This window comes from Actimicrobium antarcticum (assembly GCF_039536745.1).
In the GTDB taxonomy this organism is placed as follows: domain Bacteria; phylum Pseudomonadota; class Gammaproteobacteria; order Burkholderiales; family Burkholderiaceae_D; genus Actimicrobium; species Actimicrobium antarcticum.
Genome location: NZ_BAAAZE010000003.1, coordinates 1 through 115,343 on the forward strand (window position 1 = coordinate 1; position 115,343 = coordinate 115,343).

A 115,343-nucleotide genomic window follows, 5' to 3' on the forward strand; every position below is an offset into this window, starting at 1 on the left:
CCTGGTAACCGAACGTCGAAACGCGCTGGGCGGCTCCGGTACTTTCAGCGACGCTGATGCCGGTCAGTAGCGTCGGATGCCGGGTATCTTCGTAATGGTACTGCCGCTCGGTGTGATTTGGCAGGCGCACCCGGACCAGATTGGCCAGCAGGGCGGATTGCACGCTGACCGAGCCAGTCGGCGCAGTACTGCCATAGTGATAATCAAAGCGCCCGACCGGGCTGTCGATGGATTGCACGCCATTGAAGCCGGTACGGCTGCGCGCTGTCTTGCGGTCCGGATAGTTCAGCTGCAGCTGCCGGCCCTGCGGATCAGTGACCTGGATCAGCAGGCCCGCGTTGTCGTACAGCAGGCTGACGAATTCGCCGGTGGGCGCCGTGATTTGTTCGAGCTTGCGCTGGTGATTGAAGCGCCAGACCTGGCCATCATGCCGTTGCCAGACAAATTCATCGCCGCGACTAGTGCGCAGGATTTCGATGCTGCCGTTGGCCGGATCGCTGGTGCTGCAGAGTGACCGGTTGAGCGGGTCACGGTTGAAGATGATGCGGTGACCGTCGGCTTCGATCAGCTGGAGCGTGTTGCCGACGGCAATCAGTTCGACTTCATACGATAAGCGCCAGCCGCGTCCGACCAGGCCATTCGGGACGTTCGGTGTACCGAATGCGCTGTTGTAGTGTCGTACGATTTCCAGGCCGAGCACACCTGGCAGGGCTGGCAAGTCGGTGTCGCGCTGGTACTTGTTGCCGGTGATGAGGTTGATCGGATTGCCGGCACAGGCGACGCCCGGATTGCCGGCGGTGGGTGCCGTGCATTGCCGGGTTTGCTTGTTCTGCGCGTGCACTGGGAACGCCGCCAGTAGCGCCATGAGCAGCAAAATACACAGCGCGCGAACGTGGGAAAAAGTCGATGTCATGGCGGCGAGTAGTCGGTCGGATGTCGTGTCGAATGGAGGGCAACGAGGCCGCCCGCTTAGGGATTGAGAGTCACATCGACCCGTCGGTTTGGTGCCAGGCAGCGTTGCAGCGCGACGCCGGTCTGGCCCGCGCATTGCGCCAGTTCCACCTTCAGATTGGCCGCGCCATGTCCGGTCGCACGGATCGGCAAGCCCGACAGGCCGTGGCCGAGCAAGTAGGTCCTGATAGTCTGGGCACGTGCCGCTGACAGCGCCAGATTGGTCTTGTCGTTACCGATCTGGTCGGTGTAACCATCGACGCTGACCGAGGTATAGCCACCCGCATTGGCTGAGGCAATCAGCGTGTCGAGTTGCGTCATGCCGGCTGCGGTGAGCGTTGCCTGTCCGAAGGCGAACGTGATATCGCCCGGGACGACGACGGTGACCGGTATCGGGTCAGGACAGATCGGACACACGCCACCAGTGCAATTGCCACCGGGTTCGGTCGGGCTCGGATTACCTGGAGGCGATGTGTTGCATGGCGGTGAAGTACAGCCCGCCGGCGGTTGCGTCACTGGTGGCGGATTGCCCGTGTTGCCAGGGTCGGCGCCATTCCCGGCACCCGGGCCGGAGAGGTTGTTTCCCTCGATCGCGTCCGACTGCATCTGCACCATCACATCGGTGACGACCGGAATGCGCCCTGCACGCAGCAGCGTGGTGCGGATGCCGCTGGTGCCGTCATCCTGCAATTGCAGCAAGCCCAGATAGAGCTGCCCGACCAAGGGCACTTGCGGTTTGTAGCCGGTCGTGATGCGCAGCTTGAGCAGGTTGGCATCCTGGATGCTCTGGCCCGATTGCGTGCCGATCACGGCTGTTCGGGTTTGCTGGCCGCTGTTCGGAATCACGCGTTTGCCGTTACCGACGCGGGCCTGTAATGCCGCGACATTGAAGTCCTGAAAGCTCTCGGTGGTGGGATTGCGTATCTCGACTTGGGCGTGGGTCTGGATATCGGCGAGCGCCCGGGCGGCCGATGCCGCAAGCGCTGCCGGATTGGTGCCGCCGCCGTAGAGTGGCGCCAGCGCGGTGGCGTAGGCATGTTCGATTGTGGTCAGGTTGGCGTGGCCGGTGCTGCCGGCACGGGCCGCCATGAAGCTGGCGTGGTTGTAGTGGTTCCTGGCGAAAAACACCAGGCCGTACTGGAGGACTGCCAATCCGATCAGCGTGATGACAGGACCAATCACGATGAATTCGATCATTGCGGAACCGCGACGGGAGGTCAGGGAAGTCATGTTTCAGAATGGAAGTCGCGCCAGCAGACGCAGGATGTTCCGGTAGTTGATGACGCCAACTATCGGTTGTTGAATGCTACCGGCGACTCCGGGAGTTCTTCATCACGGCGTGCAAATTGAGGTGCTGGCGTGGTCGGGCGCACAACGTTTTTATGCGAAGGGCCAAGCCGGGTGATCTGCGGTGATCAATGCCGGCACTGACGATGGACCTGCTGCGGTGGGTCGCCTGGAAGAAATGCCAAGGGAGGCACCCGATGCCGCACGAAAAGTTTCTGCCGCGCCACGCAGGCGTCATCGAACCAAACACCTGAACGGCCAGCGTCATTGCGTCGTGCGCGTTCGCCAGACACCGAACCCGTTAGCGCAGGTTGACGGCATTCCCGTATTGATCCACCCTGCCTGCTTCCTACGACTTCTGCCGCTCCGCGCGGCACGCCTCATCCATGAATGAACAACTCAAACACCTGCTCGACGTCCTGCCCGGTTACCTGCTGAACTACAGCCTGAATGTCGTCGGTGCCCTGATCACGCTGATCGTCGGCTACCTGGTGGCCGGCTGGCTGGCGCGGCTGATCGACCGGACCATGGCCCGGTCACACAAGATCGATCCGGTGTTCCGCTACATCCCCGGAAAAATCATCCGCATCGCCATCCTGATCTTCACGCTGGTAGCTGTGCTGAACCGTTTTGGTGTCGAGACCACCAGCCTGATCGCAGTGCTCGGTGCCGCCGGCCTGGCGATTGGCCTGGCCTTGCAGGGCACGCTGAGCAATGTGGCGGCCGGCGTGATGATCCTGTTTTTTCGGCCGTTCAAGATTGCCGACGTGGTGCAACTGGATGGCCAGACCTACATCATCGACGCGGTCGGTTTCTTCATTTGCAGGGGTCACCTGCCGGACGGCCCTGCGGTCTTTATTCCGAATTCAAAAATCTGGGGCCAGACCATCGTCAACCTCTCGGTGACCGATAACGACATCCGCCGCATCGATGAAAATTACGGCATTGCCTACAGCGACGACATCGGCGCCGCACTGGCGATCCTCAGGCAGATCGCCGCCGACGAGCCGCGCATCCTCGACACGCCGGAGCCGCTAATCAAGGTCGACAAGCTTGGCGAAAGTTCGGTCAATATCCTGTTCCGGGTATGGACCAAGCGGGTCGACTGGTGGGATACCAAGATTGATCTGGTGCAGCGGTGTAAGGAAGCGCTTGAGGCGGGTGGGTGTTCGTTGCCGTTTCCGCAGCGGGATGTGCATCATTTTCATGAGGCGGCGGTGGTGCGGAAGACGGGGGCGATTGAAGGGTGACGGCGGGTGCGGGTTGCGGGGTTTGCGCTCTGAATACCGCAAGCAGGGTCAGAGTAATTTTCGCGGTGAAGCATTGCGAAAAAAAACTCTGACCCTGGTTGCTGATGATGTGGTTTGCGGCGGCTGGCAAGAGCGGATTCCGTGGAAGTGAGTTACTGCGGCTGGCAAGCGCGGGTGGTGATGAACCCGCAAGCTGCAAACGCCAGTTTCCGGGGTCAGAGTTTTTTTTCGCAGGGTTATCGCGAAAATTACTCTGACCCCGCAAACGGATTGCGGAGTGCCGCCGTCGCATACCGATAACTGCAGGCACGATCAGTCAGCCGGCTTGCGAAGTTCACACTGCCAATACCAGGAGCAGGATCAGCTGGCAGATTGCCGTTTCCTCAGCGCGATGCGCATCATGCTCATGAGACGGGAACGGCGCGAAAAACGGCAACGATCGATCGAAAGGCATCAGGATAACCGCCGCGCCTTGCGCTTTTTGCGCGAGGCCAGCAACGGCGACTCACCGATGCGTTCGCTAGCAACCGGTTCGGCTGCCTGCGGTAGGGCGATGCCGGCACGCCTTGCGTTATCGACCAGGTCCGGCACGACCACCGTGACCCGTTCACTAAAACGCTGCAAGCCCTCATTCCATTCCCGGATCATGGCCGACCCCACCGGGGCAAATCCGGGCCGTTCGCGGATGTGGTGCAACAGATCGGGAAACACGCTGGCCACGGCCTCGCACACGATGCCGACCAGCTCGCGCTGGCGCGCCGGGTCAATGTCCAGGTGCTGCTGCAGGAAGCGCCACAATGCCTTGCCCGGGTTCCAGCTCTTGCGACCATCGATGTACATGCCGGGCGGATTGCGGGCATAACGGTCATACGCCCGAATGGTCAGCATGTCGTAAATCGGTGCGACCCGAACATCCTCCAGATCGGAGTACAGCAGCGCCAGATTCTTGGTATGGCAGTCGGCGTTACCCAAGGCGAAGGTCAGCAGCAACGTCACCGCAAGCTGTTCCTGCGATTGCTGGCGCAGCCGGTCCGGAACCCACTGTCGCACCAGCCGTGCCACACGCTCCCAGGTCGACTGATACTTGTCGTCGGGGTTGAGGCCGAGCAGGCTGCAACAATCTTCAAAGCCGAGTCTGCGTCCGGTCTGTGGATCGATGTCAAAACGCTCCACGACCAGCACCTGACCATCCTCGGAGACCTGCGTTGCCGGAGCTGCAAAACCCGTACGCCGCGCCACTTCCATGCAGAGATGTTCATTAAGCGCGAGGAAAGGCATGTGCTCCGAACTTCCCTTGACGAGATAGCGCTCGGTCGGCAAGGTGCCTTTGCGAAACAGCTTTTTTGCTTCCGGCGACAGGAATTTCGGTACGACGCCAGAGACACCGGAACTGGCGTAATCCCGCATCAAGGTCAGGAATACCTGGGCCGACGTGTCGCCATGCAGCAGCGGCTGCAACTCCAGTGCAAGGTCCTTGCGCAACAGCACTTCTCCGGCCGCAACCTGCACCCGACCGATCGTGTTTTGTCCGGTGACCGCCAGCAGGTCGAGCGGACTGGCGCCCAGATGCGGGCCAAGCTGCTCCTTGAGCAACAACAGCAAAAACCCCTCTGGCAGGCTGACCCGAAAAAACGGATGCAACTCCGGCCACGGCAGGCTGGCCGGCTGAACCGGCATCAGCAACGATACAAAATCGTCGGGCGCGGCATCGTGCCGATACGTCAGATGATGGACAAAGCCATCGGTATGACTGAGCGTGGCCACTACCTTGCCATGGACAAAGACGTTCAGGATCATCGCGAATCAGGGCCGATATTGCGTGACTGTTTGCGTTCTTCCAGGACATCGGCCAGCGTCGGCCGCTGGCCAGCCTTGACGAATGCCAGCTCGTATCCCATCGCATGCGCCAGTCGCAGCAGCTTGCCAACCGAAAAATCATTACCCCGACCGCGCTCGAAACGCGACAGCGCGGTTTGCTGCATGCCGACACTGGCGGCAACATCGCTTTGCGTGCGGGCAGTGTTTTCGCGCAGGTGCTGGAATTCTGCGCCGAGGTCTGGAAGAGTTTTCATCGTCAGCAATTTATGCGTTAAATGATATAAAAATAGGTTATTTTTTTAAATATATCACTTAACGCATACTCGAACTACTGGTTGGGTGGGGAGAGGATCAATTTTCTAGCAACAACGTCGATGTCAGTACAGTGGAAACGACAGGATGGCGATTCGCTTGCTGCGGTCGCTGGCAGACAGCCGGATTGTCGCGATCACGCTCCGAATACCGCAAACGGATTGCGGAGCTTAGTCGTCGCGTACGGATAACTACAGGCGCGATCCGTCAGCCGGCTTGCGGAGTTCGCGCTCCGGATACCGCAAGCAGGGTCAGAGACATTTTCGCGGTGAAGCGTCGCGAAAAAAAACTCTGACCCTGGTTGCTGCGGATGTGGTTTGCTGCGGCTCGAAAAGCGGATTCCGTGAGAGCGATTTGCGGCGGCTGGCAAAAGCGGATTCCGTGGAAGTGAGTTACTGCGGCTGGCAAGAGCGGGTGGTGATGAAGCCGCAAAATGCAAACGCCAGTTTCCGGGGTCAGCGTTTTTTTTCGCAGGGGTATCGCGAAAATGTCTCTGACCCCGCAAACGGATTGCGGAGCTTAGTCGTCGCGTACGGATAACTACAGGCGCGATCCGTCAGCCGGCTTGCGGAGTTCGCGCTCCGGATACCGCAAGCAGGGTCAGAGACATTTTCGCGGTGAAGCGTCGCGAAAAAAAACTCTGACCCTGGTTGCTGCGGATGTGGTTTGCGGCGGCTGGAATAGCGGATTCCATAAGAGCGATTTGCGGCGGCTGGCAAAAGCGGATTCCGTGGAAGTGAGTTACTGCGGCTGGCAAGAGCGGGGGGTGATGAAGCCGCAAGCTGCAAACGCCAGTTTCCGGGGTCAGCGTTTTTTTTCGCAGGGGTATCGCGAAAATGTCTCTGACCCCGCAAACGGATTGCGGAGCTTAGTCGTCGCGTACCGATAACTACAGGCGCGATCCGTCAGCCGGCTTGCGGAGTTCGCGCTCCGGATACCGCAAGCAGGGTCAGAGTAATTTTCGCGGTGAAGCGTCGCAAAAAAAACTCTGACCCTGGTTGCTGCCGACGTGGCTTGCGGCAGTGGGCAAGTGCGAGTTGATTCGATGTGATTTGCTGCGGTTCGCAAGCGCAGGTTGTGTCACCAAAAAAATCCATGCAACCCGCCAGCCAAACCGCGTGTTCAACAAAAAATCAAACCGCCTCGCTCCCCCGAAAATACCGCTTGGCCCGCCGCCCCCAGGCATCCAGATACGTATAAGCCACCGGCACGACCAGCAACGTCAGCAGCGTCGACGTAATCACGCCGCCGATCACCGCCCGCCCCATAGGCGCCTGCGATTCCCCGCCATCCCCAATCCCCAGCGCCATCGGCAGCATCCCGAATATCATCGCCATCGTCGTCATCAGAATCGGTCGCAAACGCACCTGCCCCGCCGTCAGAATCGCGTCATGCTGGCTCTGCCCCGCCTGTTGCGAATGGTTGGTGAAGTCCACCAGCAAAATCGCGTTCTTCGTCACCAGTCCCATCAGCATGATGAATCCGATAATCGAGAACATGTTTAATGTGCTGCCCGTGATCAGCAGTGCCAGCAGCACGCCGATCAGTGACAGCGGCAGCGAGACCATGATGGCGATCGGTTGCAGGAAGCTGCCGAATTGCGAGGCCAGCACGAGGTAAATGAAAATCACCGCAATCCCCAGCGCTGTGACCGCAGCGCCCAGCATGTCTTTCATTTGCTCGGCCTGACCGCCGACGTCGAAGCGCACACCGGACGGCAGGTCAATGGTTTTGATGATGGCTTGCACTTCCTTGTTGACGTCGCCAGCCGGTCGGCCTTCGACGTTGCCGTAGATGCCGACGCGCCGTTGCAGGGCTTGTCGCTTGATGACTTGCGGGCTGGTGGAGGGAACAAATTCGACCACCTGGCGCAATGGCACCATGATCGGTTTGCCGTCCGGCGTGATGTTCTTGCTCATCACCGACAGGTTGCCGAGGTCGGCGATGCGCTCGCGCCCGGCCTTGGGCAATTGCACATTGACTTCGTAGTTCTGGCCGTCCTGCGCCAGCCAGTAGCTGGTGGTGTCGCCGGCCACGAACGGACGCAGTGCGGCGCCGATCTGTTGCAGCGTGAGGCCGAGGTCGCTGGCGCGCTCGTTATCGATCTTGACGATCACCGACGGGGTCGATGCTGCCAGGCTGTTTTCGAGGTCGGTGACACCCTTGATGGTGGCCAGTTTTTGCATGACCTGTCTGGCGACCGTGTCGAGCTTGCCGATGTCCTGACCGAGGATGGCGATGTAGATGGCCTTCTCGTTACCGACCGACAGCGCGATACCGGCGATCGGTGTCAGACGTTTGCGAATCAGCGCTTCGAGGTCTTTCTGGCGGCGCCGGCTGGTCAGTTTGCGGTCGGTCAGTTTCAGGCTGACCTCGGCCGTGTTGGCACCTTCCTGGCCGCCGACGGTGGTGATGACGCTGGCGATCTCGGGGAAGTCCTTCAGGGCACCTTCAACCTGCTCAATTTTTTCATTGGTGTAGGCCAGGCTGGAGCCGACTGCGGTCTTGAACTTGAGTGTGATGAAGCCTTCGTCGGTTTCCGGGAACATCTCGCCACCGATCAGCGGCACCAGCGCCAGGCTGCCGATGAACAGCAGCAGTGCCGACAGCAGCGTCAGCTTGCGCCAGCGCAGCGACCATTCCAGCGTACGGCCGTAGCGCAGGTGCAAGCGGTCGATGCCGTATTCGATCCTTTCCATCATCCGGCCTAGCCACGGCACATAGCGGAAGCGGTTCTCGACCGGATCACGCCAGACCGACGACAGCATCGGATCAAGCGTGAAGCTGACGAACAGCGACACCAGCACCGCCACCGTGACGGTGATGCCGAACTGCAAAAAGAAGCGCCCGATGATGCCGTCCATGAACGCCACCGGCACGAACACGGCGACGATCGCAAAAGTCGTGGCCATCACCGCCAGGCCGATTTCACTGGTGCCGTCGTTGGCGGCATCCTTGTGGCTTTTGCCCATGCCGAGATGACGCACGATATTTTCGCGTACCACGATGGCGTCGTCGATCAGCAGGCCGATGCATAGCGACAGCGCCATCAGCGTCAGCGCATTGATGGTGAAGCCGAACGCCTTCATCGCGATGAAGGTCGCCATCACCGAGATCGGCAAGGTCAGGCCGGTGATGATGGTGCTGCGCCAGGAATGCAGGAACAGGAACACGATCAGCATCGTCAGTGCCGCGCCTTCGAGGATGGTGGCCTTGACGCCGTCGAGCTGGCGTTCGACCGAATCCGAGTTGGAATTGACGATGGTCAGCGTGCTGCCGGCCGGTAAAGTTTTGGCCATGTCGGCGACGGCTTTTTTCAGGCCGAGACCGACCTCGATGATGTTGGCGTCCTGCACCTTGGTGATGTTGATGTTGATGGCGCGCTGGCCATTAACGCGCGAGATCGAGGTTTCTTCGCGTTCGCCATCGACCACGCTGGCGACCTGATCGAGAAACACCGGCCCGCTGGCGCGCCGGGCCACGACGATCTTGCCAAACGCACGCGGGTCGCGGATCTTGCCTTCAACCCGGACCAGTTGTTCGGACGGCCCGCGGCTGATGATCCCGGCCGGCATGTCCTGATTGGTGATCTGGATGGCGCGCAGCACGTCATCGATGCCGATGTTCTGTGCGGTCATGCGCACCGGATCGACATTGATGAGGATCTGGCGGCTGGTGTTGCCGCCGGTGGTGACCTGGCCGACACCGGCGACGTTTTGCAGGCGCTTGACGACCACCTGTTCGGACAGCGTCGACAAGGCGCGCATGTCGCCGCTGGCCGAGGTCAGCGTCAGCGTCGCGACCGGCTGGGCGTTTTCTTCCTGGCGGGCGACGAAAGGTTCTTTGGCGTCTTTCGGAAAGGCCGCGCGAATCTGGGCGATCTTGTCGCGCACTTCCTGGATGCCGTGATCCATGTTGGTCGAGAGGTCGAATTCGATGAAGGTCAGCGAGCGCCCTTCGAACGAACTGGAGACGATTTTCTTGACGCCCCGCACCGTGTTGGCGACGTTTTCGATCGGCTTGGTAATGTCATTTTCGACCGCTTCCGGCGACGCGCCGGGATACAGTACCTGTATGAAAATGAACGGAAACTGCACGTCCGGCATTTTCTCGACGCCCAGGCTCTTGTACGAAAACAGCCCGAGCACCATCAGCGCCACCATCACCATGGTGGCAAACACCGGATTGCGGATGCTGGTTTTGGTGATCCACATGATCAGCCTTTCGAGGCAGGCAATTTGACCAGCGATCCGGCCTTGATGCCGTCGAGCTTGACAGCCAGCACGGGCGTGCCGATTGCCAGGCCGTCGGTGACTTCGACCAGGCCGTCGTCGTCATTGCGCAAGCCCAGCTTGACCACTTGTTCCACCACCTTGTTACCGTCAATTTTAAACACCGTCGTGACGCCATCCGTCTGACGCAGCGCGCTGATCGGCACCGCCGGCACCAGCGTCGACTTGTTCAATGTGATGCCGCCCTTTGCGTACATGCCCGAGCGCAGCGCGTTGTCGGGATTGGCCACCGCGACATACACCGTGATCGCGCGCGACCCGGCTTCGGCGGCGGGATTGATGCGCACCACTTCGCCGGTAAAGACGCGCTGGCCAAAACCATCCACGGCGAAGGTCACGCCCTGCCCGGCCTGCACACGCGGGATTTCGCTGGCCGGCACCTGCGCTTCGAGGATCAGCCGGGCCAGGTCGACCACGACAAACAGCGGCATGTCGGGCGCGGCTTTTTCACCGGCCTGTACGTAGCGTTTGCTGATGATGCCGTCGATCGGCGAGCGCACCACGGCGTCATCGAGGGCACGGCGGGCGATGTCGCGTTGCGCGCTGGCCGACTTGACCGCGGCCTGCGCCAGTTCGACGCTGTTCTGGGCAGTGTCGAGCGCGTTCTGGGAAATGAATTTCTGTTTCAGCAATTCGTTGTTGTTCTCGCGGTTTTTGGTCGCCAGTGCAAAGCGGGCGCGCGCGTCATCGAGGGCGGCGTCCTGCGCACCGAGGCGGGCAGTCAGGTCGGCCGTATCGAGCCGCACCACAACGTCGCCACGTTTGACCCTGATGCCTTCGGCAATCGGTGCTTCGCGGACTTCGCCAGCCACCTTGGATTTCACGGTGGCCTGGTTCTGCGCATTCAGCGCGCCGGAGACCGGCAACTGCACGCGCAGGTCGCGCGCCGCGACGCGAATCACATCGCCCGCTGCGAGCTCCATCACGGCGGGGGTGTCTTTGGTCTCTGCCGGTTTGGGCGCGGGGCGCATCGACATCACGCCGCCGGCGACGGCAATCACGACCACGATCGCGACGGGGATCATCCAGCGTTTGGACGGCGGCAACGGCTGATTATTTTGCATGCTGGTTTTTGAAATGGGTGTGGAAAAGCGGGATCGCTGCAGGACTTTAACGGATTGATTTATTTGCGGCAATCAGGATATGACAGGCTGCATCAGCGTGCAGCTGCGCTGCCGATACCGGCGACAGGCTGCACGACAGGACTGCACAACAGGACTGCACAACAGGACTGCACAACAGGACTACAGCACGAACGTGAAATCCTTCACCAGCGCACCCGGCAGGCGTGCGCTACCGGTGGCCCGTTCGCCATATGAATCGCTATCGAGCAGCAGTTCACGCTCGCTGGTCAGCGCCAACAATTTGTCGCCGAGCAAGCGGAACAGCGACTCGTCGAAGCGCATCACATTCAGAGGTGCCTTGATCTCGCCGCCTTCGACCCAGAAAGTCGCAAAGCGCGTCATGCCGGTGATCCGGCAATTCGCCCGATCCGAAAAATTCAGATACCAGAGATTGCTGACATAGATACCGGTGTCGAGTTCGGCCAGCGCCTGCGCCATCGGCAACGTGCCGCCCGCCAGATCGATGGCGCTCATCGCTTCGCCGCTGCCGGCGCCATTGTTGGCCAGGCCGTATTCCATCGCGGTGCGTGGCGAGATCATGCTGCCGGTCAGAACGCCCTGTTCGATCAGCGCAATCCGGTCCGGCTTCAGAAAACCGTCGCTCTGAAAACCCGGCCCCATGCCGCCGTATGTGTCTTCACTCAGCGTGATCGCAGGATGCAGGCGCACGTTCTCGTCACGCATGCGGCGCAATGCGCTCTGGCGCGTGCGCAGGGATTTTTCGGACAAGCCATCCCAGTTGAACATGCTGACCAGTTCCTGCATCGCAGTCGGGGTCAGGAAGGCGCGGTAGGCGCCGGGTTTGACGGTCACCGGGGCGCGCTGCAGCATGACCAGCTGCGCCATCGCACCGTGCATTTTTGCGCTGAAAACCGTGCTGTCCCAGTCGGCACCGGCGTAGGAGGTTTTGACGGCCTTGTCACGGCTCTGGTACAGGCTCCAGTCGAGATTGAAGGTGGCGCTCTGGTGCCAGTTGCGCTGGCCGGCGGCATTCGCAAATCCGCGCATCACCGGTCCCATCGCGAGGATGCCGACCAGGTCGACACCGGCGGCGGCGTGCAGCACCTGATCGACGATCTCTGCCGCCGCTGGCAGGCGCGACGGTGCGTTGTGTTCGGTCGAGCGCACCTCGGTGGCCACCAGCAGATGCGGGTCGTCGGGCAAGTCGGGCAACTGCGTGCGCAGGGTCGCCATTAGCTGCGCCAGCGTGGCGCGATCGGCTGCGAGATGACCTGCCAGCGTGGCACTGGCCGAGCAATGACGCCGGCCATCGATCAGGTGCAGCGACAGCGACGACTGGCGCACATGGCCGCACTGGCGGATCGCGCTGCGATTGAAGCGCACGAAATCCGACGCCTCCGCCGAATACCAGCACTGGTACTGCTCGCTGCCCTGCAACTGCGTGCCGATCAGATCGGCCAGCTGATAAAAATAGGTTTGCATCAGGCTTCTCCTCCGAACACATCGACATTGGCGAACAGGCAGGCCGGCGATGCGTGCCCGACCCGGATCACTTGCGAGGGCTCGCCCTTGCCGCAAAATGGCGTGCCCATCACATCGGCGGTAGCGGCATTGCCAACCGCCTTGAGCGAGCGCCAGAATGAGTCGGAGATACCGCGGTAGTTCGGATTCTTGACCACGCCTTTCAATTCGCCATCGACAATCAGCCGACCGCTCTCGCAACCGAACTGGAACTTGTTGCGCGAGTCATCGATCGACCACGACACGTTGGTATCCATCAGCACGCCACGTTCGACCGAGCCGATCATGTCATCGAGCGAACTGGTGCCGGGTTCGATGTTCAGGTTCGCCATGCGATCGATCGGCGCGCGGTTCCAGCTGCAGGCACGCGAATTGGCGACACCGTCGATACCGGCGCGGGCCTGCGAAATTGCACCGCCTAGCGGGCGCTCCAGCACACCGGCACGGATCACGTAGGTCTTCTCGGCGGGATGGCCTTCGTCGTCCCAGCGGTAGCTGGCGAATTGCTCGGGCCGGGTCGGATCGTAGGTCACGTTGAGCAGTGGCGAGCCGTATTGAAAGTGGCCGAACATGTCGAGCGTGACAAAGCTGGTGCCGGCAAAATTGCGCTCGTCGCCGAGGATGCGGTCGAGCTCGATCGGATGGCCGATCGACTCATGAATCTGCAACATCATCTGTTCCGGCATCAGCAGCAAATCCATCGTGCCGCTCGGGCAGTTCGGTGCTCCCAGCAATTCAATCGCCTGCGCCGCGATGCGCGCACCGCTGCCATGAAAACCGGCATCGGCCAATACTTCCAGACCACCCTGCCGGCAATAACCGTTGTACTGACCGCCGAGGCTGCGGGTCTGCGTGTCGGCGCCTTGGTTGGCGGTCACCGACAGGTTGGGAATGACGAACCGGAAATGCTGTTCGAGATCGCCGCCCGCGCTGGTCAGATACAACTGGCGGGTGGTGATGGTACCGACTGATGCGCTCCAGTCGACGATGCGCGGGTCGATCTGGCAGGCGGCAGATTCCTGCGTCAGCAAGGCGATCAGGTCCTTGCGGTTGGTTGCGGGTGACGTGGCGGGACTGGTGTAGATACCGACCGGATGCGGCATCGTGATCGCGGAATAATCGACCACCGAGCGACCGGCGCTGGCTGCGGCCCAGGCCTGCGCGCGGGAGATTGCATCCTTCAGCCCGGCGGCTGTCAGGTCGCTGGTCGCGGCATAACCGTAGCCGCCGTCATGGATGATGGTGACCATTGCCCCGCGGTCGATGCTGGTGGTGAGCGGTTGCAGGATATTCTGGCGGACGCTGATCTGCTCGCTGGTTTCTTCGACGATGCGCAGGGAGCAGAAGCTGGCGGCGGGGGCGAGGGATTTGAACAGGGGGCGCAGGGTGTCGAACATGGAGTGGAGGCCTTCAAAATGTATCGCTTGTTGCAAACCGGTTCGGTGGCGATCAGGGGTCGAGTCACAGAATCAAGGGATTAATTCGGGTCAGATTAATTAGGGTCAGAGTCAATTAATTACGAAGAGCCGAGTGCGCGATCATCGGCACTCCGCAAGATTAATTAGGGTCAGAGTCAATTAATTACGAAGAGCCGAGTGCGCGATCATCGGCACTCCGCAATCCGTTTGCGGGGTCAGAGTAATTTTCGCGATACCCCTGCGAAAAAAAACTCTGACCCCGGAAACTCGCACCGGCAGCGCGCCACTTCCGCGAAGACCGCACCACCTGCGCTTGCCGGCGGTCGCGAACCACACCAGACGCTTTTGTCGACGATCGCGAACCGCACCACCCGCTTTTACCAACCGTCGCAAACCACATCAGCAGCAACCAGGGTCAGAGTTTTTTTTCGCGACGCTTTACCGCGAAAATTACTCTGACCCTGCTTGCGGATTCCGAAGCGCGCTGATCGCGGCCACAGCTGCCGGTGCGCGACGACCGACGTAATTAGGGTCAGCGTCAATCAACCACGGAGCACCGAGCGCGATCATCGGCACTCCGCAATCCGTTTCCGGGGTCAGAGTAATTTTCGCGATACCCCTGCGAAAAAAACCTCTGACCCCGGAAACTCCTTGCCAACCTTCGCAAACCACATCAGTAGCGATGTTTTGGCTGCGAAGTTGTACATGCGTGTTTGGATTAATTAGGGTCAGAGTCAATTAATCACGGAGTGCAAAGCGCGGCAAGCCCCCCACCCTCAGTGCGTCAACCCCTTCGGAATCGCACTCAGCAAGGTCTTCGTATAAGCATGCTGCGGATTGCGATACAGCTCATCCGAATTCGCCAGTTCCACCACGCGCCCCTGGTTCATCACCATCACCTGATCCGCGATGTACTTCACCACCGCCAGATCATGCGAAATGAAGATGTAGCTCATGTTGAATTCTTCCTGCAAATCCTGCAGCAAGTTCAGCACCTGCGCCTGCACCGAGACGTCCAGCGCCGATACCGATTCATCACATACGAGCACCTCGGGTTTGAGCGTCAGGCAACGCGCAATCGCAATCCGCTGACGCTGTCCTCCCGAAAATTCATGCGGATAGCGATGAAACGCCGCTTCCGGTAATCCGACCTTTTTCAGCAGCGCATACGCCATCGCCGTCCGTTCCTTGTCATCCCGCCCGATCGCATGGATCTGCATCGGTTCGAGCAATATCTGCCCGACCGTGAAGCGCGGATTCAGCGAGGCATACGGGTTCTGGAAAATGATCTGGATGCGCCGCTTGTAAGCCATGAATTCCTTGTTCGACATGGCCAGAATATCCTTGCCATCGAACAACGCCTGACCCGAGGTAGCCTGATGCAGCCGCATCAAGGTCAGCCCGACCGTGGTCTTGCCGGAACCCGATTCACCCACCACACCCAGCGTCTTGCCGCGCGCCAGCTTGAACGAAACATCGCTGACCGCCTTGAATTCCTTGCGACCAAAAAACCCCTCGCGGGTATAAAAACTTTTGCCCAGATTGCGCACGTCCAGCACGATGTCTTCGGAGCCGGTCAGGCCACGGCTGCGCTGTTCGGTCAGGCCGGCTGGCTCGCCATCGCCCTCCAGATAATCGGCGATCACCGGCAAGCGCATAGGACGCGAGTCCAGCGATGGCCGGCAGCGCAGCAGCGCCTTGGTGTACGGGTCTTTGGGTGCTTCGAAGATCTGGTGAATCTCGCCCATCTCGCGCACTTCGCCGTTGCGCATGACGATGACGGAGTCGGCAATCTCGCCCACCAGCGCCAGATCATGGGTGATGAACAGCACCGACATCTGGCGCTTTTTGCGCAGCGCATCGATGAGGTCGATGATCTGTTTCTGGATCGTGACGTCGAGTGCGGTGGTCGGTTCGTCGGCGATCAAGAGCTTGGGTTCGCAGGCAATCGCCATGGCGATCATGACGCGCTGTTGTTGGCCGCCCGAGAGCTGGTTCGGATAGTCGTCGATCTTGGTGCCGGGGCTGGGAATACCGACTTCTTCCAGCAACGCCAGCGTGCGGGCACGCGCTTGCTGGCTGTCCATGTTCATGTGCAGCTTGAGTACTTCGGCGATCTGAAAACCGACCGTGAAGACCGGATTGAGCGAGGTCATCGGCTCCTGGAAGATCATCGAAATTTCTTTGCCGCAGAGATTGCGGCGTTCGGCAATCGACAGCGCCAGCAGGTTGCGACCTTCGAATTCGATGCTGCTGGTCGGGTCGACCAGCGCGCTGTCGGCCGACAGCAAGCCCATCACGGCGAGCGAACTGACCGATTTGCCGCTGCCGGATTCGCCCACCAGGGCGACGGTGGCATTGCGCGGAATATCAAACGAGATGCCCTTGACGGCTTCGACGCTGTGGGTCTTGTCGGTCATGAAGCTGACGCGCAAATTTTTGACAGATAACAGGGGAGTGGTCATCGCAATTCCTATTTGAGCTTTGGATCGAGGGCATCGCGCAGGGCATCGGTAAACAGCGAGAACGCCGTCACCAGTATCGCCATCGCCACACTCGCCGCAGCCAGTTGCCACCACTTGCCGAGGATCAGTTCGTTCTGCGCTTCATTGAGCATGCTGCCCCACGAAACGGTGCCGACCGGTACGCCAAACCCCAGAAAGCTCAGGATCACTTCCGACTTGATGAAACCCACCACCAGAATCGAGACCTGCACCAGCGCGACGTGGCTGACGTTCGGAAAAATGTGGGTGAACATCTTGCGCATGTGCGAGGCACCGATCGCGTCGGCAGCCCAGACATATTCGCGGTTCTTGTGCTTCAGGTATTCGGCGCGGATCAGCCGGTAGGTGCCGGTCCAGCCGGTCAGGCCAAGAATCAGCACGATGGTGACGACGCCTTTTTGCTGCAGCACGGCGGCCACTGCCAGGATCAGCAGCAGGTACGGCACCGACGTGAAGATGCTGTAGAACCAGTTGAACAGATCATCGACCTTGCCACCGAAATAACCCGAGAACGCGCCGAAGACCGTGCCGAGGAAAGTCGCCAGCAAGGCCGACACCAGCCCGACCACGATCGAGGTTTCGGCACCCTTGATAGTTTTCAGGAGGATGTCGTGGCCCCATTTGTCGGCACCGAACGGCAGCGTTTCCTTGCGCGCGACAGCCGCCTTGGCAGCGCCGCCCTTGGCCAGTTCGGCACGTACTTCGGCCAGCTCCGGCCCGATCGGGTCAGGGATACCGTAGTCATTGACGATCACCGGCTGGGCGGTGCCAGCGCTGGCGCGCAATTCGCGCAGCACGTCCTTCAACGGATCGAGCGGATTCTCGGGCGGCGGGGCTTCCACGGCACCGGGTTCGATCGGCGAGGCACCGCGTTCGGCGGCCGATTGCGCCCCGACGAAGGTGGGCGGCGCGTAGTTCACGCCGACTTCATCGGCCCAGTTGGCGGCGATCAGGCCGGAGGCCGACAAGACCAGTGCCACCAGAAAAGCGACCACGATGGCCAGTGCCAGCATGGCCACATGGTCGGTGCGCAACCGGCGCCATGCCAGCGCCCAGAGACCCGGCGAGACCTGTGTTTCAGTATGTGCCATGTGCTCTTTCTACTTCAGTTGAACGCGTGGATCGACCGCCTGGTACATCAGGTCGGTCAGCAAATTGAAGAGCATGGTGGCAGCCGCAACGTAGACAGTGATCGCCTTGATCACCGGAAAATCGCTGCGTTCCACCGCCAGGATGACTTCGCGGCCGATGCCCGGAATCGAGAAAAACCGTTCAATCAGGAAGGCGCCGATCAGCAGTGCCGGCAGGTTCGACATGACATGCGTGATGATCGGAATCGCCGCGTTGCGCAGCACATGCACCCACAGGATGCGTCGCTCCGACAGACCCTTGGCGCGCGCGGTACGGACATAGTCCTGGTTGACTTCATCGAGCACGAAGGTACGGAACAGGCGCAGGCTGGGCGCCACGCTGACAGCCAGGCCGATCAGGATCGGCAGCAGCGAATACTTGAACAGGTTTTCGAGGAAGCTGTCGCCCCAGCCCTGCACCGGAAACAGGCCCAGCTTGTAGGCAAAGAAGTACTGGAACACGATGATGTAGACCAGGATGCTGACCGACATGCCGATGGTGCAAGCGACCATCACGGCGCGGTCCGTCAGCGAACCACGCACGAAGGCAATCGCCAGCGCCAGGCCAACGGCGATCACGGTCTCCAGTATCGTCAGTGGAATCAGCACCGTCAGCGACGGCCCGAGGCGCGACGTGATCACGCTGGAGACCGATTCGCCGGTGCTCCAGCTGTTGCCGAAATTGAAGGTGGCGATCTGTTTGACGAAGATCCACAGCTGCACATAAAACGGCTGGTCGATGCCAAGCTGGGTGCGGATATTGGCGATCTGTTCCGGGTTCGACATCTTGCCGGCCAGGATGTAGGCCGGGTCGCCGCCGACCCAGTTGAACAGCATGAAGACCAGCAGGATCACGCCGAGCATCGTTGGCAGCATTTGCCACAGCCGCCGGACTATGTAGGAAGTCATGGTGCCCTCTTATCGTGTTGGTGATGCATGATCGAGAGCGCTGTCATTGCAGCCGCTGCCCGGAAATTTCATTGAAAAACGCCTTGCTGTCCGGTGTCCGTCCGAGGAAGTCGCGCACCATGTCGGCGCCAGTCTTCTCGCCGCCACGCGCCAGGATCGCCTGCCGGTAGCGCTGTCCCACCACCGGATCCATCAGCTTGCCCTGGTAGGCCGACAGCATGTCCAGCGCCAGCACTTCCGACCACATGTAGCCGTAATAGCCAGCCGAATAGCCGCCCATGATGTGACCGAACTGGCCCGGAAATTCCGTGCCCTCGACATGACCGAGTGGCGTGGCAGCTTCCATCGTGTTCCAGATCACGAGCGGGTCGCTGGACGCGGCTGCGGTTTTGAGTGAATACACATTCATGTCATAGCGCGCATACAGCAACTGCCGGCCGTAACGCAGGCCGCGACCAAAATTGTGCGCGGCAGTCAGGCGTGCCAGCAGCGCGTCATCGACCACCGGACACGGCGTGCTGCAAAAGCTGGCCAGCGTCGCCAGCGGGTCCTTGCGACGGGCCCATTCTTCGTACATCTGCGACGGCGCTTCCACGAAATCACGCTCGACGCTGGTGCCGGCCTGTTCGACATAGCGGGTCTGCGACAGCACGCCATGCAGCACGTGGCCGAATTCATGCACCATGGTTTCGAGTTCATCGCTGGACAAGCCGTTGCGGTCGAAATTGGTCACCAGCACCGACACCGGCGTGCGCTGCGCCAGCGTGCTTGCGCCACGGATGCCGAAGGCGGCCGCATGGCCGTATTTGCCTTCACGCGGAAACGGGTCGAGATAGATACCGCCTATGCGTTTCGAAGAGCGGGTGTCGAACACGTCGTAGTACTGCACCTCGGGATGCCAGACCGGCACCTCGCCTTTCGTGAAGCTGATGCCGTACAACTTGCTGGAAACATCCATGATCCAGGCCAGCGCGGCCGGTGTCGGGAAGTACGCGCGCAAGGCATTCTGGTCGACGCTGTAGCGCGCTTTTTTTAGTTTCTGTTGCCAGTAACCGGCATCCCAGCGTTCGATGCGCGTGCTGGCCAGATCGGTCTTCAGGGTCTGCGACTTGAACGCGCGCAGCTCCTCGATTTCCTTTTTTTCCAGCGCAGTAACCGCGACCTGGACTTCATCGAGGAAGGTAAATACTGCCGCTGGCGTTTTCGCCATGCGCCGGCGAATCACGTAATCGGCCCAGGTCGGCAAGCCGAACAGGCCGGCCAGTTCCTGGCGCAGCGCCATGGCTTCTTTCAGCATCGGCGGATTGGCCGCCGTGCCGCGATTGGTGTAAGCCGTTTGATAGCGGCGGCGCGCCTCGGCGTCATCCGCGTAGTCCATGAAGGGCAGGTACTCCGGGCTCTCAAAGCCGAGCAGGTAGTTGCCCTGCTCGTCGCGTTTTGCACGGGCCAAATAGTCAGCGGGCAGACCAGTCGCTTCCTGCGCGGTGAAGACCAGCCGGGTGCTGTTGTCGCGCACGTTGCGGGCGTAGGCCTGGCCGAGTTCTTCGAGCTGTTTCAGGATCGCCTTGAGACGTTGCTGGCGTTCCGGCGGCAGCGCCACGCCGGTGTCTTCGAAGCGGTCCATCAGGTCTTTGCGCAGCTTGGTGTCGATCGCGTCGCGGGGTTTGATGGTCTTGAATTTGGCATATACGACAGCGTTCTGGTTCAGCCCGGTATCGAACTGGCTGAGCTCGACCAGACAGGCTTCCATCGCGGTGCGGGTGGCCTTGTCGGGCGAGACATTACTGAGGATATCCATCGGTCCCTGCACATCCTGCAAGGCGATTTGGAGGCGGTTCCATTCGGCAAAGACCTTGGCAGCATTGCGCGTAGCCGGCAGCGCTTCCATGACGATGACGCGCTGGCGCAGGCTGGCCAGTCCGGCCTGGCAGAGCGGTGCCACCTGGTCGGCGCTGATGGCCGGGATCAGCGGACGCAGTTCGGCATGGGCGACTGCGGTCGTCGCGCTCAATACTGCCAATGTCAACATCAATGCGGGGCGCACAGGAAAACTGGAACGGGTCATTTTCTTTTCTCGATATCGAAATACATCCACTCGGCGTGCAGGATGGGGTGCTTCTTGTAACCGATCACGCGCGGCTGCGAAACCATGTTGCGGTAGCGCGCATAGCCCATGCGCTGGGCCGAATAGATTTCCATGATGCGGGTCATCTTGTGATAAATCAGGTCACGCTCGGGACCATCAGGCAGCTTTTGCGAGGCGCGATACAGCTCGTCGTAGGCCGGAATTTTTGCGCAGCCATTATTGTTCTGGCCGGTGTTGGGGCCGTAGTACAACTGCATGAAATTGTCGCCATCGGGATAGTCGGCGATCCATGGCGAGGTGCGGGTTTGCAGCTGGCAGGTCTTCTCGGCTTTCAGCAAATCCGGGAACGGCCGCACGTCGCCGTCCATGCGGATGGCAATCGAGTTATAGGTTTTTTTCCACATCTCGGCTTGCTGCTGACCGTTGCTGTCGTTGCGGGCCGAGTAGCGGATGGTGAAGGGTTTGCCGTTGGGCAGATTGCGATAGCCGTCGCCCCCTTTCTTGTAGCCGAACTTGTCGAGCAAGCCGTTGGCGGCAGCCGGGTCGAACTGGATCGAACTGCGGTAGGCCGGATCGTGCCCGACCACGCCGGGCGGAATCGGATATTGCAACGCGATCGCTTCGCCATTCCAGACCAGCCGGATTTCTTCGTCGACGTTGTGCGCCATGGCGATGGCCCGGCGCAACGCAATCTTGTGCTTTTCGAAACCGCCCAGTACCGGGTCCTGCATGTTCCAGTAGTAGTAACTGGATTCGGGGTCGACGATACGCGAGAGCTGGTAGCCTTTTTTGGCGAACTCGGGTTTCAGTTTGCCGCCACTGAGCAGTTGCGGCGCGAGCGGTCCCTGCAATTCGAACAAGTCGACTTCATCGTTCTGGAAGGCCAGCAAGCGCGACTGGTCTTCGATCATCACGGCAATTTCGACGCGGCCGATCTGCGGCATGCGCTTGCCTTTCAGCTTGGCGACGATGGCCTGATCTTCGGGGTCGCTGCCGGCCTTGAAGTCCCAGATCGAGCCGCGATAATCCGGGCTGGCCTCGAGCACCATGCGCGACGAACGCACCCATTCGGTCAAATGATACGGTCCGGTGCCAACCGGATTGGCCATCACCTGCCCGGCGCCGTCGCGGTATTTTTCAATCACTTCGCGTGCCACCGCGCTGGTCGGCTCGTGCGCCAGGATCATGCCGAGATTGAAGTCGGGCTGGGTCAGGTGGATGCGCAAGGTGTACGGATCAAGGATCTCGAAACCGGCGATCTTGCTGTCGTAATCGAACTTGCCGGTTTTCTTGGCCTCGGCGGCGAGCGCGTCAAGACCGACGATCTTGCCTTCGAATAACCAGGTGTGCGGCGAAGCCAGTTTCGGGTCGAACAGGCGACGGTACGAATACACGTAATCAGCCATGGTCAGTTCGCGCTTCTTGCCGTTGAAGGCCGCATCAGGATAGAAGGTGATGCCCTTCTTCAGGCGGATCGTGTAGGTCTTGCCTTCGTCGGTGACCTCGGGCATGCCATCGGCAGTCAGCGGGATCAGTTTGGCAGGACGGGCCAGGTAATCGTAGGTGTACAGGGCTTCAAAGACCGACTGCACGACCTTGGCGGAATACAGGTCGCGGCCAATGGCGGGGTCGAACCCGGTTTCGGCGGCGACAAAGACGTAGCGCAGCACCTTGTCGGGATCGGCTGCACCGGCGGCATGCGCGGCCAGCGAAAACGGCAGCGCCAGCATGCCAGCCATGGCCGCCAGCAGCGGTGCGCGTAACCAGAGTGATTTCATTGATGTCCTAGCGTGTCGGTGCTGTGTGGTGGAATAAAAATGGTGGGCAAACGCGGTGGAAAAAGACGCGACCGGTACGGTATGTTGCCGACCAGCCGGTGCCCGCGTAGCGATGCACGGCAAACTCAGCGCGCCTCGCTAGCCATGCGCTTGTCCACATCCAGGTATTCCCATCCTGCATGTATCAGCGGGTGTTTCTTGAAGCCTTGCACCCACGGCCGCGAGACCCAGTTGCGGATACGCAGTACCTGCAATACCCAGGCCGTGTCGGCTTCCATTTGCCGGTTCATCTGCGCATACAGCCCGGTGCGTTCCGGGCCTGGCGGCAGCGAGATCGCCTTTCTGTAGAGCGCATCGTAGGCAGGCGATTCGTAGCAACCGTTATTGCCCTGGTGCGCATTCGGTCCGTACAGCAGCTGCATGAAATTTTCGCCATCCGGATAGTCCACGCTCCACGCCCCGCCCCACATCATCAGCTCGCACTTGGTGGCGCTTTTCAGGTTGTCGGCAAAATTGCTGACCGGATGCTCGGCACGGATGCCGATGGTGTCGAGGCCACGCTTCCAGAGTTCGGCCAGTTCCTGATAAATCACTGACGCTTCGCGGTTGATGCGCAGGACCAGTGGTTTGCCATCGGGCAGCGTGCGGTAGCCGTCAGCACCGCGTTTGTAGCCGTACCGGTCCAGCAATTTGTTGGCCAGCACCGGATCGTAGCCAATGCTGCTGCGGTACGCCGGATCGTAACCGACCACGCCGGGCGGCATCACCATCTGGGCGCGCACTGCCTGATCCTGGCGAATGATGCTGACATCTTCGGCGGTGTTGTACGACATGGCGATCGCGCGGCGCAGTGCATTTTTTTCGATGGTGTAACCGCCGACGATCGGGTCATGCATGTTGAAGAAGGTGTAGCTGATGGCCGGCTCGATGAAGCGCTGCAGGCGAATGTTCTGGGCCGCGAAGGCCGGCTTGAGCTTGTCGCCATCAAGTGCGGTACGCGAGGCCAATTGCGGAATCCAGTCGATGTCGATCTGCTTGTCCTGGAAGGCCAGCCAGCGTGCCTGCTCTTCCTCGATCACGCTGATTTCGACGCGTCCGACCTGTGGCATTTTTTTGCCCTTCATGTCGCGGATCAGTTGCAGGTCGGTCGGATCGGCCGACGGCTGGAAATCCCAGATTGAACCACGATAGTCCGGATTGGCGACCAGAATGACTTTGCTGCGCGGCACGTACTTGTCCAGCATGTACGCACCGGTGCCGACCGGATGCTGGCCGCTCTGTGCGCCATAGGCATCGATGACTTCACGGGCGCTGCCGGCCATCGCACCGTAGGCGATCACGTACAAAAAATTGTAATCAGGTGCAGTCAGCTGAATCTGCAAGGTATAGCGGTCGGGCGTTTGCAGGCCGGCGACCGGGGCGTCGTAATCGAACTTGCCGGATTTCTTGGCGGCCGCGACCACGCTATCCATGCCGAGGATTTTTCCTTGCAGCAGGCCGGCTGACGGCGAGCGGTTGGCCGGATCGAGCAGGCGGCGAAACGAGTAGGCGAAATCCATCGCCGTCAGTTCACGCTTCTTGCCCTTGAAGGCAGGATCGTCGCTGAAATGGATACCTTTTTTCAGACGGAAGACGTAGGTCTTGCCTTCATTCGTTACCTCGGGCATCGCCTCGGCCACCTTGGGCACCAGTTTGGCCGGGCTGGCCAGGTAATCGTAGGTCAGCAGGGTTTCGTAGATCGTCTCGGCAATGAAGCCCGAGTAGTAGTTCTGGGTGCGCACCATGTCGAAGCCGTCATCGGCTGCCGGAAACGCCACCCGAATCACTTTGTCCGGATCAGCCGGACTGACCGCCTGGGCGGCGCTGCTGACCAGCAATGCGGCGATACAACCTTGCAATACAAACTTCCACATCGTTCGACATCCTTTATACGCTGCCGCCCTGGGGGCCGTGCCTGAAACGGGAACCGGATCCGGTTCGCATCCGATCTGGCCCGATGGGTTGTGGGACCATCGCGAACCTGCATGATGGCAGGTCGCAAAAGGCCATAAACATAGCCTAACCAGAGCAATTCCGGGAGCAGGATATTTTATTTTTCATGCTGCTTCGCACCATATTCGAAAGCAAAAGCGACCGTGCGGCAAGAGATAAATGCACCGCCTGAAGTGGTTCTCTGCAGCAATCCTCAGATCAATTCATAAAGTTTCGCCGGATTTACTTTTTGCCATACAAACACGCTGTTAATTGCGCTCAAGAAACAGTCGTCTCGCTATTTGCCCTGTTTACAGCACGGTTATTGTCCGTTGTTTTTTTGCACGGACGTTCTTTTTTTGCGTTGACACCCCTGTATTTCAAATGGTTCCATCTGAGCCACAAATTTACTTTCCAGAAGAAAGTAGTTGGCGACCCGAAAAAAAATCGGTGCGTAAAGATGGCTTTTAAAAAACATATTTATTCCCCAAAGGAGTTTGGCAATGATGAAGGAAACAGTTTTGTCGCGATCGATGCGCCTGATGTTCTCGGGTGGTGTCGCTGTTGGTATTGGCATGATCGCCATGCCAGCCCTTGCCCAGGAAGCCGTTTCAACGCAGCGCGTGGAAGTGACGGGCTCGAACATCCGCCGCGCACAGTCGGAAACAGCCTCCGCTGTCCAGACTCTCAGCCGCGCCGATATTGAAAAATCCGGTAAAGCCAGTGTTGCCGAATTGCTCCAGTCACTCGCTGTCGACAATCAAGGTTCGGTGCCAACGACCTTCGGCAATGGCTTCGCTGCCGGCGCATCGGGTATCTCGTTGCGTGGCCTGGGTACCGCATCGACGCTGGTGCTGGTCAATGGACGCCGGGTTGCGCCATATGGCCTGGCCGATGATGGTCAAAAAGTCTTTGCCGACTTGAACCTGATTCCACTGGAAGCCGTTGAGCGCGTGGAAATCCTGAAAGACGGCGCATCGGCAATTTATGGCTCGGACGCCATCGCCGGCGTGGTCAACGTGATCTTGCGCAAGGACTACAAAGGCACGACCGCCAAAGTCAGCTACGGTCAGACCACCGGCTACAACGACGGTAAAGATGTGCGCGCGACGATTACGCACGGCTTCGGCGATATCGATACCGACAAATACAATGTCTTGTTGAACTTTGAATACGGCAACAAAGGCAAAGCCAATTACCGTGATCGCGATGATCGTCGTCAGGTCGGTAAATCCGACCTGCGTCCGTACGGTTTCAGCGCACAGGAAAGCCTGAGTGGCGCCGGTGCGATCGTTGACAACAACCTCGCCGGTAGCGCAGTCAACGGCAACGTCCGCAATCCGACCACGCTGGATTATTACAACCGTGGCAATCTTGCGGGCACCGGTTTCACCCGCCTCTTTCCGGGCGCCGCCTGCGGTAATTTCACGACGCATCCGCAGGGCGATCCACTCGGTGGCTGCCTGACCGATGCAGCGCAGCAGTACAACGAAATCCAGCCGAAGCAAGAGACCTTCAACTTCTTCGGCCGCGGCACCCGTCAGATCACGCCGGATCTGCAGGCCTACGTGGAATACAACCTGTACAAAAGCAACTCGGTGTCATCAACGACTCCGTCTACCGTCAGCGGCAGCGTTGGTTATCCGGGCGGACCAGTCAGCAATGCGGGTGTTGCTCTTGGCGCAGGTCATCCGGACAATCCATACTTCGGTACTGCAGCACGCTTGCGTTACATCGCCACCGATGTCGGACAGCGTGTGAGCACGATTGACTCGACGTTCACGCGTCTGGTTGCAGGTCTGAAAGGTACTCAGGGCGCCTGGGATTTCGACACCGCGTTCCTTTACTCGGAAAACACGGTATCGAATTCGCGTACTGGCTATCTGGCGCGTGCAGCGACATTTGCCCTGTTGAATCCGACTGTCACTAACGTGGCCAATGCCCGTGCAAAAAGTGCTGCCTATGCAGCTCTGCCAGCAGGCACTTACTGGCGTATCGCTGAAAACGCTGGCCTGAATTCGGCTGCGGTCTATGCCGCATTGTCGCCAACGGTCAGCAACGATGCCAAGACCAAGGTCACGCAAATCGACTTCAAGGCGTCCCGCGAACTCGGCAAACTCGACGGTGGCAATATCGGCCTGGCCATCGGCGGTGAATTCCGTCGCGAGACAGTCAACCTCGATCCGTCCAGCGGCACCGAAACCGGTGACGTCATCGGACTGGGTTACTCCGCATACAAAGGCAGCCGCAATGTCGGCGCCCTGTATGCAGAGGTGCTGGCGCCGGTTGCGAAATCGCTGGAATTGTCAGCGGCAGTTCGTGCTGACCATTACACCGATGTCGGCAATGCCTTCACACCAAAACTCGGAGCGAAATGGACACCGGTCAAGGAATTCGCTGTCCGCGGTACCGTGGCGCGCGGCTTCCGTGCACCAAGTGCAGCTGAAAACGGCGAAGGCGGCCTGGCTGCCTTCTCGAGCGCGATCGATCCTACCCGCTGCGCATTGGGTGTGACCTCGGCTTGTTCGCCAGCCAGCGTCGCCGTCATCACATCGCCAAACAAAGACCTGCGGCCAGAAAAATCCGAAAGCACCACCCTCGGTTTCGTCTGGGATCCACTGCCGAAGACCAGCATGTCCCTCGATTTCTTCCAGATCAAACGGAACAATGAAATCAACCAGGAACAGACCTCGGCATCGATCGCCGCAGGCCAGGTATCCCGTGATCCAACGACAGCCACCGCCATTCCGGGTGACCCGGGTGGTATCACTGCCGTACTGGCGAAGTATGTCAATTCGGCATCAACCACCGTTCAGGGCGCCGACCTCGACTTCCGTCAGGGCTTCGATCTGGGTACTGGCTACGGCAAGTTGACCGTCGATGCGAAATGGACTCACCTGTTCAAATTCCTGCGCAAGGAAAAAGACGGCTCCGAGTTTGATTTCGCCGGCACGCACGGCAACTGTGACGTCACCAACTGTATCGGTACGCCAGCAGATCGCGTCAACCTGGGTGCTACCTGGGAACGTGATGCCTTCCGCGTATCGACCATCGTCAACTACCGCGGCAAGCTCGACAACAAGTTATTCAAGAACGATCCGGCCGGTTGCGCCAGCTTCTTTGCTGACGGTACCGATGCACCTAACGGCTGCAAACTGGCGTCCTTCACCACCGTCGACATGAGCTTCCGCTGGTTGGCCAACAAGAACGTCGAAGTCTTTGGCACGATCCAGAACCTGTTCGACCGGATCCCGCCACTTGATCCATTGACCTACGGTGCACAGTCCTACAATCCGCTGGACTACAGCGGTGCGCTTGGCCGTTACCTGAACGTTGGTGTCAAATACAAGTTCTGATTCAGAACAATCACTAAGTCAGCAACCCTGCCGGTAACGGCAGGAATCTGACAATAGCAGCACATTAGCCCGGGACGTGTTCCCGGGTTTTTTTATGCCTGATCATGACGTTCAATTGTGTGCAATAAAATCATGCACCTGAGACCCGAATTAGAAGGATTGCTTTAATTTTTAACCGCGCTGACTGATAGCCAAACACGCCCGGATTGCCTGCACGATCATTGCCCCCGCACAGATTTCACGTCGCCTAAAATTCGCTTTCGACCCGCATCGCGGCCGCAAGCGCCGCCGATGCATGCATTCCACAAAATTTTCTTCAGGAATAATTTCTTTTATGAAAAAATTGTTTTGTCGGAGTGGTAGCGCACATACAAAAACTGCGCTATCCCCTTGATTAATCAGGGATTATATTTTCGTTGCTGCTCGGATCGTTCTATGTATAATCCTCGCTTGGTTAAATTTCAAAATGCCTGCAGCCCGTGTTTTTCAACAGGGTTCGTCTCAGAAAAATGTATTGGTAATGGAGGAGTGAAGGCATGGATTTCTCGCAGAAAGAACGAAACCCCGCGAAAAAATTTGGTGGCCTCGCGGCTGTCATACTTCTGCATGTATTTATCGTGTACGCCCTCGTCTCAGGACTTGCCCGCAAAGCCGTTGAAGTCATCACGGAGCCGGTAGAAACCAAACTGATCGAAGAAGTCAAGGTGACGCCACCGCCACCGGATTTGCCACAACCACCGCCGCCACCGAAGATGGTCGCACCGCCTCCACCGTTTATCCCGCCACCAGAAATCCAGGTCAACACGCCGCCGCCAGTCAATGCGATTGCTGCTGTGACGAACGTGCAGCCAGTCAATCCGGTCATGCCAGCGCCTAGCGTACCGATGGCTGCTGTCGCTGCACCGGTAGCGCCTGGCCCGTCAGCACCGCCGGTCGTGGTGGCTGGTATCAATGATCTCAACAGCTGCAAGCCGGATTATCCGCGGGCCTCGCTGATTGCCGAAGAAACAGGCGTGACCCGGGTTGAATTTACGGTGTCGGCAAGCGGTCAGATGATGGATGCCAAGATCAAGAAAACCAGCGGATCACGCAACCTGGACCGGGCTGCGGTATCAGGTCTGAGCAAGTGCAAGTTCAACCCGGGCACGCAGGATGGCAAGCCTGTACAGTCGACCTTCTCGGTCGAATATGTCTGGAAACTGGATAATTAACACGGCAATGCCGGCGCTGCACTGACCCGTGCAGCGCCGGTTCAATTAGATCAGACCGGCTAGCCGGTTTCATTTTTACCCGGTATTCGTACCCATTTATTCGTACCTGTTTAATTCATTGGAGGAAGCATGTTTTTACCTAACCGTTTGTCCGCAATCGCTGCCGCGCTACTGATTTCTGTCTCTTCCGCCGCCGCGTTGCTGGCGCCGCAAACGGCTTCCGCCGCTGACACGGCTCCGATCATGATTGCGCAGGCCACGACCGAAACCGCTGCACCAGCAGCCGCTGCGCCTGCGATCGATTCTGCTGCCGGCACCGCCACCGCGTCGATGGAGCCGGCCAAAGAGCAAGTCTCCAATCCGTACGGTCTCGACGCACTCTGGAAAGGCGGCGACTTCGTTGCCCGCGGCACGCTGATCATTCTGGTGCTGATGTCGATGAGCAGCTGGTACGTGATCATCACCAAGGTGATCGACCAGCTCAAACTGGGTGGCCAGGCAGCTGACGCCAACAAGAAGTTCTGGAGCGCCAATTCGGTTGACGCTGGTATCGCCACACTGAAAGACGGCAGCCCGTTCCGCTACATCGCCGAAACCGGCGTCAAGTCGACCGTGCATAACGATGGCGCCCTGCTGGAGCATATCGACCTCAATACCTGGGTCACGATGTCGATCCAGCGCGCAGTCGAAAAAGTGCAGTCACGCCTGCAAGATGGCCTGGCATTGCTGGCGACCGTCGGTTCGACCGCACCGTTCGTTGGTCTGTTCGGTACCGTCTGGGGTATTTACCATGCACTGACCGCCATCGGTATCGCTGGTCAGGCCTCGATCGACAAAGTCGCAGGCCCGGTTGGCGAAGCGCTGATCATGACCGCCATTGGTCTGGCTGTCGCGGTACCGGCTGTGCTGGGTTACAACTTCCTGGTCCGTCGCAACAAGACCGCCATGGAAAACGTCCGCGCCTTCAGCTCCGACCTGCATTCGGTCCTGCTGTCGGGCGTGATGTCGACCGCCAATAAAAAGGGCTGATCCATGGCGATGAATCTCGGCTCTCCGGATAGCGATGAGGACGAGGTGATCGCCACGATCAACACGACGCCATTGGTCGACGTCATGCTGGTCTTGCTGATCATTTTCCTGATCACGATTCCCGTGGTAACGCATACCGTGCCGGTGAAATTGCCGAGCGAAGTCAACCAGCCTTACAAGACCAAGCCGGACAACATCAACCTGGCCGTCAACAAGGATGGCGACATGTTCTGGAACGAGCAACCGGTGGCCGATACGACCGCCCTGCTGGCCCGACTGAAAACCGTCGCAGTGATGACACCGCAACCCGAACTGCATATTCGCGGCGACCAGAACACCCGCTACGAATTCATCGGTAAGGTCATCCTGACGGCGCAACGCGCTGGCATCGTGAAGGTGGGTTTCATTACCGAACCCCCTGCACGCGGCGGTTGAGACCTCAGGTAAGTACAAGGACAAGGAGCATGCGATGGGAATGAATATAGGATCAGGCGGCGGTGACGACGAGCCGATGATCGAAATGAACATGACGCCTTTGATTGACGTGATGCTGGTGCTGATCATCATGCTGATCATCACGATTCCAATCCAGAATCACGCCATCAATCTGAATATGCCGGCCGGCAATCCACCGCCACCGACGGCACCGCCAGTGGTGGTGACGGTCGATGTCGATTTCGATGGCACCGTGATATGGGATGGCATCATCGTTCCGGACCGCGCCACCCTCGAAGCGAAGCTGCAGGCAGTCGCTGCAACACCAACCCAGCCGGAAGTGCATTTGCGTCCGAACAAGCTGGTGGCGTACAAATCGGTGGCTGCCGTGATGGCGTCAGCCCAGCGATTGGGCGTGACCAAGATCGGCATGGTCGGTAATGAGCAGTTTCTCAAGTAACCGGTTGTTGGCGATTTGATTGCACGGCAGGGGGCTTTCCTCTGCCGTTTTCATTTGCAGAAGTCCACGCTGAAGAGTCGCCTCGCAGAGAACCGCAATGCACTACGGCAGTCGATGCGCAGTGAAGAATCGTCAGCTGTGTCGGGCCAGATTTGGTCGCGACGGACTTGTCCCTTGTACGTTTAATTGAAAGAGCATCATGTCCAGATTCCAGATAGCCCGCCTTACCCTCCTGCTCGTCGCCATCAGTGTCGGCGGTGCCGCGTACGCGCAGGAATCGGTGCGTGCCGAACTCGGCAAACCACTGCAGCAAGCACAGGAAATGATGCGCGCGCAGCGCTACAAGGAAGCGCTTGCCAAGGTGCGTGATGCCGACCGCGTCGGTGCCAAAAATCCGACCGAGCAATTGACGCTGGACCGCATGCGGGGTGCTGCCGCACAGGGTGCCGGCGACAATGCCACTGCTGCCAAATCCTACGAATCGGCGATCAATTCGGGCCGCATGCCGGCCACCGACAACGTCAAGCTGATGCAGGCGCTGGCCATCCTGTATTACCGCGCCCAGGATTATGCCAAGGCACAGACCTGGATCCAGCGCTACATCAAGGAAGGCGGCACCGACCCGCAAGTGCGCGCACTGCTGGCCCAGACCTACTTCCTGAATAACGATTTCACGAAGGCACAAAAGGAGTTGCAGTCATCGATACAGGCCGACGAAAAGGCCGGCCGCACACCAAGCGAAGAATCGCTCCAGCTGCTGGTGAGCTGCGCACTGAAACTGAATGACAACAGTGCCTATGTCCAGGCCATGGAGAAACTGGTCGGGGCGTATCCGAAGAAGCAATACTGGGCTGACCTGGTCAACCGCATCTCCAGCAAGAAAGGCTTTTCGGATCGCTATGCGCTGGATGTATTCCGCCTGCGTCTGGCGAGTGGCTTGCTGAAATCGGCCGGTGACTATATGGAAATGTCGCAACTGGCGCTGCAAGCCGGTTTCGGCGCGGAAGGCAAGAAAATTGCCGACATGGGATTCAAGGCAGGCGTGCTCGGTGTCGGTGCAGAAGGTCCTCGTCAGAAGCGCTTGCAGGACCTGGCGAACAAGAACGCGGCTGAGGAAAAGACCGGCTTTGCGGCGGCAGAGAGCGCGGCCCTGGCCAGCAAGGATGGTACTGATCTGGTCAATCTTGGCTATAGCCTGGTGGCTGCAGGACAGGCCGAGAAGGGTCTGGCACTGATGGAGCAAGGGATCAAAAAAGGTGGCTTGAAACGGCTTGATGAAGCCCGTCTGCATCTGGGCGTGGCGTATGCGAGTGCCGGGAAGAAGGACAGTGCGATCAAGGCATTCAAGACGGTGCAGGGGACCGATGGCGCGGCTGATCTGGCGCGACTGTGGGTGGTGCAGACTGGTACGCCAATGAATTAGGCGTTGTGTCGCGCGGTAAGGTGCGGCAGCTGTGCCGCAAGTTGGCGCAGGCCGGACTTCGCAGCCAGCCCTTTCAAAGTGGACTTTACGTGCAAATTTCACCATGAAAACTACCGACTGTAGGTTGGACTGCGAAGCCCAACCTGTGTCAAATTCCCGATGGGGCCGGTGCTAATGGAAGCGATTTTGCTCCGTCGGGCAGCTCCGGGCTTGTCGCTTTGGCGTAGTCACCACGTCAGCAACCTACGACCGCGCAACGACCTGACAGGAAGCTTGACCCGTGTTGGGCTTTGCAGCCCAAGCTACGATTCGGCGCTGTGTTGGCGGTCCGAGGACTAGCTTGAAATGACAGACTTCGCAGTCCGGCCTGCGCGTTGATGTTGAGACCATAGTTGGTATCCGCTGAAATCACGGCACATCGCGCCGCACGTTCTATCTGCACAGATCCCGGCCGTGCTGTGTCAGAAATTCACACCCTTTGGTGTACACTCGCAAATCGTTCAGACTGCAGCCCCGAGACTCGCCACGGCAAGCACGACAGGCCCCTGAAGCGCAACCAGGCTATCCCGTTTCATCCGCACCGCGCAGCTCCCTGCGCCTTGCCCGAACACCATCGACAGCCATCAACACGGAGACCGCCATGCGTTTTCACCGAATCCTGAATTGCCTGGTGCTTGCAAGCATTGCCTTCCTGACCCTGCCAGCGCACGCCTTCGATCGGCCGTTTCCGGCGAACGCCAAACGCGGCATATTCGCCATTACCGACTATCCGCAAGTCAGTCTGGATGGCAAGGCACGCAGCCTCGCACAAGGCGCACGCATCTGGAGCACCGACAACCTGACCGTGATTCCTAACGCACTCGGCAGCAATGCCCATACCGTCAATTACACCACCGACCTGAACGGCACGATCGACCGGGTCTGGCTGCTCAGTGAACAAGAAGCAGCGATCCGCCGCCCTGCCAACACCACCTCTTCAAACCAGACTCAATAATGCAGAAAAAAGTATTCATCAAAACCTTCGGCTGTCAGATGAACGAGTACGACTCGGACAAGATGGCCGATGTACTCAACGCGACCCACGGCATGGTGAAAACCGACACGCCCGAAGACGCCGACGTGATCCTGCTGAACACCTGTTCGGTGCGTGAAAAAGCTCAGGAAAAAGTCTTTTCCGACCTCGGTCGTATCCGCGAACTCAAGCTGCTCAAGCCGGACCTGGTCATCGGCGTCGGCGGCTGCGTGGCGTCGCAGGAAGGCGCTGCCATCATCAAGCGCGCGCCGTATGTCGATGTGGTCTTTGGCCCGCAAACACTGCACCGCTTGCCAGCCCTGATCGACGCACGCCGCAGTTCGGGCAAGGCGCAAGTCGACATCAGTTTTCCGGAAATCGAAAAATTCGACCACCTGCCACCGGCCCGGGTCGACGGCGCCACCGCGTTCGTGTCGATCATGGAAGGCTGCAGCAAATACTGCAGTTATTGCGTGGTGCCGTACACACGGGGCGAAGAAGTCTCGCGCCGCTTCGATGACGTGCTGGCCGAAGTGGCCGGACTGGCGGCGCAGGGCGTCAAGGAAATCACGCTGCTGGGCCAGAACGTCAATGCCTTTCGCGGCGTCATGGCCGATGGCGAGATCGCCGACTTTGCGCTGCTCATCGAGTACATCGCCGAGATCGACGGTATCGAACGCATCCGCTTCGTCACCAGTCATCCGAAAGAATTCAGCCAGCGCCTCATCGACGCCTATGCCAAAGTACCGAAGCTGGTCGACCATCTGTACCTGCCGGCGCAGCACGGCTCGGACCGTGTGCTGATGGCCATGAAGCGCGGCTACACCGCACTTGAATACAAGTCGATCATCCGCCGCCTGCGCGAAGTGCGGCCGAACATTGCGATCTCGTCGGATTTCATCGTCGGCTTTCCGGGCGAGACCGAAGCCGATTTCGCGGCGATGATGAAGTTGATCGACGACATCGGTTACGACAACAGTTTCAGCTTCATTTTCAGCCCGCGTCCCGGTACCCCGGCCGCCACGCTGGAGGATGACACGCCGTACGCCGTGAAGCTCGAACGTCTGCAACGACTGCAGGCCGTCATCGATGCCAACACGCGGCGCTACAGCGACGCGATGGTTGGCCAGGTGTTCCGCGTGCTGGTCGAAGGCGCGTCCAAAAAGGATGCCAGCGAACTGCAGGGCCGCACCGAAAACAACCGGGTGGTCAATTTTGATGGTGGCCCGAACGGTGCGCGCCTGGTCGGGCAATTGATCGACCTGACCATCACCCAGAGTTTCGGCTATTCGCTGCGCGGCGAAGTAGTCCTCCCACATTGATTGGCGACTTTTGAAAACACGCTCCCCCGCTGAACCACTGTACTTCGTCCCCGAACCGCTCGACAACAAGCGGCTGGCCCATCTGTGCGGCCCGATGGATGAAAACCTGCGGCAGATTTCTGCTGCGCTCGACGTCACCATCTTCCGGCGCGGCGAGCGCTTCATTGTTGGCGGCAGCAACGCCGAACGCGCCACCGCGCTGCTGGAAAAGTTCTACGCGATTGCCGACCAGGTCGTGTCGATCGAAGAAGTCCAGCTGGCACTGGTCGAGCAACGCGCCGGCATGGCGTATGCCGAAACGCCACCGGCCACGCTCAAGCCATTGCGTGGCGCCGCCAAACGCAAGGCGGCCGAAGAATTCGAACTGCCCGCACCGACAGAACCGGACGGCCCGGTCCTGAAAACCCGGCGCCATGACTTGCGCGGCCGCACGCCGCACCAGCTGGAATACCTCAAAGCCATTCTCGACCATGACGTCACGTTTGGCGTCGGTCCGGCCGGCACCGGCAAAACCTACCTCGCGGTAGCCTGCGCGGTCGATGCGCTGGAACGCGATGCGGTCAAGCGCATCGTACTCACGCGCCCGGCAGTCGAAGCCGGTGAGCGCCTGGGATTCCTGCCGGGCGACCTCGCGCAAAAAGTCGACCCGTACCTGCGCCCGCTGTACGACGCGCTGTACGACCTGCTCGGTTTTGACCGTACCCAAAAAATGTTCGAGAAGCAGGCCATCGAAATCGCGCCACTGGCCTACATGCGTGGCCGCACGCTGAATCATGCCTTCGTGATCCTCGACGAAGCGCAAAACACCACGCCGGAACAGATGAAGATGTTCCTCACGCGGATCGGTTTTGGCAGCAAGGCCGTCATCACCGGCGACATCACGCAGATCGATTTGCAGCGTAGCCAGAAGAGCGGTCTGATCGACGCGATCGATGTGCTCGATGACGTTCGCGGCATCGCCTTCACCCGATTCACCAGCGCCGACGTGGTCCGTCATCCACTGGTGGCACGCATCGTCGATGCCTATGAAGCCTCTGCACTGGATGCAGAAGGACTTGGCCAGAAACCCGCAGCGAGCCGCCGTGTCACCAAAAAATAAACTCTCGCTGGCGGTGCAGTATCCCGATGCGCGCCTGGCCACGCTGATCACCCGTCCTCTGCTGCGGCGCTGGGTGCAGGCAGCGCTGTTTGCGCCAGCCGAACTGACCATCCGTTTCGTCGATGCCGAGGAAGGCCGCACCCTGAACCGGGAATATCGCAGCAAGGATTACGCGACCAATGTGTTGACGTTTGCCTACAGCGAAGACGAGTCGGAAGACGTCACCCGGGCTGACCTGATCCTGTGTACCGATGTGCTGGAGACCGAGGCTGCCGCGCAGGGCAAACCCTTGCTGGCCCATGCCGCGCATCTGGTGGTGCACGGGGTGATGCATGCGCAGGGGTATGACCATGAGACGGATGTCGAGGCGGATGAGATGGAGGCGCTGGAGATTGAGGTGCTGGGGAAGCTGGGGTTTGGGAATCCGTACCTCGAGCCGGTATAGGCTGTCCTTTCAAGGTGAGCCTTGGGCTGCGAACAAAACTCTGTTGGGCTGCGAACAAAACTCTGTAGGTTGGGCTGCGAAGCCCAACGTGCGTCAGGTTGCTTTGCGGGTCGACACTACGGGCGGGCTGCGGGCTGCGGGCTGCGGTAGCTAAAACGGCTTGCGCTCCGTGGAGCCAAGCCGGGTGCGGCCCGGCAGCCGCTCACTTTTTTGCTTCGCCAAATAAAGTAAGCAAAAAAAGGCGACCGCTAGACCGCTGCCCTGCGGGTTCCCAAATACCGTGCCCGGTCAGGGGGAGACCCGCAAACTCGCTGCGCTCAGACAGTGCGGGCCTCTTATCCCCTGCCCGGGCACGGTATTTGGCAGCGGCCTTTTATGCGGAATTCAAAGTCAAGACCAAGCCCAGCCTTGGTATTTGAATGATGGTCGTGCTCGCTTTGCGCGAGGAGGACTGCTGGTAAAAGCTTTGTAGGTTTTGGTTTTGGTTTTGGTTTTGGTTTTGGTTTTGGTTTTGGTTTTGGTTTTGGTTTTGGTTTTGAATTTGATTTTGACGAGCTAGCGTTCTCGCGCAAAGCGAGCCTCGCCATCAATCAATTACCAAGGCTGGGCTTGGTCTTGATCTTGAATTCCGCGTAAAAAGGCCGCTGCCAAAAACGGGGTACGGCAAGAGGATCAGAAGCCCGCACTGTCTGAGCGCAGCGAGTTTGCGGGCTTCCCTCTTGCCGTACCCGGTTTTTGGGAACCCGCAGGGCAGCGGTCTTGCGGTCGCCTTTTTCTTGGTTACTGCTTTTTGGCGAAGCAAAAAGAAGTGACCGGCTGCCGGGCCGCACCCGGCTTGGTCATGACGGAGCACATAACATTTCAGTTACCGAAGGCCTCGACGCCGTGGTGACCCGCACCGCAACTTGACGCATGTTGGGCTTCGCAGCCCAACCTACGGACAGCGAAGCAAAAAGAAGTGACCGGCTGCCAGGCCGCCCCCGGCTTGGTCATGACGGAGCACATAACATTTCAGTTACCGAAGGCCTCGACGCCGTGGCGACCCGCACCGCAACCTGACGTAGGTTGGGCTTCGCAGCCCAACCTACGGACGGTGGCCGGGTTGACAGGCTGCCGGCCGCCCCCGGCTTGGTCGCGACGACGGCAAAGCGGCCGCGGCCAAGACCGCAACCACACCAGAATGCCAAAAACCCGGTTCTTATGGTGTATCCTGATCCCCTTCAAAACCACACCGAACCCACGGCTCTCCGCCCAATGCAAGATCACCCTACTGGCGCGAAACTCCCCGACGCCAAACCGCATCGTTCGTTGTTCGAACGACTCACCGCCCTGATTTCACCCGAGCCGGAAAACCGCGCCGAGTTGCTCGAAATCCTGCAAGACGCCCATGAACGCAGCCTGATCGATGCCGATGCGCTATCGATGATCGAAGGCGTGTTTCAGGTGTCCGACCTGTCCGCCCGCGACATCATGATTCCGCGCTCGCAGATGGATATGGTCGATATCGCGAAGCCGATCGAGGAATGGTTGCCGATGGTGCTGGATACCGCCCACTCGCGCTTCCCCGCGGTCGAGGGAGAACGCGACAAGGTGGTCGGGATCCTGCTGGCCAAAGACCTGCTGCGCTACTACGCAGAAGAATCGTTCGACGTGCGCCACATGCTGCGCCCGGCGATCTTCATTCCGGAATCGAAACGCCTCAATGTCCTGCTGCGCGACTTTCGCGCCAACCGCAATCACATGGCCGTCGTGGTCGACGAATACGGCGGTGTCGCCGGCCTGATCACGATCGAAGACGTGCTGGAGCAGATCGTTGGCGACATCGAAGACGAATACGATTTCGATGAAGAAGAAGACAACGTGCTGGCGATCAAGGATGGGCAGTTCGGCGCCAAATGGCGGGTCAAGGCACTGACCGAAATTACCCAGTTCAATGAGGCGCTCGGCGTGAATCTCCCAGACGACGACGTCGACACCATCGGCGGACTGGTCGCCAATCATCTGGCCCGCGTCCCGCACAAGGGCGATGTGTTCGATATCGACCAGTTGCGTTTCGAAGTCCTGCGTGCCGATGCCCGCCAGGTCCACGTGCTGCTGGTCGAAAAGCTGGGCGAGCCTGCGGCAGAGTCGGTTGCGTAATCGCGCTACCGGCAGTACGCCGGAGCGATTTGCCGTCCCGCTGGCGTTTTGCGCCGGCGCAGTGAACGTCCTGGCTTTCGCGCCATACGGCTTGTGGCCGCTGCAAATCCTTTCTTTGAGTGCGCTGTTCTGGCTGCTGATGCGTACCGATGGCGTGCGTCGCAGCGCGCTGTTGGGCTGGATGTATGGATTTGGCTGGCTGCTGTTCGGTACCTGCTGGCTGTATGTCAGCCTGCATGATTACGGCGCCCTGCCGGCACCGGTAACGGTGATTGCCGTGGCCGGACTGGCGCTGTTCCTGGCCGGACTGATGGCCGGCGCCACCGGACTGGCCGCCGCGCTGCGGCAACGCTGGGACAGTGCCCCCCGGGTATTGCTACTGCTGTTACTGCCGGCTCTGTTCATGCTGGCCGAATGGACGCGGGCGTGGATATTTACCGGATTCCCGTGGCTTGCGGCTGGCTATGCCCACCAGAGCGGACCGCTGGCGGGCTTTGCGCCGGTCATTGGCGTGTACGGTATCGGCTTGCTCAGCGCAGTGATTGCCGGTGCACTGGTCCTGCTGCCGAGACACAAATGGCTGGCACTGTTGCCGGCCGTGCTATTTATTGGCGGCGCGGTCCTGCAGCAGATCAACTGGACTGCGCCCTTCGGCAAACCGATCACGGTGCGTCTGCTGCAAGGCAACGTGCCGCAGGAAATGAAGTTCAACCCGGACCGCATACCCGACACGTTGATCAATTATTACGACCTGATCACGGCCAAACCCGCCGACCTGATCGTGACACCCGAAACCGCCCTGCCACTGCTGGCAAACCAGTTGCCGCCAGATTATCTGCCGCGCCTGGGCACATTTGCGCGCAACACCGGCAGCCATTTGCTCGTCGGCGTACCGATCGCCGACAGTGCGCAGCATTACACCAACAGCGTGCTCGGCATCGGCAGCGGCGGCCTGGTGTCCTACCGCTACGACAAACATCATCTGGTGCCATTTGGCGAATTCATTCCGCTGGGTTTTCGCTGGTTCATCGACATGATGCAGATGCCGCTGGGCGACTTTAGCCGTGGCGCGGTGCAACAGGTGCCAATGCCCGTCAAGGATCAGTGGGTCTTGCCGAACATCTGCTACGAAGATCTGTTTGGCGAAGAGATCGCCGACCAGCTCAGCGGCAATGGCGCGCAAGCCACGCTGCTGCTCAATGTCTCGAACATTGCCTGGTTCGGCAACTCGATCGCGCTGCCGCAGCATCTGCAGATCTCGCAAATGCGCTCGCTCGAAACTGGCCGGCCGATGCTGCGTGCCACCAATACGGGCGCGACCGCCGTGATCGACCAGAAGGGCCGCGTGCTGCACAGCCTGCAGCCACTCACCGCTGGCGTGCTGGACGCCTCGGTACAAGGTTATCGCGGTACCACGCCGTATATTTTGCTGGGCAACCGGCTGATCCTGGCGATTGCCGCCGCAATGCTGCTGCTGGCAGGCGTGCTTGGCCGCAAAAAGGTGGCCGGGCGCGTGCCCGGCTCACCCGAAAACCGCTAAAATCCCTCTCTTTGCTGTGATCCTGTCGGGATCAGGCACGACAACCCCTACTTCCGCTGCGATCCGAACCAGATGCTCACATTCCAACAAGTCATTCTCAAACTGCAAGAATACTGGGCTGCCCAGGGCTGTGCCTTGCTGCAACCGTACGACATGGAAGTCGGCGCCGGCACCTCGCATACCGCGACCTTCCTGCGCGCAATCGGCCCGGAGCCATGGCGCGCTGCCTACGTGCAGCCTTCGCGCCGTCCGAAAGATGGTCGCTACGGTGAAAATCCGAACCGCATGCAGCACTATTACCAATACCAGGTAGTCCTGAAGCCCGCGCCGGAAAACATCCTGGAACTGTACCTCGGCTCGCTCGAAGCGCTCGGCCTGGATCTCAAGCAAAACGATGTGCGCTTCGTTGAAGATGACTGGGAAAACCCGACGCTGGGCGCCTGGGGCCTGGGCTGGGAAGTCTGGCTCAATGGCATGGAAGTCACGCAATTCACGTATTTCCAGCAGGTCGGCGGGCTCGATTGCAAACCGGTGCTGGGTGAAATCACCTACGGCATCGAGCGCCTGGCGATGTATTTGCAAGGTGTGGAAAATGTCTATGACCTGGTCTGGACCGAACGCAGCGACCACGGCGTGACACGCAACCTGACTTACGGCGACGTGTTCCACCAGAACGAAGTCGAGCAATCGACCTACAACTTCGAACACGCGAATACCGATTTCCTGTTTTCTCAATTCACCAGTTTCGAGTCCGAAGCCAAGCGCCTGATGGAGTTGTCGCTGACACTGCCGGCCTACGAAATGATCCTGAAGGCAGCGCACAGTTTCAACATGCTCGACGCCCGTGGCGCGATTTCGGTGACCGAACGCGCCGCCTATATCGGCCGTATCCGCACGCTGTCGCGCGCGGTCGCAGCGGCCTATCTGGCATCGCGTGAAAAACTCGGGTTCCCGATGTGCGGTGACCCGCGCCAGGTCGCCTGAAACAGGGTGATGCACACCCTGGCCTCTCCCTTTTCACTATGTGCTGCCGGCCGTCGGCAGCCTGCTCCGGAATGACTGCTTAAACATGAATCAAACGCTACTGGTCGAACTGCTTACCGAAGAACTGCCGCCCAAGGCGCTTGCCAAACTGGGCGAGGCCTTCGCCCAAGGCGTGGCGCAGGGATTGGCATCGCGCCATTTTCTGGAGACAGCGTCGGTCACCACGACCTATGCCTCGCCACGCCGACTGGCCGTGACGATCACGCAAGTGCGTGCGGTCTCGCCCACCAAAACCATGCGCGACAAGGTCCTGCCGGTCTCGGTGGCACTGGATGCGGAAGGCAACCCGAGCGCACCGCTGCTGAAAAAACTGGCAGCGATGGCCGTGGCGATTCCCGGCGCGACACCGACGCTGGCCGATCTGGAGCGTGCTGCCGATGGCAAGGCCGAGAGTTTTTTCTACAATTACAGCGCGCCGGGTGCCTCGCTGCGCGATGGCCTGCAACAGGTACTGGAAGAAGCCATCGCCAAATTGCCGATCCCGAAGCTGATGAGCTACCAGCGTCCCGATGGCAGTACCGTACAATTCGTGCGTCCGGTGCATCGGCTGATCGCGCTGTTCGGCGATGAATTGCTGCCGCTGTCGCTGCTGGGACTCCACGCCGGGCGGGTCACGCTGGGCCACCGCTTTCTGTCGGAGGGCGAATTACGCATCACCGACGCCGACAGCTACGGCACGATCCTCGAACAGCAGGGCAGCGTCATTGCCGATCCGGTGGCCCGCAAGGAAACCATCCGCGCGGCGCTGCTGGCAGCGGCCGGTGACGACAAGGTGCTGATGCCCGAAGCGCTGCTCGACGAAGTCGCCGCACTGGTCGAATGGCCGGTGGTGTATGCCTGCCATTTCGAGGAAGAATTCCTGGCGGTGCCGCAGGAATGCCTGATCCTGACGATGCAGACCAACCAGAAATATTTTGCGCTGACCGACAACGATGGCAAGCTGCGCTCACGGTTCCTGATCGTCTCGAACATCGCCACCGCCGATCCGCAGCACATCATCGGCGGCAACGAGCGCGTGGTGCGGCCGCGCCTGTCGGATGCAAAATTCTTTTTCGAGCAGGACAAGAAAAAATCACTGGCGGACCGCTTGCCCGGCCTGTCGAGCGTGGTGTACCACAACAAACTCGGCACGCAAGCACAACGCACCGAACGCGTCGCCACACTGGCAGGCAAGATCGCGCTGGCGCTGGGTGCCGATGTGGCACTGGCTGAACGCGGCGCGTTGCTGGCAAAGACCGATCTGATCACTGACATGGTCGGTGAATTCCCTGAGCTGCAAGGCATCATGGGTGCGTATTACGCCCGTCACGATGGCGAACCGGCCGAAGTCGCGCTGGCCATTTCCGAGCACTACCAGCCGCGTTTTGCCGGCGATGCGTTGCCGTCCAGCGTGACCGGCACCACCGTGGCGCTGGCCGACAAGCTCGAAACCCTGGTCGGCATCTGGGGCATCGGCCTGCAACCGACCGGCGACAAGGACCCGTTTGCGCTGCGCCGCCATGCACTGGGCGTGCTGCGGATGATGATCGAAAAGCGCCTGCCGCTGTCGCTGTCGGGCGTGCTGGCCGATACCGCGAATCTGTTTGCCGGCAATCCGGCCTTCACCGTGCCCGGCCCCGCGCTGCTGGCATTCATGTTCGACCGGTTGCGCGGTCTGCTGCGCGAACGCGGCTTTACGCCGAATGAAATCGAAGCGGTCGTGGCGCAGCAACCCGATGTACTCGACAACATCATCGACCGGCTCGATGCAGTGCATGCCTTCGCCGCCCTGCCCGAAGCCGAGTCGCTGGCCGCCGCCAACAAGCGCATCACGAATATCCTGAAAAAGACCGACATCGTTCCCGGCGTCGTCCACAACGGCCTGCTGCGTGAAGTGGCCGAAGAAGCGCTGTATGGCGCGATGACGCTGTTGCAGCCGCACGTCGACGCAGCCTTTGCGGCCGGTGACTTCAGCGGCACGCTGCTGTCGCTGGCGCGTTTGCGTCACAACGTCGATGCGTTTTTCAAGGATGTGATGGTGATGGCCGAGGATGAACAACTGCGCGCCAACCGGATCGCCCTGCTGTCGCAATTGCACACGATGATGAACCGGGTGGCCGACATCTCGACCCTGGCCACATGAGCGAGCGCACCCCTCCGGTCAAGCTGATCATCCTCGACCGCGATGGCGTGATCAATCTCGACTCCGACGCGTTCATCAAGTCGCCGGAGGAATGGATTCCGATTCCCGGTTCGATGGAAGCGATCGCCCGCCTGAACCAGGCAGCTTATCGCGTGGTGGTGGCGACCAACCAGTCGGGAATAGCCCGCGGATTATTTTCGATGCACGCGCTCAATGCGATCCACCAGAAAATGCACGATGCCGCCCAACAGGCCGGCGCCGACATCGATGCAGTGTTCTTTTGCCCGCATGCGGCGGACGCCAATTGCGATTGCCGCAAACCCAAACCGGGACTGCTGCATGAAATCGCCAGTCGCTATGAAGTCAGCATGAAAGGTGTACCGACCGTCGGTGATTCGCTGCGCGACCTGCAGGCCGGTTATGTGGTGGGTTGCGTGCCGTTCCTGGTTCGCACCGGCAAGGGAATCGTGACCGAAGCCAAGGGCGGCCTGCCGCCGGGCACGACGGTCTTCGACACGCTGAGCGCCGTGGTTGACCATTTGCTGACACCCGCCTGACCCTTCTTTTTTCCTGTTCCGGAGTTTCGATGTCTCGTTTTATCCTGCTGTTGCGCTCGCTGCTTTTTCTGGTTGTCATGGTGCTGGTCACGATTCCGTGGGCCTGTATCTGCTTCGTGGCCTTGCCGTTGCCCTACGGCGCGCGTTATTTCATTACCTCACGCTGGAACGTGTTCGTGATCTGGCTGGCAAAGATAGTGTGCGGGATTCGCTATGAGGTGCGTGGCGTGACGAACCTGCCGGATGCGCCGGTGATCCTGTTGTGCAAGCATCAGTCCGCTTGGGAAACGATTTTCCTGTTGTCGGAAATGCCGCGCCCGTTGATTTTCGTGCTGAAAAAAGAATTGCTGTACGTACCGTTTTTTGGCTGGGCGCTGGCGCTGCTGCGCATGATCCCGATTGATCGCAGCAATGGCCGCGACGCCTTTGCCCAGGTCGTGGTACAGGGCCGCAAGCGCCTGGCCGATGGCCAGTGGGTCATCATGTTCCCGGAAGGCACCCGTACTGCAGTCGGTGGTCAGGGCAAGTACAAGGGTGGCGGTGCACGGCTGGCGGTCGAAACCAATACCGTGGTGGTACCGATCGCGGTCAATTCCGGCGAATGCTGGCCCAAGAATTCCTTCATCAAGAAGCCGGGTCTGGTGACCGTATCGATAGGGGCGCCCATTTCATCCGAGGGCAAGACACCCGCCGAACTGATGCAGGCGGTCGAAAACTGGATCGAGTCCGAAATGCGGGTGATTTCGCCGACCATGTATGCGACGCCGTTCGTGCCCAAATAGCGGAATCTCCCTGCCGTGACCCAGCCGCGCAATCTTTCTGCCGATGCGAACCTGCTGAGCACACAGCAGGATCTGTTTGCGGCGGAACTGACGCCACTGTCCGCACAGGGCACTGGCAGCGCGACAAGCCCGAAACGTCGCCTGCATATCGGCAACCACATCCTCGAATTCAGTCTGAAGCGCTCGACGCGGCGCACCATCGGTTTCCTGATTAATGATGACGGGCTGCGGGTGACGGCGCCACGCTGGGTCTCGGTGGCCGAAATCGATAATGTGGTGCGCGACAAGCAACGCTGGATTTTTGCCAAGCTCAATGAACGCCGCGACCGCAAGGCGCGCCAGTTGCCGGCGGCCATGCAGTGGAGCGATGGCGCTGCGGTACCGTATCTGGGCGGCACGCTGACATTGCGGATCGTGGCGCATCAGCGCAGTACCATTTCGTGCAATCTGGAATTGGCAGAACTGATGGTTTGCCTGCCGGTCGATGCCAGCGAACAGCAGCGCAAGGAATGTGTGCAAGCGTGGCTGCAACTGGAAGCAAAACGGATCTTTGGCGAACGCCTGCCGCTGTACGCCGACAAGCTGGGTGTGCGCTACCAGTCGTATGCGCTGTCCTCGGCGACGCGCCAATGGGGCTCGTGTACCGCCGATGGCCGTATCCGGCTGAACTGGCGATTGATCCATTTTTCATTGCCATTAATCGATTATGTTGTTGCTCACGAGTTATCACACTTGCTTGAAATGAACCATGGCCCGCGATTCTGGTCTACCGTGCAATCGATCTTTCCGGAGTTCGAGGTAGCACGAAAAACTTTAAGGCAACAAGCTCCGGCGACCTTGCCCGCCTTTTGATGCACCGCTGGCCGCACTCCTGCGGCAGTTTTATTTTTCGGAGAAATGCTTTGCGTCTACTTCACACCATGTTGCGCGTCGGCAACTTGCAACGCTCGATTGATTTTTATACCAACGTCATGGGCATGACCCTGTTGCGTACCAGTGATAATCCATCCCAGAAATACACGCTCGCCTTTGTCGGTTACGGCAAAAACCCGGAACATGCCGAACTCGAACTGACCTGGAATTATGGTGTCGAGAGCTATGACCAGGGCACTGCCTACGGCCACATTGCGATCGCCGTGGAAGACGCTGCACAGACCTGCGCCGCGATCAAGCAAAGCGGCGGCACAGTCACCCGCGACGCCGGCCCTGTCAAAGGCGGCAGCACCGTCATCGCCTTCGTGCAAGATCCGGATGGCTACAAAATCGAACTCATTGAGCGCAAGCCGATGTGATTTGCCAACAGTTGCCAGCCCAGATGATCTGGCCAGGCAACTAGATGTCGTGTTGCAATTTTCTCAAAAGAAAGTACAGTGGCTATGTTTTCAAGCCATGCCACGCACTTATCTGACATCGATAGACAAGAACACGTCTGACATGGGTTCGCCGGAACAGTACAACAGCAGGGATAAACAAGACAACGAAATAGCGTTACCTCTTCATGGGCCTGGTGATCATTTCCAGTGCACGACAAAGTTAACAACGATTAACTGGTGTTGAGTACCGCGCTGTCATTTATTTGCTAATTGGCAAACTCATTGAAAAATGGGGACGCAAAGCCTCCGGCCTACGGTCTGCAAAGATCACGGTAGCGGGGCTGCATGAAAAAATGATCCTGCCAGATGGACAGGATGATTCTTTCTTCGTCCGCGCCAACCCCTTGTTTGTATCTCATCCTTACAAGGGAATTCAATGAAGCAACCTGTATCGCGGAAGGTGGTCGTCCGCACCCTGATCACCACCGCTACCCTCGCAGTCACCGGCCTCGGTATCGATGCCGTCACCACCCCGAATAACCAGACAGTTGCGCCGGTCGCCACTGCCACGGCCGCTACGACAGGCAATCGATGGAATGCCCATCCGATGCTGCTGGCGCAATCGATGCTGGTCAGCGCCGGCACTGCCGATTCGGTCAGCCCGCAGGAGATGCCGCTTGCCCCCGCAGCACCGTCAACTCTCAGCCAGGAAACGATGGCATCCATGGAAATGCCGGCGGACTTTGTGCCCGCCAGCGCTACCGGTGTCACCGGCAATGCCCCATTCGCCCGGATCGCACTGAATGGCTTTTCATCCGGCAGCGCGGCGATCGCCCAACTGGGTGGTCATCTCGACGCGGTGGCGCAGTGGTACGGCATGAGCAATACCGAATTCCGCCAGATGCTGCTTACGGACAGCAGCGTACACATCGATCGCAAGGGCCGTGTACTGCATATCGATCAAGAACTCGCAGTTGGCCTGAAGAACGGATCTGTGATGGCCACCACGACTGTCTCGACATCGGTGGCGGCAGCTGGCGGCGCCAGCCCGTTTCCGCTATCGGAAACTTTCCTGCTGCACAGCAAGCCGGGTTCGACCCGTGTGCTATACCTCGACTTCACAGGCCAAGGTAGCTATCCGGCATTTGACATGGATGGCGTACCGTCGACCTTCAGTACCGCCGAACGTCTGGTGATCCAGCGCGTGATGTTGCGCGTAGCGGAAGATTATTCAGCCTTCGATGTCGACGTCACGACCGAGCCGCCCGTGAACGTCAGTGGCAAAATCGGCGCGACGATATTAATCACACCGCGCTCGATCAATGCAGGTGGCTACACGTACATGAATTCGTTCAGGACGTTCACGCCCGGTAACGCTTCATCCTTTTGCTACCCGAATAATCTGGCCTATGTCGAAAAATACATTGCCGAATGTGTTTCGCACGAGCTCGGTCATACGCTGGGCCTGACCCATCAGGGTGTGTCGCCGTCAACGTCTTACTACAGCGGTCAGGGCTCCGGCGATACGGGTTGGGCCCCGATCATGGGCGTAGGCTATTACAAGAACCTGACGCAATGGTCGAAAGGCGAGTACCTGAACGCCAACAACCAGCAGGACCCGTATGCGACGATGGCCAAATTGGGGTTGCTGCCACGTGCCGATGACCATGGCGACACGATTGCCAAGGCCGACGCATTGATATCGAGAAGTGCCAATGGCCTGAACAATCTGAGCGGTTTTGGTCGCATCGAAACGCCAGGCAGCGTCGATATGTTCAAGTTCGCAGCAGGCGCCGGACCCGTCAGCCTGACCGTGGCCGGCTCGATGCTTGGCAGCGATCTGGACGTTGCCGTCCAACTGCTGGATGGCAATGGCAGGGTACTGGCTGCCAGTACCAGCGCCACCACCACGCTGACCAAGACGCTCAGTCTGAACTTGCCAGCCAAAAGTACTTATTACTTGAAAGTAACTGGTGCCGGCCGCGGTGATCCAAAGGCTACCGGGTACAGCAACTACGGCAATCTTGGTGAGTACAAGATCACAGGGAGCGCTGCACTGGCGAACTGAGCATTGATGCCAGCCAGGTATACGGCCGTCGCGAACGATTGAAGGCCGACGTTCACATAGTGATGCCAGACACGGCACGCGAACTTGGCGTCACTTCCAAGGAGAGCGACAAAGCCGGCAAGCGCTTCCGACAAGGATGTGCTTGCCGGCTTTTTTGTGGCCGGGCGATTCGCCTGAACGGAGGATGGTCACACCGTCACTCGCCAAATGGAGGAGAGACCGCGTGGTTTATCCGCGATTTTTGCAACGTACCTCATCAGCAACCGTCACCATCAAATGAATTAACCATAAATAAAATCAAAATAATCGAATAAAACAGAATTTCTGTATGTTTTTTTCCAAAATTAATACCATTAAAAAATGTTTCACTCAGTTCACATTTTTTAGTTGACGCAAGGAAACATTAAGAAGAGTATCTGCACATGGGCAAACTTATCGAAAGATAAGGACGCAAAGCCTCCGGCCTAATATCTGAAAAGATCATGGTAGCGGGGTTGCCGAGAAGAGGGATCCCTGTTCCATGACAGGACGATGATCTTCCCGACCGCGCCAGCCCCTTGTTCGTACTTTCTATCCATAACAGGGGAATTCAATGAATCAGCCAGCTTCGCGGAAACCAGTTGTCCGCACACTCATCGCCGCCATCACCGTCGCCTTCACCGGACTCGGTATCTATACTGTCACCACGCCGAACGACCAGGTCATTGCGCCTGTCGGCACTACCAGCGCAGCCACAACGAACGCCGCATCGACCGCCGCATCCAATCCATGGAATGCCAATCCGATGCTGCTGGCCCAGTCGACTCTGGTCAACGCCAACGCCACTGAAATTGCAACTGCCACCGTGGATACCGCAGAAGTCCACGACCATGCTGCAGCCGCACCGTCCACCCTAAGCCAGGACACGATGGCAAAAATGGAAATGCCGGCTGACTATGTGCCCGCCAGCGCCAACGGCGCCACCGACAATGCCCCGTTTGCCCGGATTGCCCTGAACGGCTTTTCATCTGGTAGCGACGCGATCGCTGCGCTGGGTGGCCATCTCGACGCAGTCGCACAGTGGTATGGCATGAGCAACACCGAATTCCGCCAAATGCTGCTGACCGACAATAGCGTGCACCTCGACCGCAAGGGCCGTGTGCTGCATATCGATGAAGAACTGGTCAAAGGTCAGGCCAATGGCACCACGATGGCAACCACGACGGTGAACGCATCGATCGCAACCACCACTGGCACCAGCCCGTTCCCGTTGTCGGAAACCTTCCTGCTGCACAGCAAGCCGGGTTCGAGCCGTGTGCTGTACCTCAATTTCCTGGGCAAAGGGACCGATCCGGCCTTTGATACCGATAAAGTGCCAAGCACGTTCAGCACCTCCGAACGGCTCGTGATCCAGCGCGTGATGTTGCGTGTAGCAGAAGATTATGCTGCCTTCGATGTCGATGTGACGACCGAACCACCGGTGGCCGCTGCCGGCAAGCTCGGCGCGACAATGCTGATCACGCCGCGCGTCATTTCGGCTGGCGGTTATGCCTACCTGAATTCGTTCACGACGTTTGTGGCTGGTAGCGTAACGTCGTACTGCTTCCCGAACAATCTGGCGAACACCGAAAAATACATCGGCGAGTGTATCGCCCATGAACTCGGCCACACATTGGGACTGACCCATCAGGGCGTGCTGCCATCGACCGGGTATTACGCGGGCCAGGGTGCGGGCGATACCGGCTGGGCCCCGATCATGGGCGTGGGCTACTACAAGAACCTGACGCAATGGTCGAAAGGCGAGTACCGCAACGCCAACAACAAGCAGGATACCTACGCCACGATGGCAAAACTTGGCCTGAAACCACGTGCCGACGACCATGGCAACACGATCGCCCTCGCTGATGCCCTGATCGCCACCAGCGCCAATGGCCTCAGCAATCTGAGTGGGTTCGGTCGGATCGAAACTCCGGGCGACATCGACATGTTCAAGTTCACGGCCGGTGCCGGTGCCGTCAGCCTGAAAGTGTCCGGCTCGATGCTCGGCAGCGACCTGGATGTGGCAGTGCAACTGCTGGATGTCACTGGTAAGGTACTCGCAACCAGCACAACCGCCACGACCACCCTGGCCAAGTCGCTCAGTCTGAGCTTGCCAGCCCAGGGTACCTACTACCTGAAAGTGTCGGGCGCTGGTCGCGGCGATCCACTCTCGACCGGGTACAGCAACTACGGCAACATTGGCGAGTACAAAATCACCGGTACTTCCGCACTGGCAACCAGGTAAGGCTTCACTGGCACGCGCTGCGTGCCGTCCGGATCAGGAATGACAAAGCCGGCAAGGGCTTCCGCAAGGAAGTGCTTGCCGGCTTTTTTATGCACCGGAATGACAGTTGAACCGGGAAGGCTAAACAGCCACCGGCAGGCGATTGGCCAAGCCAACATACTGCTCCAGCGATACCGTCTCTGGCCGCAAGGTCGGGTCGATACCGGCATCGATCAGTTGATTTTCGGTGAACATGCCGGCCAGGCAATTGCGCAATACCTTGCGACGCATCGAGAACGCTTTGAGCACGACTTGTTCGAGCGCTTGCTGATTGCAGGCCAGTGGCGCTTCCAGCGGGATCATGCGCACGATCGCCGATTCGACCCGTGGTGGCGGATCAAACGCTGTCGGCGGCACGATGAAGCGCAATGACATCGCATAGCGCCACTGCAGCATGACCGAGAGCCGGCCATAACTTTTGCCGCCGGGCGGCGCGACCATCCGCTCAACCACCTCCTTTTGCAGCATGAAATGCTGGTCTTGCACCAGTGCCGTAAAACTCGCCAGATGAAACAGCAGCGGACTGGAGATGTTGTACGGCAGGTTCCCCACCACCCGCAGTTTTTTTCCGGCCGGCACAGGCAGGACGCCGAAATCGAATTGCAGCGCATCGCCGGAATGGATCAACAGCTTTTTCTGGTCGAAGGTCTTTTGCAGGCGCACGACCAGGTCGCGGTCCAGCTCGACGACGTGCAACTGGTCGAGATCGTCCATCAGCAAGCGCGTCATCGCGCCAAGGCCGGGGCCGATTTCGACCATCGTATCGCCGGATACAGGAGCGATGGTCTGGATAATGTCTTGCAGGACTTGCTTGTCGGTCAGGAAATTCTGGCCGAAGCGTTTGCGGGCGATGTGTTTCATGTGCTGTGCTTCATAAGCTGTGTTTCATAAGCTGTGTTTCATAAGCTGTATTTCATGTGCTGTGCTTCATGTACTGGATGCCGTCGAATGCGCCACCATCTTTGCCGCCATGCGGATCGCCTCGACCATGCTGCCGTGATCGGCATGTCCGACGCCCTGTTCGGCGAGGTCCAGCGCGGTGCCGTGATCCACCGACGTGCGGATCAGCGGCAGGCCAAGCGTGATGTTGATGCCGTGGCCAAAGCTGGCGAACTTCAGCACCGGCAAGCCCTGGTCGTGATACATCGCCAGCACGCAATCGGCGTCTTTCAGGTACTTCGGCTGGAACAGCGTATCCGCCGGATACGGTCCGGCCACATTGATGCCGCGCGCGCGGGCCGCCTGCAGCGCCGGAATCAGGATATCGATTTCTTCACGTCCGAGATAACCGCCCTCGCCCGCATGCGGATTCAGGCCAGCCACCAGGATGCGCGGGCGATCCAGCCCGAAGCGACTTTGCAAGTCGTGTTGCAGCACATCCAGCGTCTGTCCGAGACTCTCGGCAGTGATCGCTGCCGGCACATCCTTGAGTGCCAGATGGATCGTCGCCAACGCCACCCGTAGCGGATGATCTCCGCTGGCGGCGAGCATCATGACCACATGCGGCGCAGCGGTTTTTTCGGCGAGGTATTCGGTATGGCCGGTGAACGGCACGCCGGCATCGTTGATCGTGCTCTTTTGCAGCGGCGCCGTGACCATCGCGTCAAACCAGCCGGCACGGGTGCCTTCGATGGCCATGTCCAACATCTGCAGCACACTGCGACCGTTACGCGGATCGAGCTTGCCGGGCACCACGTGTTCGGCCAGCGGACAATCCAGCACGACCAGGCGCGAGGCCGGAAAATTCGGCAACCCGTCATTGCGTACGGCCAGTAGCGACACCGCAGCCAGGGCGATGTCCGGATCGATCTGGTCGGCAATGATGGCCAGAAAAGGCGCATCACCGATCAGCACGCAATTGATTTCATCACGTAGTTCCCATGCTGCACGCAACGCGATTTCCGGACCGATGCCGGCTGGTTCGCCGCAGGTGATGGCGATGCTTGGCCGCACCGTCGCGCTGCTGGCAGCCGTCATTATTTTTCTTCCAGACGATATTCAACGTAAGCGCGGTCGCGCAATTGACGCACCCAATCCTGGCTCGCTTCTTCGAGCTTGCGTTCGCGGATGGCCTGACGGGCGGTCAGGCGCTGACGTTCCTGCGAGACGTCCTGGTTCTTGCGTTCGATCACTTGGATCAGGTGATAGCCGAACGGCGTTTCGATCGGCGCGCTGACCTCACCCGGCTTCAGCAAATTCATGGCGCGTTCGAATTCCGGCACGGTGTCGCCCGGATAGATCCAGCCGAGATCGCCCCCCTTGGAAGCCGACAGGTCGTTTGAATACAGCTTGGCCAGTTCCTCGAACGTGGCCGCCTTGTTATCCAAACGCTGCTTCAGGTCGGTTAGCTTGCGCAATGCTTCGGCAGAAGTGACGATCGTATTGACCTTGATCAGAATATGGCGTGCGTGGGTTTGCTCGACGGCCGGTGCGGCAGCGGTCGAGGTTCCCTTGAGGACGCTCTGGGTGCGCTTGCCCACTACTTTCAGGATATGGAAACCGCTGGCGCTCTTGACCACCGCCGACAGGTCACCCTGGTTTAGCTGCGCAACGGCATCCACAAAAAGTTGCGGCAACCGGTCCGTGGTACGCCAGCCCAGTTCGCCGCCTTTGAGTGCATCGATCGAGTCGGAATACGACGCCGCCAGCTTGGCAAAATCGGCACCGCTGCGCAACTGCTGGGCGACTTCATCGGCGCGGGCACGGCGCGCGGCAATTTGCTCGGCCGAGGCGTTTTCAGGAATGCGCACCAGGATCTGGGCCAGATTGTATTCAGGCTGGCTTTGTGGCGCGTTCTTTTGCGCTTCGATGTAGTTGTCGACTTCGGATTCGGTGATCTGCAGCTTGTTGTCGACTTCGCGTTCACGGATGCGCTGCATCGTGATCTCTTCGCGGATTTCTTCACGGAAGCGGGCGTACGGCGTGCCTTCGCGCTCCAGCTGGTTACGGAAATCCTGCATCGATAATTTGTTCTGTTCGGCCAGGCGCGCCATGGCGCGATCCAGCATCACGTCATCGATCTTGATACCGCTGTCGGCTGCCAGTTGCAGCTGTGCGCGGTCGACGATCATCCGTTCGAGAATCTGTTTTTCCAGCAGTGAGCGCAATGGCATCGCCGCGCCTTGCTGGCGCATGCGCGCCTCGACCAAGGCAACCCGGGCATCGAGTTCCTGGCGGGTAATGACGTCGGTGTTGACCACGGCGACGATCGAATCGATCACTCTCGGCTCGGCCTTGCGGGGTGCTGCCGTTAAGGACGACGGCGCAAGCTTGTCGGCCAGCTTGACCTGGGCGCTGGCTTGCTGCATGCCGCCGCAGGCGACGCCGAGCACGACGACAGCAATTTTCAGGAGGTGTAAAGGTGCAATGACTTGTCGCATGGTGTGATCCGTAGTCCTGGAAAAATTCGTGGTCATGGTCGGTTGGTATTCGACTGATTGATGTTCTGGTAGCCCGGCACACTGGCGCGCAAGGCTTGCAACGGGTTCGACCCGAGCTTGGACAAACCGTTTAATTCAAGCTGGAAATACAGTGCCGACGTGGCCTGCAGCGTCGAGGTCGGCGTACGCTGGCCGACGATACGGAAGACCCAGCAATCAGCCTTGTATTCGACCCCGAGCAAGCCTTCGGCAACCTTGCTGGTCGTCAGCGAGTAATTGACCCGGCCCACACCGTACCACCTTTGTGCAAACGGCCACTGCCCCGACACGTCGAACGACTTTTCGAGATTGTTCGGCAAGTCCTGCCGGTACTGCAGGTTCAACACCCGCATCGGCGCCGGCTGGTAGCGCACGCCGATATTGGCGCGATTGAGTACGTGCTGGGTCTGGCTGTATTGCAGATTGGTTTCTGCCGACAGCGCCTGGTTCAGGCGCCCGTTAGCCGACAACAGCAGATCGGAACGGCTGTCGTTGGCAAGCGGACCGAGCGTGACACGCTGTTCGGAAAAATAATAGCGCTGGCCGATGGCGATGCGTGCCCGTTCTTCGCCGGACGCCTCCAGGAAGCGCGACGTGACGGCCGCCGTGACCTGGTTGGCGTCGCTGATACGGTCATTGCCGACGAAACGGTTTTCGCTGAACAGCTGGGTAAAACTCAGGTCAGCTAACGCGCTGTCGAAATTCGGCAACAGCGACTGGTCGCGGTACGGCGTGTAGACATAGAACAGGCGCGGTTCCAGTGTCTGCGTCAAGGCCTTGCCCAGCAGGCTGGTATCGCGTTCGAACACCATGCCGCCATCGAGCGATGCGGTCGGCAAAGCGCGTGACGGTGCCCCGTTGACACCAGTGACCGTGTTGTCAAGCTGGTAGCGGGTGGCGTGGAACGCCAGTTTGGGCGTGATGAAGAAGCCGGGTTCGATGATCGGATACGACACCTTCGGATTGACGAACAGCCGGTCGCCGCGCTGCAAGGTCGGATGCCAGAAACGGGTCAGATCGGCATCGGCCGCGAGGTCAAAGCCGGCGACATCCGGTCGCGCCGTCGTCAGTGTCAATTGCGGCAAGCGGTCATACGGCCGCGCGATCGGTGCTACCGGATCCTGCAGCACCTGATAATTGGTGGTGCGCGCCGTCGCACTCCAGTACGCAGCGCCATAGGTCAGGCTCAGGTCGCGCAGCAACAGGCGCTGGGTAGCCGTAGTCAGCGTGCGCGAAAAATCGGTCGGGTAATCATCATCGGAGGCTGCATTGATATTCCAGTTCAGCGTCAGTCCCGGTCGCAGTGTTTGCGTGTGGATCGACGACAGCGCCCAGCGGTCGGTACCGGTCAGCTTGTCCTTGAGCAGGCCTTCGATCTTGGTCTCGCCGGCGTACATCGGATCGAGATACCGTGCCCACGCACCAAGCTGCAGGCCGCGCTGTGCAATGACTTTGGGATACAGCGTCAGGTCGCGATTGGGCGCGATATTGAAGTAGTACGGCACCGTGACTTCGAGCCCGCCGCGGTTGGTGGCGCCGATGGTCGGTGGCAATACGCCCGACTTGCGCGCGTCCGACAACGGAAACGACATCGCCGGCGCCGCCAGGATCGGCACGCCCTTGAAATACACCACAGTACTTTTGGCCAGGCCGATATCGCGCGCGGTATCGAGATTGAGCGTGCCGGACTTCAGATACCAGTCGGGGTTCGGCCCTTCGCAGGTGCTGTACGTCCCATCGACCACGGTCGCGCGATCTTCGGATTCAAAATCGATGCGGGTTGCCTTGCCCTGGCCATTGTTGCGCTCAAGCCGGTAAGTCGGATTGGTGACGAAACCTTCACCGGCATCCATGTTGAGCTTGAGCTTGTCGCCGGTATAGATGTCGTCGATGCGCTTCATGCGGACATTGCCGGTGGCTTCGATTTCATCTTCGACGATGCGGTATTTGGCATGGTCGGACGTGACGGTGGTCGTGCCGCGGACGATCTCGACCTTGCTGTCGAGTTCCAGTTCACGATCGGGCCGACCGGTCATTTTTTCGGCGCTGACTTCGGCGGGTGCTTCACGATCGTTGACTTTGGCGGGCCGGGGCGGGGGCGCGGATTGCGCGAGCACGTAGTTCGGCAAGGTCGCTGCCGCGACGACGGCGGTCAGGATACGGAGCAGGCGCTGCGCCGAGGACTGGGGCGATGACGAGGTCGAGGGCGAGGACGGGACAGAAAACCGGATCATGAATTTGGATGGTCACCACCGTCGCAGGCGATTTTTTGAATTGAATCCCTTATTATAGGGGAACTCATTCCACCTCGACCGGAAACCCCGGGACGCTTCATGTCTTTGCATACACCACTTGATCTTCGTTTGACCAATTTAAAAGATTGGCTCGCTTCCCTTCCTGCACTGCCGGTCAATCCGGACAGCTTGCGTCCGGCCTCGGCCGATGCCAGTTTCCGGCGCTACTTTCGGGTTGATACCAGTGACGGCGGCACCGCCATCGTCATGGATGCACCACCACCGCTGGAAGATGTCCGTCCCTTCATCGCTGTCGCCAAACTGTTTGGCGACACCGGCGTGACCGTGCCCGAGGTACTGGCACAGGACACCGAGCAGGGTTTTTTGCTGCTCAGCGACCTCGGCTCGACCACCTATTTGCAGCAGCTGGCACCGGACTCGGCCCATGCGCTGTACCTCGATGCCATCGATGCGCTGGTCCTGCTGCAGGTGCATAGCCAGCCCGGCATCCTGCCCGAGTACAACCGCGAGCTGCTGCACCGCGAGCTGATGCTGTTTCCGGACTGGTATGTCAACAAGCACCTCGGCGTCACCCTGGACGCGGCCCAGGAAGCCGAACTGAACGGCGTGTTCGAGGCCCTGCTGGCGAACAATCTGGCGCAACCCCAGGTCTATGTACATCGTGATTACCATGCCCGCAATTTGATGGTTCTGCCAAAAGGCAATCCCGGCATTCTCGACTTTCAGGATGCGGTATACGGCCCGATCACCTACGATCTGGTCTCGCTGCTGCGGGATGCGTATGTCGAGTGGGATGAAGAAATCGTGCTGGACTGGGCGATCCGGTATTGGGAACGGGCCCGCCGCGCCGGCTTGCCGGTCAATCCGGATATCGATGCGTTCTATCGCGACTTCGAATTCATGGGCCTGCAACGCCACCTGAAAATTCTCGGTATCTTTGCCCGTCTCTATCATCGCGACGGCAAGGATGCGTACCTGAAAGACCTGCCACTGGTCATGCAATACACCCGCAAGGTGGCGGGCCGCTACAAGGTCCTGTCGCCGCTCATCCGGCTGCTCGATGCGCTGGAAGACAAGGCACCGTCAGTCGGCTATACCTTCTGACCGATGACCTCTTTGCACTGGAACTGACAAGCATGAAAGCCATGATCCTCGCTGCAGGTCGCGGCGAGCGGATGCGTCCGCTCACCGATACCTGCCCGAAACCCCTGCTGAAGGTCCGCGGCCGTCCGCTGATCGTCTGGCACATCCTCAATCTGGTCCGTGCCGGCATCACCGAAATCGTCATCAACCATGCCCATCTGGGCGCCCAGATCGAGGCCACCCTGGGCGATGGCAGCCACTTCGGCGCCACGCTGCACTATTCTGCAGAATCGACCGCGCTGGAAACCGCCGGCGGCATTGCGCAGGCACGCGTGCTGCTGGGGAGCGAACCGTTCGTGGTGGTGAATGGCGATATTTTTTGCCCGCACTTCGATTTCGAGCAAGTCAAATCGGCACTGGTCGACGCCGACATGTGGGGCAATCCCTACCCGCCGGACAAGCGCGATATGGCCTGGCTGTACCTGGTCAAAAATCCGCCGCACGTGCCCGACGGCGACTTCGGCCTGACGACGTTTTCGGTCACCAACGAGGGCCAGCCGCGCTTCACGTTCTCGGGAATCGGCGTTTATCGCCCCGAGCTGTTCGATGCTATTGTTAGCGGCGCGCCAGCCAGGCTGGCGCCACTGCTGCGCGAGCATGCCGCGCGCGGCCAGATCGGCGGCGAAGTCTACCGGGGTGACTGGACTGACGTCGGCACACCGGAACGGCTGGCCCAGCTGAACCGCCCACTTTCAGAAAGCAACCGACCATGATTTCCTATGCCGCCCGCCGCGCCCGCCTGATGACGCAGATGCAGGCCAAAGGTGGTGGCGTCGCCATCATTGCGACTGCGCCGGAAGTCCATCGCAACAGCGATGTCGAATATCCGTACCGGCATGACAGCAGCTTTTACTACCTGTCCGGCTTTGGCGAACCGGAGGCGGTGATCGTGCTGGTGGCGGGTAAAAATCCGCAGTCCATCCTTTTTTGCCGGGAAAAAAATACCGAACGCGAAATCTGGGAAGGCTTTCGTCATGGTCCCGACGGCGCGCGTGTGGCCTTTGGTTTCGATGCGGCGTTTCCGATCGATGCCCTCGATGCGATTCTGCCAAAACTGCTGGCCGACCAGCCTGCACTGTTTTATGCGCTGGGCAGTCATGCCGCGCTGGACGCGCAGGTGCAACGCTGGCTGGCCAAGGTCCGCACGCAATCGCGCGCCGGCATCGCGGCGCCCTCGACTGCCCACGATATCAGCGGTCTGCTCAACGAAATGCGCCTGACCAAGGACGATACCGAAATCGCCATCATGCGCCGCGCCGCCGAGGTCTCCGGTGTCGCGCATGCGCGCGCGATGGCCATGGCCAGGCCGGGTTTGCGCGAGTATGAAATCGACGCCGAACTGCTGCATGAATTCCGCCGCCACGGCTCGGATTTTCCGGCCTACACCTCGATCGTCGCTACCGGCGCAAATGCCTGCGTGCTGCATTACCGCGCCGGTGCCGCGATCCTGCAGGCCGATGACCTGGTGCTGATCGATGCGGGTTGCGAGCTCGATGGTTACGCCTCCGACATTACCCGTACATTCCCGGCCAGCGGGCGCTTCTCGCCGGCGCAGGCCCGGCTGTACGAACTGGTGCTCGCAGCGCAAGCCGCAGCGATTGCCGAAATCCGGCCCGGCCAGCGCTTCATGGATGGTCATGATGCCGCCGTACGGGTACTGTCGCAGGGCATGCTGGATACCGGCCTGCTCGATGCCAACAAGGTGGGCAAGCTCGATGATGTGATCACCAACGGCGACTACCGCCAGTTTTACATGCATCGCACTGGTCACTGGATCGGCATGGACGTGCATGACGTCGGCGACTATCGCGAAGTCGGCGAGGCACCCACTGCCGGCGGCGAAAAGCCCTGGCGCATCCTGCGGCCGGGCATGACGCTCACCGTCGAGCCGGGCATTTATGTGCGGCCGTCAGCCGGCGTGCCGGAGCAATACTGGAACATCGGCATCCGCATCGAAGACGATGTGCTGGTGACAGCGAACGGTGCCGATGTCATGAGCCTGGCGGCACCAAAAACCATCGCCGACATCGAAGCCGCAATGCGCGGCGGGTGAACCGGGGACGAATCGAATGACTACGCAAACAAGCACGGATATCGATATCGCGATCTGCGGCGCAGGACCGGTCGGACTGACGCTGGCCGGGCTGCTGGTGCAGCGTGGCGTCGCGCCATCGCGCATCCTGCTGCTCGACGCCAGGACCGCCGAACAGTCGCGCAGCGATCCGCGCTCGATCGCCCTGTCCTACGGCAGCCGCCAGATTCTCGACCAGGTCGGTGCCTGGCCGATACCGGCGCAAGCCATCGACCAGATCCATGTATCGCGACGCGGCCACTTCGGCCGCACGCTGATCGATCGGGCCGACTATGGCGTTCCGGCGCTGGGATACGTGACACGGTATGGCGCACTGGTGAGTGCCCTCTCGGATGCGGTTGCCCGGATGGCCGTCGAGGTAAGACGGCCGTGCCAGATCACTGCCGCTGACGACACTGCCGAAGGGGTCACGCTGCGCCTCGCCGACGGCAGCTGTTGCCGTGCCGCGGTGCTGATCCAGGCCGAAGGCGGCGTCTTCGCCCGGCAACCGGCACGCGCGCTGCATCGGGATTATCAGCAGAGCGCAATCGTGACCCATGTCACCACCAGCAACCCGCTGATGCAGCGCGCCTACGAGCGCTTTACTGCCGAAGGCCCGCTCGCCTTGCTGCCGCAGGATGGTGGCTATGCGGTGGTCTGGTGTACGCAAACGGATACTGCCACGCAGTTGATGGCACTGGATGACGCGGCGTTCCTGGATGCTCTCGGGAACGCATTCGGCACGCGGGTCGGACAATTCCTCGGCGTCGCACAACGCTACGCCTATCCGCTTGGGCTCAACGCCCATGTCACGCCCACCGCGCGTACGGTCGCCATCGGCAATGCCGCGCAGACGCTGCATCCGGTGGCAGGACAGGGCTTGAATCTCGGCTTGCGCGATGCGAAGGTGCTGGCGCGGTTACTGGCGCAGAAGGCCAACCCGGCTGCACTGGCCAGTTTTGCCAAAGAGCGCAGCAAGGATAGAGACATCGTAATCCGGGTCACGGATGCGATGGCGCGGGTGTTTTCCAGCGCGCCCGATGGCGCCCTGTCACAGAGTGTGCTGGGCTTGTCGCTGGGACTGCTGGATGCAATTCCGCCGGTGCGCCGGATACTGGCCGAGCAGATGATGTTCGGACAGCGCACGTAATAGTTGCCGTCCGGCTCGCCGGATTCGATTCCGGGGCGTAAAAAAACCCGTCATGCCGCAACCGGCCATGACGGGTTTTTTAGTTGAAGCGCCATCGCGCTATGGCATCGATTACTCGACCGCCTTCACCATCTCTTCAATGACCTTCTTGGCATCGCCGAACACCATCATCGTCTTGTCCATGTAGAACAATTCATTGTCCAGGCCGGCGTAACCCGAGGCCATCGACCGCTTGTTGACGATGACCGTCTTGGCCTTGTAGACCTCAAGAATCGGCATGCCCGCAATCGACGATGTCGGATCTTTTGCTGCCGGGTTGACCACGTCGTTCGCACCCAGCACCAGCACCACGTCGGCTTGCGCGAATTCGCCATTGATGTCTTCCATCTCGAAGACCTGGTCGTACGGCACTTCGGCTTCGGCCAGCAACACGTTCATGTGGCCTGGCATCCGTCCCGCCACCGGATGGATCGCGTATTTCACGATCACACCCTTGTGGGTCAGCTTTTCGGTCAGCTCCTTGAGTGCATGCTGCGCCCGCGCCACCGCCAGGCCATAGCCCGGAACGATGATGACGGTTTCGGCATTGCTCATCAGGAAAGCGGCGTCATCGGCCGAACCGGATTTGACCGGCCGCGCCGCCTGCGCACCACCTGCCACGGCCACCGTCGGATCGCCACCGAAGCCGCCAAGAATCACGTTGAAGAACGAGCGGTTCATCGCCTTGCACATGATGTACGACAGGATCGCACCGCTCGAACCGACCAGCGAACCGGCAATGATCAGCATCGAATTGTTGAGCGAAAAACCAATCCCGGCCGCGGCCCAGCCCGAATAACTGTTGAGCATCGACACCACGACCGGCATGTCGGCGCCACCAATCGGGATGATGATCAGCACACCCAGTACGAAGGCGATGATCGCCATCAGCACGAACGCGGTCCAGGCCGGTTCGATGCCTGGTGCGAAGCAGAAGATCAGCCCGAAGCCGACCATCAGAATCGCCAGCGCCAGATTCAGGAAATGCTGCCCCTGGAAGCTGACCGGTTGTCCCTGGAACAAACGGAACTTGTATTTCCCCGACAGTTTGCCGAATGCAATGACCGACCCCGAGAACGTGATCGCACCAACGAAGGTGCCGATGAACAGTTCGAGGCGATTGCCGAACGGAATCGCGATGTCATGCGCAGCGATGTTGAAGGCCCATGGCTCCGAGACGGCAGCGACCGCAATACAGACCGCCGCAAGGCCGATCAGCGAATGCATCGCGGCGACCAGTTCCGGCATCTTCGTCATCTCGACAGTGCGTGCCAGGTAGGCACCAATGCCGCCACCAACCACCACGCCGAGGATCACGAGGCCGTAGCCGAGCGGTGCGCCCATGGCTTCGGATTTCAGTTTGATGATCAGTGCAATGGTGGTAACGATCGCCAGCGCCATGCCGCCCATGCCGAAGGCATTGCCGCGCCGCGCCGTCGACGGATGCGACAGGCCTTTCAATGCCTGAATGAAGCAGACCGATGCAATCAGGTACAGCAATGTAACGAGGTTCATGCTCATGGCTGCTTTCCTTCCGCGACGACCTTGGCGGCCTTCGGTTCTTTCTTCTTGAACATCTCCAGCATGCGCTGGGTGACCAGGAATCCGCCGAAGACATTGACCGCAGCCAATGCCACGGCCAGGGTGCCCATGACCTGGCCGAGACGACCTTCGGTGAGGCCAGCGGCGAGCATGGCACCGACGATGATGATGGCCGAGATCGCATTGGTGACGGCCATCAGTGGCGTATGCAACGCCGGGGTGACGGTCCAGACCACGTGGTAGCCGACGTAAATCGCCAGTACGAAAATGATCAGGTTGATGATGGTGTGACTGACTTCCATGGTGTCCTCGATTCTTGTTGGTTTATTGACGCACGGTTTATTTGCGCAGCACTTCGCCACCGGCACACAGCAGCGTGGCAGCGACAATCTCGTCGTCACGGTTGATGGCCAGCGCGCCGTCCGGGTCGACGATGAGCTTGAGGAAATCGAGCACGTTGCGCGCATACAGTGCCGATGCGTCGGCCGCCAGCAGCGTGGCCAGATTCGGCTCGCCGATGATGTGCACGCCGTATTTCGTGACGGTCTTGCCGAGTTCGGACAGGGGGCAATTGCCGCCCTGCTCGACGGCCATGTCGACGATGACCGAACCCGGCTTCATGGCTTTCACGGTGTCTTCGCTGATCAGGATCGGCGCCTTGCGGCCGGGGATCAGTGCCGTCGTGATGATGATGTCGGCCAGCTTGGCGCGCTCGTGGACCAGTTCGGCCTGACGGCGCATCCAGTCGGGCGGCATCGCGCGGGCGTAACCGCCGGCACCTTGGGCGATTTCTCTTTCTTCATCGGTGATGTACGGCACATCCAGGAATTTCGCGCCGAGCGACTCGACCTGTTCCTTGACGGGAGGCCGCACATCGGACGCTTCGATCACCGCACCAAGGCGCTTCGCAGTCGCGATTGCCTGCAGGCCGGCAACACCGACCCCCATGATCAGCATGCGTGCGGCCTTGACGGTACCGGCCGCCGTCATCAACATCGGCATGAAACGCTGATACGTATTGGCAGCCAGCAGCACGGCCTTGTAACCGGCGATGTTGGCCTGCGAGGACAGCACATCCATCGATTGCGCGCGCGTGATGCGCGGCGCGGCTTCGAGCGCGAAGGCGACCAGTCCGTGCGCAGCCATGGCGGCGGTGTTGTCGGCATCGAACGGATTGAGCATGCCGATGACGACCGTGCCGGTCTTGAGCAACGGCAGTTCGGTGGCAGATGGCGCACGCACTTTCAGGACCATCTCGGCCGCGAACGCATCAACGGCGGTGCCGATGGTAGCGCCAGCGGTCAGGTAGGCGTCATCGGTGACGCTGGCATTGATACCGGCGCCAGCTTGCACGACGACGGTATGTTTGGCGGCGATCAATTTCTTGACGGTCTCGGGGGTGGCGGCAACGCGGGTTTCTCCCTGCCGCGTTTCGGCGGGTATGCCGATTCTCATGAGCTTCTCCAAAGAAATTAACTAACTGAATTTGAGTTGCAGGATAACCCAGCCGAAGAAAATTCAACCTCTGCTGTTTTTCCTTGCTAAAAACGCTGTGACCGATGGAAGACCAGCGCCGGACAATACCGCCTGAAAAAATCTGTGCTCAACGATTCGCCGGCACGGACTTGCAAAAAAGGTAGCTGATTCTGCCGTTTTTTTCATGAATCGCCAAATGCTTGCTAAAAAAAACTTGTGCGCGAATAAACCCGCTGGAATTCCGTATAAGCAACATACCTCCATGCAAAACCATAAGTTAACCGGATCAGGCACCAACAGGCTTTTGCCGCACGGTAGAATGTTGCCACTTTGAAGGGAAGACCTATGTCCGATATCTGGAAACCATCCGTGACTGTCGCTGCAATTATTGAGCGCAATGGCCAGTTCCTGATGGTCGAAGAAGAGACCAGCGACGGCATCCGCTTCAACCAGCCGGCCGGCCATCTCGACCAGCACGAATCCCTCGCGCAGGCTGTAGTAAGAGAGACCCTCGAAGAAACCGCCCACGATTTCACGCCCACCGCTCTGGTGGGCTTTTACATGGCGCGCTACCTGTCGGTACGCACCAATATCGATGTCACCTACTTGCGCTTTACCTTCTGCGGGGACGTCGGGGCGTCCTATGACCAGCCGCTGGATCACGGCATCATCCGTACGCTATGGATGACTTATGACGAACTGGTTGCCACCCGCGACCTGCATCGCAGCGATATCGTGCTGCGCTGCGTCGATGATTATCTGGCAGGCAAGCGCATACCGCTGTCATTGCTGTACAGTGCTCCCTCGATTTTCGGAGAACTGAATGGGTAAGAAAAAAGTAGTGATCGGCTTGTCCGGCGGCGTCGACTCCTCGGTCTCGGCCGCGTTGCTCAAAGAACAGGGCTATGAAGTGATCGGCCTGTTCATGAAAAACTGGGAAGACGACGACGATTCCGAGTATTGCTCGACCCGCCAGGACTGGATCGACGCGGTCAGCGTGGCTGACGTCCTGGGCATCGATATCGAAGCCGTCAATTTTGCGGCTGAGTACAAGGACCGGGTGTTTGCCGAATTCCTGCGCGAATACCAGGCCGGCCGTACGCCGAATCCGGATGTGCTGTGCAACGCCGAGATCAAGTTCAAGGCATTTCTCGACCATGCGATGCATCTCGGTGCCGACCTGATCGCCACCGGTCATTACGCCCGCGTACGCCCGTCCGCCAGCGCAGAAGGTCGCTTTGAATTGCTCAAAGCGATCGATCACACCAAGGACCAGAGCTACTTCCTGCATCGCCTGAACCAGGCGCAGCTGTCAAAGACGCTGTTCCCGCTCGGCGAGATTCGCAAGACCGAGGTCCGCAAAATTGCCGAACAGCTGGGCTTGCCGAACGCGACCAAAAAGGATTCGACCGGCATCTGCTTCATCGGAGAGCGCCCTTTCCGCGAATTCCTGAACGGCTACCTGTCATACCAGCCAGGGCCAATGAAAACACCGGAAGGCGATATCGTCGGCGAGCACGTGGGCCTGAGTTTTTATACGCTGGGCCAGCGCAAGGGCATTGGTATCGGCGGCAAGAAAGCCCACCAGAATGTCGATGGCAACAGCGACGCCTGGTATGTCGCCCGCAAGGACATGACGAACAATATTTTGTATGTGGTGCAGGGGCATGACCATCCGTGGCTGCTGTCGTCGGGGCTGGAGGCGTCGCAGTTGAGCTGGATCGCGGGTGACGCACCGGGTGATGGCGCGCTGACTGCCAAGACGCGCTATCGGCAAGCGGATGTTGATTGCGCGTTGGCGATGCTGGACGTGCAACGGATGCAGGTGGGATTTACAGCGCATCAGTGGGCTGTGACACCGGGACAGTCGGCGGTGCTGTATCAGGGGGACGTTTGTTTGGGGGGGGGAATCATTACGGTTCCGCTGGGTGAGGCGGCGGTCACCTGATGGTGGTTAAAGTCTGATTGCGATACCGGATGCTGCTGCGAGGGTTTGATAATTTTGGAACGCAGGACACTACCTTGCCACCCAATTAATGTTCGCTGTTAGAACACCTTCATACCACTGGCACAATTCAGGAGAAAAATCATGAGCGCACCCAAAATACCACCAGGCAAAAAAACCCACACCGATAACGATCCACCACCCCCAAAGAAGCAAGACAAGCCTGACGGCGACCCAACTGCAACAAAGCCTGATACAAGCTCGTCGTCAACATCAACCACTTCTTTGATGGATAGCGTGAATTCCGCGATTGCGAATGCGCCGGACGATACTATTCGCCAAAATCTCATGAATTATCAAAATCGGGTCCTTGATCAATACAATAATCATCAGATCTCGGAGTCGCAATTCCGAGCAGAGGAAGCGAGGATACTCGACCAATTCTCGAAAGATGGCGATAGTAGCCGTGACATTGGTGGTTAAATCAGAAAGTAAATACCCTCAGCCGGTAATGGATCCGCACACCGGACACTGACCGCACAGGCGTGGCCCGTCACGGACCACGCCGGCAAACATCTGTTTGACGTTACCGAAGTTCAGCCGGAAACCAAGCGCCGGCGACACTACAACGATTAAACTTCCCTCGCCAATTTCTCTGCAATCCCGATGTAATTCGACGGCGTCATTGCCAGCAACAGCTCTTTCGCCTCCTGCGGAATCGCCAGCCCGATGATGAACTCGCGCAGCGCGTCCTTCGAAATACCCTTGCCGCGCGTGAGCTCCTTCAACTGCTCATACGCATTCTCGACCGCATAGCGCCGCATCACGGTCTGCACCGGCTCGGCCAGCACTTCCCAGGTGGCTTCCAGATCTTCGGCCAGCCGTGCCGGATTGACTTCCAGCTTGTTCAGTCCGCGCAGGCAGCTGTCGTAGGCCAGTATCGTGTAGCCGAATGCGACACCGATATTGCGCAGTACGGTCGAATCGGTCAGGTCGCGCTGGAAGCGCGAGATCGGCAGTTTTTCCGACATGTGTTTCAGCATCGCATTGGCCAGGCCAAGGTTGCCTTCGGAGTTTTCGAAATCGATCGGATTGACCTTGTGCGGCATCGTCGACGAACCGATCTCGCCGGCTTTCAGGCGCTGCTTGAAGTAGCCGACCGAAATGTAGCCCCACAGGTCGCGATTCAGGTCCAGCAGGATGGTGTTGGTACGGCTAATGGCATCGAACAGTTCGGCCATGTAGTCGTGCGGTTCGATCTGGATCGTGTACGGGTTGTACGTCAGGCCGAGGCGCTGCTCGATGACGTTGCGCGAAAAGTTTTCCCAGTCAAAATCCGGATAGGCCGACAGATGCGCATTGTAGTTACCGACCGCACCATTCATCTTGCCCAGGATCTCGACCGCAGCAATGCGCTGTTCCGCGCGACGCAGACGGGCCACGACATTGGCGATTTCCTTGCCGAGCGTGGTCGGGCTGGCGGGCTGGCCGTGGGTGCGCGAGAGCATCGGCAGCGCCGCATTCTGATGTGCCAACTCGGTCAATTTGGCGATCACTGCCTGCAGCGCAGGCAACACCACTTCATTGCGCGCGGCCTTGAGCATCATGCCGTGCGAGGTATTGTTGATGTCTTCCGAGGTGCAGGCAAAGTGAATGAATTCGGACGCCGTGACCAGTTCCGGCACATCCTTGACCTGCTCCTTGAGCCAGTATTCGACCGCTTTCACATCGTGGTTGGTGACCGCTTCGATGGCCTTGATACGGGCGGCATCGGTCTCGCTGAAGTCGCTGGCGAGCTTGTCGAGCAAGGCGCTGGCCGCTGGCGAGAACGGCGTGATTTCACTGAAACCAGCTTGCGCCAGCGCCTGTAACCATGAGATCTCGACTTTCACGCGGTGATGCATGAAACCGGTTTCCGACAGGATTGGGCGGAGTGCATCGGTTTTGGTGGCGTAGCGACCATCGAGCGGGGACAGTGCGGAAAGTGGGGACAAAGGCATGATGGACGCTCGGCTGACAAAAATGGGAAGGCCGGATTTTACCATCCGTGGCGTGCGACTTCGTCATAAAGCAAGACTCTCGGCTTGCTATCGTTGAGAACAAGCGGCGCCATGCGCGAGGCTGATTGACGCCCAGCGACGCGGATTGACGTGCCGGCATCCAGGCGATAACTTCCACCATTTTTGTCGCCTGGACTACAAAGTCCAACCTGCATCACCATTGACAACCCCGTTCTTCCGGCCAAAAAGCCGATGCTATAATCCGCCAAAATTCACCCGCAAAGTCACCATGAAACTCATCGGCTCCACCACCAGTCCCTACGTTAGAAAAGTCCGTGTCGTCATGACGGAAAAGAAGCTCGATTACACGCTGGTGCTGGAGGATGTCTGGGCTGCCGACAGCACCATCCTTGCCAGCAATCCGCTGGGCAAAGTCCCTTGCCTGATGATGGAAGATGGCGGTGCGATGTTCGATTCGCGCGTTATCGTCGAATACATCGACACGCTCACGCCGGTATGCAAGCTGATTCCGGCGCAGGGCCGTGAGCGTGCCGAGGTCAAATGCTGGGAAGCGCTGGCCGATGGCGTCTGCGATGCGGCGATACTGGTGCGGCTGGAAAAATTGCTGCGCCCGGAAGCCCGGCAAAGCCAGGACTGGATAGACCGGCAATGGCTGAAGGTCCACGCGGGATTGAAAGCGATGTCGACCGGTCTGGCCGAGACGGCGTTTTGTAACGGCAACCAGTACACGCTGGCCGATGTGGCGGTGTGCTGCACGCTGGGCTGGCTGCTGTTCCGCTTTCCCGAACTCGACTGGCGAACTGACTATGCCAATCTGGCAAAACTGTATGACAAGGTGGCCGAGCGGCCTTCGTTCAAAGAAACACAGCCGCAATAGCACCCTGCCAACTAACCAGCGCACGTAAAAAATCCTCCGGAACCGCAAGGTCCCGGAGGATTTTTTCATGCTGCATGCAAGTTGCGCGGTCAGACCACCGCGCCACCCGTTTCATCTTTTTCCTTGATCGGCTTGATCAGGTCTTCGCGCTTGATACCGAGCCACATGGCGACCGCAGCCGCCACGAACACCGACGAATAAATACCGAAACAAATACCAATCGTCAGCGCCACCGCAAAGTAGTGCAGCGACGGACCGCCAAATACCAGCATCGACAGCACCATCAACTGGGTCGAGCCGTGCGTGATGACGGTACGCGAGATCGTGCTGGTGATCGCGCTGTCGATGACCTCGACTACCGAGGTCTTGCGCTGCGAACGGAAGTTTTCACGGATACGGTCAAACACCACCACCGATTCATTCACCGAATACCCCAGTACGGCCAGCACGGCTGCCAGCACCGTCAGTGAAAACTCCCACTGGAAGAACGCAAAGAAGCCCAGGATGATGATCACGTCATGCAGGTTGGCGATGATCGCCGAGACGGCGTATTTCCACTCGAACCGGATCGCCAGGTAAATCATGATCCCGAGGATCACCATGCCCAGCGCGGTCAGGCCGTTCTGCGCCAGTTCCTCACCCACCTGCGGTCCGACATACTCGACGCGGCGCAGCTCGACGGTAGCATCCCGTGCTTTCAGCGCTTCCAGCACCTTGCCGCTTTGCTGCGCCGTATTGACACCCTTTTGCGCCGGCAAGCGGATCATCACATCCTGCGCCGTGCCGAAGTTCTGGATCTGGTTGTCGGTATAACCGAGGCCTTCAACGGTCTTGCGGATATCTTCGATATTGGCCGGATTCTTGTACGACACTTCGATCAGCGTGCCGCCCTTGAACTCGATCGAAAAATGCAGGCCGTTATAGAACAGGAAGAACACGGCAGCGACAAACGTCAATGCCGAGATCGCGTTGAAAACCAACGCATGCCGCATGAACGGAATGGTTTTCTTGATGCGGAATAATTCCATTACAGCTCCTTCTTTTCTGGGGTCGGCTTCCAGATCTGGCCGATCGACAGGCTGGTGAGTTTTTTGCGACGACCGTACCAGAGGTTGGCCAGCCCGCGCGAGACGAACACGGACGAGAAGATCGAGGTCATGATGCCCAGGCAATGCACCACAGCGAACCCGCGGATCGGACCGGAACCAAAAATCAGCAAGGCCAGTCCGGCGATCATGGTCGTCACGTTCGAGTCGATGATGGTGGCCCAGGCCCGATCGAAACCGATCGTGATGGCCGCCTGCGGCGAGTTGCCGGCGCGAAGTTCTTCACGAATACGCTCATTGATCAGCACGTTGGCATCGATCGCCATACCCAGCGTCAGGGCGATGGCGGCAATGCCCGGCAGCGTCAGTGTGGCTTGCAGCGTCGACAGCATCGCGACCAGCAGCAACAGGTTGACCGACAAGGCCACCACGCTGAAGACGCCGAACAGCATGTAATAAATGATCATGAACACTGCGATCGCGGCAAAACCGTACTGGGTCGAATGGAAACCTTTGGCGATGTTCTCGGCCCCGAGTTGCGGCCCGATCGTGCGTTCTTCGACAAAGTCCATCGGTGCGGCCAGCGAACCGGCGCGCAACAGCAGTGACAGGTCGCCGGCAGCTTCGGGCGAACCCATGCCGGTAATCTGGAAGCGCGCGCCGAGTTCATCGCGAATGGTAGCCACGGTCAGGACTTCGCCCTTGCCTTTTTCAAACAGGACGATGGCCATCGACTTGCCGACCCGGTCGCGGGTGGCGTCGCGCATCTTGCGACCACCGTCACCATTGAGGTCGATCCCGACCGCTGGTTGCTGGTTCTGGTCGAAGCTGGCGCTGGCGCTGGAAATATAGTCACCGGTGATGATCGGATCTTTGTACAGCACCACGGGCACGCCCTTGCCGACCTTGAACAGCTCGGAATTGAACGGGATGGCGGCAGTTTCTTCGGTGCCGCGACTGATCGATTCGTCGACCATGCGCACTTCCAGCGTGGCCTGGCGGCCGATGATGTCCTTGGCCCGGCTGACGTCCTGCACACCCGGCAATTGCACCACGATGCGGTCGGCACCCTGGCGCTGAATGATCGGTTCGGCTACGCCCAGTTCATTCACGCGACGGCCGAGGGTGGCGATGTTCTGGTTGACCGCATCGTCCTGCGCGGTTTTCAATGCGGCTTCTTTCAGCGTGATGACCAGCTTCGGGTCGGTGCCCTCGACGCCATCCGTGAGCAGGATGTCCGGCAATTGCGACGCCAGGATTTCCCTGGATTTTTCACGTGAGTCGACATCGCGATACAGCACTTCGATGGCGTTACCATTGCGGCTGATGCCGGCATGGCGGATGCCCTTGTCGCGCAGCAGGCTGCGCACGCCACTCTGCAATCCCTGCAGGCGCTTGGTCAGCACCGCGCGGGTATCGACCTGCAACAGGAAATGCACGCCACCGCGCAGGTCGAGCCCGAGATACATCGGGAACGCATGCAGGCTTTGCAGCCATTGCGGCGTGTTGTGCAGCAGGTTGAAGGCGACCAGGTAGGTCGGGTCAGTCGGATCGGTGTTGAGTTCCTTTTCCAGCAGTGCCTTGGCCTTGAACTGGGTGTCGGGGTCCTTGAAGCGGGCCCGCACCGAGCCATGCGCGCCATTGACTTCGTAGTACAGGCCGGTCGATGGCAGGCCGCCTTTTTGCAGCACGTCCTGGACGCGCGCGAGCACACCGGCTTCGAGCTTGACGGTGGCCTTGCCGCTGCTGATTTGTACGGCCGGTGATTCACCGAAGAAGTTCGGCACCGTGTAGATCACGCCGAAAACCAGCGCGACCACGATGATGATGTATTTCCAGAGAGGATAGCGATTCATGGTTATGCGTTCGACTGCGTTCGAGAGTGGGCGGCATGCGCCGGGGAATGCCAGGTGGGCGTGCAAACGGCGCCGTTGAAGGCGCCGTTGCGAACCTGCTTACATCGCCTTGATGGTGCCTTTTGGCAGCAGCGTGGTAATCGCTGCTTTCTGGACCATGATTTCGGTACCGTTGGCGATTTCGACGGTGACATACGCTTCGGAGACTTTGGTGATCTTGCCGAGGATGCCGCCGGAGGTCACGACTTCATCGTTCTTGGCCAGAGCGTCCATCATCGATTTCTGTTCTTTCTGACGCTTCATCTGTGGACGAATCATCAGGAAATACAGCACCACGAACATCAGGATGATCGGCAGGAAGCTGGTCAGGTTGCTGCTCAGGCCGAGGCCGTCCAGCGGGCTTTGCGCGTAAGCGTTGGTAATGAACAAGGTGAACTCCAGAGGATTGATAAATTGAACGGCATTCTAGCATCGGGGCCGCACGCTTCAGGTGCCGCGTGCACGCCCGGCGTGAAATTGCGCAACGAAGGCCTGAAAGGTGCCCGCGTCGATCGCATCGCGCATGTACTGCATCAGTTGCAGGTAGTAGTGCAGGTTGTGGACCGTGTTCATCCGCGCACCGAGGATTTCGCCGGTGCGCTGCAGGTGATGCAGGTAAGCGCGCGAGAAATTGCGGCAGGCGTAGCAGCTGCAGGTCTCGTCCAGCGGACGGGTATCGTCCTTGTGCTTGGCGTTGCGGATCTTGATGTCGCCGAAGCGCGTGAACAGCCAGCCATTGCGCGCATTGCGGGTAGGCATGACGCAATCGAACATGTCGATGCCGTTGGCCACGCCGGCGACCAGGTCTTCCGGCGTGCCGACGCCCATCAGGTAATGCGGCTTGTTGGCCGGCAGTTTCGGGCCAACGTGTGCCAGTACCCGCATCATGTCTTCCTTCGGCTCACCCACCGACAGGCCGCCGATGGCGATGCCGCCAAAATCGATTTCATTGAGACCGGCCAGCGACTCGTCACGCAGGTGCTCGAACATGCCGCCCTGAACGATGCCGAACAGCGCGTTGGGGTTCTCGCCGTCGACGAATTCATTGTGCGAACGCCTGGCCCAGCGCAGCGACATGCGCATCGACGCTGCCGCTTCCGCATCGGTAGCCGGACGACCGTCGATTTCGTAAGGCGTGCATTCGTCGAACTGCATGACGATGTCCGAATTCAGGGCGCGCTGGATCTGCATCGAGATTTCCGGCGACAGGAACAATTTATCGCCATTGATCGGCGACGAGAATTTGACGCCCTCTTCGCTGATCTTGCGCATCGCGCCCAGTGAGAAGACCTGGAAACCGCCGGAGTCGGTCAGGATGGGTTTGTCCCAGCCCATGAACTTGTGCAGCCCGCCAAACTTGGCGATGACCTCGATACCGGGACGCAGCCACAGGTGGAAGGTATTGCCGAGGATAACCTGGGCATTGATCTCCAGCAGCTCCAGCGGCGACATCGCCTTGACCGAGCCGTAGGTACCGACCGGCATGAATATCGGGGTTTCGATCACGCCATGGTTGAGCGTGATCTGGCCGCGTCGTGCATGGCCATCGGTTTTCAGGAGTTTGAAATCAATCATGATCGGTACAGGTAAGGAACATCGCGTCGCCGTAACTGAAGAACCGGTACTGCTGCGCAATCGCGTGGGCATACGCAGCACGAATCGCCGCATAACCGGCGAAGGCAGAGACCAGCATCAGCAGGGTCGACTTGGGTAAATGGAAATTGGTGATCAGTCGCGTGACGGTCTTGAAGCGATAGCCGGGCGTGATGAACAGGCGGGTATCGGCACTGCCGGCGACCAGTTCGCCCGATTGCGAGGCGGACTCCAGTGCCCGCATGCTGGTGGTACCAACGGCGACCACGTCGCGTCCGGCGGCACGGGTTTCGCGCACCGCATCGACGGTCGCCGCCGGCAGCGTGTACCACTCGCTGTGCATCGCGTGTTCGGCCAGCACTTCGGTGCGTACCGGCTGGAAGGTGCCGGCACCGACATGCAGCGTGACGAAGGCAAAACGGATACCGCGTGCGCTCAGCTGATCCAGCAGCGCCTGATCGAAATGCAGTCCGGCAGTGGGCGCGGCGACAGCGCCGGGTTCGCGCGCATAGACGGTCTGGTAGCGGGTTTCGTCGAAGGCATCGGCGGCATGGTCGATGTACGGCGGCAGCGGCAGGCGGCCGTAGGTCTCGATCAGTTCGAACACATCGCTCGGAAACGTCAGCGTAAAAAATTCGCCGGCACGCGGGCCGACCGTGACATCGAATGCATCGGCAAGCCGCACCACACTGCCGGCCACTGGCGACTTCGACGAGCGGATTTGCGCATGGACAGTGTGTGCATCAAGCACGCGTTCGATCAGCACCTCGACTTTGCCGCCGCTGTGCTTGTGCCCGAAAAAGCGTGCCTTCAGCACGCGCGTGTCATTGAACACCAGCAGGTCGCCGGGTGTGAGAAGGTCAATCAGGTCGGTAAAATGACGGTCCACCAGAGCGTCGCCATCAAGATGCAAAAGACGTGAGGCACTGCGCTGGACCAGCGGATGCTGCGCGATCAGGGCTTGCGGAAGATCAAAATCAAAATCGGAAAGTGAATACATGCGTGGAAGTGGTTTCGAATCGGGTCGGGAACTGCTAAGGTTGCGGAGATTTCCTGCGATCACCGCAGGCGAGCAACCCGCCATTTTACGCTGAGCCGACTCTTTGACGCCTGATCTACCTGCTCCATTGCAAAAGCCTGCCGCAACCACCGTTGCCAGCCGCGCTGCCGCCAAAACGCCTGCCAAAAAAATCGAAGACAAACTGGCACGACTTGGACTGCGCACCGACATGGATCTGGTGCTGCACCTGCCGATGCGCTACGAAGACGAAACCTTTGTCGTGCCGATCCGCGATGCCTCGTTCATGGGCGGCCAGTCGGTCCAGATCGAAGGACTGGTCACCGCCTGTGAAGTGCAATACAAACCGCGCCGCCAGCTCGTTGTCACCCTGGCCGATGACACCGGTCAGGCCACCCTGCGCTTCCTGAATTTTTATGGCAGCCAGTTAAAGCAGATGGCCGAGGGCAACCGGGTCCGCGCACGCGGGGAATTGCGGCATGGATTTTTCGGACCGGAGATGGTCCACCCGATTTACAAGATGGTACTGGAAGGTGCGCCCTTGCCGGTCGCGCTGACGCCGGTGTATCCCAGCGGCGAAGGCTTGCCGCAAACGTATTTGCGCAAGGCGATTGCCAGTGCGCTGGGGCGACTCGCCTGGCGCGATACCTTGTCGCCGGCATTGCGGGACACGTATTCCCTGATGCCGTTTGAAGACGCCGTCCGCCTGCTGCACAACCCGCCGCCGGAGACCGACGAAGGCGCCCTCGCCGACCGCTCGCATCCGGCCTGGGTGCGCATGAAATTCGATGAGTTGCTGGCCCAGCAGTTATCCTTGAAACGCGCGCAAGTGGCACGCCGCGCCAAGGGTGCCGCGGCGTTGCCGGTGATCGGTGCGTTGTCGCAGGCGTTCCAGCAAGGCCTGCCGTTTGCGCTGACCGGCGCGCAGCAACGCGTGCTGGATGAGGTGCGGCGTGACTTGCTGGCCGGCTTTCCGATGCAGCGCCTGCTGCAAGGTGACGTCGGCAGCGGCAAGACCGTGGTCGCGGCACTGGCGGCAGCGCAGGCCATCGACAGCGGTTTCCAGGCAGTGCTGATGGCGCCGACCGAAATCCTGGCCGACCAGCATTTCCGCAAGATCGCGGGCTGGATGGAACCGCTCGGCATCGAGGTCGTGTGGCTGACTGGCAGTCTGAAGAAAAAAGACAAGCTCGACGCCAAGCAGCGCATCGAATCCGGTGCGGCACAACTGATCATCGGCACCCACGCGCTGATTCAGGACGATGTCGTGTTTGCCAGACTCGGGCTGGTGATCGTCGACGAGCAGCACCGCTTCGGCGTCGGTCAACGCCTGACGCTGCGCAACAAGGGACTCGGATTGAGCGATGGCATCGACCCGACGCAGATCGTGCCGCATCAACTGATGATGTCAGCCACGCCGATTCCGCGCACGCTGGCGATGACCTATTACGCCGACCTCGAAGTCTCGGTGATCGACGAACTGCCGCCGGGCCGCACACCGATCGTGACCCGCGTGATCGACCAGAACCGCCGCGACGAAGTCATCGGGCGGGTCCATGCCGCGACGCTGGAAGGACGCCAGGCCTACTGGGTCTGCCCGCTGATCGAAGAATCCGAAGCACTGCAATTGCAGACCGCCACCGACACCCACGCCACCCTCTCGGCCGCCCTGCCCGACTTGCAGGTCGGCCTGGTCCACGGTCGCCTCAAACCACAGGAAAAACAGGCCGTGATGGACGCCTTCACCCGCGCCGAGATCCAGGTGCTGGTTGCCACCACCGTCATCGAAGTCGGGGTCGATGTGCCGAATGCGTCGCTGATGGTGATCGAACATGCGGAGCGTTTCGGGCTGTCGCAGCTGCACCAGCTGCGCGGCCGGGTCGGACGCGGCAGTGCTGCCAGCGTCTGCCTGCTGCTATACCAGAGCCCGCTCGGCCAGATCGCCAAACAGCGCCTGGCCATCATGCGCGAAACCACCGACGGTTTTGAAATCGCTCGCCGGGATTTACAGATTCGCGGGCCGGGCGAGTTTCTGGGGGCGCGGCAATCTGGGCAGGCGATGCTGCGGTTTGCGGATCTGGAGACGGATCAGTGGCTGGTGGAGCAGGCGCGGACGGTGGCGCTGGCGTTGCTGCGGGATGATGCGGTGACGGTGGAGATGCATCTGGCGCGGTGGTTGGGGGCGAAGGAGGAATTTTTGAAAGTGTAGTGGCGGGGAGATGTGAGAGACTGTTGCGCGGATGCTGTGGCGCGAACCAGGTGTCGTAGGTTGGGCTGCGAAGCCCAACGTGCGTTGAGCTTCCTGTGCGGTTGGAGGTGCGCCGTCTGCGTTCTGCGGTAACTAAAACGGGTTGTGCTCCGATGAGGCAAGCCGGGTGCGGCCCGGCAGTGTCGTAGGTTGGGCTGCGAAGCCCAACGTGCGTCAAGCTGCCTGTGCGGTTGGAGGTGCACCGTCTGCGTTCTGCGGTAGCTAAAACGGGTTGCGCTCCGTTGAGGCAAGCCGGGTGCGGCCCGGCAGTGTCGTAGGTTGGGCTGCGAAGCCCAACGTGCGTCAAGCTTCCTGCGCGGTTGGAGGTGCGCCGTCTGCGTTCTGCGGTAGCTAAAACGGTTGCGCTCCGTGGAGCCAAGCCGGGTGCGGCCCGGCAGCCGCTCACTTTTTTTGCTTCGCCAAATAAAGTAAGCAAAAAAAGGCGACCGCTAGACCGCTGCCCTGCGGGTTCCCAAATACCGCGCCCGGTCAGGGGGAGACCCGCAAACTCGCTGCGCTCAGACAGTGCGGGCCTCTGATCCCCTGCCCGGACACGGTATTTGGCAGCGGCCTTTTATGCGGAATTCAAGGTCAAGACCAAGCCCAGCCTTGGTATTTGAATGATGGTCTTGCTCGCTTTGCGCGAGGAGGACTGCTGGTAAAAGCTTTGTAGGTTTTGGTTTTGGTTTTGAACTTGATATTGGCGAGCAAGCGTTCTCGCGCAAAGCGAGCCTGACCATCAACTAATTACCAAGGCTGGGCTTGGTCTTGACCTTGAATTCCGCGTAAAAAGGCCGCTGCCAAAAACGGGGTACGGCAAGAGGATAAGAGGCCCGCACTGTCTGAGGTGTAGCAGGGGTTTCGGATCGCATGCGATCCGCCTGCGGAACGGGATCCGCTTGCAAGCGGATCTGCGCCCTGCAAGGGCAGCGAGTTTGCGGGCCTCCCTCTTGACGTATCCCGTTTTTGGGAACCCGAAGGGCAGCGGTCTTGCGGTCGCCTTTTTCTTGGTTACTGCTTTTTGGCGAAGCAAAAAGAAGTGACCGGCTGCCGGGCCGCCCCCGGCTTGCATCAACGGAGCGCAACCCGTTTTAGCTACCGACGACCGCACGCCGTGGCGACCTACAAGGCAGCTTGACGCATGTTGGGCTTCGCAGCCCAACCTACAAAACTGCTTTTTGGCGAAGCAAAAAAAGTGAGCGGCTGCCGGGCCGCACCCGGCTTGCATCAACGGAGCGCACCCCGTTTTAGCTACCGCAGAAGGCAGACGGCAGCCGGCGGACGGCCAACCGCCAAGGAAACTTGACGCATGTTGGGCTTCGCAGCCCAACCTACAACCCGTGCAGCACGATCACATGCAACCGATAACCCTCCGCGACGAGAATAAACCCGACCCTATGACCCTCACCGAACTCAAATACATCGTCGCCGTATCCCGCCAAAAGCACTTCGGCCACGCCGCCGAAGCCTGCTTCGTGGCCCAACCCACGCTCTCGGTCGCCATCAAGAAGCTCGAAGACGAGCTCGGCGTGATCATCTTCGAGCGCGGCGGCAGCGAGATTTCCATGACGCCACTAGGCGCACAAATTTGCGCACAAGCAGAGCACGTGCTGGAACAAACCGCCGCCATCAAGGAAATCGCCAAGCAGAACAAGGACCCGCTAGCTGGTCCGTTCCGGCTCGGGATCATCTACACGATCGCGCCGTATCTGTTGCCATCACTGGTACGCACCATGATCGAAACCGTGCCGCAGATGCCGCTGATCCTGCAGGAGCAGTTCACGGTGCGCCTGCTGGAAATGATCCGTCAGGGCGAACTCGATGCGGCGATCATTGCGCTGCCATTCAACGAGAGCGGCCTGACCGTGCAACCGCTGTACGACGAACCGTTCGTGGTGGCACTGCCAGCCCATCATCCGTGGGCCGAACGCAGCGCCATTTCAGCCGAAGAGCTGAAGACCGAGAACATGCTGCTGCTCGGTAGCGGCCATTGCTTTCGCGATCAGGTGCTGGAAGTCTGTCCCGAGATGGCGCGCTTTTCGACCGGCAGCGATGGCATTGCCCGCACCTTCGAAGGCTCGTCGCTCGAAACCATCCGCCACATGGTCGCCTCGGGGATCGGCATCACAGTCTTGCCGAAAGCGTCGGTACCCGACATGCAGGCCGCCGATGGCATGCTGCGCTATGTGCCGCTGGCCCCTCCGGTGCCGTCGCGCCGGGTCGTGATCGCCTGGCGCAAGAGCTTCACGCGACCTGCCGCCATCGAGGCCATCTGCGCCGCCGTGTTGCGCTGCGACTTGCATGGCGTGACGATGCTGCCCAACGAGCCCACTACCGAAAGCTGAACCGTGAACCGATTGACGCTGTACGTTCGCCTGGTCCGGCTCGACAAGCCGATCGGCATTCTGCTGTTGCTATGGCCGACGCTGGCGGCGTTGTGGCTCGCATCGGAAGGCACACCGGACTGGTCGCTGGTGCTGATCTTTACGCTCGGTACCGTGCTGATGCGCTCGGCCGGTTGCGCAATCAATGACTATGCCGATCGCGATATCGACAAGCACGTCAAGCGCACCGCGCAGCGACCGATCACCAGCGGCCAGATCACACCGCGCGAAGCGCTGGTGGTCGCGGCCGTGCTGGCGCTGCTGTCCTTCGCCTTGATCCTGCCGTTGAATGCGCTGACCCGACAGCTCTCGATCGCCGCCGTGCTGATCGCCGGCAGCTATCCGTACTTCAAGCGCTTCTTTGCGATTCCGCAGGCGTATCTGGGGATTGCATTCGGTTTCGGGATTCCGATGGCGTATGCGGCCACCCTCAATACCGTGCCGACGGAAGCCTGGGTGCTGCTGATCGGGAATGTGTTCTGGGCGGTGGCGTACGACACCGAATATGCGATGGTCGACCGCGATGATGATCTGAAAATTGGTATCCGCACCTCGGCGATTACCTTCGGGCACTTCGATGTCGCAGCGGTCATGTTGTGCTACGCGGTGAGCCTGTTGCTGTTTTTTGCGGTCGGCTGGCAGCACGGATTGCGCGGCTGGTTCAGCGCCGGCGTGCTGGTCGCAGCCGCATGCGCCGTGTATCACTACACGCTGATCCGCGAGCGCGAGCGGATGCGCTGCTTTGCGGCATTTCGTCATAACAACTGGCTGGGCGCCGCGCTGTTTGCCGGACTGGCGCTGGATTACCTGCTGGCGTGATGCCTGATCAGACTGCTCCCAGCTCCTCGCCCAAGGCCTTGCCACGCGCTGCCGCAGCGGTCATGCCGTCGATGATGGCCTGCTTGACGCCATCGGCTTCCATGCTGGTCAGCGCGGCGTAAGTGGTGCCGCCCTTGGAGGTGACTTTTTCACGTAGCAGGCCGATCGGGTCGGGCGATTGCGCGGCCAGTTGCGTGGCACCTGCGAAGGTGGCCAGCGCCAGCGTCTTGCCCTGCTCGGCGGTCAGGCCGAGTTGTTCTGCGGCCTGCTGCATCGCTTCCAGAAAATAAAACACGTATGCCGGTCCGCTGCCCGACACCGCAGTGACCGCATCGATCAATGCTTCGTCGTCGAGCCAGAGCGTGGCACCGACCGCCTTCAGGATCGCGTCGGCGGCGTCGCGCTGCTCGGGTGACACGCCCGCACTGGCCACCATCCCGGTAATGCCCCGGGCAATCAGCGCCGGGGTGTTGGGCATGCAGCGCACGATGGCGCCGTGGCCGTTCAACCAACGCGACAGATCGGCCGAGCGGATACCGGCAGCGATCGAGATGACCAGCTGACCATTCAGGTGCGGCGCCAGCTGGGCTGCGACTTCCTTCATCTGCTGCGGCTTGACTGCCAGCAGGATCACGTTGCTGGCAGCCAGCCGGGCGTCGATCTGCGTGGCGGTGGTGACGCCGAATTGTTGCGCCAGTTGCTGTAGCGCGGCCGGGTTCGGGTCGACTACATGGATAGTGGCTGAAGCTGCAGCGCCTGCGGTCAATCCACCAATCAGGGCCATGGCCATATTACCGCCACCAATAAAGCTCAGTCTAAGGTCATTCTGCATAAGTTCTTGTTCCAAAAATGGCGGTGCCTACCCGCACGATGGTGGCGCCTTCGGCGATCGCCGCCGGCAAATCGGACGACATGCCCATGGACAACGTATCGAGGTCCAGGCCAGCGGCACGGCATTGATCGAACAGGTCGTGCAACTGGCGAAATGCCAGGCGCTGCTCGGCGACCACGGAGGTCGGCTCCGGAATCGCCATCAAGCCGCGCAGGCGCAGCCGGGGCATCGCGGCGATGGCATGCGCTACGGCGAGCGCTTCGCTGGCCGGCACACCGCTCTTGCTGGCTTCGCCGCTGATATTGACTTGCAGGCAGATGTTGAGCGGGGGCAACTTCTCAGGACGCTGGTCGGAAAGACGACGGGCAATTTTTTCACGTTCGACCGAATGGACCCAATCGAAGGATTCGGCGATCGGCCGCGTCTTGTTGCTCTGGATCGGGCCGATGAAGTGCCATTCGAGCGCCAGGTCGGGCCGGGTCGCGCGCACCACGGCGATCTTGTCGAGCGCTTCCTGCAGGTAGTTTTCACCGAAAGCGCGTTGCCCGGCAGCGGCGGCCTCCAGCACGGCAGAAACCGCGAAAGTCTTGGAGACAGCCAGCAGCGACACCGCGTGTGGCTGCCGCGACACGGCCTGCGCGGCAGCGTCGATCGCGCCATGCACGGCTTGCAAGTTGCGGGAAATTAAGGACATAATCAAAACTCTAAAAACGATGCCTTGCAGGAACGTTCTGCAAAAACCTGACCGACCTCACGCGCATCGTTGTCGACGCCACCTGCTCCCTTTTCCGGGTTGGCCAACCAGCAGGATCAAGGATTATAAATGGACATTTCCGAACTGCTCGCGTTCTCCGTGAAGAATAACGCTTCCGACCTGCATCTCTCCGCGGGCCTGCCACCGATGATCCGGGTACACGGCGACGTCCGCCGCATCAACCTGCCACCGCTGGAGCACAAGGAGGTGCACGCGATGATCTACGACATCATGAACGATGGGCAGCGCAAGGCCTACGAAGAGAAGCTGGAAGTCGACTTTTCGTTTGCGATTCCCGGCCTGGCGCGCTTTCGCGTCAACGCCTTCAACCAGGATCGTGGTGCTGCCGCCGTGCTGCGAACGATTCCTTCCAAAATTCTCAGCCTCGAACAACTCAATGCACCGCGCATTTTTGCCGATCTGGCCCTGAAACCGCGTGGCCTGGTGCTGGTCACCGGTCCGACCGGCTCCGGCAAATCGACCACGCTGGCAGCCATGGTGAACCACGTCAATGAAAACGAATACGCCCATATCCTGACGATCGAAGATCCGATCGAATTTGTCCACGAATCCAAAAAATGCCTGATCAACCAGCGCGAAGTCGGCCCGCACACGCACAGCTTCACGGCCGCGTTGCGCTCGGCGCTGCGCGAAGATCCGGATGTGGTGCTGGTGGGCGAATTGCGTGACCTGGAAACGATCCGGCTGGCGTTGTCGGCCGCCGAGACCGGCCATCTGGTCTTCGGTACACTGCACACCTCGTCCGCAGCCAAGACGATCGACCGGATCGTGGATGTTTTCCCGGGCGATGAAAAAGAGATGGTACGGGCGATGTTGTCGGAGTCACTGCAGGCGGTGATTTCGCAAACCCTGCTCAAGACCAAGGATGGCTCGGGCCGGGTAGCAGCGCACGAAATCATGCTTGGTACGCCCGCCATCCGCAACCTGATTCGAGAATCCAAGATCGCGCAGATGTACTCGGCGATCCAGACCGGCATGAGCATGGGCATGCAAACGCTGGACCACAACCTGACCGATCTGGTCCGCCGCAACGTGATCTCGGCACAGGCGGCGCGCTCGGCTGCCAAGACGCCGGAAAACTTTCCCGGATAAGCTGCGCCCACCCACCTGAACACCGAGGACACTTCATGGAACGCGAACAAGCCACCAAATTCATGCACGACCTGTTGCGGCTGATGGTCAGCAAAAATGGTTCCGACCTATTCATCACCACCGACTTCCCGCCGGCATTCAAGATCGACGGCAAGATCACACCGGTGTCGAACCAGCTACTCAGCAGCGCCCATACTCTGGAACTGGCGCGCGCCATCATGAGCGACAAGCAGGCTGCCGAGTTCGAATCCAGCAAGGAATGCAACTTCGCCATCAGTCCGGGCGGACTGGGGCGATTCCGCGTGTCGGCGTTTGTACAGCAGCAAAAAGTCGGCATGGTGTTGCGCACGATCAGCACCCGTATTCCGGGCATCGACGAGCTGGGACTGCCACCGCAACTCAAGGATATCGTGATGACCAAGCGCGGCCTGGTCATCATGGTCGGTGCGACCGGCTCCGGCAAATCCACCACGCTGGCAGCGATGCTCGGCCACCGCAACGAGCACAGCCACGGCCACATCATCACGATCGAAGACCCGGTGGAATACATTCATCCGCACCGCAACTGCATCGTTACGCAGCGCGATATCGGGCTCGATACCGATGGCTGGGGCGTGGCGCTAAAGAACGCATTGCGGCAAGCGCCGGACGTCATCCAGATCGGCGAAATCCGTGACCGCGAAACCATGGATCACGCCATTGCCTTCGCCGAAACCGGTCATCTGTGCCTGGCCACGCTGCACGCCAACAGCGCCAATCAGGCGCTCGACCGGATCATCAATTTTTTCCCGGAAGAGCGCCGTCAGCAATTGCTGATGGATTTGTCACTCAATCTGAAAGGCATGATTTCGCAACGCCTGATTCCGTTGCGCGACACCACCGGCCGCTGCGTCGCCATCGAGATCATGCTGAACTCGCCACTGATATCGGACCTGATCTTCAAGGGCGACGTGCACGAGATCAAGGAGATCATGAAAAAGTCACGCGAACTGGGCATGCAGACGTTCGATCAGGCGCTATTCGATTTGTATGAAGCGGACAAGATTTCGTACGAGAACGCTCTGCGCAATGCCGATTCGGTCAATGACTTGCGGTTGTCCATCAAGCTGCGTGGCAAAGAAGCCAATAACAGGGATTTGTCGAAGGGTACCGAGCATCTCGGGATCGTTTAGACCGATTTTCCTGACGGCGGCGCGCAGCCGTTTCAACGTAGGCGTCGGACAGCAAAAACAGCGGCGGTGACGTTGCCGAATCGTTGGGCTGCGAAGCCCAACATGCGTCAAGCTTCCTGGGCGGTTGGCGGCTTGCCGTTCGACGGCTGCCGGCTGCGGTAGCTAAAACGGGTTGTGCTCCGTCGCGATCAAGCCGGGGGCGGCCCGGCAGCCGGTCACTTCTTTTTGCTTCGCCAAAAAGCAGTAACCAAGAAAAAGGCGACCGCTAGACCGCTGCCCTGCGGGTTCCCAAAACCGGGTACGGCAAGAGGGAAGCCCGCAAACTCGCTGCGCTCAGACAGTGCGGGCTTCTTATCCTCTTGCCGTACCCGGTTTTTGGCAGCGATCTTTTTACGCGGAATTCAAGGTCAAAACCAAGCCCAGCCTTGGTGATCGATTGATGGCCAGGCTCGCTTTGCGCGAGAAAACTTCCTCGTCGTGATCGACATCGATTTCCAAACCAACGTCGAAATCAACGTCAAAACCAACGTCAAAACTAAAACCTACAAGGCTTTTACAAGCCATCTTTCTCGCGCAAAGCGAGCCCAACCATGATCGATTCACCAAGGCTGGGCTTGGTCTTGACGTTGAATTCCGCATAAAAGGCCGCTGCCAAATACCGTGTCCGGGCAGGGGATCAGAGGGCCGCACTGTCTGAGCGCAGCGAGTTTGCGGCCCTCCCCCTGACCGGGCACGGTATTTGGGAACCCGCAGGGCAGCGGTCTAGCGGTCGCCTTTTTTTGCTTACTTTATTTGGCGAAGCAAAAAAAGTGAGCGGCTGCCGGGCCGCACCCGGCTTGCATCAACGGAGCGCAACCCGTTTTAGCTACCGCAGACCGCGCGTCGCGGCGCCCCGCAACGCAACCTGACGCATGTTGGGCTTCGCAGCCCAACAGACTTGGCTCTGAAGCACTGATGGCGCGCGATAACTCTCTCAAGGAGCGCCAGCTAAAACAGCTTGACCCAGTGTTGAGCTGTGGCTATTGCTGCACTTCGAGGACATCCAGTCCTCATTGCACAAAGACGTTGTGATGCATCGCCTGAAACTGCATGTTCCTGGCGACGACAAAGGCGCGGAGGATGCATTTTCCGTAACCCGCAAGCGCATGGACATTGCCACAGAACGCGCAGAACGCCTGGCAGCGCGATTTTCCGCACACACGGCTCCACAGCCATTCACCGCCATTGTCGAATTGGTGAGACTGCTGACGACGCTACGCCGCTGATGCTTTCGGCCACCCTCTCAATGCACCCGGCATGTTGACCCCGTAAGCGTGATGTATGACGCTAACAGTCATCAAAACACCGACAGCCGGTTCAGGTCGTGGACTCGATTACCGACGACGGTGAAGCACCACATCGCACACAAACGTTGTACTCCGCCCCGTCAATGCGCCGCAGTCAACGCACTGTCAATCAACTCGATCCAGTGCCGCACCGGCGTATCGGTCCCGGACTGCAAATGCGTCAGACAGCCGATATTGGCCGAGACGATCGTTTGCGGCTTGGTTGCCTGCAATTTCGCCAGCTTGTTATCGCGCAGCTGATACGACAGCTCAGGCTGCGTGACCGAATAGGTGCCGGCCGAACCGCAGCACAAATGACTGTCACCGCACAACTGCACATCGACCCCGATGGCGCGCAGGACACCTTCGACCTTGCCGCGAATTTGCTGGCCATGTTGCAAGGTGCACGGCGGATGGTAGGCGACGCGCTGGCTGATCTTGCCGCTGAGTTTTTGCTGCAGTTCGGCTTCGAAGGCCGGCATGATTTCACTCAGGTCGCGGGTCAGCGCCGAGATGCGTTCGGCCTTGGCGGCGTAGGCGCTGTCGTTGCGCAGCAGGTGACCGTAATCCTTGACCATGCTGCCGCAACCCGATGCGGTCATGACGATGGCTTCAGCACCGGCTTCGACCAACGGCCACCATGCGTCGATGTTGGCGCGCATGTCATTGAGACCGCCATCCTGGTCATTCAAATGAAAACGGATCGCGCCGCAGCAGCCTGCCTTCGGAGCAACCACCAGCTGCACGCCGAGCGCATCGAGTACGCGCGCCGTGGCGGCATTGATGTTCGGTGCCATCGCCGGTTGTACGCAGCCGTCGAGCAGCAACATCTTGCGGGCGTGCTGGCGGGTCGGGATGACGCCAGCCGGCAGCGCTACCGGCACCTTGTTGCGCAAGGCTTTCGGCAGCAGCGGACGCAGCAGCTGGCCGGCCTTCATGGCGGGTGTGAACAACCACTTGCGCGGCAAGGCTTCCTTCAATGCAGTGCGGATCAATTGCTGGAGCAGCGGACGCTCGACCTGCGCATCGACTGCCTTGCGGCCGATTTCCAGCAGGCGGCCGTAATGGACGCCCGACGGACAGGTGGTTTCGCAATTGCGACAGCTCAGGCAGCGGTCCAGATGGAGCTGGGTCTTGCTGGTCGGCTTGGCACCTTCCAGCACTTGCTTGATCAAATAGATGCGACCACGCGGGCCGTCGAGCTCATCGCCGAGCAGCTGGTAAGTCGGACAGGTCGCCGTACAGAATCCGCAATGCACGCAAGCGCGCAGGATGGCCTCGGCTTCGTCGCCATCGGGCGTGTTCTTGATGAAATCGGCAAGATTGGTTTGCATGGATCAGAGCTCCGGATACAGACGGCCCGGATTGAAGATACCGGAAGGATCGAAAGACGTTTTGAGGCGGCGATGGATGGCCGCGACTGCTGGCGCAAGCGGCTGGAACACCCCAATCGCCCGGTCACCGCCGCCGTAGAGAGTGGCATGGCCACCGGCAGCCGTGGCGACCGCGCGAATCTCTGCTGCGGCAGCGGTGGTTTGCAGCCAGCGTTGCGCGCCGCCCCATTCGATCAACTGGTTACCCGGCAGCGCCAGCGGAGCTGCCGTCGACGGTACCGACAAGCGCCACAGCGCGGTATGTTCGGACGCAAAAAACGCGTGGCTTTGCTCGCGCAAATCACGCCAGAATGCGTCGGCGTCGCTCACCTGATCGCCACCGATTTTCAGGTCGGCAGCAGCGACTGCGGCGCGCGCACCGGACAGGCGCACCGTCAGGACACCATCGCACCAGGCGCTGGCCGAAATCGGCAGCGGCTGACCACCCCAGGCATTGAGTTGCGCAATGGCTGCAGTCTGGTTCATTGCCAGCCGCCGGGTGGATTCGGCGAACGGCTTGGGCAGTACCTTGACCGACATGTCGAGGATCAGCCCGAGCGTGCCTAGCGACCCGGCCAGCAGGCGCGAGACGTCATAGCCGGCCACGTTCTTCATGACCTGACCACCGAAGTGCAGCACCTCGCCGTGACCATCCATCAATACTGCACCGAGCATGAAATCGCGCACCGCACCAGCGGCAGCGCGGCGCGGACCGGACAGCCCGCTGGCCACCACACCACCGATGGTGGCACCGTCACCGAAGTACGGCGGCTCGAAGGCCAGCATCTGGTTTTTTTCCGATAATGCCGCTTCGATTTCGGCCAGTGGCGTGCCGCAGCGGGCCGTGATCACCAACTCGGTCGGATCGTAATCGATGATCCCGGCGTAGTCCCGCGTGTCGAGGATGCTGCCGCGCGGCACCTGGCCGTACCAGTCCTTGGTGCCACCGCCGCGCAGTTGCAGCGGCGTGCCCTGGGCACTGGCGTCGAGCACGCGCTGGCGTAGTTGTTCAAGTACCTGGGTCATGATGACTTTCCGATTGGTCTCACTATGTTCTTGGTATGGCGACGTTAAAAGCGCGGCAGATCCGGAAACTTCAGCTGGCCGCGCTGAACGTGCATTTTTCCGTATTCGGCGCAGCGGTGCAGCGAGGGAATCGCCTTGTCGGGATTGAGCAGGAAGGCGGTGTCGAAGGCACGCTTGACGGCGAAAAATGCCTCGCGCTCCTGCGGCGAATACTGCACGCACATCGAATTGATTTTTTCGATACCGACACCGTGTTCCCCGGTGATGGTGCCGCCGACTTCGACGCACAGTTCCAGAATCTCGGCACCAAATGCTTCGGCCTGATGGAATTCACCGGGCTTGTTGGCATCGAACAGAATCAGCGGGTGCAAATTGCCGTCGCCGGCATGGAATACATTGGCACAGCGCAGGCCGTACTTGGATTCCATCGCTTCGATGCGCAGCAGCACGTCGGCCAGCCGCTTGCGCGGGATGGTGCCATCCATGCAGTAATAATCGGGCGAGATACGACCGGCAGCAGGGAATGCATTCTTGCGGCCGGACCAGAAGCGCAGGCGCTCTTCGTCGGAACCGGAAACTGAAATTTTCGTGGCGCCGCTGGCGGTCAGGATCGCGGTCATGTGGGCGATTTCTTCGCTGACTTCTTCCGGCGTACCGTCGGATTCGCATAGCAGGATGGCAGCGGCGTCGATGTCGTAGCCGGCCTTGACGAACGGTTCGACCATGCGTGAGCTGGTGCGGTCCATCATCTCCAGCCCGGCGGGAATGATGCCGGCGCCGATCACGTCGGCCACGGCGTTACCGCCCTTCACGACATCATCGAACGAGGCCATGATCACGCAGGCGCGTTGCGGTTTCGGAATCAGCCGCACCGTGACTTCGGTGACGATGCCAAGCATGCCTTCGGAGCCGATGAACACGGCCAGCAAATCCAGCCCCGGCGCATCGAGCGCGGCACCACCCAGTTCGATGATGTCGCCGTCGATGGTCACGACGCGCACGCGCATGACGTTGTGCACGGTCAAACCGTATTTCAGGCAATGCACGCCGCCGGAATTTTCGGCGACGTTGCCGCCGATGGTGCAGGCAATTTGCGACGACGGATCGGGCGCGTAATACAGGTTATGCGGTGCTGCGGCATCCGAGATCGCCAGGTTGCGCACACCCGGCTGGACCACCGCGGTGCGGGCCACCGGATCGACCTTGATGATGCGGTTGAGCTTGGCCGTCGACAGTACCAGGCCGTCGGCAATCGGCATGGCGCCGCCGGACAATCCGGTGCCGGCGCCACGCGGCACGATCGGCAGTTGCATGTCGCGGCACAGTTGCAGGATCTGCACCAGTTGCGCTTCGGTATCCGGCAGCGCCACCACCATCGGCATTTGCCGGTAGGCCGCCAGGCCATCGCATTCGTAAGGGCGAATGTCTTCGTCGTTGAACAGGACGCAGCGTTCGGGGAGTAATTTGCGCAAGGCGTCGACGACGTCGCGCTGGCGGGTAACGGTGTAGGGCAGATCGGTGATGGCGTTCATGATCGGTTCCGGTCGGATGGCAGTCTTGCAGTTTAACCGGATCGACGGAATGACGCGTTTGAAATGCGTGAGGGGCAGCGGTGAAATGTTTTCAGGGTCGGTAGGCGGCATGTTTTGGTGCAACCACCGAGGGCCGCGCCCCGACTCAGTGCTCCTGGCCGGTTCCCATCAGCGCAGTCCATGGCGCGCTTTATGCCAGATCGATATCCGCCAGCGCGCCGTGCCGGTCCGAGAATTTTTCTTTGACCAGGATCATCTCGGGCAAGGCCGCACGAAAGGCCGGTAGCAGCGCCGGGTCGAAGTGCCGGCCTGACTGTTCCTCGACATGGCGGATCGCCGCCTCGACCGGCCAGGCCTGCTTGTACGGACGCTCCGACATCAGTGCATCGAACACGTCGGCCAGCGCAACGATACGCGCCATCAGCGGAATCTCCTCGCCTTTCAAACCGCGTGGATAACCGCTGCCATCCCATTTTTCGTGATGACACAGCGCCAGCATGTGCGCGGTGCCGAGCAAGTCGTCGCTGTGCGTGCCGATGATCTTGGCACCGATCTCGGCATGGGTGCGCATGATGGCCCATTCGTCCCGGTCCAGTTTGCCGGTTTTGAGCAGGATGTTGTCGGGGATACCGATCTTGCCGACATCGTGCATCGGCGCGGCATTGAACAGGATGTCTACCGATTCGGGACCCATCCCCGCAGCGCGCGCAATGGCGCGACAATAATGACTCATGCGGATGACGTGATTGCCGGTTTCATTGTCCTTGAATTCGGCGGCGCGGCCGAGCCGCCGGATGATTTGCTGGCGGGTTTTGACCAGCTCGGCGGTGCGCAGCGCGACTTGTTGTGTCAGTTCGCGCGATTGGTCGTACAAGGCAAGATGTGTCTTCACGCGCGCCAGCACGATGGCCGGGTTGATGGGCTTGGTGATGTAATCCACCGCCCCCAGTTCGAGGCCTTTTTTTTCATCGTCGACTTCGCCCATCGCGGTCACGAAGATCACCGGAATCGTGCGCGTATCGGGATTGCCTTTGAGCGTTTCACACACCTGATACCCGTCCAGGCCGGGCATCATGATGTCGAGCAGGATCAGGTCTGGCGGTGCCGCGGCCTGAATGATCTTCAGCGCTTTTTTACCGCTAAGTGCAACTTTGGTCCGGTAGAACGGCGCCAGTACGTACACCAGGATGTCAATATTCTCCGGGGTGTCATCGACGATCAGTATCGTGCGGGGTATCGGGTCAGAGACCATGTTTTATCCTGATGTCAGAGCAATGAGGCGCGGGCAGTCGACTAGAGAATGCTGATCCATGCATCAGACCGATCCGGCCGGCAAGCCCAGCGAGGTTGCCACATCCTCAAGCATCGTCATTGCTTGTTCGTAGTCATAGCGGGCGACCAGCTTGTTCAATTCGCGGGCCTCGGTCACATGCCCCAGCAGCATGAGCTGTTCGACCAGTACGTTGGCAGGTTGTGCCGCGCCAGCGTCATCGTTTTTCAGGCACGTCGCCAGGTCGGCCACCACACGGGCCAGCGCTGCCACATCAAGCGGCGCAGCCAGCGGCATGATGTCATCGATAGCCGGTACGTCGTGCTGCGTTTCCGGCATCGCCGCACGTAGTCGCGCCATCACATTCGCCAGCGCATCGGCCAGCAACGCGAGGGCAGCCGCCACGTCGTCGTCCGCATTTTGTCTGATGCCGGCCTCAAATTGGGCCGCCAGCGCTGCCAGCGAGCTGGCGCCGATATTGGCGGCCAATCCTTTCAGGGTATGTGCATGGCGCAGCGCATCGTCGTTCAGGCCATCGGCCAAAGCCCGCGTAATCCGCGCGGAAGCGTCGTATTGATTGTCCATGAATCGCCTGATCAGATGGTGCAGCAGGCGGGTATTGCCATCGAGCTGGCGCAATGCGGTCACCAGATCGAGTCCCTCGATCTCGGGCAATACAGGCGCGCTGACCGACCAGGGACGCGCTGTCATGCGACGTCCGCCGTCCCGTGCCGGCACGATCCACTGGTGCAATTTGATAAACAGCTGCATGACATCGATGGGCTTGGCGATATGGTCGTTCATCCCTGCATCACGACAGCGCTGCCTGTCACCGGCCATGGCGTTGGCCGTCATGGCCAGGATCGGCAAATCGGCGTATCCCGCCAGCGCCCGGATTTGCCGGGTCGCCTCGAAACCGTCCATGACCGGCATCTGGCAATCCATCAGCACGCCGTCATAAGTGGTCTGCGTGACCATCGTCAGCGCCTCGGCACCGTTGCTGGCAATGTCTACCTGGATGCCCGCAGTGGCAAAAATATCCACCACCATTTCCTGATTCACCAGGTTGTCTTCCACCAGCAGCAGATGGGCACCGCGCACCGCGTCCTGCGCCTGCAGGTAATCGGTGCGCAGGGCTTTTTTGCGCGGGCTTGCGATGACGTGTTTGCCGAAGGCGTCGAGCACCGCATCGAACAGGCCGGATGGCGTGACCGGCTTGACCAGCACCCCATCGACGCGGCAGTCGGCCAACCGGTGCAGCAATTCATCGCGACTATAGGCGGTCACCATGACGCACAACGGAATGTCCGGCATCGACGTGTCGTTGCGTATGCGCCGTATGGTTTCCACGCCATCCATGCCCGGCATCATCCAGTCCATCAGAACCAGCCGATACGCAGCGCCTGCGGCATGCGCTTGCCGTAACGCGGCGATGGCTTCCGGCCCGCTACCGACGGCAGTGACCGCGAATTTCAAGGTATTCAGCAAGCTACTGAAAATGTCGCGCGCACTCGGGTTGTCGTCGACCACCAGCACGCGCGTGCCCAGCATCTCGTTGTCGTCAGCGATGACCCGCTCGCGCTGTTCTGCACCCAGACCAAACTGCGCCGTGAAGGTGAACGTGCTGCCGATGCCCGGCTCGGATGCGACGCTGATGTCGCCGCCCATCATGCCGACCAGACTGCGACAGATGGTCAGGCCCAGTCCGGTCCCGCCATATTTTCGCGAGGTGGACGAATCGGCCTGACTAAAGGCATGGAACAGTTTGCTGCGCTGTTCTTCACTGATGCCGATACCGCTGTCGGTGACATCGAAGCGCAGGCACACGGCCTCTGCGCTCATGCCGTGGGTGCGAATGCTGACTCTGACTTCGCCGCTGCCGGTAAATTTGATCGCGTTGCTGACCAGGTTGCTCAGTACCTGTCCGAGCCGCAACGGGTCGCCGATCAGGCCGGCAGGAACATCGGCTGCGATATCGAACAGCAGCTCAAGATTTTTTTCCTGGGCCCGCAGTGTGGCGGTGTCGGCCAGGTTGTCCATCACGTCGTCGAGATCAAACCCGATCTGCTCGAAATGCAGTTTGCCGGCTTCGATCTTTGAAAAATCCAGGATGTCGTTGATCACGCCGAGCAGGTTCCGGGCCGCCGAATGGCACTTGTCGATGTAGTTGCGCTGCTTGTTGTCGAGATCGGTTTCCAGCGCCAGATGCGACATGCCGATGATCACGTTCATCGGCGTGCGGATTTCGTGGCTCATGTTGGCCAGGAAGTCCGACTTCAGGCGGGTTGCTTCTTCGGCCACTTCCCTGGCCTCGGCAAGCGCTGCTTCGGCTTGTTTCTGAAGCGTGAGATCGATGATCGAACCGACCAGGCCGCCACGCGCCCCGTTGCTGTTGCTGAAGGCCGCCAGCGTGTATATCACCGGATGTATCTCGCGGTCGCCGAAGCGGACCATCATCTCGGCAGTGAAACTACCGCCGTCACGTAGCACGCGCTCGTTAAGGCTGCCGAACACGGCGCGCTCCGGCCTGTGCAAGGGAGCAAACTCCATGACGGTCTTGCCGATGATCTCGTCGAGTTGCACGTCGAAGGTATCGAGATACGCCTGATTGACACCCAGCAAGCGCCCATCCGGGCCCTTGATAAAGACCGGATACGTCAGCGTATCGAGCAGTACACGCTGCAACTCGACCTGGTCCGCCACCTGCTTTTCGGCTTGCTTGCGCGTGGTGATATCCCGGGCTGTCACGCACACGCAACTGCCCCACTGGACATTCGGTGGCATTCTCGTCAGACCCAACTCCAGATTGAACTCACGACCCGACTTGTGGAGCCCGCGAAAATAATCGCCAGCGAGACTGTCCATGGGCCGCTCCCGACTGACCTCCATGAAGCGCGCACGCATGGCGGCATGGCGCGGACGAATGTCCGGCGGCGTCAGTTCGTCGAGGCTGGAGCCTACCAGCTCACCATCGGCATACCCAAAAATGGCATGCGCTTTGGGATTGGCAATCAGGATCGTACCCGCTGCGTCGACAACCAGCATGCCGTCAGGCGAACAATTGATGATGTGGCGATTCCACGCTTCAGCCATCTCTGCCTGCATGCGCTGCTCGTGCAATTGTGCGACCGAGTGGTCATAGGCTTTCAGCGCGTGGGCCAGCTCGCCCATTTCGGTCTGGTCGGTCTCGTGACCGAAATCGATATCGCGGTCACCCTGTGCCATATTGCGGGTTTTTTCGGTCAGTACCACCAGCGGCAAAAGGACTTTGCGACGATAAAAAAGCAGCAGCGTCAGTATCACCAGAACGACGCTGAGCAGCAGGGTCACGATGGCAAATGTCATCGCCAGCAGCACTTGCTGATCCAGCGCGCCCAGTCGCCCTTCAAGACGCTGACGGACCTGCTCACCCGCCGCTTCAAGCGGCACCGTGACCGACCGTTGCGCTTGCCGATAAGCTTCGCTGAAGATCAGTGTGATTGCTGCCGCCCTGTCATCAGCCTTGACGGCAGAGATGGCAGCTTCTTCCATGACATCAACGACGCCGGCGCTCTGCCATGACTGCTCGATCAGTGCCCGTTCACCGGGCGACATGCTCGATGGCGGTGCAATCGCAGCAGTTCGTTCACGTGATCGCACACGCTGTTTGCGTTCCCTGAACAAGGCGGCGTAGCGCTCATCGCCACTGGAAACATAATCACCTACAAATCTGGATAGTTGGTCACTTTCGCGAACCAGTGCATGGACTGAATCGCTGGCTGTATGCAGACTTTTCAGGACATCCCTGCGCGCATTGCCAAGGAAGAACGTACTAATCACGCTAATCGATGTCATCCCCAGCAAAACTACGATCACCAGGGTAAACCGATTGCTCAGTTTTCTGAGTTCCACAACACATCCTTCATGCGGACTCGTACTTTGCAAGGTCAGCGACCGGACTCGGCTGGCTGAATATCAGACCATTTTTACCGGAACCCGAACGCAGCTTTTGTAACGTGCGGCAACTGTACCAGTAATTGACAGCGCTCCGAGTGCAACGTCAACGGTTGATCGGGAAGTGCCGGCATCGTCCAGTCCGAAATCGACCAGCCCATGCAGGGCGATCAGTAATCAGTCGATGCAGGAGGTGAAGCAGAAAAAACGGAAAAAGAAGCAGTGACGGCATGTGATGCCGTCACTCGGGCAAGCCGGAGCGCGTTACCCCGGATGATGCGCCGCCCCGTTGGCCCGGGAATCCGGACCGATACGGGACAGCATAGCTACATCGGTACTACACCAGTACTACCGCCATCAACCGCAAGCGCCAATATTGCCACACTGCGTGCAACGCTCGCAACCATCGCTCTTGATGACCGCATGGGCACCGCATTCGGTGCATTTTTTGCCGACCGGGGTGAATGCCATGGCCCGGTTGACGACCGGTTCGGCAACGGTTTCTTCAAACAGATCCAGCGATGGACGGGCGCGTTCGGCCAGTACATGGATCGGGATCTGATTCGCATCGGCGTCCAGAAAGCCACGCTTGATCAGCATGCGCTGCAGCGCGTAGCCGATGGCGGCGACTTCGGAATCATGGTGCATGGCGATTTTCGCGCCGCCCTCTTCCTTGAAAAAGAAACCGCAGCGGATCGGACCCTTGTCCCACACCACTTCGCGCAGGTCGGCCAGTGCCTTGGCCACCGAACCACCGGAACGCGCTGCCATCGATAACAGACGCATCGACGACGTGATCCATTGCTGGTCGGCGGTTTTCTGGCCGGCAGGCATGAAGAATTCGAACGGACGCTCGATCATCACTGGCTTGCCATTGACCACACCAGCGACATTGATGAAGCTGACCGTCAGGTAGACTGTCTTGCGACCTTCGTACGTGAAGTACTCGACCTTCGAGGTGACCGATTGCAGGTCACCGGTAGGACGGCTGTCGAACTGTTTGCGCAGCGGGTCATTGTCCGGCGCGCTGGCTACGGACGAAGTTTCTGCAACCGCGACCGGCTCGGTTGATTTGACCGACAGCACGCTGCCGAGAATCGCATTCGGACGATAGGTTGCCAATCCCTTCAGACCGGCTTTCCAGCCGTCCATATACAGGTTGCGGAAGTCGTCGAAGTTGTAATCGGCCGGCACGTTGACGGTCTTCGAGATCGAGGTGTCGACGAAGGGCTGAACCGATTCCAGCATTTTCATGTGATCGGTGGCAGACATGGTCAGCGCCGAGACGAATTGCTCTGGCAATTTGCTGTCGTCCGAGACATCGAAACCCATGTGGCGATACAAACGCCAGGCGTGGTCGGCGACTTCGAATTCCTGAATCGATCCATCCATCATGCGTTTTTTGCGGGTGTACAGCCACGAGAACGCCGGCTCGATGCCGTTCGAGGCATTGTCGCCAAAGACCAGCGTAATGGTGCCGGTCGGTGCGATCGACAGCAGGTGCGAATTGCGGATACCGAAGGTGGCGATGCCTTCGCGGATATCGGCTGGCAGGCGGCTGATGAACGCGCCGGCCAGGTATTTGCCTGCATCGAACAGCGGGAACGCACCCTTTTCCTTGGCCAGATCGACCGAGGCGCGGTAGGCGGCATTACGCATTTCTTCGGAGACCTGCGCGGCGAAGGCACGGCCTTCGTCCGAATCATAACGGATGCCCAGCATCACCATCGCACTGCCCAGACCCAGAAAACCCAGACCGATGCGGCGCTTGTTCATGGCTTCGATGCGCTGCTCTTCGAGCGGCCACTGTGACGCGTCCAGCACGTTGTCGAGGAAGCGGATACCGATCTGGACCAGCTTGGCGAACTTGTCGAAATCGAAGGTCGGGTTCAGCGTGAAGGCATCGTTGACGCACGCCGTCAGATTGACCGAACCGAGGTCGCAGCAACCGTAGTCCGGCAGCGGCTGTTCGGCGCACGGGTTGGTCGCTTCGATTTTTTCGCAGTAGTACAGGTTGTTTTCCTGGTTCATGCGGTCGATGTACAGAATGCCCGGCTCGGCGAAATCATAGGTCGATTTCATCATCAGGCCCCAGATTTCCTGCGCAGGCAATTCTTTGTAGACCCACATCCCATCGTCACGCCGGAAGGCACCGGCCTGCATCAGTTCGGCGCCAGGCTGGGCACGGTGCACAAGCTGCACGATACCGTTGCTGGCAACCGCTTCCATGAAGGCATCGGTAACACCGACCGACAGATTGAAGTTCGACAGGCTGCCATCGCGCTTGGCCGTGATGAATGACAGTACGTCAGGATGATCGCAGTTCAGCACACCCATCTGGGCGCCGCGCCGCGCACCGGCCGATTCGACCGTCGAGCAGGAGCTGTCAAACACCCGCATGTACGAAATCGGACCGGACGCGCGCGAATTCGTACCCTTGACCAGTGCGCCTTCCGGACGAATTTCGGAGAAGTTGTAACCGACGCCACCACCGCGACGCATGGTTTCAGCGGCCTGTGCAATGGCCGTGTAAATGCCTGGCTTGCCATCGCTCACGCCCGTGACCGAGTCACCGACTGGCTGTACGAAGCAATTCATCAGCGTGGCTTTGAGCGGCAGTCCGGCGGCCGAGTTGATGCGTCCGGCTGGCACCCAGCCGTTTTGCTGGGCCCACAAAAAACTGGTCTGCCAGAGCTTGCGTGCCTTGGCGGTGGTTTCCGGCTCCGCGATTCCTTTGGCGACGCGCAAACGCAGGTCGTCCAGAGTGCGCTCGTCGCCTTTGGCGTACTTCTCAAGCATCGTGTCGGTTGAAATTTCCTGTGGAGCCATGGTGGATGCCAATGAGGACGACTTGACGTGTGCGTTCATGAATAAGTTCCTGAAAATTGAGGTGGTACGGGTGTCTGGGTGGTGCGTGTGCCGGGGTAGTGCGTGTGCTGTACTGGTGCGACTGCGGGGTGACGCCTGCCGGATCGTGGATAAATGCCTGTCCGGCGCTGCAAAAAAGCAGCAAACCGGACGCTACTGCCGGATCAATCTGTACTAAAACTGTATCGAATCTTGCTGCAACCCGGTGTGCGACCCGGGTTGATTTTTTCTGCCGTGACGAAGCATAAACGGTTTTACGCCGTGCGTCCGGCGACCGTCAAATTCTTGTTTTCGACACGAAAAGGCGTGACTACCTTACTTAAATACGCTAAGCAACCAGTCGACAAAGAGCGCGACTTCCGGTCGCTCGATGGCTGACTTTTCATAAACGCAATAGTACGCATGGGGTGGTGAGCGCAGCTCGATCTCGAACAGGCGCACGATCTCGCCACTGGCAATCATGTCCTCGGCAAAATGCTGGCGCGTCAGGCCGATGCCGTGACCATGCTTGATCGACTCCAGCAGCAAGCCGAGATCATCGACCCGCAAACCGGCACTCGGCTCCACCCAATCCAGGCCGGCTGCCTCGAACCAGGGTTGCCAGGGTTCCAGCGCCGAACGCAGCAGGTTGGCTTTTTTCAGATCGGCCGGGCTCGCCACGCCACCGATACTGTCCAGATACGCCGGACTGGCAACGACAAAAGCAGGCTCCTCGAACAATTTGCGTGTCTCGATATTGGCGTAGTTGCCGGCGCCAAAACGGATCTCGATGTCACTTTCGGACAGGCTCAGGTCGTACAGCGGCACCGACAAAAACAGTTCGACGGCGATGTGCGGATACCGCCGGGTGAACTTTGCCAGGTGCGGCACCAGCAGATAGCGTGCAAAGGTCGGCGGCACCGTGATTTTCAGACGCGGTTGGGCGGCTGCACCGCGGTGCGGCATCGGAAAATCATTCAGCGCCCGCAATGCCGAACGCACCACGTCGAGGTAGCGCCGTCCAAACTCGGACACGGTGACACTGCGGCTATCGCGGATGAACAGGCGTTCGCCGACAAAGTCTTCGAGCAGGCGAATGCGGTGCGACAGCGCCGATGGCGTGATGCAGAGCTCGTCGGCCGCCAGGGCAAAGGACTGGAAGCGGGCAGCGGCTTCGAAAGCCGACAGGGCGTGAACCGGAGGTAAGCGTGAGGCCATGACATTTCTTGAAAAAGTAAATCGGTGGTGGCCGGTGACGGGTTCGGGTGTTCTTCGTGAGCGCAGGGAGGCGCATTGATCCAGCCCTTGTATCCCTTACCAGCGAATGATCTTGCCCGGATTCATGATGTTCGTCGGGTCCAGCGCATGCTTGATCGCGCGCATGGTGTCGATCGCCTCCTCACCATGTTCCTCCACCAGAAAATCCATCTTGTGCAGGCCGACCCCGTGTTCACCGGTACAGGTGCCGGCCATCGCCAGCGCCCGCGTCACCATCCGTGCATTGATGGCTTCGGCCTGCGCGATGTCGGCCGGATCGTCCGGGTCGACCATCATCAGCACATGGAAGTTGCCATCGCCGACATGACCAATGATCGAGTAGATCATCTGGTGCGCTTCGCAATCGGCCTTGGTCTCCAGGATGCATTCGGCCAGGCGTGAAATCGGCACGCAGCAATCGGTGGAAATCGAGCGGCAGCCGGGTCGCATTTGCAGCAATGCGAAATACGCATTGTGCCGCGCCGCCCACAGCCGCGAGCGGTCTTCCGGTTTGGTGGCCCATTCGAATCCGGTGGCCTGATGCTCGCCGACGATGTCCCGTACCTGCGCGGCCTGCTCGGCCACCGACGCGGTACTGCCATGGAATTCGAACAGCAGCAACGGTTGTTCCGGCAAACCGAGATGGTCATGCGCGTTGATTGCCCGCACGCCGTTTTCATCGAGGAACTCGACCCGCGCCACCGGAATGCCCATTTGGATGATCTGGATCACCGCATTGACCGCATCGCCGGCGCTGCCAAACGAGCAGACCGCTGCCGAGATCGCTTCCGGTTGCGGATACAGTCGCACCGTGACTTCGGTGATGATGCCCAGCGTGCCTTCGCTGCCGACAAACAGGCGCGTCAGGTCGTAGCCGGCCGAGGATTTGCGGGCGCGGGTACCGGTCCTGATGATGCGGCCATCGGCGGTCACCACGGTCAGCGCCAGCGTGTTTTCACGCATCGTGCCGTAACGCACGGCGTTGGTACCGGAAGCCCGGGTCGCAGCCATGCCGCCCAGCGAGGCATCGGCACCGGGATCGATCGGGAAGAACAGACCGGTGGTGCGGATTTCCTGGTTCAGCTGTTTGCGGGTGACGCCTGCCTGTACGGTGACGGTCAGGTCTTCGGCGTGGATGGCGATGATGGCATTCATCTGCGACACATCGATCGAGATACCGCCCTGCAGCGCCAGCGTATGGCCTTCGAGCGAGGTGCCGGAACCGTACGGAATCACCGGCACGCCATGCGCGCTGCAAGCCGCCACGATCGCCGCGACTTCTGCGGTGGTATGGGCGAACGCCACGGCATCGGGCAACATCGGCCCGTAGGCGGATTCATCGCGGCCATGGTGGTCGCGCATCGCCTGCGTGGTCGATAGACGTTCACCGAGCAAGGTATGGAGCTGTGCCAGTAGCGCCGGCGGCAACGGCTTTTTCAGGGCCGCCAGATTGACGAGATGATTCATACAGGAACTCCTTTGGGAGCCGATTTTACTCTCCGTAAATAGCAAGGGTGGATGTTTTGACGTATCCTCGGACTCCCTTCGACCACCACTGACAACTCATCATGGGCAACCGACTTTCCAAGATAGCCACCCGCACCGGCGACAAAGGCACCACCGGACTGGGCGATGGCAGCCGCATCGACAAGGATGCCTTGCGCGTGCACGCAATGGGCGACGTCGACGAACTCAATTCGCATATCGGCTTGCTGCTGTGCGAGGAATTGCCACCGGCCTTGCGTGAAGAACTGATCTCGATCCAGCACGACCTGTTCGACATGGGCGGCGAGCTGTGCATTCCCGGCTACACGATGGTGACCATCGCCCAGGTCGCGCGGCTCGACGACCTGCTGGAAAAATACAATGCCGACCTGCCGCCGCTGAAAGACTTCATTTTGCCGGCCGGTTCGCGTGCTGCGGCGCAGGCGCATGTCTGCCGTACGGTGTGCCGGCGGGCTGAACGGGTCATTGTCAGTCTTGGCAAGGTCGAGACGCTCAATGACAGTCCGCGGCAGTACATGAATCGGTTGTCGGATTTGCTGTTTGTGTTGTCGCGGGTGCTGAATCGGTTTGGTGGTGGCAGCGATGTGTTGTGGCAGAAGGATCGCTCGCGGGATTTGTGATTGGCGCCAGTGCTTGGTCTGCTGAACCGCGGGTTGAGCTGGGAAGCACTAGGTGCGGCACGCCTCCTGCGGGGTCTGGGGTCTGGGGTCTGGGGTCTGCGGAAGCTAAAACGGGTTGCGCTCCGTGGAGGCAAGCCGGGGGCGGCCCGGCAGCCGCTCACTTTTTTTGCTTCGCCAAATAAAGTAAGCAAAAAAAGGCGACCGCTAGACCGCTGCCCTGCGGGTTCCCAAATACCGTGCCCGGTCAGGGGGAGGGCCGCAAACTCGCTGCGCTCAGACAGTGCGACCCTCTTATCCCCTGCCCAGCCACGGTATTTGGCAGCGGCCTTTTATGCGGAATTCAAGGTCAAAACCAAGCCCAGCCTTGGTGATTGAATGATGGTCAGGCTCGCTTTGCGCGAGAAAGATGGCTTGTAAAAGCCTTGTAGGTTTTGGTTTTGACGTTGATTTTGACGTTGATTTTGACGTTGATTTTGACGTTGATTTTGACGTTGATTTTGACGTTGATTTTGACGTTGATTTTGACGTTGATTTTGAAGTCGATGTCGATATCGACGAGCCAGCCTTCTCGCGCAAAGCGAGCCAGACCATCTCGCAAGTTCAAAGGCTGGGCTTGGTCTTGACCTTGAATTCCGCGTAAAAAGATCGCTGCCAAAAACCGGGTACGGCAAGAGGATCAGAGACCCGCACTGTCTGAGCGCAGCGAGTTTGCGGGTCTCCCTCTTGCCGTACCCGGTTTTTGGGAACCCGAAGGGCAGCGGTCTTGCGGTCGCCTTTTTCTTGGTTACTGCTTTTTGGCGAAGCAAAAAGAAGTGACCGGCTGCCGGGCCGCCCCCGGCTTGCCTCCACGGAGCGCAACCGTTTTAGCTACCGCTAACCGCTAACCGCCAACCGCGTATCGCCCGCCCGAAAACGCTGCAGGATCGCCGCCGCAATCCCACCCGCATCCAACCCGCAATCCGCCAGCAACTGCGCGACATCCCCATGATCGATAAACCGGTCCGGCAATCCGAGATGTAAAACCGGCCGCACGATCCCCGCCGCCGCCAGTGCTTCGGCCACCGCCGACCCGGCACCACCCATGATCGACCCCTCTTCCACCGTCACGATCGCATCGTGCGTCAGCGCGAGCTGCCTGACCAGATCGACATCGAGCGGTTTCACGAAGCGCATGTTGGCTACCGTTGCATTCAGACTCTCGCCGGCAGCCAGGCTCGGCGCCACCATCGTGCCGAACGCGAGGATTGCGATGCGCTCGCCCTGCCGACGCACTTCGCCCTTGCCCATCGGTAGCGCGGTAAGTGCGCTCACGATCTCAGCACCCGTACCGGCACCGCGCGGGTAGCGCACTGCTGCCGGACCGTTGTACTGATAGGCCGTGGTCAGCATCTGCCTGCATTCGTTTTCATCGGAGGCCGCCATCACCACCATGTTCGGAATGCAGCGCAGGAAGGCCATGTCGTAATTGCCGGCATGGGTGGCGCCATCGGCACCGACCAGGCCAGCGCGGTCGAGGGCGAACGTGACATCCAGGTTCTGCAGCGCGACGTCGTGGATCAGCTGGTCGTAACCGCGTTGCAGGAAAGTCGAGTAAATCGCCAGTACGGGTTTCAGGCCTTCGGTCGCCATGCCGGCGGCAAAGGTCACGGCATGTTGTTCGGCAATGCCGACATCAAAATATCGGTCGGCAAACAACTGCTCGAAACGCACCATGCCCGAGCCCTCGCGCATGGCCGGCGTGATGCCGATCAGGCGCTTGTCGTGCGCGGCCATGTCGCACAGCCAGTCGCCGAAGACCTGTGTGTAGGTCATCTTGGCGGGCAGTGCGGCTGGTTTGATACCGACGGCAGGATTGAATTTTCCGGGTCCGTGGTACAGCACCGGATCGGCCTCGGCCAGCTTGTAGCCCTGGCCTTTTTTGGTGACCACGTGCAGGAATTGCGGACCCTTGAGATTCTTCAGGTTCTGCAGCGTCGGGATCAGCGAGTCGAGGTCATGGCCGTCGATCGGGCCGATGTAATTGAAGCCGAATTCTTCGAACATGGTGGCAGGAACCACCATGCCTTTTGCATGTTCTTCAAAACGCTTGGCCAGCTCCAGCACCGGGCCGGGCAGCACCGTCTTGCCGACCTGCTTGGCCGCCGCATAAAACTTGCCCGACATCAGCCGCGCCAGATAGCGGTTCAGCGCGCCCACTGGCGGGGAAATCGACATGTCGTTGTCGTTCAGGATTACCAGCAAATTGATGTCGTCATAAACGCCAGCATTGTTCATGGCCTCGAACACCATGCCAGCCGTCATCGCGCCATCGCCGATGACCGCCACTGCATGACGCGACTCGCCCTTGGTGCGGGCGGCCAGCGCCATGCCGAGCGCAGCTGAAATCGAGGTCGAGGAATGGGCGGTGCCGAAGGTGTCGTACTCGCTTTCGGCGCGGCGCGGAAAACCCGAAATGCCATCGCGCTGGCGCAAGGTATGCATCTGATCGCGCCGTCCGGTCAGGATCTTGTGCGGATACGTCTGATGGCCGACATCCCAGACGATCCGGTCTTCGGGGGTATTGAAGACGTAATGCAACGCGATGGTCAGTTCGACCGTGCCCAGATTGGACGACAGGTGGCCACCGGTTTTCGAGACCGAGTCGATCACGAAGCCGCGCAATTCATCGGCCAGCGCGTTGAGCTGGCTGCGTGGCAAGCGACGCAGATCGGACGGTTGATTGATTTTTTTCAGCAATTCCATACTAGGCTTTCCGCTGCACGATCAGGTCCGCGAGGTCGCGTAAATGTCGTGCCTTGTCTCCGAATGGCAGGACGGCCTGGTGCGCGTCACTGCGTAATTTTTCTGCCAGGGCGCGCGATGGCGCAAGCCCCAGAATCGATACATAAGTGGGTTTGTTATCTGCCGCATCCTTGCCGGCGGTCTTGCCCAGCGTGGCCGAATCGGCGGTGGCGTCGAGCACGTCGTCGATGACCTGGAACGCCAGGCCGATCGCTTGCGCGTAGGCATCAAGCGCGCCGAGTTCGGCGGCGCTCGGCGTTGTTGCGCACCAGGCGCCGAGCAGCACCGAGGCGCGCAACAAGGCCCCGGTTTTCAGGCGATGCATCTGTTCCAGCTGCGGCAAACTCAGGGCCACGCCGACGCTGTCCAGATCGATTGCCTGCCCGCCACACATGCCGGCCGAACCGGACGCCTGCGCCAGCACGGTGACCATCGCTACGGCCCGCACCGGTTCGATCGTCATCCCGGCCAGCAGCATGAAGGCGTGCGATTGCAATGCATCGCCGACCAGCAATGCGGTGGCTTCGTCGTAGGCCACGTGCACCGTTGGCTTGCCGCGTCGCAGCGCATCGTCGTCCATGCAGGGCATGTCGTCGTGGACCAGCGAATAGGCATGGATCATTTCGACTGCCGACGCGGCCCGTGCTGCCCGTTCAACACAGGCCGCATCGGCGTCGAACAGCGCGGCTGCGGCATGTACCAGCAATGGCCGCACCCGCTTGCCGCCATCCAGTACCGCGTAGCGCATCGCCGCGTGTAACCGCGCTGGCAACTGGCCGGCCGCCGGCAGATGGGCGTCGAGCGCGACTTCGGTGGCGGCCTGGGTGGCGCTCATCCAGTGCGCGAATGCGGACGGCTCAGTCACCTCGGGCGCCACTTCAGACAACGCACTCATTCATCAACCTCGCCGGCAAACGGCTTGAGCATCTCGCCCTCCAGCACGTTGACCTGGCTATCGACCTTGTCGAGTTGCACGGCGCAATATTTGACCAGCTCGGAGCCGCGCTTGTAGGCTGCCACCGAGGCTTCCAGCGGCAGTTCGCCGGCTTCCATTTGCGCCACCAGTCTGGCGAGTTCGGCCATGGCTTCTTCGAACGAAGCCGGAGTGTCTGCGGCGGGAAGTTTTTTTGACATGGCGCACGAAGGGGGGAAGTAGAAGAGCGTCATTTTAGAGCAATCCACCGGGCGGGGCCGAAAAGATACCGATCCCGGGATCGCTCTTGAAATGGACGAACCTGACTAGATATGCAAACCGGAGAAACGCACTAACGCGATTGACGACGCTGCGGCAATACCAAACCGATGCAGCCGATCAATTGCCGTCGGGTATAATCGCCGGTTCTGTCCAAAAATTCCCTTTTCAAATTATTTGAACACAGGTTTTTGCGGGTTCTTTCTCTCTTAGGTTGGTGCAAATTAATTTGGGGGTGGGGATGTCCGATCTGGCTTCTAATGCCAAACTGGCGCGCTCCGACGCGCAGCTTCCGGTCAACGTCTACTTCGACGAAAAGTTATACCAGCAGGAAATCCAGCAATTGTTCCAGCAGGGACCGCGTTATGCCGGCCATCAATTGATGGTGCCCGAGGCAGGCGACTACGCGACCCTGCCATGGGAAGACGAAGGTCGCATGCTGGTGCGCAATGCGCACGGCATCGAACTGCTGTCGAACGTCTGCCGCCATCGCCAGGCCAAGATGCTGAATGGCCGCGGCCATGCGGCCAACATTGTCTGTCCGCTGCATCGCTGGACCTACGACCTCAAAGGGGAACTGATCGGCGCGCCGCACTTTGCCGAAACCCCTTGCCTGAACCTGTCCAACACGGCGCTGCAAAACTGGAATGGCCTGCTGTTCGAGAAGAACGGTTTCGACGTCGCTGGCAAACTCGGCCAGCTCGATGTCATGCCGGCCCTGAATTTCGAGGGCTACCAGCTGGACCATGTCGAAGTCCATGACTGCGATTACAACTGGAAAACTTTCATCGAAGTCTATCTGGAGGACTACCACGTCGAACCGTTCCATCCGGGTCTGGGCAGCTTCGTCAGCTGCGATGACCTGACCTGGCAGTTCGGCGAACATTTCAGCGTGCAGACCGTCGGCGTCAACAAGGGCCTGACCAAATCAGGCTCACCCAAATATCGCAAGTGGCAGGAACAGGTCCTGAAATTCCGCAACGGTGCGGTGCCCGACTATGGCGCGATCTGGCTTACGCTGTATCCGAACGTGATGGTCGAGTGGTATCCGCATGTGCTGGTGGTGTCGACGCTGTGGCCCACCGGTCCGCAAAAGACCACCAACGTGGTCGAGTTCTATTACCCCGAAGAGATCGTGCTGTTCGAGCGCGAGTTCATCGAGGCCGAACGTGCCGCCTACATGGAAACCTGTGTGGAGGATGATGAAATCGCCCTGCGCATGGATGCCGGTCGCAAGATACTGCTCAAGCGCGGCGTCAGTGAAGTCGGTCCGTACCAGTCGCCGATGGAAGACGGCATGCAGCATTTCCATGAGTGGTATCGGGCGCAAATTGCGCTCTGAGTCCTGAGCATGCAATCCCTCTGGATGCTGCTGGCGACCTTCGTCTTCGCCATCATGGGCGTTTGCGTCAAGCTGGCCTCTAGCTATTACAGCACCGCCGAAATCGTCATGTATCGGGGCGGCATCGGAGTGCTGTTCATCGGCGCGCTGGTGCTGCTGCGCGGACACTCGTTGCGCACGTCTTTTGCCGGCCAGCACCTGTGGCGCGGCGTGGTTGGCGTCACTGCTTTCTGGATGTGGTTCTATGCGATCGCGCAGTTGCCGCTGTCGATGGCCATGACACTCAATTACACCTCGCCGATCTGGATCGCTGCGATCCTGTTCGTGGTCGGATTGTGGCAAGGGGTGCGCAAACTCGAACTGGGCATGCTGGCCGCGATTCTGGCCAGTTTTATTGGCGTGACGCTGCTGCTGCAGCCGTCGATGCACGCCTCGCAATGGCTGGGCGGCATGATCGGGCTGGCGTCCGGCATGCTGTCGGCGTTTGCGTACATGCAGGTGCGCCAGCTCGGACAACTGGGCGAACCGGAATTTCGGGTGGTGTTTTATTTTTCATTGACCAGCATGCTGGCCGGACTGGGCGGCACCCTGCTCGCTCCCGATGCGCTGCGCAACGCGACGGTCTGGCATACCCATACGATGACCGGCTTGCTGTTGCTGGTGACGATAGGCGTTTGCGCCACCATCGCGCAAATGGCCATGACGCGCGCCTATCGGCTCGGCAAGATGCTGGTGACGGCGAATTTGCAATACACCGGCATCGTTTTTTCCAGTGTCTGGGGCGTGCTGTTGTGGCAGGATGTCTTGGGCTGGATGGGCTGGACCGGTATTGCCGTGATCCTGTCGAGCGGTCTGGTCGCCACTTACTACAACACCCGCAGCATCAAGGCCGCTGGCGTGCGCGGTATCAAAGTGCCCGCCTCCGATCCGATCGCTGCCGAAATCTAGGAGTTCTGCATGTCATACCAAACGTTGATTGCCGCAAACCAGCTGGACCTGTTGGCACCGGACCAGATCGTGATCGATTGCCGGCATGACCTGGCCGATCCCGAAGCCGGTCGCAATGCCTTCGCTGCCGGACATATCGCCGGGGCGCGCATGGCGCATCTGGATGACGATCTGTCAGGCGCAAAGACCGCAGCCGATGGCGCTTTCCGTGGCCGCCATCCGCTGCCGGCGCTGGCCGATTTTGTCGAGACGATGCGCCGGCTTGGCGTCAACGACACCACGCAGGTCATTGCCGTGGATGCGCATGGCGGCATGTTTGCCGCACGCCTGTGGTGGATGTTGCGCTGGGCCGGGCACGGCCGGGTTGCGGTGCTCGATGGTGGCCTGGCGGCATGGGCGGCGGCAGGCGGTCAACTGGTGTCCGAATCAGATCCGGCGGTGCGCGGCAACTTCAGTGCCCGGCCCTCACTGACCCGCTCAGTCGATGTCGATCAGGTCATGACCAATCTCGACAGCGCCGCACTGACCATTGTCGATGCCCGCGCCCCCGACCGCTTTCGCGGCGAGAACGAAACACTGGACCGCGTCGGCGGCCATATTCCTGGCGCGAAGAACCGGTTTTTCAAGGACAACCTGTTACCGAACGGCCGCTTCAAACCCGCCGATCAGTTGCGTGCCGAGTTCAGTGCGTTGATCGGCACCCCGGGCACCAGCGTCATGCAATGCGGCTCTGGCGTGACGGCCTGCCACAATATGCTGGCGATGGAAGTGGCCGGCTTGTCCGGCGCGGCATTGTATCCGGGGTCGTGGAGCGAATGGAGTGCCGTGCCAGCCAGGCCGGTAGCGACCGGAACGTCCGAGAGCTAGAACCTGCCAGCGGTACCTTGGCGGCGTCGCCAGGACACCCCACCCAGTACGACCAGGCCGCCCAGCAGCAATGCCATGCTGGATGGCTCGGGCACTGGCGAGGCGAAGGCGGCCAGCGCCATCGGGCTGCCCGGAATCAGTTGCGAACCGAGGCCGATATTGTAGGCGACTGCATTGCTGTCGACACCGGCAAGGATTTGCATATACGGGCTATTGATTCCGCTAAACACCGACTGAAAACTGAAGATTTGCCCGTAGTCCTGAAACACGGAATCGCGAGCGCTGGTCGAGAAATGCAGGACGCCGCCGCCAACGCCGAACAGATCATTATTTTTCTCGATGCCATACACCCAGTCCTCGGGCGCCTCGATTCTGGTCAGCCCCATGTCCGAAAAATAGGGCAAATAGAAGTCCACCATGTTCAGCACCGGTAGATCGGCCGAGACCGGAAATCCGGCAAAGGTGAACACCCGATAATCGAAGGTACCCGAGAGGTTCTGCTCGACCGATGCAAAACTCTCCGTGCCGGGCCGAAGGTTGTCAGCATTAGCCTGCGACCCCATCATCAGCAGAAACGAAAAGTACAAAAATCCCGACCAGCCGAACATTCGTTTCAATGTCATTCTCTTTTCTGAAAGCATGTTTTTAGAAGCTACAAAGTAGAGAAAATAATAACAGTGAAACCGAAAAAAAAGCAGCAATAACGCAGCATTCACTCAGCAATAACGCAGCAATAACGCAGCACTCAATGCCGCGTCAAAAACAGCACGATCACCACGCCCAGACCGATCAGCATGATCTGCGGAATGGTCTCGCGCAACGTCGCACGACGCTGCATTTGCGGCATCAGATCACTGACGGCAATATAGATGAATCCCGATGACGCAAACACCAGCACGTAGGGGATCCACTCCATCCCGCGCTCCAGCGTAAAGTAGCCGAGCAGGCCGCCCAGCACCGCCATCAAACTGCAGATCAGGTTATAGAAATATGCGCGCTTGCGCGAGAACCCGGCATTCAACAGGACGATAAAATCGCCTATTTCTTGCGGAATCTCATGCGCAATGATCGCCAGGCCCGTCACCAGCCCCAGGCCGGGATCAGCCAGGAACGCAGCAGCGATCAAAATGCCATCGGTAAAGTTATGCAATCCGTCGCCGACCAGGATCATCCACCCGGCCTTGCCGGCTTCGTGCGCATCGTGGCCATGGTGATGCTCGTGACCGTCGCCTTCGTGATGATGCGAGTGGCGCAGGATGGCGGTTTTTTCGAGCAGGAAGAAGGCCAGCAAGCCCGCCAGCAATGTGGCGAACAGGGTGCGCGGATCGGCTTTCGATTCGAAGGCTTCCGGCAACGCATGCAGGAACGACGTCGACAGCATGATCCCGACTGACAGGCTGACCATGCGCTCGACCATCTTGGACAGCAATCCGAATGAAAATATCGCAGCTGCAGAAATGCTGAATACCCCCGCGATGGTAGTGGCGAGCAAAATCGAAAGCAGGGTGGTATTGATGGTAGTCCCAGGTAGTGAGGCGGAAGGGGCCAAATTAGAACACGGCGGGAGTGCTTTGGGCAAACCGGCGCAACCGGGCGGCGGCGCCCAGGCCATTTTCGTCGCAGCGAAAATGGCCTTTTTTAGTTACGCAACGCCGTGTGCCTTGAACCAGGCCAGGCAGTTCTTCCAGCCTTCCTTCGCATCGGCTTCGACATAGCTCGGCCGGTAATCGGCATGAAAGGCATGACCGGAATTGGCGAACACGATGAATTCGGATTTGCTGCTGCCCTTGGCCAGCGCGGCTTTCATGGTCGCGATGCTGTCTTGCGAGATACCGGTGTCCTTGCCGCCATACAGTCCCAGTACCGGCACGGTCAGCGTCGGCGCCAGCTCGGCGGCCGACATCGGATTGAGTTCCGACTTGTTGCCCAGTAGCTGGCCGTACCATGCCACACCGGCCTTGACCTTCGGATTGTGTGCCGAGTACAGCCAGGTGATGCGACCACCCCAGCAGAATCCGGTGATACCGAGTTTGTCGGTATTGCCGCCATTGGCTTTGGCATACGCGACCACGGCATCGAGGTCGGTCATCACCTGCTGGTCGGGCACCTTCGAGACCACTTCCTTGATCAGTTCCGGAATCGAAGAATAGGCCGACGCATCGCCCTGGCGAATGAATAGCTCGGGTGCCAGTGCCAGATAACCGAGTTTGGCAAAACGACGTGCCACATCGGCGATGTGCTCATGCACACCAAAAATTTCCGAAATCACCAGCACCACCGGCAGGTCTTTCTTGCCAGCCGGTTGCGCACGGTACACCGGGACTTCCTTGCCGTTGACGGTAATCTTGATGGTACCGGCGGTCAGGCCGTCGGTATCGGTCTTGATCATGGTCTGTGCTGCGACCGGCAAGGCGGCCGCCGCGATGCCGGTGCCGATCGAGACTTTCATGAACGTGCGGCGGTCGAAACCGTCCGGAAAAGCGCTTGCACCAATCAGGCTTTTGGCATCCTGCTGCATCTGGTCATCCATGGCTATCCTTTATGTGAAGGTGGGGGGCGCTGCGCTACTGTAAAAGTACTGCCGCCAGTGCATTGCTCGACTACACAATTGCAGCGGCAATCATAGCCAGATTGACACTGCTGCGCTTGAACGACTGTGCTTGACCACGTCACCTCAGTGCGCCTCATCCCAGTTCTTGCCGATCCCGACCTCGGCCGTCAGCGGCACCTTCAGCGTCGCCACGCCCGCCATCAGCGCCGGCAGTTTGACGCGTACCAGTTCCAGTTCATCCTGCGGCACTTCCAGCACCAGTTCATCGTGCACCTGCATCACCATCAGTGATTTCAGCTGGTCGGTTTCCAGCCAATTCTGCACTGCCACCATCGACAGCTTGATCAGGTCGGCAGCGGTACCCTGCATCGGCGCATTGATGGCGGCGCGCTCGGCACCCTGGCGACGCGGACCATTGGGCGAATTGATTTCGGGCAGCCAGAGGCGCCGACCGAACACCGTTTCGACGTAGCCATGCGCCTTGGCTTTCAGACGCGTTTCGTCCATGAATTGCTTGACCCCGGCAAAGCGGGCGAAGTACTTGTCGATGTAACTTTGCGCAGCAGCGCGTTCGATACCGAGGTTGCCGGCCAGGCCGAACGCGCTCATGCCGTAGATCAGGCCAAAGTTGATCACCTTGGCATAACGGCGCTGCTCGGTGGTGACCTCGGCCGAGGTAGTGGAAAAAATTTCGGCAGCCGTGGCGCGGTGAATATCGATGCCGTCGGCAAACGCCCGCAACATGCTGGCATCGCCCGACAGATGCGCCATGATGCGCAATTCGATCTGCGAATAATCCGCCGAGACAATCACGCTGCCCGGCGGTGCGACGAAGGCTTCGCGGATGCGGCGGCCTTCGGCGGTGCGGATCGGGATGTTCTGCAGGTTCGGTTCGTTCGAGGCCAGCCGACCGGTCACCGCCACCGTCTGCGCATAATTGGTGTGGACCCGGCCGGTGGTCGGGTCGATCATTTTTGGCAGCTTGTCGGTGTAGGTCGATTTCAGTTTCGACAGGCTGCGGTATTCCAGCAGCACTTTCGGCAACGGATAATCCTCGGCCAGTTTTGCCAGCACTTCTTCATCGGTGGACGGCGCGCCGGACGGGGTTTTCTTGACCACCGGCAGCTGCAGTTTTTCAAAGAAAATCTCGCCGATCTGTTTCGGCGAATTCAGGTTGAACGGCTGACCTGCCAGCTCGTAGGCCGAGGTCTCGATCTCCAGCATGCGCTTGCCCAGTTCATGCGACTGCACCTGCAAGATGCCGGTATCGATCAGCACGCCATTGCGTTCGATCTTTTGCAACACGACGGCGGTGGGCACTTCAATCTGTTCGTAGACGAAAGTCAGCGACTCTTCGCCAGCCACTTGCGGCCACATCGCCTGATGCAACTGCAACGTGATGTCGGCATCCTCGGCGGCGTATTCGGTGGCGCGGCCGAGCTCGACCTGATCAAAACAAATTTGCGACGCGCCCTTGCCGCAGACTTCCTGGAAGGTGATCGTGGTGCGTCCCAGATGGCGCAGCGCCAGGCTATCCATGTCATGGCTGCGGTGCGATTCGAAGACATACGATTCGAGCATGGTGTCGTGCGCAATGCCGCGCAGGGTGATGCCGTGGTTGGCAAAAATATGGCTGTCGTACTTCAGGTTCTGGCCGACCTTGGGCTTGGCAGGATCTTCCAGCCAGGCCTGCAATGTCGCCAGTACCAGCTCGCGTGACAACTGGGCCGGCGCATCCTGGTAGCGGTGCGCAACCGGAATGTAGGCCGCCACACCCGGCTCGCAACACAGCGAGATGCCGACCAGCTGCGCCTGCATTGGCACCAGCGAGGTGGTTTCGGTATCGAGTGAAGTCAATGCGGCCTGGTCGATGACCGCCAGCCAGCGCATCAGGTCGGCTTCGGTCAGGATGGTTTCGTAACGCTGTTCGGCCGGTGCGGCGGGCGCATCGAACAAGCCGCCCTGCGCAATCTCCACTGCTGCCGACGGCGTCGGGCGCGCACTGCCATCATCCCCGGTCGCTTCACGCAACCAGGTCTTGAACCCGAAGCGCGAGTACAAGTCGATCATCCTGGCCGGGTCCTGCTCGGCAGCCTGCAGCGACTCCGGGATCGACACCATGTGCCCGGTCAGGTCGCAATCGGTCTTCACGGTAATGAGCACTTTGGCTTGCGGCAGCCAGTCCAGCGCAGCGCGCAGATTTTCGCCGACGGCACCGCCGATGTTGGCGGCGTTCTCGACGATGCCATCGAGCGTGCCGTATTGGGTGAGCCATTTGACGGCGGTTTTCGGGCCCACCTTGGAGACGCCCGGCACGTTGTCGACGGTGTCGCCGATCAGGGTCAGGTAGTCGACGATGCGCTCGGGCGGCACGCCGAACTTGGCCACCACGCCGGCATGGTCGAGCCGTTCATTGCTCATCGTGTTGATCAGCATGACATCGTCATTGACCAGCTGCGCCAGGTCCTTGTCGCCAGTCGAGATCACCGACTTCATGCCGTGTTTGACCGCTTCTACGGCCAGCGTACCAATCACGTCATCGGCTTCGACGCCATCGACCATGATCAGCGGCCAGCCCATGGCCCGCACCGCTTCATGGATAGGTTCGACCTGGCGCGCCAGGTCTTCCGGCATCGAGGCACGCTGGGCCTTGTACTCGGCATACAGGTCATCGCGAAAGGTCTTGCCCTTGGCATCGAAGACACAGGCAATGTACGCCGCCGGAAAATCGCTGCGCAGGCGGCGCAGCATGTTGATCATGCCGTACAGCGCACCGGTCGGCGCACCCTCCTTGTTGCGCAGGTCAGGCAGCGCATGAAAGGCGCGATACAGGTAGCTGGAACCATCGACTAACAACAGGGTATTTTGCATGGGGACCGGATCGAAAATTGGACATGAACAGTGAAGTCGACGCAGGCGGGCCGCGTCAGGGTGAAGCGGATTATCGCAGAGTTCACGCCGGGCCTGACAGCGCAACGGCACAGCAGCTAGCACCGTGGCACACATGTTGCTGCAGGGAGATTGCATACCGGTTATAGCCAGCCACCTAACTCTGCCGCGCACGCCCCATGACACTCTTTGGTGCGCCGCGCACTGTCATTGGTGCAGCTGGCCTGAGCCGCAAATCAGGAATCATGCCGCCGCATGGTTCCGCCCTGATCTTCACCTACCAAGAGGCTTTCATGTTTGCATCACGCCGTATTCGCTGGATCGCCGCTCTCGTGATGGCGACGTTGTCCGCACCGTCCTTCGCTGAAGACACCAAAATCAAGTTCCAGCTCGACTGGCGTTTCGAGGGACCGGCAGCGCTGTTTTTGGTCGCCAAATCCAAAGGCTATTTCACGCAAGAGAAACTCGATGTGACGATCGATGCCGGCAACGGTTCCGGTAACGCCGTTAATCGGGTTGCCTCCGGCGCCTACGACATGGGCTTTGCCGACATGGCCGCGCTGATGGAATTCGTCGGCAACAATCCGACCGCGCCGAGCAAACCGGTCGGCGTGATGATGGTCTACAACGACACGCCAGCCGCCGTCTTCGCCCTGAAAAAATCCGGCATCAAAACGCCCGCCGACCTGGCCGGCAAAAAGCTCGGCGCACCGGTGTTCGATGCCGGCCGGCGCGGCTTCCCGGTCTTTGCCAAAGCCAACCAGCTCGATAATGCCAAGGCCAACTGGATCAGCATGGACCCTGCCCTGCGCGAAACCATGCTGGCACGTGGCGATGTCGATGCCATCACCGGTTTCTATTTCACCTCGCTGCTGAACCTGAACGCCCGCGGCATCAAGGATGAAGACATCGTCGTGATGATGTTTCCGAACTATGGCGTGAAGTTGTACGGCAACGCGATCATCGCCTCCGAAGCGATGGTCAAGCAAAAACCCGAGGCCATCAAAGGCTTCCTGCGCGCCTTCGCCAAAGCCGCCAAAGACGTGATGGCCGACCCGGACGCCGCCGCCAAAGTCGTCAAGGAACGCGATGGCCTGGTCGATGAAAAGCTCGAAGCACGGCGTCTGAAACTGGCCATTGCCAGCGCGATTGCCACGCCCAATGCCAAGGCAGAAGGCTTCGGCCAGATATCGCTGCCGCGCCTGTCGCTGATGGCGTCACAGGTCTCGGACGCCTACGCAACCAAGACCCGGATTGATCCTGCAGCAGTCTGGAACGGTACGTTCTTGCCGTCCAAGGCCGAACTGAACGTGTTTCCGAAATAAGGCGAGCAGAGTCTTTCATGAGCACGCCCAACACGTCCTTCGTTGATTTTCAACACGTCTTCCTGGCCTACGACGGCACCAGCGAATTTGCCGTCGAAGACATTTCGCTGCAAACCCGCCAGGGCGAATTCATTGCCATTGTCGGACCGTCGGGTTGCGGCAAATCCACCTTCATGAAGCTGGCCACCGGCCTCAAAAAACCCACCCGCGGCCAGATCAGCATCGACGGCGCCGCCGTCACCGGCCCGCTGAAGATCGTCGGCATGGCGTTTCAGGCACCGACCCTGCTGCCGTGGCGCACCACGCTCGACAATGTGCTGCTGCCGCTCGAAATCGTCGAGCCGTATCGCAGCAACTTCAAGCGCGACAAGGCAAAGAATGTCGCGCGTGCGCTGGCGCTGCTGACGACGGTGGGGCTGGACGGCTACGCCGACAAGTTTCCGTGGCAGCTATCGGGCGGCATGCAGCAGCGCGCCTCGATCTGCCGCGCGCTGATCCATGAACCGAAAATGCTGTTGCTCGACGAACCGTTCGGCGCGCTCGATGCCTTCACCCGCGAAGAACTCTGGTGCGTGCTGCGCGACCTGTGGACCGAGCGCCGCTTCAACGTGATCCTGGTCACGCATGACCTGCGCGAAGCGGCGTTCCTGGCCGACACCATCTACGTCATGAGCAAGCGCCCGGGCCGCATCGTCGCCCGCAAGGAAAACCCGCTGCCACGTCCGCGCGACCTGGAGCTGACCTATACCGAACCGTTCACGGCGCTGGTCCATGAACTGCGCGAGCATATCGGCCGCGTGCGCACCACCTGATGGGTAGCCGCGTCATTGACTGTGTGGCCACACCCTATTTCCTGAAAGAGTAATCCGATGACCTCCCCTTTTCGCCACCGTGTCGAACAGTTCGCGCCCTGGCTTTTGCTGCTGGCCATCGTGCTGGTGTGGCAAGCGATCTGCAGCGTGTTCCAGGTTTCCGAATTCATCTTCCCTAGCCCGCTGGCCATCCTCGACGCCATGGTCGAATTCGCCGGGCCGATTGCCGGGCATGCGTGGCGTACATACTGGGTCACCATGACCGGCTTCGGCATTGCGGTAGTGGTCGGCATGCTGCTCGGCTTTGCGATCGGCTCGTCGCCATTTCTGTACTCGGCGGCGTACCCGCTGATGACGGCCTTCAACGCGCTGCCGAAAGCCGCCTTCGTACCGATCCTCGTGGTCTGGTTCGGCATCGGTGCCGGACCGGCGATCCTGACGGCGTTCCTGATTTCGTTCTTTCCGATCATGGTCAACATCGCCACCGGACTGGCGACGATGGAACCGGAGATGGAAGATGTGCTGCGCGTGCTCGGTGCGCGGCGCATGGATGTGCTGCTGAAGGTCGGCCTGCCACGCTCGATGCCGTATTTTTTTGCATCGCTGAAAGTCGCGATCACGCTCGCCTTCGTCGGCTCGACGGTCTCGGAAATGAATGCCTCGAATGAAGGCATCGGGTATTTGCTGGTATCGGCCGGCTCGTCGATGAAGATGCCGCTGGCGTTTGCCGGTCTGGTGGTGATTGGCGCGATGGCGATGGCGATGTATGAATTGTTTGCGGTGATCGAACGGCGCACGACGGGGTGGGCGCATCGGGGTGGGAAGTAGGCTGACGTAGCCCACGTGCGCCGGCAGATTCTGGCCGGTGCTTTTACCAACGATCGCAGACCATACCAACCGCTTTTCGCTTTTCGCTTTTCGCTTTTTGCTTTTCGTTTTTCGCTTTTACCAACCGCCGCAAACCACATCAGCAGCAACCAGGGTCAGAGTTTTTTTTCGCAACGCTTCACCGCGAAAATTACTCTGACCCTGCTTGCGGATTCCAACGCACGCAGATCGCGATCTCAGCTGCCGATGCGCCACACGCTGCACTCCGCAATCCGTTTGCGGGGTCAGAGTAATTTTCGCGATACCCCTGCGAAAAAAAAACTCTGACCCCGGAAA

General features: G+C 59.8%; 88 protein-coding genes and 2 riboswitches. Of the genes, 43 read left to right on the forward strand and 45 right to left on the reverse strand.

Annotation, left to right across the window (positions count from 1 at the left end; genetic code table 11):
• Positions 1-913: DUF6531 domain-containing protein (locus tag ABD720_RS02005; protein ID WP_344761543.1), on the reverse strand; the 913-nt coding region annotated here is incomplete at its 3' end.
• 56 nt (positions 914-969) lie between these two features.
• Entirely contained in the window at positions 970-2,181 is a 1,212-nt protein-coding gene (locus ABD720_RS02010) for an OmpA family protein (protein ID WP_344761544.1), read from the reverse strand.
• Between the two features lie 443 nt (positions 2,182-2,624).
• On the opposite strand from ABD720_RS02010, the gene ABD720_RS02015 reads away from it, so the two are divergent.
• On the forward strand, positions 2,625-3,488 hold the full coding sequence (locus ABD720_RS02015; RefSeq protein ID WP_344761545.1) for a mechanosensitive ion channel family protein: 864 nt from the start codon (positions 2,625-2,627) through the stop codon (positions 3,486-3,488).
• A gap of 453 nt (positions 3,489-3,941) precedes the next feature.
• Here ABD720_RS02015 and ABD720_RS02020 read toward each other — a convergent pair whose 3' ends face one another.
• The 12 genes from ABD720_RS02020 to ABD720_RS02075 form a co-directional block, all read right to left on the reverse strand.
• Positions 3,942-5,285: a type II toxin-antitoxin system HipA family toxin gene (locus tag ABD720_RS02020; protein ID WP_344761546.1), complete on the reverse strand. Its 1,344-nt coding sequence runs from the start codon at positions 5,283-5,285 to the stop codon at positions 3,942-3,944.
• Positions 5,282-5,560, reverse strand: coding sequence for a helix-turn-helix domain-containing protein (locus ABD720_RS02025; protein ID WP_344761547.1), 279 nt, complete (start codon positions 5,558-5,560; stop codon positions 5,282-5,284). Before ABD720_RS02025 ends, ABD720_RS02020 begins: the two co-directional genes overlap by 4 nt.
• Before the next feature lie 1,191 nt (positions 5,561-6,751).
• Positions 6,752-9,832, reverse strand: a complete 3,081-nt coding sequence (locus ABD720_RS02030; protein WP_344761548.1) for an efflux RND transporter permease subunit — start codon at positions 9,830-9,832, stop codon at positions 6,752-6,754.
• A gap of 2 nt (positions 9,833-9,834) precedes the next feature.
• Positions 9,835-10,974, reverse strand: coding sequence for an efflux RND transporter periplasmic adaptor subunit (locus tag ABD720_RS02035; RefSeq protein WP_344761549.1), 1,140 nt, complete (start codon positions 10,972-10,974; stop codon positions 9,835-9,837).
• Between the two features lie 180 nt (positions 10,975-11,154).
• Complete coding sequence (locus tag ABD720_RS02040; protein WP_344761550.1) at positions 11,155-12,477, reverse strand: TldD/PmbA family protein; 1,323 nt, start codon at positions 12,475-12,477, stop codon at positions 11,155-11,157.
• Positions 12,477-13,913 (reverse strand): TldD/PmbA family protein, encoded by a 1,437-nt coding sequence (locus ABD720_RS02045; protein WP_344761551.1) that lies wholly within the window; start codon positions 13,911-13,913, stop codon positions 12,477-12,479. Before ABD720_RS02045 ends, ABD720_RS02040 begins: the two co-directional genes overlap by 1 nt.
• Before the next feature lie 797 nt (positions 13,914-14,710).
• Positions 14,711-16,399 (reverse strand): ABC transporter ATP-binding protein, encoded by a 1,689-nt coding sequence (locus ABD720_RS02050; protein ID WP_344761552.1) that lies wholly within the window; start codon positions 16,397-16,399, stop codon positions 14,711-14,713.
• 8 nt (positions 16,400-16,407) lie between these two features.
• Positions 16,408-17,529, reverse strand: coding sequence for an ABC transporter permease (locus tag ABD720_RS02055; protein ID WP_344761553.1), 1,122 nt, complete (start codon positions 17,527-17,529; stop codon positions 16,408-16,410).
• A 9-nt stretch (positions 17,530-17,538) separates the two neighbouring features.
• The gene (locus ABD720_RS02060; protein ID WP_344761554.1) at positions 17,539-18,477 is read right to left on the reverse strand and encodes an ABC transporter permease; all 939 of its coding nucleotides are present in this window, start codon (positions 18,475-18,477) and stop codon (positions 17,539-17,541) included.
• 43 nt (positions 18,478-18,520) lie between these two features.
• The gene (locus ABD720_RS02065) at positions 18,521-20,542 is read right to left on the reverse strand and encodes a M3 family metallopeptidase (RefSeq protein WP_344761555.1); all 2,022 of its coding nucleotides are present in this window, start codon (positions 20,540-20,542) and stop codon (positions 18,521-18,523) included.
• Positions 20,539-22,341 (reverse strand): ABC transporter substrate-binding protein, encoded by a 1,803-nt coding sequence (locus tag ABD720_RS02070; RefSeq protein ID WP_344761556.1) that lies wholly within the window; start codon positions 22,339-22,341, stop codon positions 20,539-20,541. The genes ABD720_RS02065 and ABD720_RS02070 overlap by 4 nt, the downstream gene beginning before the upstream one ends.
• A gap of 125 nt (positions 22,342-22,466) precedes the next feature.
• Positions 22,467-24,254 carry an ABC transporter substrate-binding protein gene (locus tag ABD720_RS02075; protein WP_344761557.1) on the reverse strand — a complete coding sequence of 596 codons (1,788 nt, stop codon included), beginning with the start codon at positions 24,252-24,254 and terminating at the stop codon, positions 22,467-22,469.
• A 561-nt stretch (positions 24,255-24,815) separates the two neighbouring features.
• Here ABD720_RS02075 and ABD720_RS02080 point away from each other — a divergent pair.
• The 20 genes from ABD720_RS02080 (at position 24,816) to ABD720_RS02175 (ending at position 49,932) form a co-directional block, all read left to right on the forward strand.
• On the forward strand, positions 24,816-27,668 hold the full coding sequence (locus ABD720_RS02080; RefSeq protein WP_344761558.1) for a TonB-dependent receptor: 2,853 nt from the start codon (positions 24,816-24,818) through the stop codon (positions 27,666-27,668).
• Positions 27,669-28,285: 617 nt separating this feature from the next.
• Positions 28,286-28,879, forward strand: a complete 594-nt coding sequence (locus ABD720_RS02085; protein WP_344761559.1) for an energy transducer TonB — start codon at positions 28,286-28,288, stop codon at positions 28,877-28,879.
• Positions 28,880-29,008: 129 nt separating this feature from the next.
• Positions 29,009-29,908, forward strand: coding sequence for a MotA/TolQ/ExbB proton channel family protein (locus tag ABD720_RS02090; protein WP_344761560.1), 900 nt, complete (start codon positions 29,009-29,011; stop codon positions 29,906-29,908).
• A gap of 3 nt (positions 29,909-29,911) precedes the next feature.
• Positions 29,912-30,343: an ExbD/TolR family protein gene (locus tag ABD720_RS02095; RefSeq protein WP_344761561.1), complete on the forward strand. Its 432-nt coding sequence runs from the start codon at positions 29,912-29,914 to the stop codon at positions 30,341-30,343.
• 34 nt (positions 30,344-30,377) lie between these two features.
• Entirely contained in the window at positions 30,378-30,803 is a 426-nt protein-coding gene (locus ABD720_RS02100) for an ExbD/TolR family protein (RefSeq protein WP_344761562.1), read from the forward strand.
• A gap of 199 nt (positions 30,804-31,002) precedes the next feature.
• Entirely contained in the window at positions 31,003-32,226 is a 1,224-nt protein-coding gene (locus tag ABD720_RS02105; protein ID WP_344761563.1) for a tetratricopeptide repeat protein, read from the forward strand.
• 640 nt (positions 32,227-32,866) lie between these two features.
• Entirely contained in the window at positions 32,867-33,220 is a 354-nt protein-coding gene (locus ABD720_RS02110) for a hypothetical protein (RefSeq protein WP_344761564.1), read from the forward strand.
• Positions 33,220-34,560, forward strand: coding sequence for a tRNA (N6-isopentenyl adenosine(37)-C2)-methylthiotransferase MiaB (gene miaB, locus ABD720_RS02115; protein WP_344761565.1), 1,341 nt, complete (start codon positions 33,220-33,222; stop codon positions 34,558-34,560). The genes ABD720_RS02110 and miaB overlap by 1 nt, the downstream gene beginning before the upstream one ends.
• A gap of 10 nt (positions 34,561-34,570) precedes the next feature.
• A complete protein-coding gene (locus tag ABD720_RS02120; RefSeq protein ID WP_344761566.1) occupies positions 34,571-35,659 on the forward strand; it encodes a PhoH family protein in 1,089 nt (362 codons plus the stop codon).
• Complete coding sequence (ybeY, locus tag ABD720_RS02125; protein ID WP_344761567.1) at positions 35,643-36,104, forward strand: rRNA maturation RNase YbeY; 462 nt, start codon at positions 35,643-35,645, stop codon at positions 36,102-36,104. The genes ABD720_RS02120 and ybeY overlap by 17 nt, the downstream gene beginning before the upstream one ends.
• Before the next feature lie 1,254 nt (positions 36,105-37,358).
• Entirely contained in the window at positions 37,359-38,243 is an 885-nt protein-coding gene (locus ABD720_RS02130) for a CorC family transporter (protein ID WP_344761568.1), read from the forward strand.
• Positions 38,176-39,783, forward strand: a complete 1,608-nt coding sequence (gene lnt, locus ABD720_RS02135; protein WP_344761569.1) for an apolipoprotein N-acyltransferase — start codon at positions 38,176-38,178, stop codon at positions 39,781-39,783. Before ABD720_RS02130 ends, lnt begins: the two co-directional genes overlap by 68 nt.
• A gap of 72 nt (positions 39,784-39,855) precedes the next feature.
• Complete coding sequence (gene glyQ / locus ABD720_RS02140; RefSeq protein ID WP_344761570.1) at positions 39,856-40,767, forward strand: glycine--tRNA ligase subunit alpha; 912 nt, start codon at positions 39,856-39,858, stop codon at positions 40,765-40,767.
• Positions 40,768-40,852: 85 nt separating this feature from the next.
• Positions 40,853-42,949 carry a glycine--tRNA ligase subunit beta gene (gene glyS, locus ABD720_RS02145; protein WP_344761571.1) on the forward strand — a complete coding sequence of 699 codons (2,097 nt, stop codon included), beginning with the start codon at positions 40,853-40,855 and terminating at the stop codon, positions 42,947-42,949.
• The gene (gene gmhB, locus ABD720_RS02150; RefSeq protein ID WP_344761572.1) at positions 42,946-43,506 is read left to right on the forward strand and encodes a D-glycero-beta-D-manno-heptose 1,7-bisphosphate 7-phosphatase; all 561 of its coding nucleotides are present in this window, start codon (positions 42,946-42,948) and stop codon (positions 43,504-43,506) included. Before glyS ends, gmhB begins: the two co-directional genes overlap by 4 nt.
• A 29-nt stretch (positions 43,507-43,535) precedes the next feature.
• Positions 43,536-44,288 carry a lysophospholipid acyltransferase family protein gene (locus tag ABD720_RS02155; protein WP_344761573.1) on the forward strand — a complete coding sequence of 251 codons (753 nt, stop codon included), beginning with the start codon at positions 43,536-43,538 and terminating at the stop codon, positions 44,286-44,288.
• Between the two features lie 51 nt (positions 44,289-44,339).
• The gene (locus tag ABD720_RS02160; protein WP_425547901.1) at positions 44,340-45,140 is read left to right on the forward strand and encodes a M48 family metallopeptidase; all 801 of its coding nucleotides are present in this window, start codon (positions 44,340-44,342) and stop codon (positions 45,138-45,140) included.
• A 50-nt stretch (positions 45,141-45,190) separates the two neighbouring features.
• The gene (gene gloA / locus ABD720_RS02165; RefSeq protein ID WP_344761574.1) at positions 45,191-45,580 is read left to right on the forward strand and encodes a lactoylglutathione lyase; all 390 of its coding nucleotides are present in this window, start codon (positions 45,191-45,193) and stop codon (positions 45,578-45,580) included.
• A 283-nt stretch (positions 45,581-45,863) separates the two neighbouring features.
• A riboswitch (cyclic di-GMP riboswitch) is annotated at positions 45,864-45,950 on the forward strand.
• Positions 45,951-46,037: 87 nt separating this feature from the next.
• Positions 46,038-47,669, forward strand: coding sequence for a zinc metalloprotease (locus ABD720_RS02170; RefSeq protein ID WP_344761575.1), 1,632 nt, complete (start codon positions 46,038-46,040; stop codon positions 47,667-47,669).
• Between the two features lie 415 nt (positions 47,670-48,084).
• Positions 48,085-48,171, forward strand: a riboswitch (cyclic di-GMP riboswitch).
• Positions 48,172-48,261: 90 nt separating this feature from the next.
• Positions 48,262-49,932, forward strand: coding sequence for a pre-peptidase C-terminal domain-containing protein (locus ABD720_RS02175; protein WP_344761576.1), 1,671 nt, complete (start codon positions 48,262-48,264; stop codon positions 49,930-49,932).
• A gap of 120 nt (positions 49,933-50,052) precedes the next feature.
• Here the strand turns inward: ABD720_RS02175 and rsmA are convergent, their stop codons facing one another.
• The 4 genes from rsmA to ABD720_RS02195 form a co-directional block, all read right to left on the reverse strand.
• On the reverse strand, positions 50,053-50,832 hold the full coding sequence (gene rsmA, locus ABD720_RS02180; protein ID WP_344761577.1) for a 16S rRNA (adenine(1518)-N(6)/adenine(1519)-N(6))-dimethyltransferase RsmA: 780 nt from the start codon (positions 50,830-50,832) through the stop codon (positions 50,053-50,055).
• A gap of 66 nt (positions 50,833-50,898) precedes the next feature.
• Positions 50,899-51,948 carry a 4-hydroxythreonine-4-phosphate dehydrogenase PdxA gene (pdxA, locus tag ABD720_RS02185; RefSeq protein ID WP_344761578.1) on the reverse strand — a complete coding sequence of 350 codons (1,050 nt, stop codon included), beginning with the start codon at positions 51,946-51,948 and terminating at the stop codon, positions 50,899-50,901.
• The gene (locus ABD720_RS02190) at positions 51,948-53,351 is read right to left on the reverse strand and encodes a peptidylprolyl isomerase (protein WP_344761579.1); all 1,404 of its coding nucleotides are present in this window, start codon (positions 53,349-53,351) and stop codon (positions 51,948-51,950) included. Before ABD720_RS02190 ends, pdxA begins: the two co-directional genes overlap by 1 nt.
• Before the next feature lie 32 nt (positions 53,352-53,383).
• Entirely contained in the window at positions 53,384-55,624 is a 2,241-nt protein-coding gene (locus ABD720_RS02195) for an LPS-assembly protein LptD (protein WP_344761580.1), read from the reverse strand.
• 99 nt (positions 55,625-55,723) lie between these two features.
• Here ABD720_RS02195 and ABD720_RS02200 point away from each other — a divergent pair, with 99 nt between their 5' ends.
• Genes ABD720_RS02200 through ABD720_RS02215 form a run of 4 tightly spaced genes read left to right on the forward strand, consistent with a single transcriptional unit; the run spans position 55,724 to position 60,009 of the window.
• Positions 55,724-56,749 carry an aminoglycoside phosphotransferase family protein gene (locus ABD720_RS02200; RefSeq protein ID WP_344761581.1) on the forward strand — a complete coding sequence of 342 codons (1,026 nt, stop codon included), beginning with the start codon at positions 55,724-55,726 and terminating at the stop codon, positions 56,747-56,749.
• A gap of 32 nt (positions 56,750-56,781) precedes the next feature.
• Entirely contained in the window at positions 56,782-57,501 is a 720-nt protein-coding gene (gene murU, locus ABD720_RS02205) for an N-acetylmuramate alpha-1-phosphate uridylyltransferase MurU (RefSeq protein ID WP_344761582.1), read from the forward strand.
• The gene (locus ABD720_RS02210) at positions 57,498-58,841 is read left to right on the forward strand and encodes an aminopeptidase P N-terminal domain-containing protein (protein ID WP_344761583.1); all 1,344 of its coding nucleotides are present in this window, start codon (positions 57,498-57,500) and stop codon (positions 58,839-58,841) included. Before murU ends, ABD720_RS02210 begins: the two co-directional genes overlap by 4 nt.
• A gap of 16 nt (positions 58,842-58,857) precedes the next feature.
• On the forward strand, positions 58,858-60,009 hold the full coding sequence (locus ABD720_RS02215; RefSeq protein WP_344761584.1) for a UbiH/UbiF/VisC/COQ6 family ubiquinone biosynthesis hydroxylase: 1,152 nt from the start codon (positions 58,858-58,860) through the stop codon (positions 60,007-60,009).
• Between the two features lie 111 nt (positions 60,010-60,120).
• Here ABD720_RS02215 and ABD720_RS02220 read toward each other — a convergent pair whose 3' ends face one another.
• From ABD720_RS02220 to ABD720_RS02230, 3 genes are read right to left on the reverse strand one after another with little or no spacing between them, the layout of a single operon-like run.
• Entirely contained in the window at positions 60,121-61,569 is a 1,449-nt protein-coding gene (locus tag ABD720_RS02220; protein WP_344761585.1) for an NAD(P)(+) transhydrogenase (Re/Si-specific) subunit beta, read from the reverse strand.
• Entirely contained in the window at positions 61,566-61,892 is a 327-nt protein-coding gene (locus tag ABD720_RS02225; protein ID WP_344761586.1) for an NAD(P) transhydrogenase subunit alpha part 2, read from the reverse strand. Before ABD720_RS02225 ends, ABD720_RS02220 begins: the two co-directional genes overlap by 4 nt.
• A 37-nt stretch (positions 61,893-61,929) precedes the next feature.
• Complete coding sequence (locus ABD720_RS02230) at positions 61,930-63,045, reverse strand: Re/Si-specific NAD(P)(+) transhydrogenase subunit alpha (RefSeq protein ID WP_344761587.1); 1,116 nt, start codon at positions 63,043-63,045, stop codon at positions 61,930-61,932.
• A gap of 366 nt (positions 63,046-63,411) precedes the next feature.
• Between ABD720_RS02230 and ABD720_RS02235 the strand changes: the two genes are divergently transcribed.
• From ABD720_RS02235 to ABD720_RS02245, 3 genes are all read left to right on the forward strand, one after another.
• The gene (locus tag ABD720_RS02235; RefSeq protein WP_344761588.1) at positions 63,412-63,897 is read left to right on the forward strand and encodes an NUDIX hydrolase; all 486 of its coding nucleotides are present in this window, start codon (positions 63,412-63,414) and stop codon (positions 63,895-63,897) included.
• Complete coding sequence (gene mnmA, locus ABD720_RS02240; protein WP_344761589.1) at positions 63,890-65,014, forward strand: tRNA 2-thiouridine(34) synthase MnmA; 1,125 nt, start codon at positions 63,890-63,892, stop codon at positions 65,012-65,014. The genes ABD720_RS02235 and mnmA overlap by 8 nt, the downstream gene beginning before the upstream one ends.
• A gap of 141 nt (positions 65,015-65,155) precedes the next feature.
• A complete protein-coding gene (locus ABD720_RS02245; RefSeq protein WP_344761590.1) occupies positions 65,156-65,494 on the forward strand; it encodes a hypothetical protein in 339 nt (112 codons plus the stop codon).
• 149 nt (positions 65,495-65,643) lie between these two features.
• Here ABD720_RS02245 and purB read toward each other — a convergent pair whose 3' ends face one another.
• Complete coding sequence (gene purB, locus ABD720_RS02250) at positions 65,644-67,011, reverse strand: adenylosuccinate lyase (RefSeq protein WP_344761591.1); 1,368 nt, start codon at positions 67,009-67,011, stop codon at positions 65,644-65,646.
• 289 nt (positions 67,012-67,300) lie between these two features.
• Between purB and ABD720_RS02255 the strand changes: the two genes are divergently transcribed.
• A complete protein-coding gene (locus tag ABD720_RS02255; RefSeq protein WP_344761592.1) occupies positions 67,301-67,909 on the forward strand; it encodes a glutathione S-transferase N-terminal domain-containing protein in 609 nt (202 codons plus the stop codon).
• Between the two features lie 89 nt (positions 67,910-67,998).
• Here the strand turns inward: ABD720_RS02255 and secF are convergent, their stop codons facing one another.
• The 5 genes from secF to queA all read right to left on the reverse strand — a co-directional run bounded on the left by secF (position 67,999) and on the right by queA (position 73,443).
• Positions 67,999-68,937, reverse strand: a complete 939-nt coding sequence (gene secF / locus ABD720_RS02260) for a protein translocase subunit SecF (RefSeq protein ID WP_344761593.1) — start codon at positions 68,935-68,937, stop codon at positions 67,999-68,001.
• The gene (gene secD, locus ABD720_RS02265; protein ID WP_344761594.1) at positions 68,937-70,811 is read right to left on the reverse strand and encodes a protein translocase subunit SecD; all 1,875 of its coding nucleotides are present in this window, start codon (positions 70,809-70,811) and stop codon (positions 68,937-68,939) included. Before secD ends, secF begins: the two co-directional genes overlap by 1 nt.
• 99 nt (positions 70,812-70,910) lie before the next feature.
• Complete coding sequence (gene yajC, locus ABD720_RS02270) at positions 70,911-71,240, reverse strand: preprotein translocase subunit YajC (protein WP_344761595.1); 330 nt, start codon at positions 71,238-71,240, stop codon at positions 70,911-70,913.
• 57 nt (positions 71,241-71,297) lie between these two features.
• Complete coding sequence (tgt, locus tag ABD720_RS02275) at positions 71,298-72,425, reverse strand: tRNA guanosine(34) transglycosylase Tgt (protein ID WP_344761596.1); 1,128 nt, start codon at positions 72,423-72,425, stop codon at positions 71,298-71,300.
• A complete protein-coding gene (gene queA, locus ABD720_RS02280; RefSeq protein ID WP_344761597.1) occupies positions 72,418-73,443 on the reverse strand; it encodes a tRNA preQ1(34) S-adenosylmethionine ribosyltransferase-isomerase QueA in 1,026 nt (341 codons plus the stop codon). Before queA ends, tgt begins: the two co-directional genes overlap by 8 nt.
• A gap of 127 nt (positions 73,444-73,570) precedes the next feature.
• On the opposite strand from queA, the gene recG reads away from it, so the two are divergent.
• From recG to ubiA, 3 genes are all read left to right on the forward strand, one after another.
• The gene (recG, locus tag ABD720_RS02285; protein WP_344761598.1) at positions 73,571-75,670 is read left to right on the forward strand and encodes an ATP-dependent DNA helicase RecG; all 2,100 of its coding nucleotides are present in this window, start codon (positions 73,571-73,573) and stop codon (positions 75,668-75,670) included.
• 1,436 nt (positions 75,671-77,106) lie between these two features.
• Positions 77,107-78,054 carry a hydrogen peroxide-inducible genes activator gene (locus ABD720_RS02290; protein WP_344761599.1) on the forward strand — a complete coding sequence of 316 codons (948 nt, stop codon included), beginning with the start codon at positions 77,107-77,109 and terminating at the stop codon, positions 78,052-78,054.
• A 3-nt stretch (positions 78,055-78,057) separates the two neighbouring features.
• The gene (gene ubiA, locus ABD720_RS02295) at positions 78,058-78,912 is read left to right on the forward strand and encodes a 4-hydroxybenzoate octaprenyltransferase (protein WP_344761600.1); all 855 of its coding nucleotides are present in this window, start codon (positions 78,058-78,060) and stop codon (positions 78,910-78,912) included.
• 7 nt (positions 78,913-78,919) lie between these two features.
• On the opposite strand, the gene proC is transcribed toward ubiA, so the two are convergent.
• On the reverse strand, positions 78,920-79,744 hold the full coding sequence (gene proC / locus ABD720_RS02300; RefSeq protein WP_344761601.1) for a pyrroline-5-carboxylate reductase: 825 nt from the start codon (positions 79,742-79,744) through the stop codon (positions 78,920-78,922).
• Entirely contained in the window at positions 79,734-80,438 is a 705-nt protein-coding gene (locus ABD720_RS02305) for a YggS family pyridoxal phosphate-dependent enzyme (protein WP_344761602.1), read from the reverse strand. The genes proC and ABD720_RS02305 overlap by 11 nt, the downstream gene beginning before the upstream one ends.
• 129 nt (positions 80,439-80,567) lie before the next feature.
• Between ABD720_RS02305 and ABD720_RS02310 the strand changes: the two genes are divergently transcribed.
• Together ABD720_RS02310 and ABD720_RS02315 are read left to right on the forward strand one after the other, a co-directional pair.
• Positions 80,568-81,611: a type IV pilus twitching motility protein PilT gene (locus ABD720_RS02310; protein WP_344761603.1), complete on the forward strand. Its 1,044-nt coding sequence runs from the start codon at positions 80,568-80,570 to the stop codon at positions 81,609-81,611.
• Between the two features lie 35 nt (positions 81,612-81,646).
• Positions 81,647-82,783 (forward strand): PilT/PilU family type 4a pilus ATPase, encoded by a 1,137-nt coding sequence (locus ABD720_RS02315; RefSeq protein WP_344761604.1) that lies wholly within the window; start codon positions 81,647-81,649, stop codon positions 82,781-82,783.
• Positions 82,784-83,173: 390 nt separating this feature from the next.
• Here ABD720_RS02315 and ABD720_RS02320 read toward each other — a convergent pair whose 3' ends face one another.
• Positions 83,174-83,347, reverse strand: coding sequence for a hypothetical protein (locus ABD720_RS02320; RefSeq protein WP_344761605.1), 174 nt, complete (start codon positions 83,345-83,347; stop codon positions 83,174-83,176).
• A gap of 449 nt (positions 83,348-83,796) precedes the next feature.
• On the opposite strand from ABD720_RS02320, the gene ABD720_RS02325 reads away from it, so the two are divergent.
• On the forward strand, positions 83,797-84,048 hold the full coding sequence (locus ABD720_RS02325) for an RloB domain-containing protein (RefSeq protein WP_344761715.1): 252 nt from the start codon (positions 83,797-83,799) through the stop codon (positions 84,046-84,048).
• Between the two features lie 161 nt (positions 84,049-84,209).
• Here ABD720_RS02325 and glcF read toward each other — a convergent pair whose 3' ends face one another.
• The 8 genes from glcF to ABD720_RS02365 all read right to left on the reverse strand — a co-directional run bounded on the left by glcF (position 84,210) and on the right by ABD720_RS02365 (position 98,813).
• Positions 84,210-85,442: a glycolate oxidase subunit GlcF gene (gene glcF / locus ABD720_RS02330; protein ID WP_344761606.1), complete on the reverse strand. Its 1,233-nt coding sequence runs from the start codon at positions 85,440-85,442 to the stop codon at positions 84,210-84,212.
• A 3-nt stretch (positions 85,443-85,445) separates the two neighbouring features.
• The gene (glcE, locus tag ABD720_RS02335) at positions 85,446-86,507 is read right to left on the reverse strand and encodes a glycolate oxidase subunit GlcE (RefSeq protein ID WP_344761607.1); all 1,062 of its coding nucleotides are present in this window, start codon (positions 86,505-86,507) and stop codon (positions 85,446-85,448) included.
• Between the two features lie 44 nt (positions 86,508-86,551).
• Positions 86,552-88,039, reverse strand: coding sequence for an FAD-linked oxidase C-terminal domain-containing protein (locus tag ABD720_RS02340; RefSeq protein ID WP_344761608.1), 1,488 nt, complete (start codon positions 88,037-88,039; stop codon positions 86,552-86,554).
• A 190-nt stretch (positions 88,040-88,229) separates the two neighbouring features.
• The gene (locus ABD720_RS02345; protein ID WP_344761609.1) at positions 88,230-89,291 is read right to left on the reverse strand and encodes an HD domain-containing phosphohydrolase; all 1,062 of its coding nucleotides are present in this window, start codon (positions 89,289-89,291) and stop codon (positions 88,230-88,232) included.
• Positions 89,292-89,354: 63 nt separating this feature from the next.
• Positions 89,355-92,903 carry a response regulator gene (locus ABD720_RS02350; protein WP_344761610.1) on the reverse strand — a complete coding sequence of 1,183 codons (3,549 nt, stop codon included), beginning with the start codon at positions 92,901-92,903 and terminating at the stop codon, positions 89,355-89,357.
• A gap of 696 nt (positions 92,904-93,599) precedes the next feature.
• Positions 93,600-96,110 (reverse strand): adenosylcobalamin-dependent ribonucleoside-diphosphate reductase, encoded by a 2,511-nt coding sequence (locus ABD720_RS02355; RefSeq protein WP_344761611.1) that lies wholly within the window; start codon positions 96,108-96,110, stop codon positions 93,600-93,602.
• A gap of 315 nt (positions 96,111-96,425) precedes the next feature.
• A complete protein-coding gene (locus ABD720_RS02360) occupies positions 96,426-97,307 on the reverse strand; it encodes a LysR substrate-binding domain-containing protein (protein WP_344761612.1) in 882 nt (293 codons plus the stop codon).
• 96 nt (positions 97,308-97,403) lie between these two features.
• Positions 97,404-98,813 (reverse strand): FAD-binding oxidoreductase, encoded by a 1,410-nt coding sequence (locus tag ABD720_RS02365; protein WP_344761613.1) that lies wholly within the window; start codon positions 98,811-98,813, stop codon positions 97,404-97,406.
• 101 nt (positions 98,814-98,914) lie between these two features.
• Here ABD720_RS02365 and ABD720_RS02370 point away from each other — a divergent pair, with 101 nt between their 5' ends.
• Together ABD720_RS02370 and ABD720_RS02375 are read left to right on the forward strand one after the other, a co-directional pair.
• The gene (locus tag ABD720_RS02370; RefSeq protein WP_344761614.1) at positions 98,915-99,472 is read left to right on the forward strand and encodes a cob(I)yrinic acid a,c-diamide adenosyltransferase; all 558 of its coding nucleotides are present in this window, start codon (positions 98,915-98,917) and stop codon (positions 99,470-99,472) included.
• 406 nt (positions 99,473-99,878) lie between these two features.
• The gene (locus tag ABD720_RS02375; RefSeq protein WP_344761615.1) at positions 99,879-100,112 is read left to right on the forward strand and encodes a hypothetical protein; all 234 of its coding nucleotides are present in this window, start codon (positions 99,879-99,881) and stop codon (positions 100,110-100,112) included.
• A gap of 233 nt (positions 100,113-100,345) precedes the next feature.
• Here ABD720_RS02375 and dxs read toward each other — a convergent pair whose 3' ends face one another.
• From dxs to ABD720_RS02390, 3 genes are read right to left on the reverse strand one after another with little or no spacing between them, the layout of a single operon-like run.
• Positions 100,346-102,214, reverse strand: a complete 1,869-nt coding sequence (gene dxs / locus ABD720_RS02380) for a 1-deoxy-D-xylulose-5-phosphate synthase (RefSeq protein ID WP_344761616.1) — start codon at positions 102,212-102,214, stop codon at positions 100,346-100,348.
• 1 nt (position 102,215) lies between these two features.
• The gene (locus tag ABD720_RS02385; protein WP_425547898.1) at positions 102,216-103,148 is read right to left on the reverse strand and encodes a polyprenyl synthetase family protein; all 933 of its coding nucleotides are present in this window, start codon (positions 103,146-103,148) and stop codon (positions 102,216-102,218) included.
• Positions 103,145-103,387, reverse strand: coding sequence for an exodeoxyribonuclease VII small subunit (locus ABD720_RS02390; RefSeq protein ID WP_344761617.1), 243 nt, complete (start codon positions 103,385-103,387; stop codon positions 103,145-103,147). The genes ABD720_RS02385 and ABD720_RS02390 overlap by 4 nt, the downstream gene beginning before the upstream one ends.
• A gap of 299 nt (positions 103,388-103,686) precedes the next feature.
• Here ABD720_RS02390 and ABD720_RS02395 point away from each other — a divergent pair, with 299 nt between their 5' ends.
• From ABD720_RS02395 to ABD720_RS02405, 3 genes are read left to right on the forward strand one after another with little or no spacing between them, the layout of a single operon-like run.
• Entirely contained in the window at positions 103,687-104,787 is a 1,101-nt protein-coding gene (locus ABD720_RS02395) for an aromatic ring-hydroxylating oxygenase subunit alpha (RefSeq protein ID WP_344761618.1), read from the forward strand.
• A gap of 9 nt (positions 104,788-104,796) precedes the next feature.
• A complete protein-coding gene (locus ABD720_RS02400; RefSeq protein WP_344761619.1) occupies positions 104,797-105,735 on the forward strand; it encodes a DMT family transporter in 939 nt (312 codons plus the stop codon).
• A 9-nt stretch (positions 105,736-105,744) separates the two neighbouring features.
• Entirely contained in the window at positions 105,745-106,602 is an 858-nt protein-coding gene (locus ABD720_RS02405; RefSeq protein WP_344761620.1) for a sulfurtransferase, read from the forward strand.
• On the opposite strand, the gene ABD720_RS02410 is transcribed toward ABD720_RS02405, so the two are convergent.
• The 4 genes from ABD720_RS02410 to polA form a co-directional block, all read right to left on the reverse strand.
• Entirely contained in the window at positions 106,599-107,210 is a 612-nt protein-coding gene (locus tag ABD720_RS02410) for a PEP-CTERM sorting domain-containing protein (RefSeq protein WP_344761717.1), read from the reverse strand. The genes ABD720_RS02405 and ABD720_RS02410 overlap by 4 nt on opposite strands.
• Positions 107,211-107,347: 137 nt before the next feature.
• On the reverse strand, positions 107,348-108,019 hold the full coding sequence (locus ABD720_RS02415; protein WP_344761718.1) for a ZIP family metal transporter: 672 nt from the start codon (positions 108,017-108,019) through the stop codon (positions 107,348-107,350).
• Positions 108,020-108,244: 225 nt separating this feature from the next.
• Positions 108,245-109,132, reverse strand: coding sequence for a dienelactone hydrolase family protein (locus ABD720_RS02420; RefSeq protein ID WP_344761621.1), 888 nt, complete (start codon positions 109,130-109,132; stop codon positions 108,245-108,247).
• Positions 109,133-109,276: 144 nt separating this feature from the next.
• Positions 109,277-112,024: a DNA polymerase I gene (polA, locus tag ABD720_RS02425; RefSeq protein WP_344761622.1), complete on the reverse strand. Its 2,748-nt coding sequence runs from the start codon at positions 112,022-112,024 to the stop codon at positions 109,277-109,279.
• Between the two features lie 353 nt (positions 112,025-112,377).
• On the opposite strand from polA, the gene ABD720_RS02430 reads away from it, so the two are divergent.
• From ABD720_RS02430 to ABD720_RS02440, 3 genes are read left to right on the forward strand one after another with little or no spacing between them, the layout of a single operon-like run.
• On the forward strand, positions 112,378-113,367 hold the full coding sequence (locus tag ABD720_RS02430) for an ABC transporter substrate-binding protein (RefSeq protein ID WP_425547902.1): 990 nt from the start codon (positions 112,378-112,380) through the stop codon (positions 113,365-113,367).
• 17 nt (positions 113,368-113,384) lie between these two features.
• Positions 113,385-114,179 carry an ABC transporter ATP-binding protein gene (locus tag ABD720_RS02435; protein WP_344761624.1) on the forward strand — a complete coding sequence of 265 codons (795 nt, stop codon included), beginning with the start codon at positions 113,385-113,387 and terminating at the stop codon, positions 114,177-114,179.
• A 57-nt stretch (positions 114,180-114,236) separates the two neighbouring features.
• On the forward strand, positions 114,237-115,007 hold the full coding sequence (locus tag ABD720_RS02440) for an ABC transporter permease (protein ID WP_344761625.1): 771 nt from the start codon (positions 114,237-114,239) through the stop codon (positions 115,005-115,007).
• Positions 115,008-115,343: the final 336 nt, after the last annotated feature.

Coding starts and splice junctions, on each gene's coding strand:
- glcF (WP_344761606.1), bottom strand. CDS start 85,442: ATGCAAACCAATCTTGCCGATTTCATCAAGAACACGCCCGATGGCGAC.
- ABD720_RS02400 (WP_344761619.1), top strand. CDS start 104,797: ATGCAATCCCTCTGGATGCTGCTGGCGACCTTCGTCTTCGCCATCATG.
- ABD720_RS02370 (WP_344761614.1), top strand. CDS start 98,915: ATGGGCAACCGACTTTCCAAGATAGCCACCCGCACCGGCGACAAAGGC.
- ABD720_RS02375 (WP_344761615.1), top strand. CDS start 99,879: ATGGCTTGTAAAAGCCTTGTAGGTTTTGGTTTTGACGTTGATTTTGAC.
- ABD720_RS02170 (WP_344761575.1), top strand. CDS start 46,038: ATGAAGCAACCTGTATCGCGGAAGGTGGTCGTCCGCACCCTGATCACC.
- ABD720_RS02065 (WP_344761555.1), bottom strand. CDS start 20,542: ATGACCCGTTCCAGTTTTCCTGTGCGCCCCGCATTGATGTTGACATTG.
- ABD720_RS02105 (WP_344761563.1), top strand. CDS start 31,003: ATGTCCAGATTCCAGATAGCCCGCCTTACCCTCCTGCTCGTCGCCATC.
- ABD720_RS02110 (WP_344761564.1), top strand. CDS start 32,867: ATGCGTTTTCACCGAATCCTGAATTGCCTGGTGCTTGCAAGCATTGCC.
- mnmA (WP_344761589.1), top strand. CDS start 63,890: ATGGGTAAGAAAAAAGTAGTGATCGGCTTGTCCGGCGGCGTCGACTCC.
- ABD720_RS02095 (WP_344761561.1), top strand. CDS start 29,912: ATGGCGATGAATCTCGGCTCTCCGGATAGCGATGAGGACGAGGTGATC.
- glcE (WP_344761607.1), bottom strand. CDS start 86,507: ATGACCCAGGTACTTGAACAACTACGCCAGCGCGTGCTCGACGCCAGT.
- ABD720_RS02175 (WP_344761576.1), top strand. CDS start 48,262: ATGAATCAGCCAGCTTCGCGGAAACCAGTTGTCCGCACACTCATCGCC.
- ABD720_RS02435 (WP_344761624.1), top strand. CDS start 113,385: ATGAGCACGCCCAACACGTCCTTCGTTGATTTTCAACACGTCTTCCTG.
- polA (WP_344761622.1), bottom strand. CDS start 112,024: ATGCAAAATACCCTGTTGTTAGTCGATGGTTCCAGCTACCTGTATCGC.
- ABD720_RS02200 (WP_344761581.1), top strand. CDS start 55,724: ATGTCTTTGCATACACCACTTGATCTTCGTTTGACCAATTTAAAAGAT.
- ABD720_RS02360 (WP_344761612.1), bottom strand. CDS start 97,307: ATGGCCTCACGCTTACCTCCGGTTCACGCCCTGTCGGCTTTCGAAGCC.
- ABD720_RS02050 (WP_344761552.1), bottom strand. CDS start 16,399: ATGACCACTCCCCTGTTATCTGTCAAAAATTTGCGCGTCAGCTTCATG.
- ABD720_RS02045 (WP_344761551.1), bottom strand. CDS start 13,913: ATGTTCGACACCCTGCGCCCCCTGTTCAAATCCCTCGCCCCCGCCGCC.
- ABD720_RS02345 (WP_344761609.1), bottom strand. CDS start 89,291: ATGGTCTCTGACCCGATACCCCGCACGATACTGATCGTCGATGACACC.
- ABD720_RS02225 (WP_344761586.1), bottom strand. CDS start 61,892: ATGGAAGTCAGTCACACCATCATCAACCTGATCATTTTCGTACTGGCG.
- ABD720_RS02055 (WP_344761553.1), bottom strand. CDS start 17,529: ATGGCACATACTGAAACACAGGTCTCGCCGGGTCTCTGGGCGCTGGCA.
- ABD720_RS02210 (WP_344761583.1), top strand. CDS start 57,498: ATGATTTCCTATGCCGCCCGCCGCGCCCGCCTGATGACGCAGATGCAG.
- ABD720_RS02315 (WP_344761604.1), top strand. CDS start 81,647: ATGGAACGCGAACAAGCCACCAAATTCATGCACGACCTGTTGCGGCTG.
- queA (WP_344761597.1), bottom strand. CDS start 73,443: ATGTATTCACTTTCCGATTTTGATTTTGATCTTCCGCAAGCCCTGATC.
- glyS (WP_344761571.1), top strand. CDS start 40,853: ATGAATCAAACGCTACTGGTCGAACTGCTTACCGAAGAACTGCCGCCC.
- ABD720_RS02255 (WP_344761592.1), top strand. CDS start 67,301: ATGAAACTCATCGGCTCCACCACCAGTCCCTACGTTAGAAAAGTCCGT.
- ABD720_RS02395 (WP_344761618.1), top strand. CDS start 103,687: ATGTCCGATCTGGCTTCTAATGCCAAACTGGCGCGCTCCGACGCGCAG.
- ABD720_RS02130 (WP_344761568.1), top strand. CDS start 37,359: ATGCAAGATCACCCTACTGGCGCGAAACTCCCCGACGCCAAACCGCAT.
- ABD720_RS02430 (WP_425547902.1), top strand. CDS start 112,378: ATGGCGACGTTGTCCGCACCGTCCTTCGCTGAAGACACCAAAATCAAG.
- ABD720_RS02365 (WP_344761613.1), bottom strand. CDS start 98,813: ATGAATCATCTCGTCAATCTGGCGGCCCTGAAAAAGCCGTTGCCGCCG.
- secF (WP_344761593.1), bottom strand. CDS start 68,937: ATGGAATTATTCCGCATCAAGAAAACCATTCCGTTCATGCGGCATGCG.
- ABD720_RS02190 (WP_344761579.1), bottom strand. CDS start 53,351: ATGCGACAAGTCATTGCACCTTTACACCTCCTGAAAATTGCTGTCGTC.
- ABD720_RS02305 (WP_344761602.1), bottom strand. CDS start 80,438: ATGTCCTTAATTTCCCGCAACTTGCAAGCCGTGCATGGCGCGATCGAC.
- ABD720_RS02230 (WP_344761587.1), bottom strand. CDS start 63,045: ATGAGAATCGGCATACCCGCCGAAACGCGGCAGGGAGAAACCCGCGTT.
- ABD720_RS02340 (WP_344761608.1), bottom strand. CDS start 88,039: ATGAACGCCATCACCGATCTGCCCTACACCGTTACCCGCCAGCGCGAC.
- murU (WP_344761582.1), top strand. CDS start 56,782: ATGAAAGCCATGATCCTCGCTGCAGGTCGCGGCGAGCGGATGCGTCCG.
- ABD720_RS02195 (WP_344761580.1), bottom strand. CDS start 55,624: ATGATCCGGTTTTCTGTCCCGTCCTCGCCCTCGACCTCGTCATCGCCC.
- ABD720_RS02410 (WP_344761717.1), bottom strand. CDS start 107,210: ATGTTCGGCTGGTCGGGATTTTTGTACTTTTCGTTTCTGCTGATGATG.
- ABD720_RS02405 (WP_344761620.1), top strand. CDS start 105,745: ATGTCATACCAAACGTTGATTGCCGCAAACCAGCTGGACCTGTTGGCA.
- ABD720_RS02415 (WP_344761718.1), bottom strand. CDS start 108,019: ATGGTCGAGCGCATGGTCAGCCTGTCAGTCGGGATCATGCTGTCGACG.
- ABD720_RS02350 (WP_344761610.1), bottom strand. CDS start 92,903: ATGTCGCCCGGTGAACGGGCACTGATCGAGCAGTCATGGCAGAGCGCC.
- ABD720_RS02220 (WP_344761585.1), bottom strand. CDS start 61,569: ATGAGCATGAACCTCGTTACATTGCTGTACCTGATTGCATCGGTCTGC.
- ABD720_RS02245 (WP_344761590.1), top strand. CDS start 65,156: ATGAGCGCACCCAAAATACCACCAGGCAAAAAAACCCACACCGATAAC.
- ABD720_RS02080 (WP_344761558.1), top strand. CDS start 24,816: ATGATGAAGGAAACAGTTTTGTCGCGATCGATGCGCCTGATGTTCTCG.
- proC (WP_344761601.1), bottom strand. CDS start 79,744: ATGCAGAATGACCTTAGACTGAGCTTTATTGGTGGCGGTAATATGGCC.
- ABD720_RS02385 (WP_425547898.1), bottom strand. CDS start 103,148: ATGAGTGCGTTGTCTGAAGTGGCGCCCGAGGTGACTGAGCCGTCCGCA.
- ABD720_RS02020 (WP_344761546.1), bottom strand. CDS start 5,285: ATGATCCTGAACGTCTTTGTCCATGGCAAGGTAGTGGCCACGCTCAGT.
- secD (WP_344761594.1), bottom strand. CDS start 70,811: ATGAATCGCTATCCTCTCTGGAAATACATCATCATCGTGGTCGCGCTG.
- miaB (WP_344761565.1), top strand. CDS start 33,220: ATGCAGAAAAAAGTATTCATCAAAACCTTCGGCTGTCAGATGAACGAG.
- ABD720_RS02215 (WP_344761584.1), top strand. CDS start 58,858: ATGACTACGCAAACAAGCACGGATATCGATATCGCGATCTGCGGCGCA.
- ABD720_RS02015 (WP_344761545.1), top strand. CDS start 2,625: ATGAATGAACAACTCAAACACCTGCTCGACGTCCTGCCCGGTTACCTG.
- ABD720_RS02320 (WP_344761605.1), bottom strand. CDS start 83,347: ATGGCTTGTAAAAGCCTTGTAGGTTTTAGTTTTGACGTTGGTTTTGAC.
- purB (WP_344761591.1), bottom strand. CDS start 67,011: ATGCCTTTGTCCCCACTTTCCGCACTGTCCCCGCTCGATGGTCGCTAC.
- rsmA (WP_344761577.1), bottom strand. CDS start 50,832: ATGAAACACATCGCCCGCAAACGCTTCGGCCAGAATTTCCTGACCGAC.
- ABD720_RS02040 (WP_344761550.1), bottom strand. CDS start 12,477: ATGCAAACCTATTTTTATCAGCTGGCCGATCTGATCGGCACGCAGTTG.
- gmhB (WP_344761572.1), top strand. CDS start 42,946: ATGAGCGAGCGCACCCCTCCGGTCAAGCTGATCATCCTCGACCGCGAT.
- ABD720_RS02075 (WP_344761557.1), bottom strand. CDS start 24,254: ATGTGGAAGTTTGTATTGCAAGGTTGTATCGCCGCATTGCTGGTCAGC.
- ABD720_RS02390 (WP_344761617.1), bottom strand. CDS start 103,387: ATGTCAAAAAAACTTCCCGCCGCAGACACTCCGGCTTCGTTCGAAGAA.
- ABD720_RS02090 (WP_344761560.1), top strand. CDS start 29,009: ATGTTTTTACCTAACCGTTTGTCCGCAATCGCTGCCGCGCTACTGATT.
- ABD720_RS02310 (WP_344761603.1), top strand. CDS start 80,568: ATGGACATTTCCGAACTGCTCGCGTTCTCCGTGAAGAATAACGCTTCC.
- ABD720_RS02420 (WP_344761621.1), bottom strand. CDS start 109,132: ATGGATGACCAGATGCAGCAGGATGCCAAAAGCCTGATTGGTGCAAGC.
- ABD720_RS02100 (WP_344761562.1), top strand. CDS start 30,378: ATGGGAATGAATATAGGATCAGGCGGCGGTGACGACGAGCCGATGATC.
- ABD720_RS02060 (WP_344761554.1), bottom strand. CDS start 18,477: ATGACTTCCTACATAGTCCGGCGGCTGTGGCAAATGCTGCCAACGATG.
- ABD720_RS02440 (WP_344761625.1), top strand. CDS start 114,237: ATGACCTCCCCTTTTCGCCACCGTGTCGAACAGTTCGCGCCCTGGCTT.
- tgt (WP_344761596.1), bottom strand. CDS start 72,425: ATGATTGATTTCAAACTCCTGAAAACCGATGGCCATGCACGACGCGGC.
- dxs (WP_344761616.1), bottom strand. CDS start 102,214: ATGGAATTGCTGAAAAAAATCAATCAACCGTCCGATCTGCGTCGCTTG.
- ABD720_RS02155 (WP_344761573.1), top strand. CDS start 43,536: ATGTCTCGTTTTATCCTGCTGTTGCGCTCGCTGCTTTTTCTGGTTGTC.
- glyQ (WP_344761570.1), top strand. CDS start 39,856: ATGCTCACATTCCAACAAGTCATTCTCAAACTGCAAGAATACTGGGCT.
- ABD720_RS02290 (WP_344761599.1), top strand. CDS start 77,107: ATGACCCTCACCGAACTCAAATACATCGTCGCCGTATCCCGCCAAAAG.
- lnt (WP_344761569.1), top strand. CDS start 38,176: ATGCCCGCCAGGTCCACGTGCTGCTGGTCGAAAAGCTGGGCGAGCCTG.
- ABD720_RS02025 (WP_344761547.1), bottom strand. CDS start 5,560: ATGAAAACTCTTCCAGACCTCGGCGCAGAATTCCAGCACCTGCGCGAA.
- ABD720_RS02235 (WP_344761588.1), top strand. CDS start 63,412: ATGTCCGATATCTGGAAACCATCCGTGACTGTCGCTGCAATTATTGAG.
- ABD720_RS02010 (WP_344761544.1), bottom strand. CDS start 2,181: ATGACTTCCCTGACCTCCCGTCGCGGTTCCGCAATGATCGAATTCATC.
- ABD720_RS02070 (WP_344761556.1), bottom strand. CDS start 22,341: ATGAAATCACTCTGGTTACGCGCACCGCTGCTGGCGGCCATGGCTGGC.
- ABD720_RS02030 (WP_344761548.1), bottom strand. CDS start 9,832: ATGTGGATCACCAAAACCAGCATCCGCAATCCGGTGTTTGCCACCATG.
- ABD720_RS02355 (WP_344761611.1), bottom strand. CDS start 96,110: ATGAACGCACACGTCAAGTCGTCCTCATTGGCATCCACCATGGCTCCA.
- pdxA (WP_344761578.1), bottom strand. CDS start 51,948: ATGACGGCTGCCAGCAGCGCGACGGTGCGGCCAAGCATCGCCATCACC.
- ABD720_RS02035 (WP_344761549.1), bottom strand. CDS start 10,974: ATGCAAAATAATCAGCCGTTGCCGCCGTCCAAACGCTGGATGATCCCC.